Raw genomic sequence first — 114,877 nt, forward strand, 5'->3', positions numbered from 1 at the left:
CAGTCCGGCATCGTGGCGTAGACCTCGGTGCTCACCAGCCCGGACAGGATCATCGACGACGGGAAGCCGTCCTTGCCGCCGCCGATGGTGAACGGTGCGTAGCCCTTGTCCTTGAGGCGGGCGGCGTCGGCGAGCAGCTCGTCCCACGTCTTCGGCGGCGCCGCGATGCCCGCGTCGGCAAACATCCTCTTGTTGTAGTAGACCGGTGGGATCGTCTGGGTGTTGGCCGGCAGCTGGTAGAACCTGCCGTTCACCGGGTTGGCCTGCGGGAACTGGAAGTCCTTCAGTTCCTCGGGCGTCCACGCGTAGAGGTTGCCCGCTTCGGCGAAGCCGGCGGAGTCGACGGCGATCATCACATCCGGGAACTGGCCGGACTGCAGCAGCTGCTTCGCGTACGACGTCCGCCCGTCGGCGGTCGGCGCGACGAGCTTCTTCACCCTGACGCCCGGGTTCTTGTCCGTGACGCGCTTGATGGCGGCGTCCCAGTAGGCCGGCGTGAGGTTCGGGGTTTCGAACGTCAGGAAGGTGATCTCCGCGTCGGCGCCGCCGGTGTTCGAGCCGACCGAGCACGCGCTCACCGCCAGGAGCGCCGCCGCGCCCAGCGCCAGTGACCTTCTCATCGAGCCTCCCACCATATGTGATGTATGACGCATTTGATCTGACCTCTGGTGGGCTGTCAAGCGCCTTGGGGGAGCGAAACCGTCGATGAGCGGCCGATAGATCCGATCTCTACGGCGAAACTCGGTTCAGCCGGACGACGGTGCTCGCGAAGTCGCCGGTCGGGAGGCCGGTGGGCAGCCCGCGGGAGAGCAGGACGGCGCCGCTGTGGGTGGCGCCGGAATCCGGATCGAGGTACCGGTCAGCGGGACTGAGCCCCTGCAGCCGCAGCGGCCGCTCCGGCGCGTGGAAGTGCGCGGCCTGCCGGTAGGCGAACACGACCGCACGATCGCCGTGGACGTACTGGAAAGCCACGAGACCGTCGTCGACCGGCGGCCGGAGCCGGTACAGCGCGCCGTGCTGGACGACGGGCCGGATGTCCTTGTACAGCGCCACAAGCTCGCCGGCGAGCGCGAGATCGTCGTCGGGCCAGTGCACGATGTCGCCGCCGAGGCCGAGGACGCCGGCCATGGCGACGTGGAACCGGAACCGCAGCGGCACCGACCGCGCCGTCACGAAGTTCGGGGTGTCGGTGACCCACGCCGACATCGCGCGGGCCGGGTAGAGCTGGCCGTAGCCGTGCTGGATGCGCAGCCGGTCGAGCGCGTCGGTGTTGTCGGAGGTCCAGACCTGGTCGGTGCGGGCGAGGACGCCGAGGTCGATCCGGCCGCCGCCCCCGGCGCACGACTCGATCCGCAGGCCGGGATGATCCGCGCGCAGCCGGTCGAGCAGTGCGTACACCGCGCGCGTGTGCTCGACCCACAGCCGGTCCTGGTCGGCTTCGCCGGGCCAGCCCGCTTCGCTGAACGGCCGGTTCATGTCCCACTTGAGGAAGTCGATGCCGTGCGAGCCGACGAGCCGGTCCAGCCACTCGTGCGCCCACGCGGCGACGTCCGGGCGCGCGAAGTTGAGCACCAGCTGCCGCCGCAGTTCCGACCGCCGCCGGTGCGGGTGGTGCAGCACCCAGTCCGGGTGGGCGCGGTAGAGGTCGCTGTCGGGGTTGACCATCTCGGGCTCGACCCAGAGGCCGAACCGCATGCCGAGCCCGTGCACGGCGTCGACCAGCGGCTTGAGCCCGTCGGGGAAGCGGGTGCGGTTGGCCTCCCAGTCGCCGAGCCCGGCGTGGTCTCCGGTGCGGGCGCCGAACCAGCCGTCGTCCATCACGAACAGCTCGACGCCGAGTGCCACCGCCCGCTCGGCGAGGGCGCGCTGGCCGGCCTCCGTGACGTCGAAACCCGTGGCCTCCCACGAGTTGTAGAGCACGGGCCGCAGTTCGCCCGGGTGCGGCAGGACGTGCGCGAGGACGTAGGCGTGCCACGCGCGGCTCGCCGCGCCGAACCCGCCGCACGCGTACAGCCCCGCGGACACCGGCGTGACCAGCGGACGCCCCGGTCCGACGCGGTGGACGACGCCGTCCTGGCCGAAGCCGCCGCTCACCGTCAGCCGTCCGGTCGACGAACGGGTGGTGGTCAGCCGCCACGAGCCGCTCCACGCCAGCGCGACGCCGTAGACCTCGCCGTGGCGCTCGGTCGCCGTGCCGTCGTCGACCATCACCCACGGGTTGGCGTGGTGGCCGGTGATCCCGCGGCGGCTGCCGAACACGGTTTCGCCGTGTGGCGCAAGAGAACGCACCAGCTGCGTCTCCGCCGCCCACCGGCCGGTGACGTGGCTGAGCCGGTAGTCCTCGAAGACCGGCAGCGCCCAGGTGGCCGAGTCGGCCCGGACGACTTCGACGTCGGTGTCGGCGGAAAGCGACGTCCAGCGTTCGACGACATCGCCGCGCAGCCGGTAGTGCAGGGTGATCCGCAGCGGGTAGTGCCGGTCCGCGAAGTTCAGCCGCAGGTGGCCTTCGGTGATCGAGTGGTCGGAGTACCGCCATTCGAGGGCTCGCGTCCCGTCGGCGAACCGGACCTGCAGCGCGGGGGTCCAGTACCGGGTGCCGCCGTCGGCGGCGAGTTCGTCGAGGCCCTCGTTCGGGTCGTTGAACCCGTCCCACCGGGGAAGCGGTTCCCCGAGCAGCTCGACGACGTCGGCGTCGGCCAATGCCGGTCCCCAGTGGACGTGGGTCGGGACGTCGTCTTCGCCGAGCCGCAGCGCGTACGTGCTCGATTCCCCGGTGAGCACCCAGGTGCGGTGGTCCTCGAGGAAACTGATCCCGGCCATGCGGGACATCCTGCTCACCGGCGCGGCCGCCGCCAAGGGATGTCCCGCTCACCGGTCACGGCCGGTCGGTCAGGTACCCGCCCATCGTCTTGAAGTACTCGTGCGCGGGCAGATCGGTGCCGTCGGCGGTGCGGACGCGCTCGACGAGCAGGCCGGGGGACTGCCCGCGACGGGCGTCCGGCCCGGCGACGATCACCACGCCGTCGCCTTCCCGGATGAAGATCCGGCCCGGCGTGCCGCCGTAGTGCCCCTCCGACACCGACGCCTTGAGGATCCGCAGCTCCTGGCCGCGGTGGTAGGCGAACGCGTTCGGGTACGGGTCGGACAGCGCGCGCACGAACCGCTCGATGTCCGCCGGCGGCAGGGTCCAGTCGATGAGGCTGTCCCGCTTGGCCCGCTTGTGGAAGAAGCTCGCCTTCGACCGGTCCTGCGGCACCGGGGTGTAGCCCGTCTCGATCAGTGAGATGGCTTCGGCGGTGATCGGCGCGATGAGGTCGACCGTGCGGTGGAAGAGGTCGGTCGTGGTGTCGGCCGGCCCGACCGGGATCGCGCGCTGCAGCACGATGTCACCGGCGTCGAGCTCGCCGTCCATCATGTGGGCGGTGACGCCGACTTCCGGCTCGCCGTTGATCATGGCCCAGATGAGCGGCGAGAAGCCCGCGTACGCCGGCAGCAGCGAGTCGTGGATGTTCAGGGTGCCGTGCCGCGGCAGCTCGAAGATCTCCGGCGGCAGCCAGGTGCGCCAGTTGTTCGCGACGATCAGGTCGAGGTCGGCGGCCTTGAGCTCGGCCAGCAGCTCGGCGTCGTCCGGGCGGTTGCGCAGCAGCACCCGGATGCCGTGCTCCTCGGCGAGGTCGGCGACCGAGTCGGCCCAGATCCGCTCGTAGGCGTGGTCGCTCTTCGGGTGGGTGACCACGAGGGCGACCTCGTGGCCGGCGTCGATGAGCGCCTGGAGGGTCCGGTGCCCCCAGGTCTGGTAGCCGAACATCGCCACGCGCATTCGAGAGTGCCTTCCTTGGTCGGGGGACGAACATCACCACGAACGTACTAGGCGAGGCTCGCCTAAGTTAGGTTAGGGTTCCCTGAACCGTACCGGAGCGCGCGAGGGAGCAACATGACTGCAGAGGTCCCGATCTACGACATCGTCGGCGTGGGCTTCGGACCGTCGAACCTGGCCCTCGCGATCGCCCTCGCCGAGCACAACGCCGGTAGCGCCGCTCAAGGGAAGCCAGTGACCGCGCACTTCCTCGAGCGGCAGCCGCGCTTCGGCTGGCACCGCGGGATGCTGATCGACACCGCCACGATGCAGGTGTCGTTCCTCAAGGACCTGGTCACCATGCGGAACCCGACCAGCGAGTTCAGCTTCCTCAACTACCTGCACGCCGCCGGGCGGCTGGTCGACTTCATCAACCACAAGAACCTCTTCCCGCTGCGCGTGGAGTTCCACGACTACTTCGAGTGGGCGGCCGCGAAGGTCGACGACGTCGTCTCCTACGGCACCGAGGTCGTCGCGATCAAGCCGGTGTACGACGGTGGCGAGATCGCCTATTTCGACGTCGAGGCCTCGGACGGTTCGTCGCTGCGGGCCCGGAACCTGGTGATGGGCACCGGTCTGCGCGCCCAGCTGCCCGACGGCGTCACCAGCGGCGAGCGGGTCTGGCACAACAGCGAGCTGCTGTTCCGCGTCGAGGGCCTGAAGAACGCCGACCCGAAGCGGTTCGTCGTGGTCGGCGCCGGCCAGAGCGCGGCCGAGGTCGCCGCGTTGCTGCACGACGAGTTCCCGCGCGCCGAGGTGTGCGCGGTGTTCGCCCGCTACGGCTACAGCCCGGCCGACGACAGCTCGTTCGCCAACCGGATCTTCGCACCGGAGGCCGTCGACCAGTTCTACCGCGCGGGCGAGCCGGTCAAGGACCGCCTGATGCGCTACCACGGCGCCACGAACTACTCGGCCGTCGACATCGACCTGATCGACGAGCTCTACCGGCGGGTCTACCGCGAGAAGGTGCTGGGCGTGGAACGGCTGCGGCTGTTCAACGTCTCGCGCCCGGTCGAGGTCACCGACGCCGGGACGGTGACGGTCGAGTCGTTGACGACCGGCGCGCAGACGGTCCTGGACGCCGACGCGGTCGTCTACGCCACGGGCTACCGGCCCGCGGACCCGACGCCGCTGCTCGGCGAACTGGGCCCGCGGTGCCTGCGTGACGACGAAGGCCGCCTCCGCGTCGAGCGCGACTACCGGCTGGTGACGGAAGCGCCCCTGCGCGGCGGGATCTACCTGCAGGGCGGCACCGAGCACACGCACGGCATCACGTCGTCGCTGCTGTCGAACACCGCGGTGCGGGTGGGGGAGATCCTGCAGTCCGTCGTGGACCGCCGGGTGGTCGCGGCGCCGGCCGGGGAGCTCGCCGTCAGCGCGCGGTGATCTGCTCCCGCAGGATGTCGCCGTGGCCGGTGTGGCGGGCGTACTCCTCGATCAGGAACAGGTAGACGAAGCGGAGGGTGACCTCGCCGACGACCGGGTGCGTCCACCGGTCGTCGAGCGAAAAGCCCGCCGCGATCTCGCGCGAACGCCGGGTGGTCCGCTCGTGCTCGGCGATCACGTCGTCGATGGTTTCGCTGTCGGAGACGACGAAACTCGGGTCGCCGGGCGTCGACGGACCGTCGATCCCGGCTTCGTCCAGCCCGGCGATCAGCCACTGGAACCAGCGGCGCTCGGCGACGGCGGTGTGCTTGACCAGCGCGATCGGCGTGGTCAGGGACGGGACCAGCCGGATCCGGGCGTCGGCTTCCGAGAGGCCGCGCACGTTCTCGACGAGCGCGAGGCGGCCGCGGTCGAGCATGGCCTCCAGCAGTTCGCGCTCGGGGCCGGTGGTCTTTTCGGGCAGCACGTACATGCGTGCCAGCTTGCCGGAGATTCAGGCCTGGTGCACCGGCGCCGGGTGGTGGCGGCTGATCGGGATGACCATCGGCGTCCCGCTCACCGGGTCCGGGGTCACCTGGCAGCGCACGTCGAAGACCTCGTCGACCAGCTCTTCGGTGATCACGGCCGCCGGCTCGCCCGAGGCCACCACCCGGCCCGCCTTCATCGCGATCACGTGGTCGGCGTACCGGCACGCCTGCGGCAGGTCGTGCAGCACCATCACCACCGTGCGGCCGTCGGCGCGGTTGAGGTCGACGACCAGGTCCAGCACGTCGATCTGGTGGGCCAGGTCCAGGTACGTCGTCGGCTCGTCGAGCAGCAGGACCGGCGTGTCCTGGGCGACCGCCATCGCGATCCACGCGCGCTGGCGCTGGCCACCCGACAGCTCGTCCACCGGGCGGTCGGCCAGGTCCGTCAGCTCCGTGGCCGCCAACGCGGACGCGACCGCGCCTTCGTCCGATGTGGACCACTGCCGCCACCAGCTCTGGTGCGGGGCGCGGCCGCGGGCGACGAGGTCGGCCACCGTCATGCCTTCGGGCGCCACCGGGGACTGCGGGAGGATGCCGAGGCGCTGGGCGACCTGGCGGGTCGGCAGGTCGTGGATCGACCGGCCGTCGAGGTAGACCCCGCCCGACTTCGGCGTCAGCAGCCGGGCCAGCGTGCGCAGCAGCGTCGACTTGCCGCACGCGTTCGCCCCGACGATCGCGGTGATCTTCCCCGCGGGGATGTCGAGGTCGAGGCCGTCGATGACGACCCGGTCGTCGTAGGCGACGCGCAGGTCCTGCACGCGCAGGGACGGTGTCATCTTCTCAGCCTCCGGAGCCGGATCGGTTGGCCCTGGCCAGCAGCCAGAGCAGCAGCGGGGCGCCCAGCGCGCCGGTCACGATGCCGACCGGCAGCGGCGACGCGGTGATGGTGCGGGCCAGGATGTCGCCGCCCAGCACCACGACCGCGCCGGTGAGCGCGGACGCCGTCAGCGGCGGGGACGCCTGGCGCGCCAGGCGTTGCGCGATCTGCGGCGCGGTCAGCGCGACGAACGAGACCGGGCCCGCGGACGCCGTCGCGAAGGACACCAACCCCGCGCCGGACAGCAACAGGCCCAGGCGCACCGGCTGGACCGGCGTGCCGAGCCCGGCCGCCACGTCGTCGCCGAGCTGCAGCGTGCGCATCCACCGCGACAGGGCGAGCACGAGCGGCAGCAGCACCGCCAAAGCGCAGGCGAGCGGGACGACGTGCTCCCAGCCGCGGTTGTTCAGGTTGCCGACGAGCCAGCCGATCGACGCCTGGGCTTCGGTGATCTGCGCGCGGCTGAGCAGGTAGTCGGTCAGGCTGGTGCACATCGCGAAGATCCCGATGCCCACCAGGATGATCCGGTAGCCGGTGGTGCCGCGCCGCCACGCCAGCGCGTACACGAGCAGCCCGGTCAGCAGCCCGCCGAGCAGGCCGAGCGTGGTGGTGCCGAGGCCACCGCCGAAGCCGAACGAGATCCCGGCGACGACGGCGGTGGCCGCGCCCGCGTTGATGCCGATCATGTCCGGGCTGGCCAGCGGGTTGCGCGTGATGGTCTGGAACACCGCGCCGGACGCGCCGAACGCGAGCCCGGCCAGCAGCCCGGTCAGCGCCCGCGGCAGCCGCAGCTCCTGCACGATGTAGCCGGTGCCGCTGTCGCCGCCGCCGAACACCGCGGACAGGACGTCGGACACGCTCAGTGGGACGTCGCCGATCGTCATGCCCAGGCAGAACAACGCGAACGCCAGCACGGCGAGCGCCAGCGAGACGGCCACCAGCCGGAGCCGGACCCGGCCGGACACGGCGGGTTTCGCGAGGCGGAAGGTGACGCGGTCGCGCCGCACCTGCAGCAGGCTCATCAGGACTCCACCAGCTTGCGGCGGCGGACCAGCCAGATGAAGAACGGCGCGCCGAGGAACGCGACGATCACGCCGGCGCGGACTTCGCCGGGCCGCGCCATGATGCGGCCGAGGATGTCGGCGGCCAGCAGCAGGCACGGCGCGAGGACCGCGGTGTAGGGCAGCAGCCAGCGGTGGTCCGGGCCGATGACGAACCGGACGGCGTGCGGGACGATCAGGCCGAGGAACACGATCGGGCCGGCGACCGCGACGGAAGCGCCGGTCAGCAGCGTGATGGCCAGGGCGCCGCGCAGCCGCAGCGGGCCCAGCCGCCGGCCGAGCGCGACCGCGACGTCGTCGCCGAGCGCGAGGCTGTTCAGCGCCGGCCCGCTGGCGATCGCCAGCACCACGCCGACGAGGAGGAACGGCAGGACCCGCAGCAGCGAACCGCCGTCGACGCCGGCGAGTGACCCGGCCGACCAGAAGCGGTAGCGGTTGAGCGCCACCGGGTCCGACAGCACCATCGCGCTGGTGAACGAGCCGAGCAACGCCGTGACGGCGGCCCCGGCGAGGGCGAGCTTGACCGGGCTCGAGCCGCTGCGGCCGCGGGTGCCGAGGAAGTAGACGACCGCGGTCGCGGCGAGCGCGCCGGCGAAGGCGAACCAGATGTAGCCGTAGAGGGAGCCGACGCCGAGCACGGTGATGGACAGGACGATGGCGAACGCGGCCCCGGCGCTGACGCCGAGCAGGCCCGGATCGGCCAGCGGGTTGCGGGTCAGCGCCTGCATGAGCGTGCCGGCCAGGCCGAGCGCGGCGCCGACCAGCACGGCCAGGAGGGTGCGCGGCATCCGGACACTGTGGATGATCACGGCGTCGGCCGAGCCGTCGTCGTGCCACAGCACCTGCCACACCTCGCCGAACGAAATCTCCTTCGACCCCAGCCAGACGCTCAGCAGGCACAGGAAAACCAGGACACCGAGGGCGGCCAGCAGACCGAGCGCGCGGCCCGTGTGTGGCGGGCGTCGCTTGAGAGCGATCCCTCCGGGGTCTGTTCGCACCGCACCTCCGACTGGTACTGATTTTAGGTAAGGCTAACCGATGGTACAGGAGTGCATCCTCACCATCCGTTTGTTAGGGTCACCTAAGTTTGCGCCCCGATCGGGGCGCCGTGAGCAGCGGGAGGCTGGTCTACCGGTGAGCAACGGTGACGCTGTGCAGCAGGTGTCGAGGCTCGGCTTCTGGCGTGACCGCCTCGCCTCGGCGCCCAAGGAGCTGCCGCTGCCGGTCGACCGGCCCCACCCCGCGGAGCCCGGCGCCCCGGTGCTGCTCGGCCGGCCGGTGCCCGAGGCCGACGAGCTGACCCTGCTGGCGGCGTTCGCGGTGCTGGTGTCCCGCTATGCGGGAACCGTCGACGTCCTGCTGGGGATCGGCTCGCTGGTGCCGCTGCGGGTGGACCTGGGCGGCTCGCCCGGGTTCGCCGACGTCGTGGCCCGGGTGCGCGAGGCGCGCGAGGAGGCGCTGGCGCACGAGGTGCCCTTCGCCGACCTGGTCGCCGAGCTGGACCCCGAGCCCGGTCGCGGGGGAGCGCTGCTCGTCAACGTCGGCTTCGGCGCCGAAACGGACCTTCCGCTGGACCTGAACCTGACCGCCGGCGGCCTGTACTACCGCGCCGACGTGCTCGACGAGTCCACTGTGGACCGCGTGCTCGGCCACCTGGGGAACCTCCTCGCCGCGGCGGCCGAACGTCCACAGTGGCCGGTCGACCGGCTCCCCCTGATGACCGCGCCGGAACTGCACCGCCTTCTCGAGGACTGGAACGACACGGACTTCGCGGCGCCCCTGGCGACGCTGCCGGAGCTCTTCGCCGCCCGCGTCCACGAGGCACCCGACGCCGTGGCTCTCGTCTTCGAGGACACGGAACTCACCTACGCCGAACTCGACGCCCGCGCGAACCGGCTGGCCCACGTCCTCATCGGCCGGGGCGCCGGTCCCGAGCAGGTCGTCGCGCTCGCCGTGCCGCGCTCGGCCGACATGATCGTCGCCGAGCTGGCCGTGCTCAAGGCCGGGGCCGCCTACCTGCCGCTGGACCCGGACTACCCGGCCGAGCGCATCGCGTTCATGGTCGCCGACGCGCGCCCGGTCTGCGTGGTGACCACCGGCGAACTGGCCGGGCTCTTCGACGGCGACGTCCTGCTCCTCGACGAGATCCGCCTCGACGACGTCCCGGCGACCGACCCGGCCGCGGCGATCGTCCCGGCCAACGCCGCCTACGTCATCTACACCTCCGGCTCCACCGGACGCCCCAAGGGCGTGGTGGTGTCCCACGCGGGGGTCGCGAAGCTCGTCGCGACGCAGTCCGAACGCTTCGGCGTCGGCCCGCACAGCCGGGTGCTGCAGTTCGCGTCGCCGAGCTTCGACGTCGCCTTCTGGGACCTCTGCCTGGGGTTGCTCTCCGGCGGCCGGCTGGTGGTCGTCCCGGCCGAACGCCGGGTGCCCGGCCCCGAGCTGGCCGAATACGCGCACGCCCACGGCGTCGACTTCATGATCCTGCCGCCCGCCCTGCTCGCCGAGTTCCCCGAGGACTGCGACCTGCCGCGGGACAGCGTGCTGCTCGCGGGCACCGAACGCGTGTCGCCGGAGCTGGTGCGGCGGTGGGCGCCGGGGCGGCGGATGTTCAACGCCTACGGCCCGACCGAGGCCACGACCAACTCGACGCTCGGCCTCTGCGACCCGGAGATCGCGCCCGGCTCGGCCGTGCCGATCGGCGTGCCCGACCCCGGCACCCGGGCGTACGTCCTCGACGCGCACCTCGCGCCGGTCCCGGTCGGCGTGGTGGGGGAGCTGTACCTCGCCGGAAGCGGCCTGGCGCGCGGGTATCTCGGGCGGCCGGGGCTGACGGCGGAGCGGTTCGTCGCCGACCCGTTCGGCTCCGGCGGACGGCTGTACCGGACGGGTGACCTGGTCAAGTGGCTGCCGGACGGGCGGCTGGTGTTCCTCGGCCGGGCCGACGACCAGGTCAAGATCCGCGGCTACCGGATCGAGCTGGGCGAGATCGAGTCGGTGCTCGCCGAACACCCGCGGGTCGGCCAGTCGGTCGTCGTCGCGCAAGACGGGCAGCTGATCGCCTACGCCGTGCCGGTTCCCGACCGCGACGAGGCGGCCGAGCAGGGCCACGTCGACGAATGGCACGACGTCCACGAGGAGATGCTCGCCGGCTCCCAGGGCATCGAAGAGAACTTCGCGGGCTGGAACTCCAGCTACGACGGCACCGAGATCCCCCTCGACGAGATGCGAGAGTGGCACGCGGCGACCATCGACCGCATCCGTTCCTTGGCCACCAACGGGGCACTTTCACGTAAAAGTGCCCCGTTGGGGCGGGTGCTGGAGATTGGCGTCGGCAGCGGGCTCATCCTGTCGCGGATCGCCCCGGACGCCGAAACCTACTGGGGCGTCGACCTTTCCGAGAGCGCCGTCGAGAACGTCCGGCGCGAGGTCGCGGCCACGTCCTATGCGGCCAAGGTCCACCTCGCCGCCCGCCCGGCGCACGACCTGGGCGAGCTGCCGGACGAGCCGTTCGACACGGTGATCGTCAACTCCGTCGCCCAGTACTTCCCGAGCGCCGACTACCTCGCCGAAGTCGTGAAGACCGCCGCTTCGCTGCTGGCCCCCGGCGGGACGATCTTCCTCGGCGACATCCGCAACCTGCGTTCGCTGCGGGCCTTCCGCACCGCCGTCGAGCTGCACCGCGGCCGGACCGACGTCGCCGCGGTCGACCAGGCCATCGCCCGCGAAGGCGAGCTGGTCCTCGACCCGGACTTCTTCCCGGCACTGGCCCGCGGCCTCGACGGCTTCGACGACGTCGACCTGTGGGTCAAGCGCGGCCACACGCACAACGAGCTGACCCGGCACCGCTACGACGTCGTGCTGCGGAAGGCACCGCGGCCCGAGCCCGCCGAAGAGCAGGTCGTCGCGTTCGGCGATCTCGGGGCGGTGGAACGGTTCCTGACCGCCGAGACCCCGGACCGGCTGCGGGTCACGGCGATCCCGGACGCGCGGCTGGCCGGCGAGCTGGCCGCGGTCCGCGCCCTCGACACCGGCGACGCCGACGCGGCACTGGCCGCCCTCGGCCACCGCGACGGCGTCGACCCGGAAGAGCTGCACGCCCTCGGCGAGCGGGCCGGCTACCGCGTCGCGGTCACCCTGGCAGCCGACGGCGGCGAGCTGGAGGCGGTCTTCACGCGCCCCAATGTGGCGTTGGGTGCGTTGGACGCACCCAACGCCACATTGGGGCGTTCGGGCGGCCCCGCCTACCGGCCTGTGCGGCAGACCGGCGCGCCCGGCTCGTACGCCAACAACCCCGCCGCCCGGCGGGAAACCGGTGCGCTTGTCGCGTCGCTGCGGGCGCACGTGCGGGACCGGTTGCCGCTGTACATGGTGCCCTCGGCGTTCGTCGTGCTCGACAAGCTGCCCGTGCTCGCCTCCGGCAAGCTGGACCGCAAGGCCCTGCCCAGCCCGGAACGGTTCACCGCCGGGCCCGGCCGTGCGCCGCGCAACCCCGTCGAGCAGCTGCTGTGCGAGATGTTCGCCGACGTCCTGGGTGTCCCGCAGGCCGGACCGGACGACGACTTCTTCGCCCTCGGCGGGCATTCGCTGCTCGCCACCCGGCTGATCCAGCGGATCCGCGCGGCCGTCGGCGCCGAGGTGGGAGTGCGGGCGGTGTTCGACGCCCCGACGCCGGCCGGGCTCGCGGAGCTGCTCGCCGGGGCCGTCACCGGGACCGAACGCCGTCCGCTCACCCGCGTCACCGAGCGGCCGGAGCGGCTGCCGCTGTCGTTCGCGCAGCAGCGGCTGTGGTTCCTGCACGGCCTCGAAGGCGGCTCGGCGACCTACAACGTCCCGCTCGTCATGCGCCTGGCCGGGGAACTCGACGTCGACGCCCTCCGCGAAGCGCTCAACGACGTCGTCGACCGGCACGAGGCACTGCGGACGGTCTTCCCCGTCGTCGACGGCGTCCCGTACCAGCAGATCCTGCCCGAAGGAACCGTCGAACTCGCCGTCCGCGCGGTGTCCGATGTGGACGGCGAGGTGGCCCGGCTGGTCCGTGGCGTGTTCGACCTCGGTGCCGGCGTGCCGGTGCGCGCGGAGCTGCTCTCGGACGGCCCGCGGCGCCACGTGCTGGTCCTCGTCGTGCACCACATCGCCGCCGACGGCTGGTCGCTGTCCCCGCTGTGGCGCGACATCGCCACCGCCTACGGTGCCCGCCTGCGCGGCGAAGCGCCCTCGTGGACGCCGTTGCCGGTGCAGTACGCGGACTACACGCTCTGGCAACGCGACCTCCTGGCCACCGAAGAAGCCGCGCAGCTCGACTACTGGCGCGAAACGCTCGACGGCCTGCCCGACCGCATCGCGCTCCCGCTCGACCGGCCGCACCCGGCGATGTCCGCCTACCGCGGCGGGTTCTTCACCTTCGCCTGGGACGCCGGGCTCCAGGCCGGGCTCGCCGACCTCGCCCGCGCCTGCGGGGCCAGCCCGTTCATGGTCGTGCACGCGGGCCTGACCGCCCTGCTGTCCCGACTCGGCGCCGGCACCGACATCCCGATCGGCACCCCGATCGCCGGCCGCGCCGACGCCGCGCTCGACGACCTCGTCGGATTCTTCGTGAACACGCTGGTCCTGCGCGTGGACACCGGCGGTGACCCGTCTTTCCGCGACCTCGTGGCCCGGGTCCGCGAGCGCAGCCTCGACGCCTACGCCCACCAGGACGTCCCGTTCGAGCGGCTGGTCGAAGCGGTGAACCCGGCCCGGTCGCTGGCGCACCACCCGCTGTTCCAGACCATGCTCGCCTGGCAGAACACCCCCGGCAGCGGCGTCGAGCTGCCCGGCCTGACCGTGACCGAGCAGCCCGTCGGCACCGGCACGGCCAAGTTCGACCTCTGGTTCTCCTTCACCGAGGCGGCCGACGGCCTGCACGGCCAGGCCGAGTTCAACGCCGAGGTGTTCGACAAGGCCACCGTGACCGGTCTCCTCGGCCGCCTGGAAACCCTGCTCCGCCAGGTCGTCGCCGCCCCGGACCGCCGCCTCGGCTCCCTCGACGTGCTGACGGCGGCCGAGCGTGACGGCCTCGAAAAGACCTGGTCAGGCGCGACCCAGGACGTTCCCGCGGTCACCGTGCCCGAGCTGTTCGCCGCCCAGGTCGCCCGCACCCCGGACCACCCCGCGCTGGTCTTCGAGGACGAGGAGCTCACCTACGCCGAACTCGACGCGGTCTCGAACCGCCTCGCCCGGGTGCTGGCCGCGCGCGGCGCCGGGCCGGAACGCGTGGTCGCCTTGGCGCTGCCCCGCTCGACGCACCTGGTCACGGCGATCCTCGCCGTCCTCAAGACGGGCGCGGCCTACCTGCCGCTCGACCCCGGCTACCCGGCCGACCGCATCGCCTTCATGCTCGACGACGCCGACCCGGCGCTGGTGCTGGCCGTCGCGGAGACCGCCGTCCCGGGTGCGCTGCTGCTGGACGACCCCGGCACCCTGGCCGGGATCTCCGCCGAACCCCTGGAGGCCGTGCTCCGGCCGGAAAACCCGGCGTACGTCATCTACACCTCCGGGTCGACCGGACGGCCCAAGGGCGTCGTCGTCCCGCACGCCGGGATCGTCAACCGGCTGCTCTGGATGCAGGACGAATACGGCCTCACGGCCGAAGACCGCGTGCTGCAGAAGACGCCGTCCAGCTTCGACGTCTCGGTGTGGGAGTTCCTCTGGCCGCTGTTCACCGGCGCCACCGAGGTGCTCGCCCGGCCGGACGGGCACAAGGACCCCGCCTACCTCGCCCGGCTGATCCGCGACCGCGGCGTCACGACCGTCCACTTCGTCCCGTCGATGCTCCAGGTCTTCCTCCAGGAACCGGCGGCGGCCGGCTGCACGAGCCTGCGCCGCGTGCTGTGCAGCGGCGAGGCCCTGCCCCTCGACGCCGTCACGCAGTTCGGCCAGGTTCTCGACGCCGAACTGCACAACCTCTACGGCCCGACCGAAGCCTCGGTCGACGTCACGGCCCACCGGACGTCCACGGAGGACACTTCCGTCCCGATCGGACGTCCGGTGTGGAACACCCGCACCTACGTCCTCGACGCCGCCCTGCGCCCGGTCCCGCCGGGCACCCCCGGCGAGCTGTACCTGGCCGGCGTCCAGCTCGCCCGCGGCTACCTCGGCCGGGCCGGGCTCACCGCCGAGCGGTTCGTCGCCGACCCGTTCGGCGCGCCCGGCACCCGGATGTACCGCACCGGCGACCTCGCCCGCTTCCGCCCCGACGGCGTCCTCGAGTTCCTCGGCCGCGGCGACGAGCAGATCAAGATCCGCGGCTTCCGCGTCGAGCCCGGCGAGATCGCCGCGACCCTGGCCGCGCACGACGACGTCGCCCACGCCGTCGTCGTCGCCCGCGAAGACCGCCCCGGCGACGTCCGGCTGGTCGGGTACGTCGTCCCCGCCGACGCCCCCGGCTCGGCCGCGGAGGAGACCGCGCAGGTCGGCGAGTGGCGCGAGCTGTACGACTCGATCTATGCGGGTGACGGCGGCGAGTTCGCCGGCTGGAACTCCAGCTACACCGGCGAGCCGTTCCCGCGCGAAGAGATGCTCGAGTGGCGTGACGCCATCGTCGCCCGGATCCGCGAGCTGCAGCCGCGGCGAGTCCTGGAGATCGGCGTCGGCAGCGGCGTGCTGCTGACCGAGCTGGCCCCGGACTGCGAGGCCTACTGGGGCACGGACTTCTCGGCCGAGGTCGTCGCTTCCCTGGGTGCGCGCGTCGCGGCCGATCCGGCGCTCGCCGGCCGCGTCGAACTGCGCACCGGTGAAGCTGCCGACCTCCACGGCCTGCCGGCGGGGTTCTTCGACACGATCGTGCTCAACTCCGTCGTCCAGTACTTCCCGAGCGGGACGTACCTGCTCGACGTCGTGCGGAAGGCTTTGGCGCTCCTGGCGCCCGGTGGCGCGCTGTTCGTCGGGGACGTCCGCGACCTGCGGCAGGCCCGGGCGTTCCACACCGCCGTGGCCCAGGCCCGCGGCGGCGACGTCGACCAGCTGCTGTTGCGGGAGAAGGAACTCCTCGTCGCGCCGGAGTTCTTCGCCGGTCTCGACGGGGTCGCCGCGGACATCCGGGTCAAGCGCGGCCGCGCCGTCAACGAGCTCAGCCAGTTCCGCTACGACGTCGTCCTGCGCCCCGGTGCCGCCGAGCCGCAGCCGGTGGAAACGCTGACGTGGGGCACCGATGTCTCCACTGTGGAAGAGGTGGTGGCCCGCCGAGGCGGCGGCCCGCGCGTCGAAGGCGTCCCGAACGGGCGGCTCACCGAAGGCGTGAACCCCGAAGACTGGTACGAACTGGGTGCGGTGGTCACCTGGTCCGCGGCCGGCGACGGTTCGGTCGACGTCCTGTTCACCAGTGACGCGGCCGGCGCGTTCCGGCCCGGGCCGGAGGAGATCCTGGCCTACACCGGCAACCCGCGGCGGTCGCGCCGAAGCACCGCGCTTCCGGCGGACCTGCGCACCTTCGCCGCCGAACGGCTGCCGGAGCACATGGTGCCCTCGGCGATCGTCGTCCTCGACGCGCTGCCCGTGACGGCGAACGGCAAGCTCGACCGCCGCGCCCTGCCTGCCCCGGACATGAGCGCGCCGGTCTCGGACCGCGATCCGCGCACGCCGGTGGAACGGCAGCTGTGCGAGCTGTTCGCCGACGTTCTCGGCCTGCCGAAGGTCGGGCCCGACGACAGTTTCTTCGCCCTCGGCGGCCATTCGCTGCTGGCCACCCGGCTGATCGCCCGTGTCCGCACGGCCTTGGGAGCCGAACTGGAGGTGCGGGCGGTCTTCGAGACGCCGACCCCGGCGGGCCTGGCCGGAGTGCTCGCCACCGCCCGCGGCACCGCGCGGCCGCCGCTGGTCGCCACGCGCCGTCCGGACTTCGTCCCGCTGTCCGGCGCCCAGCAGCGGCTGTGGTTCCTGCACCACCTCGAAGGGCCGTCGGCGACCTACAACGTCCCGCTGATCATGCGTCTCGAAGGCGACCTCGACGCCGAAGCGCTGCGCCTGGCGCTGTCGGACGTGGTCGCCCGCCACGAGGCCCTGCGCACCCGGTTCCCGCAGCGGGACGGGGTGCCCTACCAGGACATCCTTCCGGTCGGCGAGATCGACCTGCCCGTGCGTGAGGTCGCCGATCCCGACGCGGCCCTCACCGGGTTGGTCCGCGGGTCGTTCGACTTGGAAGAGCATGCGCCGATGCGTGCGGAACTGCTGCGGGTGGGGGCCCGCGAGCACGTCTTCGCGCTGGTGTTCCACCACATCGCCTCCGACGGCTGGTCGATGGCCCCGCTGTGGCGCGACATCGCCACGGCCTACGCCGCCCGCCGATCCGGCGAGACTCCACAGTGGACGCCGCTGCCGGTGCAGTACGCGGACTACACGCTGTGGCAACAGGACCTGCTGGGCCGCGAAGACGACCCGGACAGCGTGCTGAGCGAGCAACTGGACTACTGGCGGACGGTCCTCGACGGCCTGCCGGACCGGATCGAGCTGCCCCTGGACCGGCCGCACCCGGCGACCGCGACGTTCCGCGGCGAGCTGCACACGTTCACCTGGGACGCCGGGCTCCACGCGCGGCTCGCCGAGCTGGCCCGCGAGAGCGGCGCCAGCGTGTTCATGGTCGTCCACGCGGCCCTCGCCGCCCTGCTCACCCGCCTCGGCGCGGGCACCGACGTGCCCATCGGCTCGCCCATCGCCGGCCGCACCGACGCCGCGCTCGACGACCTCGTCGGCTTCTTCGTCAACACCCTGGTCCTGCGCGTGGACACCGGCGGCGAGCCGACGTTCCGCGAGCTGCTCGCCCGGGTCCGCGAGCGCAACCTCGACGCCTACGCCCACCAGGACGTGCCGTTCGAGCGGCTGGTCGAGGTGCTCAACCCGGCGCGGTCGCTGTCCTACCACCCGCTGTTCCAGGTGATGATCGCCGGGCAGAACAACGCCCGCGCCGAGGTGACCCTGCCCGGCCTCGCCGTCAGCGAGATCCCGGTGACCACCGGGACGTCGAAGTTCGACCTGTCGATCTCGCTGACCGAGCGCGACACCGGGATCGCCGGCGTCCTGGAGTTCAACGGCGACGTCTTCGACCACGCGAGCGCGAACGCGATCCTGCACCGCCTCGAAGTGCTGCTGCGGGCGGCCCTGGCCGAGCCCGACCGCCCGGTCGGCGCCCTGGATCTCCTCGAAGGGGACGAGCGGGACCGGGTGCTCACCGCGTGGGCCGGATCCGGAGACCCGGCGGGCACCGAGACGTTCCCCGGGATGTTCGCCCGCCGCGTCGCCGAGGCCCCCGACGCGGTGGCGCTCGTGTTCGAGGACGTCGAGCTGACCTACGCCGAGGTGAACGCCCGCGCCAACCGGCTCGCGCACCTGCTGCTTTCCCGCGGCGCCGGGCCGGAGCGGGTCGTCGCGCTCGCCGTGCCGAGGTCGCTCGACATGATCGTCGCCGAGCTGGCGGTGCTCAAGGCCGGTGCCGCGTACCTGCCGATCGACGTCGACTACCCGGGCGACCGGATCGCCTACATGGTCGAGGACGCCGGCCCGGTCTGCGTCGTGACGACCCGGGACGTCGAGGCGAAGCTGCCCGCGGCCCTGCCCCGGGTCCTCCTCGACGATGCCGCGCTCGCCAAGATGTCCACAGTGGACCCCGAAGTGGACATCGCGCCGGAGAACGCGGCGTACGTGATCTACACGTCCGGCTCGTCCGGACGGCCCAAGGGCGTCGTCCTCCAGCACTCCGGCGTCGCCAAGCTGGTCGCCACCCAGGTCGAACGCTTCGGCGTCGGCCCGCACAGCCGGGTGCTGCAGTTCGCGTCGCCGAGCTTCGACGTCGCCTTCTGGGACCTCTGCCTCGGCCTGCTCTCCGGCGGCCGCCTGGTCGTGGTCCCGGCCGAGCGGCGGGTCGCGGGCCCGGCGCTCACCGAGTACGCGCACGCCCACGGCGTCGACTTCATGATCCTGCCGCCCGCCCTGCTCGACGCCATGCCGGCGGACCTCGACCTGCCGCGCGACAGCGTGCTGCTCGCGGGCACCGAACGCGTGTCGCCGGAACTCGTGCGCCGCTGGGCGCCGGGCCGGCGGATGTTCAACGCCTACGGCCCGACCGAGGCGACCACCAACTCCACGCTCGGCGAGAGCGACCCGGCCGAGCTGGCGGACGCGACGGTCGTCCCCATCGGCATCCCCGACCCCGGCACCCGGGCCTACGTCCTCGACGCCGGCCTGCGGCCGGTCCCGCCCGGCGTGGTGGGGGAGCTGTACCTCGCGGGCTCCGGCCTGGCGCGGGGATACCTCGGCCGTCCGGGCTTGACCGCGGAGCGGTTCGTGGCGGACCCGTTCGCCTCGGGCGGGCGCCTCTACCGCACGGGTGACCTGGTCAAGTGGCTGCCGGACGGCCGGCTGGTGTTCCTCGGCCGGGCCGACGACCAGGTCAAGATCCGCGGCTACCGGATCGAGCTGGGCGAGATCGAATCCGTGCTCGCCGAGCACCCGGCCGTCGGGCAGTCCGTCGTCGTCGCCCAGGACGGGCGGCTCATCGCCTACGCCGTGCCCGCGGCCGGGCGCGACGAAGAAGCGGAACTGGACCACGTCGGCGAGTGGCGCGAACTGCACGAGAACGTGTTCACCGAAGCCGCGTCCGGCGGCCTGGAAGAGAACTTCACCGGCTGGAACTCCAGCTACGACGGCACCGAGATCCCCCTCGACGAGATGCGAGAGTGGCACGCGGCGACCATCGACCGCATCCGTTCCTTGGCCACCAACGGGGCACTTTCACGTAAAAGTGCCCCGTTGGGGCGGGTGCTGGAGATCGGCGTCGGCAGCGGGCTCGTCCTGTCGCGGATCGCTCCGGACGCCGAGGAGTACTGGGGCGTCGACCTGTCCGAGAAGGCCATCGCCAACCTGCGGCGCGAACTCGCGGCGACGCCGCTGGCGAGCAAGGTCCACCTGGCCGCGCGGCCCGCCCACGACCTGGGCGAGCTGCCGGAGTTCGACACGGTGATCGTCAACTCGGTCGCCCAGTACTTCCCGAGCGTCGGCTACCTCGCCGAGGTCATCCGCACGGCCGCGGCGCACGTCCGGCCCGGCGGGGTGATCTTCCTCGGCGACATCCGCAACCTCCGCTCGCTGCGGGCGTTCCGGACCGCGACCGAGCTGCGCCACGGCCGCGCCGACGTCGCCGCGGTCGACCAGGCCATCGCCCGCGAAGGCGAGCTCGTCCTGGACCCGGACTTCTTCCGGGCCCTGGATCTCGACGGCTTCGACGACGTCGACCTGTGGGTCAAGCGCGGTCACGCCCACAACGAGCTGACCCGGCACCGCTACGACGTCGTCCTGCGCAAGGCGCCGCGCCCCGACACCCCCGAAGAACTGGTCGTCGCCCTCGACGACCTGGACGGGGCCTTGGCGGCCCGCCCGGCCCGGCTGCGCGTCACCGGCGTGCCCAACGCCCGGCTGTCCGGGGAACTCGCCGCCGTCACGGCACTGGCCGCGGGCGACGCCGAGACGGCACTGTCCTCGTTGGAGGATCGGTCCGGGGTGGACCCCGAGACGCTGCACGACCTCGGCGAGCGGCACGGCTACCGCGTCTACGCGACACTCACCGCGGACGAGGGCGCGTTGGAATTCGTGTTCACGACTGGAGAGCCGCAGCGGATCCACCGCGGCCGTCCGGTCCGGGCCGCCCTCGAAGCGCTGGGCAACCACCCGGCCGGGCAGCGGGACACGAGCGCGCTGGTGGCGGCGCTGCGGGCACACGTCCGCGACCGGCTGCCGCAGTACATGGTGCCCTCGGCGTTCGTGATCCTCGACCGGCTCCCGCTGCTGGCGTCGGGCAAGCTGGACCGGCGCGCCCTGCCGAGCCCGGACAAGCAGGCGGTCACCGCCGGCCGGGCCCCGCGCACCCCGGTCGAAGAGGTCCTCTGCGGGCTCTTCGCCGAGGTCCTCGACACGTCGTCGATCGGTGTCGACGACGACTTCTTCGCCCTCGGCGGGCACTCGCTGATGGCGACCCGCCTGGTCGCCCGGCTGCGCGCGGTCTTCGGCGTCGAACTGCAGGTGCGGTCGGTGTTCGAGACGCCGACGGTCGCCGGGCTGGCCGCCCTGCTCGCCACGTCCGGCTCGGCGCCGGCCCGGCCGGCGCTGGTGCGCGCCGACCCGCCGCCGGAGGTGCTGCCGCTGTCGTTCGCCCAGCAACGGCTGTGGTTCCTGCACCGGCTGGAAGGCCCGTCGGCGACGTACAACATGCCGTCGGCGGTCCGGTTGACCGGCACTCTCGACGTCGACGCGCTGCGCACGGCGCTCGCCGACGTCGTCGAGCGCCACGAAGCCCTGCGCACGGTCTTCCCGGAGATCGACGGGGAGGCCCGGCAGCTCGTCCTCGCCGACGTCACCATCCCGCTGCCCGTGCGGACGGTCACCGAGGCCACGCTCGCCGACGCCGTGTCGGCAGCGGCGGGCACGGTGTTCGAGCTGGAGTCGGAGCTCCCGCTGCGCGCGGAACTGCTCCGCCTCGGCGCCCGCGAGCACGTGCTGGTGCTGGTGTTCCACCACATCGCCTCGGACGGCTGGTCGACCGCGCCGCTGTGGCGGGACCTCGCGACGGCCTACACCGCCCGGCAGGCCGGCGAAGCTCCCCAGTGGACGCCGTTGCCGGTGCAGTACGCGGACTACACGCTGTGGCAGCGGGACGTCCTCGGCGAGCCGGTGATCGAACCGCAGCTGGCCTACTGGCGCGAAGCCCTCGCCGGCCTGCCCGAGCGGATCGAGCTGCCCACCGACCGGCCGCACCCGGCGGAAGCGTCCTACCGCGGCGAGCAGTTCGCCTTCGGCTGGGACGCCGAGCTCCACAGTGGACTCGTCGAGCTGGCGCGCGCCTGCGGGGCCAGCGTGTTCATGGTCGTGCACGCCGGCCTCACCGCGGTGCTCAGCCGGCTCGGCGCGGGCACCGACATCCCGCTCGGCACCTCCATCGCCGGTCGCACCGACGCCGCGCTCGACGACCTCGTCGGGTTCTTCGTCAACACCCTGGTGCTGCGCGTGGACACCGGCGGTGACCCGTCGTTCCGCGACCTCGTGGCCCGGGTGCGGGACCGCAGCCTCGACGCCTACGCCCATCAGGACGTCCCGTTCGAGCGCCTGGTCGAAGCACTCAACCCGGTGCGGTCGCTGGCGTACCACCCGCTGTTCCAGACGATGCTGGCCTGGCAGAACAACGCCGTCGCCGACCTCGCCCTGCCGGGTCTCGCCGTGGCGGAGGAGCCGGTCCGCACCGGCACCGCCCGCGCCGACCTGACGTTCTTCGTCGGCGAGCGGCCCGGCCACCGGACCGGGATCCGCGGCACGGCCGAGTACAACAGCGACGTCTTCGACCGCACGACCGTCGAGGCGATCCTGGAGCGGCTCCGGACGCTCCTGGCCGCCGTCGTCGCCGACCCCGACACGAGGATCGGCGCCGTCGACCTGCTCACCGCGGCCGAACGCGACCTGCTCGCCGCCGACCCCGCGACGCCGCTGCCCGCGGAGACGACGGCCGAGCTGTTCGCGGCCCAGGTCGCGCGGACACCGGACGCGCTCGCCCTGGCCTTCGGCGCCGAGCGGCTGACCTACGCCGAGCTGGACGCGCGGGCCGCGGCCCTGGCCCGGGCACTGCTCGCGCGGGGTGCCGGGCCGGAACGCGTGGTCGCGGTCGCGCTGCCGCGGTCGGTGGATCTGGTCGTCGCCCTCTTGGCGGTGCTCAAGACCGGTGCCGCGTACCTGCCCCTCGACCGCAACCACCCGGCCGACCGCATCGAGCTGATGCTCACCGACGCGGCCCCGCACCTGGTCATCGCCGAAGACGGCCTCCGCTCGGGGGTCGTGAGTGGTAAGGCGGGTTCTAAACCGCCTTACCACTCACGACCAGCCTCAGCAGACGACCTGGCGTACGTGATCTTCACGTCCGGCTCCACCGGCCGCCCGAAGGCGGTCGCCGGTACTCAGCGCGCGCTGGCCAACCGGCTGCACTGGGGCCGGGACATCGCGCAAGGCGTGCGTGTCGCGAAGAGTGCGCTGACGTTCATCGACGGCTCGACCGAACTGCTCGGCGGTCTCGTCGCCGGCGACCCGGTGGTCCTCGCCGACGACACGACGGCCACCGACCCCCTGGCACTGGCCGCCTTCGTCCGCGAGACCGGTGCCCAGGTGCTCACGGTGGTCCCGAGCCTCCTCGACACCTTCGCCGAGGACGCCCCGGCCGGCGCGTTCGACTCGGTCACCACGTGGATCACCAGCGGCGAACCGCTGTCCGAGGCCCTGGCGGAGAAGGTCGCCGCCCGATGGCCGTCGGCGAAGCTGGTCAACCTCTACGGCTGCTCGGAGGTCGCGGGGGACAGCCTCGCCCAGGTCTGCGGCCCGGTGGCGATCGGGCGGCCGGTCGCGAACACCCGCGCGTACGTCCTCGACGCCGGGTTGCGGCCGGTGCCGCCGGGAGTCCGTGGCGAGCTGTACCTCGCCGGTGCCGGGCTGGCGCGGGGCTACCTCGGCCGGCCTGCGCTCACCGCCGAACGGTTCGTCGCTTCGCCGTTCGAGCCGGGGGAGCGGATGTACCGCACCGGCGACCTCGTCCGCCGCCGCGCCGACGGAACCCTGGAGTTCCTCGGCCGCGCCGACCAGCAGATCAAGATCCGCGGGTTCCGCGTCGAACCCGGCGAGGTCGAAGCCGCGCTGACGGCCGACGCCTCGGTGACGCGGGCGGCCGTGATCGCCCGCGAGAACCGGCTGATCGCCTACGTGGCACCGGCCGGTGACCCGGTCGCGCTGCGGGCGTCGCTCGCCGCGCGGCTGCCGGAGTACCTGGTGCCGTCGGCGATCGTGGTGCTCGACGCGCTGCCGGTGAACGCCAACGGCAAGCTCGACCGCGCCGCCCTGCCCGACCCGGAGGTGCGCGCGTCCGGACGGCTCGCGCGGACCCCGGCCGAGCAGGCGCTGTGCGAGCTGTTCGCCGACGTCCTCGGCGTCCCGGCGGTGGGGCCGGACGACGGGTTCTTCACCCTCGGCGGGCACTCGCTGCTGGCCACGCGGCTGGTCAGCCGGATCCGCGCGCTGCTCGGCGTCGAGGTGCCGATCCGGGCCGTGTTCGACGCCCCGACCCCGGCGCGGCTCGCCGAAGCCCTCGATCCCGGGCGGGGCCGCCGTCCGGCGCTGGTCCCGGCGCAGCGGCCGGACGTCCTGCCGCTGTCGTTCGCGCAGCAGCGGCTGTGGTTCCTCGACCGCCTCGACGGCCTGAACGCGACCTACAACATCCCGTGGGCGTGGGAACTGACCGGCCCGGTCGACGTCGACGCGTTGCAGGCCGCGGTGGGTGACGTCGTGGCGCGCCACGAGGTCCTCCGCACCCTGCTGGTCGAAGAGCAGGGCACGCCGCGGCAGGTCGTGCTCGACGACGCTCGCCCGGTGCTCGTCACCGAAACCGTGGCCGAAGCCGACCTCGACGAGCGCGTCACGGCGGCGGCGTCGTACTGCTTCACCCTCGACGCCGAGATCCCGATCCGGGCCACCCTCGTCTCGGCCGGGCCGGAGCGGCACGTCCTGGTCCTGCTGGTGCACCACATCGCGGGCGACGGCTGGTCGCTGCCGCCGCTGAAGCGCGACCTCGACACCGCCTACGCCGCCCGGCTGCGCGGTGAGCGTCCACAGTGGACGCCGTTGCCGGTGCAGTACGCGGACTACACGCTGTGGCAGCGGGAGATGTTCGGCCGCGCCGACGACCCGGACAGCGTGCTGGGCCGCCAGGCGGCGTTCTGGCGGGACACCCTCGCCGGGATCCCCGACGAGCTGGCCCTCCCGGCCGACCGGCCGCGGCCCGCACGGTCGACGAACCGCGGCGCCGCCGTCCCGTTCACCGTGCCCGTGTCCGTCCACACCGGACTGCGGAACCTGGCCCAGCGCAGCAACACCAGCACGTTCATGGTCCTGCAGGCGGCCCTGGCCGCGTTGCTGACCCGGCTCGGCGCGGGCACCGACATCCCCCTCGGGACACCGGTGGCCGGCCGCTCCGACCACGCTCTGGAAGACCTCGCCGGGTTCTTCGTCAACACCCTCGTCCTGCGGACCGACACCGGCGGCGACCCGACGTTCCGCGAGCTGCTGGCGCGCGTCCGGGAGGCCGACCTGGCCGCGTACGCCCACCAGGACCTGCCGTTCGAGCACCTCGTCGAGCTGCTCAACCCACCGCGGTCGCTGTCCCGGCACCCGCTGTTCCAGGTCATGCTCGCGGTCTACCACTCGGGATCCGAGCCGGAACGGCTGCTCGGGCTCGACGCGGCCTACCGCGACACGGGGCTGCGGCAGGCGAAGTTCGACCTGTCGTTCGACCTGGTCGAAACGACCGAGGGCATCGACGGCGACCTCGAATACAGTCTCGACCTCTTCGACGAGCCGACCGCCCGGACGCTCACCGAGCGCCTGGTCCGGGTGCTGGCGGCGGTCGTCGCGGACCCGGACCGGCCGCTGAGCCGGCTCGACGTCCTCGACGCCGTCGAGCGGGACCGGATCCTGCGCGAGTGGGGTGCCGGGGCGCCGCTGACGCTCGCCGCCCCGACGGTCGTCGACCGGCTGGCCGCCCAGGTGGCGGCGACCCCGGACGCGACCGCGCTGAGCGACGCTTCGTCGAGTGTCACGTTCGCGGAGTTCGCCGCGCGGACCGACCGCCTCGCCCGGTGGCTGGCCTCGCAGGGCGCGGGGCCGGAGAAGGTCGTGGCGCTCGTGCTGCCGCGGTCGGCGGCCGTCGTCGAAGCGATCTTCGGTGTGTTCAAGGCGGGAGCGGCGTACCTGCCGGTGGACCCGGACCAGCCGGCGGACCGGATCGCGGCGATCCTCGCCGACTCGGGGGCGTCTCTGGTGCTCACCAGCCGCTCGCTGGCTTCGGTCGTGCCCGGCGCGTTGTGCGTCGAGGACATTATGGACAGTGACGCCGCACTTGTCTCTCCGTCACCGGCGAACCCGGCGTACGTGCTGTACACGTCGGGCTCGACGGGCAAGCCGAAGGGTGTCGTCATCCCGCACTCCGGGCTGGTGAACCTGTTCCACAGCCACCGCGAGACGCTGTACCGCCCGGCCGTCGCCGCGGCGGGCGGGCGGCGGCTGCGGGTCGGGCACGCGTGGGCGTTCTTCTTCGACGCCTCCTGGCAGCCGCAGCTGTGGCTGCTCGACGGGCACGAGGTGCACGTCGTCGACGACGACACCCGCCGCGACCCGGCGCGGCTGGCGGCGGTGGTGCGCGAGCGCGAACTCGACTTCCTCGAGCTCACGCCGTCGCACTTCGCGCAGCTGGCCGCGGCCGGGGTGATCGCGGACGGCCGGTGCGCCCTCGGCGTGGTCGGCGTCGGCGGGGAAGCCGTGTCGCAGCCGCTGTGGGAGACGCTGTCCTCGATGCCGGGCACGGAGGCGTACAACCTCTACGGGCCCACCGAGGCCACAGTGGACGCGCTGGTCGGCCGCTTCGGCGACGCCGACCGGCCGGTGGTCGGGCGGCCGGTGCACAACACGCGGGCGTACGTCCTCGACGGCGGCCTGTCACCGGTCCCGGCCGGGGTGCCGGGCGAGCTGTACCTGGCCGGTGCCGGGCTGGCCCGCGGCTACCACGGGCGGCCGGCGCTCACCGCCGAGCGGTTCGTCGCCTCGCCGTTCGAACCGGGGGAGCGGATGTACCGCACCGGCGACCTCGTGCGGTGGCGGCCGGACGGGCAGCTGGAGTACCTCGGCCGCACCGACGACCAGGTCAAGATCCGCGGCTTCCGGATCGAGCCGGGCGAGATCGAGACGGCGCTGGCCCGGCACGACGACGTCGACGAGGCGCTCGTCGTCGTCCGGGACGAGCGGCTGGTCGCCTATCCGACTCCGGCGACCGCCGACCCGGCAGCCCTGCGGGAGTTCCTCGCCCGGTCGCTGCCGGCGTACATGGTACCCGCGGCGATCGTGCCCCTGGACGCGTTCCCGGTGACACCCAACGGGAAGCTGGACCGGGCCGCGTTGCCGGCGCCCGAGTTCGCCACCCGCGGCCGGGCCCCGGAAACGGCCACGGAGAAGGCTCTCTGCGAGATCTTCGCGGAGGTGCTGGACGTCGCCGCCGTGGGCGCCGACGACGACCTGTTCACCCTCGGCGGCCATTCGATGCTGCTGGTGGTCCTGCGCAACCGGATCACCGAGCGGCTCGGGACCGAGCTGGCGATCGCCGAGTTCTTCCGTACCCCCACCGCGGCCGGGCTGGCCGCGCTGTTGACCCGAGACACGGAGTAGACGTGCAGCGCACCTTGATGAACGCCAAGATCCACCGCGCCACCGTGACGCAGGCCGACCTGCACTACGTCGGCTCGCTGACCATCGACGCGGACCTGATGGCCGCCGCGGACATCGTCGAGGGGGAGAAGGTCCAGGTCGTCGACATCACCAACGGCGCCCGGCTGGAGACCTACGCCATCACCGGCGAGCCGGGGTCGGGCGTGATCGGCGTCAACGGCGCGGCCGCGCACCTCGTGCACCCCGGCGACCTCGTCATCATCATCACCTACGCCCAGGTGGAGGAGGCCGAGCGCGCCGGGCACCGGCCGCGGGTGGTGCACGTGGACGCGGACAACCGGCAGGTCCACCTGGGACACGACCCGGCCGAGCCGGTGCCCGGAGCCGTGGCGCAGCTGTCCGGCCGGGGTGGGCGCTGACACAGTTGCTTTTGACAGGCTTACCTAAATAAGGTGTGCCTAAGTTGATGGTCTGTCGAGAGGGTCTCATGTCCGTGTTCGAAGCTGCCGGGCTCAGCCGGCGTGGATTCCTGATCGGGGCGGGTGGCCTCGCCGCCGCCGCGGCGCTCACCGCGTGCAGCAGCGGCGACAAGCCGGCGGCGAGTTCTTCGGGCCCGTGGGAGTTCACCGACGACCGCGGTCAGAAGGCCTCGCGCGACCAGCGTCCGGCGCGGGTGGTGGCCTACGCCAGCTCGGCCGCCGCGCTCTGGGACTACGGCGTCCGCCCGGTCGGCGTGTTCGGCCCGCAGAAGACCGCCGACGGCGGCAAGGAGATCCAGGCCGGCAACATCGACCTGAACGCCGTCACCTCGATCGGCAACGCCTGGGACGACTTCAGCATGGAGAAGTTCGCCGCGCTGAAGCCGGACCTGGTCGTCACCGGCCTGACCGGCACCAAGCCGACGGACCTGTGGGTGCTCACCGACGACCTCGGCCCTAAGGTCCAGCAGGTCGCGCCGATCGTCGCGCTCTCGGAGTACAAGGTCACGCTGCCCAAGGTGATCGAGCGCTACTCGCAGCTGGCCGTCGCACTGGGCGGCGACGCGAACTCCGACACCATGAAGCAGGCCAAGGCGGACTTCGACAAGGCGTCCGAGGACCTGCGCGCGGCGGCGAAGGAGAAGGCCGGCCTCAAGGTCCTGGTGCTCTACGGCGACAAGGACGGCCTGTACATCGCGAAGCCGGACTACTTCGCCGACCTCGCGTACTACCGCGAGCTCGGCCTGGACATCGTCTCCGGCGGCGGCAGCGAGGACTACTGGGAGCAGCTGTCCTGGGAGCAGGCGGGCAAGTACCCGGCCGACCTGATCCTGACGGACTCGCGTTCGTACGCCTTGCCGCGGGCCCAGATGACGCAGTTCCCGACGTGGAACCAGCTGCCCGCGGTCAAGGCCAACCAGCTCGGCGACTGGTCGGCCGAGCCGCGCTTCAACCACCTGCTCGCCACGCCGGTCATCCAGAAGCTGACCGCGCTGGTGAAGGGTGCCCGCACGGACATCACCGCCTGAGGAGGCCTGTCGTGACCAACCCGTTCGAAGACCCCGCCGGGACGTACCTGGTGCTGGTCAACGCCGAGAACCAGCACAGCCTGTGGCCGGAGTCCGCGGAGGTCCCGGCCGGCTGGACGGTCGCCTTCGGCCCGTCGTCCCGCCAGGACTGCCTGGACCACGTGGAAGCGAACTGGACGGACATGCGCCCGAAGTCCCTGGCCGACGCCATGGACGCCTGACCCACCTCCCGCACGACACGCCGGAAGCCTTCGGGCTTCCGGCGTGTCGTCTTTCCAGACACGCGTGTCGTCCTTCCAGTCACGTGAGATCGCCCCTCAATCACACGAGTTCCGCCTTCAAGCACGCGAGTTCCGTGCCGGATCACGCGACTTTCGCTTACCTGGCCGGACGACTCGCGTGCTTGGAGAGTCGACACGCGTGATTGGGGAGTCGACACGCGTGATTGGGGAGTCGACACGGGTCAGGCGCGCTGGCCCGACCACGCCGCCCAGAGCTTCGCGTACTGGCCACCGGCGGCGACCAGGTCGTCGTGGGTGCCGGACTCCACGACCGTCCCCGCGTCCAGGACCACGATCCGGTCGGACGCCGCCGCCTGGGTGAGGCGGTGCGCCACCACCAGGGCCGTGCGTCCCTCCAGGGCCGCCGCGGCCGCCGCTTCCAGGACCTTCGAGCCCGCGCTGCCCGCTTCCGCCGTGGCTTCGTCGAGGATCGCGATCGGCGGGTCGGCCAGCACCAGCCGGACCAGGGCCAGCTGCTGCGCCTGCGTCACCGTGAGCTGGTGACCGCCTTCGCCGACCACGGTGGCCAATCCGGAAGGCAGCGACGACGCCCAGGTCAGCGCGCCCACCTTGGCCAGCGCCTTCCGCAGTTCGGCGTCCGTCGCCGACGGGCGGGCGAGCCGCAGGTCGTCGGCCAGCGTCCCCGCGAACACGTGGACCTCCTGGCTGATCAGCCCCACCGTCCGGCGCGTGCCCTCGGGACCCAGCTCGTCGAGCGCCACGCCGCCGAGGGTCACCGAACCCGTGTCCGGACGGTGGATGCCGGCGATCAGCTTGGCCAGCGTCGTCTTCCCGGCCCCGCTCGCGCCGACCAGCGCCACCCGCTCGCCGGGGGCGACCCCGAGGTCGACGTCGCGCAGCACCGGGTGACCGTCCACATAGGAGTAGGTGATCCCCGCGGTCTTCACCGACGCGTCCCCCGGCCGGGCCGGCCGCGCGGGCGACGCCTCGGCCGGCAGGTCGGCGACGCCGATCAGCCGCGCGAGGCTGGCCGCGGCCGCCTGGGCGTCGTCGACCAGCGCCAGCGCCGTCGTGATCGGCCCGAACAGGCTGTGGAAGTACAGTGCTGCCGCCGTCGCGACGCCGACCGAGACCGCGTCCGCGCCCACCAGCACGAACCCCAGCGCCAGCACCGCCGACAGCCCCACGAACTCCGCGAGGTTCAGCCGCGCGTAGAACCGCGTCACAAGCCGGATTCCCTGCAGGGCCAGCGAAACGGCGGCCTCGGACCGCTCGCGCACCCGCGCCAGGTGGGTATCCGCAAGCCGGAACGCGCGGACCGTCTTCGCGCCGCCGATGGTGTCCAGCAGCTGCTGCTGTTGCGTCCCGACCGCCTCGCGCTGGGCGGCGTACAACGGCTTCGCGCGCGGCACGTACCAGCGCACGGTCCACAGCTGGATCGGCACGGCCAGCAGCGCGGCCAGCAGGAACCGCCAGTCGAGCACGGCCAGCGCGCCGAGCGTCAGCACGACCGTCAGCACCGACCGGCCCAGCTCGGGCAGCGCCTGCCGGACACCCTCGGCGACGACCGAGACGTCGTTCGTCACGCGGGCGGTGAGGTCGCCGGACCCGGCGCGCTCCAGCTGTTCGAGCGGCAGGCCGAGGGCGCGCTCGACGAAACGCTCGCGCAGCTCGGCCAGGATCGTCTCGCCCAGCCGCGCGACCAGCGACACGCCGATCGCCGTCGCCACCGCCTGCGCCACCGCGACCAGCACGAGCCCCACCACCGGCGGCACGAGCTCGGTGGCCGGACGGCGCGTGGCGACCAGGTCGACGACCCGGCCGAGCAGGGGAGCGGTCAGCAGGCCGATCGCGGTGGCCGCGACGAGCATCGTGGCCGCGGCCGCCGCCCGGCCCTTCGCCCGGCCGACGAGCTCGCCGACGACGGCGCGGATCCGCCGCCCGTCGGCCAGGGGGAGGAGTTCGCGGGTCATGACAGCACCGCCGCTCGGTAGTCGGGACGGCCGGCCAGCTCGGCGTGGCTGCCTTCGCCCGTGATCCGCCCGTCGTCGAGCAGGACGACGCGGTCGGTGGCGGCCAGCAGCGCCGGGCTGGTGGTGACGAGGATCGTGGTGCGGCCGCGCCGCAGCTCGGCGAGGCCCGCGGCGATCCGGGCCTCGGTGACCGTGTCGACGGCGGTCGTCGGGTCGTGCAGCACCAGCACCGGCGCGTCGGCGGCCAGTGCCCTGGCGAGCGCGACCCGCTGCCGCTGCCCGCCCGAAAGCGACCGCCCGCGTTCGGTGACGGCGGTCGCGACGCCGTCGGGCAGCGCGGTGGCCACCTCGTCGACGGCGGCCGCGGAAATCGCCTCGGCCGTCTTCGGCCCGGTCTCGATGTTCTCGGCGACCGTCCCGGCGAACAGGTCGGCGTCGTGCGCGGCGACCAGCACCACCTCGCGCACCCGGCTCGGGTCCACAGTGGACAGGTCGACCGAGTCGACCGACACCGAGCCGCTCGCGGGGTCGGCGGCGCGCCCGAGGCAGTCGAGCAGGTCCGTCGCGGCGGCCGGGTCGGTGGCGACGACGCCGAGCAGCTCGCCCGGGCGCGCTTCGAAAGCGACGTCACGCAGGGCGCCGCGGTTCAGCGCGGACAGCTTGACGTGCCCGGCCGCCGGCACCGGCAGCGTCGCGTCGCCGCCGTCGACGGCCGGGGGAGCGTTGAGCACGTCGGCGATGCGCGCGGCCGAGGCCCGGCCCTGCGCGAGCTCGCCGTTGACCCACGAGAAGATCGTGAACGGCGTGATCAGGTACTGCGCGAGCCCGACCGCGGCGACCAGGTCGCCGACGCTGATGTCGCCCGCGGCGGCGAGGTTGCCGCCGACCAACGCGACCACGGCGATGAAGATGCCGGTGAGCGCCAGCAGTGCGCCGTTGTGCCAGGCCTGGGCGCGGGCCGCGCGCAGGGTCGCGCGCAGCGAGTCCTGGCTGGTCCGGCGGTAGCGGTCGACGGCGGCGCGTTCGGCGCCGACGCCCTTGAGGACGCGCAGCCCGGCGACGAGGTCGGTGGCGACCCCGGAGGCGAACGCGGAGCGCTCCTGCTCGGCCTCGCTGCGGCGCTCGAGGGGCTTGCCGATCAGGTGCGCCAGGTACAGCATCGGCGGCGTGCCGAGCAGCACCAGCAGACCGAGCGGCAGCGACATGGTGAGCAGCGCGACCGCGCTGACCAGCAGCCCGGCCAGGCCGGCGAACCCGAAGGGCAGCACGCCGTTGACGGTGCCGACGCGCTTGGCGTCCGACGTCCCGATGCTGACCAGCTCGCCGGCGAGGGTGCCGGAGCCGCCCACCCCGCCGGGGTGCAGCACGCGGCGTCCGACGTCGAGGCGGAGGTCGTGGGCCGCGCGCTCGGCGGCGCGTTCGCCGAAGCGGGCGCCGAGGCGGTAGCTGGTCGACAGCGCGGCGAAGAGCACGGCCAGCACCACCAGCCAGACCAGCAGCGTGCCGACCGAGCCGCCCGCGACGGCCTGGTCGATGACCACGCCGATGACGACCGGAACCAGGGCCTCGCCGCCTTGGTGGCTCGAGGTCAGCAGCGCGGCGAGCGCCACCGATCGTCGTTGCCCGGCGATCGACCGGCGGAGGACTTCCCGTCCCGTCGTGCTCACCCGCGCCTCCCTCTCCAGAGCTGGGATAGGTAAGGCTAGTCTAAGTAAAGAAATTACGGGAAGACGGTCGGCTTCGTCTCAGTTCGCGGCTCGGTCGCCGGCTCGCCGAACCGGGCCAGCGCGAGTGCGGCGGCCACGGCGAGCGCGAACCCGGCGACGGCGACGACCGCGAAGCCGGGCCGGGTGCGGTCGCCGAGCGCCAGCACGCCGACCAGCGAGGGGAAGATTGTCTCGCCGAGCACCATCATCGCGGTCGAGGTCGTGACGCTCCCGCGCTGCAGCGCCGTCGCGTAGAACAGCATGGCCATCGCGCCGGCGATCGCGACGGTGTAGGTCGCGAGGTCGGTGAGCAGGTCGAGCGGCGCGAGGCTGGGGATGATCCGGCCGGCGATGGCGACGACGCCGAAGCACAGGCCGGCGACGAGCCCGAGCGCCGGCGTCCGGATCCGGCGGCTCGCCCTGCCGGCGGCGATCCCGGCCACGGCGAGGACGGCGACCACGCCGACGAGCGCCAGCCGGAACCCGAGCCCGACGGGGTCCGACCCTTCGCTTTCGGCGGCGGCGCCGAGCAGGGCGAGCCCGGCACAGACGACGCCGACGGCCACCCACTCCCTCTTCCCGAGCCGCACACCGAGGAACCGCGCGGCGACGGCCGTGACGGCGAGACTGGCGGCGAGCGCGGCCTGCACGACGAAGAGCGGCAGCACGTGCAGGGCGGCGATCTGCGCGACGAACCCGAGGACGTCGAGCGAAAGGCCGAGCACGAACTTCCACTGCCCGAGCACGCGGACCAGCAGTTTCGGATCGACACCGTCGCGGCCGGTGTCGGTGGCTCGCGCGGCGACCGACTGCATCACCGAAGCCACGCCGTACGCGCATGCCGCGCCCAGGGCGCAGAGCAGTCCCCACCACATGCTGATCACTGTATTCGCCGTCCCGGTTTTGTCGGACCCGTGCGGTACGGTGCGGCCATGTCGAACACGAGTTCGAAGACGCACCGCCAGTGGCCCGCCCCGCTGGCGGCCGACGAGCTGCGTCTGCTGCTGGATTTCCTGCAGTTCCTCCGCGCAACGGCGGTGAACAAGCTGGCGGGGTTGTCGTTGTCGCAGGCGTCGGCGACGCCGTTGCCGGCGTCGCCACGGATGAGCGCACTGGGCGTGGTGAAGCACCTGACGGCGGTGGAGCGCTGGTGGCTGTCGATCGAGGCGGGCGGGGCGGACCTGCCATCGCTGTGGGCGGGCAGCCCGGACCCGAGCTGGAACGTGGGCCCGGAGGACACCCCGGCGTCGGTGGTGGCGGCGTACAAGGCGGAGTGGGGGCGGGTGGAGAAGGCGCTGCGTGGGTTGGGCCCCGACGACCGGACACGGCGGCGCGCGGAGTTCACCGTTCGGTGGGTCGTCGCGCATGTCGTGCAGGAGACGGCGCGGCACGTGGGGCACCTGGACGTGCTGCGGGAACTGGCCGACGGGGAGGTGGGTGAGTGACGGCACGGTGAGGCGGTGGCGGTGGGTGGGCGAAGGGAGGGGAGTGAGCTTCCCCCCGTTCGCCGGACACGGCGGGTGTGGGGTCAGGCCGGCGCGTCTGGTGGCCGGTTGAGGGCCTCAAACGTGGCGGGGCTGTGCATCCCGATCTTGGAGTGTCTCCGTTTCGGGTTGTGCCAACACACTATCCATTCGAATATCGCGTTGGCAAGTTCGTCGCGGGTTTTCCAGGTTTTCGAGTCGAGAAGTTCGAGCTGGAGGGTTCCCCAAAACGATTCCATCATGGCGTTGTCGTAGCAGTCACCGACGGTGCCCATGGAGGCGAGCAGGCCTGCGGCGCGGAGGCGTTGCCCGAATGCCCACGAGGTGTATTGCGATCCGTGGTCGGAATGCAGGATGGTTTTTCTGCCGTCGGGTTGGCGGCGGAGAATGGCCATGCCGAGGGCGTCGGTAACCAGTTCGGTGCGCATATGGTCGGCGATGGACCAGCCGATGATGAGCCGGGAATAGGCGTCCATCACGGCGGCGCAGTAGACGCGGCCTTCCTCGGTGGGGTGTTCGGTGATGTCGGTGATCCACAACCGGTCTGGGGCGTCGGCGGTGAACCGGCGGTTGACCAGGTCGGCACGGGGTTGCCCGGCCGGGTCGCGGACCGTGGTGACATGCCGCCGGCGACGGTAGAGGCCCTGGATGCCGGCTTCGCGCATGAGCCGCTCGACCCGTTTGAGGTTGACCGGCATCCCCAGACCGAGCCGCAATTCGGCGTGCACCCGCGGCGAACCATAGGTGCCGCGGGAATCGGCGTGGATCTGTTCGATGTGTTTCAGTAACAGCGCGTTCTCCTCCTCTCGAGCCGAGGCCGGCCGGTCGCGCCATTCGTAATAGCCGGAGCGGGACACGTTCAATACCCGGCAGGCCACCGCGACGTCGATACCGTCGGCGGCGAGCTCATGGACCAGCGGGAAGGTTACTTTGGGAGGATGTTCTCCCGCGCGAAGTACGCCGCCGCGCGTTTGAGGATCTCGTTCTCCATCTCCAGCTGCCGGTTCTTGCGGCGCAGCTCGGCGAGTTCCTTCTTTTCCGCGCTGGTCAACCGGGTGGCTGAGCCGTTGGTGTCGGCGTCGGCCTGGGCCATCCAGTTGCGCAGGCAGGACTCGCTGATGCCCAGTTCCTTGGCCAGCGCGGCGACCGGTTTGTCGCCCAGGCGGGCCAGCTCGACGGCACGCTGACGGAACTCAGGCGGGTGTGGTGCAGGCATCGGAACATCCTCCCTGGTGACCGGCGGTCACCTCAGGTCAGGTGTCCGGACAACCGGGGGAAGCTCAGAGAGGGAGAGGCTGCGGCCTGGGTCGGGCGTCGGTTGGTGGGTTCGGCTGGGGTTCTGTGGTGGCCTGGGGTGCGCGTCGGCTGGTGGCTTGGGCCTGGGTTCTGTGGTGGCGTGGGGCTGGTGGTCTCGGCCGGGTTCTGCGGCAGCCCGGCTCGGGCATCCGTTTGGTGGCTTCGGCTGGGTCCCGTGGCGGCTCGGTCGCGCATCGGCTGGTGGCCTTGGCCGGGATGCCGCGGCGGTTCGGATCGCGCAGCTCCGGCCGAGGTCCCGCGGCCGCGTGGGTGGGCCAGGCGAGCACGGCCAGAGCCCGCGGCCGTGCGGGTTTGCCGTGGCCCGGGTAACCCCGCCCTGCATCCCGCAGCAGCGGTGCAGTCCCGCAGCAACCCCGGCGCGCGCTCCGCAGCGAACCCGTCGAGCCGAAAAGCGCGTGACAGGCGCAGCTACCCTGGACTCATGGCCGTCGTTGCGGAATACCGCCGATTTACCGGCCCCCTGGCCCGTTCCGGGCGCCAGCGGGGTTCCGGTGCCATGCGCGCAGCCTGAACCGACGCCGTCGCCGGGTCGCCCGGGCCAGGGGGGTGCCGCCCTCGAAAGCCCGTTCAGCCCGGAGGTTCCGTCATGCCCGCAACACTTTCCCCTGCCCAGCTGGCCCGCGATCTCGCCGTCCGGGATCTCGCCGATCCCGCCGCCGGGCCGCATGCCGTTCAGGTTGTCGTCGAACAAGCCGTTGCTGCCCTCGCCGGTTTGTGGTCCTGTGCGGTTCGCAGATGCCCCGGTGAGCGCATCGTCACCGTCGCCGACAACTACGACAACCTCGGCTACCACCCCGCCGACGTCACGCGCGACGCCCGCTACACCCGGTACGTCGACCAAGACCACGTCCTGCGCAGCCACGCCACCGCCCTCATCCCCGGCGCGCTGCGGAACCTGGCCGCGGACCCGGTCGAGGACGTGCTGCTCGTCTGCGCGGGCGTCGTCTACCGCCGCGACAGCATCGACCGGCTGCACAGTGGCACGCCGCACCAGCTCGACCTGTGGCGGATCCGCCGCGGCACGACCACCAGGGCCGACCTCGAAGCGATGGTCGCCGCCCTCCTGCCGGATCTGCGGTGGCGGCTCGAGGCGCGGCGTCATCCGTACACAGTGGACGGTGCGCAACTGGACGTCGAACACGAAGGCGGCTGGGTCGAGGTCGCCGAGTGCGGGCTCGCCCACCCGGGCGTCCTCGCGCGGGCCGGGCTGGACGAACGCTGGTCCGGGCTGGCGCTCGGCCTGGGCCTCGACCGGATGGTCATGCTGCGCAAGGGCATCCCGGACATCCGGCTGCTGCGCTCCACCGAACCGGCCGTCGCCGCGCAGCTGACGGACCTCGCGCCCTACCGGCCGGTCTCCGCGCTGCCGCCGGTGCGCCGCGACCTCTCGATCGCCGTCGACGCCGACGACCGGGCCGAAGACCTCGGCGACCGCGTCCGGGAGGCACTGGGCGAAGACGTCGTCGAGTCGGTCGAGATCCGGCAGGAGACGCCCTACGCCCTGCTGCCGGCGCAGGCCCGAGCCCGGCTCGGTGCGACGCCGGACCAGAAGAACCTGCTCGTCCGCCTGGTGCTCCGGCCCCTGGACCGGACGCTGTCCGACCACGAGGCGAACGTCCTCCGGGACCGGGCCTACGCCGCCCTGCACCGGGGGAGCGTGCACCAGTGGGCCGACCTCACCGGAGGACGCGATGGCGCAGGTGCGTGACCGAGGTCGTCGCCCGCGCGTCGATCTGCTCGAGGTTCAGCGGCGGGACGCCGTCGAACAACCGGACGCCGCCGCCGAGCGTGTACGGCGCGACGTGCAGCCGCAGCTCGTCGACCAGGCCCGCGGCGAGGTAGGAGTTGACGGTGGTCGGGCCGCAGCGGGCCGGCCGCGGCATCCGCCTGACGCCGGAGGGTCGCCTGCCGGCCGACCGCGCCGCCGAAATCGCCGGACGCGTGGACGCGGCGGCCGAAGAGCCGGCCGCCCAGGTCGGCCTGCGGGCCGGGCGCGTCCGGCTGGCCGCCAACGCGGCCGCGCTGAGCACCCTCGTGCCGAACGCGGCCGCGTCGCCGGCGGCGGCGCACCCGGCGCTCGAGCTCAGCCTGGTCGACCGGCATCCCGTCGAAGCACTGGACATGCTGCGCCGCGGCGAACTCGACGGATTCCGGTTCCGCCACCTCGCCGACGACCCGATCCACCTGATCAGCCGACGGCCGGGCGAAAGCCTGGCCGACCACCGCGACTCGGCCTGGATCGGCGGGTTCAGCCCGCGCCTCGGTTCGTCCAGCGATGACATGGTCGTCGTGCAGTCACTGGTCGCGGCCGGCCTCGGCGTCGCCACCCTGCCCGGACTGGCCCTGGCCGCACACCGCAACCCCGGCATCCACGCGGCCACCTTCGCCGACCCCCCGGACCCGCCCGCGGTGGCCGCCGTGCTGGCCGCGCTCACCCAGGCCGCCGCGGCGGGCCCGTAGGGTGTCCGGCATGACTGATCGGCTCTACTTCCGGCAGCTGCTCGCCGGCCGTGACTTCGCCGTCGGCGACCCCGTCGCGACGCAGATGGTGAACTTCGCCTACCTGATCGGCGACCGCGAAACCGGGGACGCCGTCATCGTCGACCCGGCCTACGCGGTGCGTGACCTCCTCGACGTCCTCGCGCAGGACGGCATGCGGCTCACCGGCGTGCTGGCCACGCACCACCACCCCGACCACGTCGGCGGCGAAATGCTCGGCTTCTCGCTGCCCGGGATCGCCGAACTCCTCGCGGTCGAACAGGTGCCGATCCACGTCAACGGTGCCGAAACCGAGTGGGTCAAGCGGGTCACCGGCGTCTCCGGCACCGACCTGCGCGCCCACGACCACGACGACGTCCTCGAGGTCGGCGCCATCCCGATCCGGCTGCTGCACACGCCCGGGCACACGCCGGGCAGCCAGTGCTTCCTCGTCGAGGACAAGCTCGTCTCCGGCGACACGCTCTTCCTGGAAGGCTGTGGCCGCACCGACTTCCCGGGCGGCGACGCCGAAGAGATCTACCGCAGCCTGCAGGCGCTCGCCGGCCTGCCCGGCGACCCGGTCGTCTACCCGGGCCACCAGTACTCGGCCGAGCCGTCCGCCGCGCTGTCCGAAGTCAAGCGCAGCAACTTCGTCTACCGGCCGCGGTCGCTCGACGAATGGAAGATCATGTTCGGCGGCTGAGCAAGTGCGTTCCACGGGGTGAAACACGGGGCGTTCACGGAGTGGGCACGCATTGACTTCGCCTCCCACTCCCCGGATGGTCGGGACCACGCAATCCGAGAACGTCCCCGTCCCCGGGAGAAATCCGTGTCGATTTCCACCACGGGCGTGCTCGCGCACGCCCGGAAACGCGCCGCCGGGCCGCCGCGCAAAGCCGTGCGGCGGCCCGATCTGCGGCGCTGGATCAGCCCGGTGGTGCTCGTCGCCGCCTGGCAGGTCGCCAGCGCCACCGGCGTGCTGCCGCCGGACAAGCTCAGTTCACCGTGGACGGTCGTGCAGGCCGGCATCGAAACCGCGCGCAGCGGCGAACTCGGCACCGCGTTCGCCGTTTCGCTCGGGCGGGTCGGTGCCGGCTTCGCGCTCGGCGCGCTCGCCGGCGTTCTGCTCGGCATCGTCTCGGGGCTGTCGCGCTGGGGCGAAGCCCTGGTCGACCCGCCGGTGCAGATGCTGCGCACGCTGCCGTTCCTCGGCCTGATCCCGCTGTTCATCCTGTGGTTCGGCATCGGCGAGGAGACCAAGATCGTGCTGGTCGCGCTCGGCGTGGCCTTCCCGCTCTACCTCAACGTCCACTCGGGAATCCGCGGCGCCGACCCGGCGCTGGTGGAAGCCTCGCGGGCGCTCGGGTTCAGCCGCGCGGAACGGCTCTGGCACGTCGTCCTGCCCGGTGCCCTGCCGCAGGCGCTCGTCGGGTTGCGGCAGTCGCTCGGGCTCGCGTGGCTCGCGCTGATCGTCGGCGAGACCGTCAACGCCGACGCCGGCGTCGGCTACCTCATCAACAACGCCCGCGAATTCCTGCGCACCGACGTCGTGGTCGTCGGTCTCGTCCTCTACGCCCTGCTCGGCCTGGTCACCGACGCGCTGGTCCGGCTGCTCGAACGGAAGGTCCTGCGGTGGCGAACCCGGTAGCCGACGTCCGCGGCCTCACCAAGCGGTTCGGCGACCGGACCGTCCTCAGTGGACTCGATCTGGCCGTCGAGCGTGGCGAGTTCGTCGCGCTGCTCGGCCGCAGCGGGTCCGGCAAGTCGACGCTGCTGCGGGTGCTCGCGGGCCTCGACGACGACGTCGAAGGCCGCGCCGACGTCACCGGCACCGTCTCGGTCGCGTTCCAGCAGCCGAGACTGCTGCCGTGGCGGAAGGTCTGGCGCAACGTCGTCCTCGGCCTGCACCAGGACGGCGTGACGAAGTCCCGCAACCGCGCGCTGGCCGAGAAGGCCCTCGCCGAGGTCCACCTGAGCGAGCACGCCGACGACTGGCCGCTGACGCTGTCCGGCGGCGAAGCCCAGCGCGTGTCGCTGGCCCGCGCGCTCGTGCGCGAACCCGACCTGCTGCTGCTCGACGAGCCGTTCGGCGCCCTGGACGCGCTCACCCGGATCTCCATGCACGGCCTCGTGCAGGACCTCTGGCGGCGGCACCGGCCGGGCGTGCTGCTGGTGACCCACGACGTCGACGAGGCCCTGCGGCTCGCCGACCGCGTCCTCGTGCTGGACGGCGGCCGGATCGTGGCCACGCACCGGCCGCGCGAAGCCGACGACCTCCGCCGCCGCGTGCTGGCCGACCTGGGAGTGACCGAAGATGTTGTGGCGTAAGGGAACACTGGCAGTAGTGGTGGCTCTCGTGGTCTCCGCGTGCGGCACGGCGACCGGTAACGAAGCTGCCGTCCCGGCCGCGGTGAGCGCGGCCGACCTGGCGAAGGTGACGCTCAGGGTGGGCGATCAGAAGGGCGGGGTGAAGTCCCTGCTCACCGCGGCGAACCTGCTGCAGGGGACGCCGTACCGGATCGAATGGTCCACGTTCACCTCGGGCCCGCCGCTGCTCGAAGCCGCCTCGGCGGGCGCGATCGACACCGGGCGCGTCGGCAACACGCCGCCGATCTTCGCGGCCGCCGCGAAGGCGAAGATCAAGGTGATCAGCGTGTCGCGCAGCAACGTCGAGCGGGAAGCGGTCCTCGTGCCGCCGGACTCGCCGCTGCAGAACGTCGCCGCGCTGAAGGGCAAGACGATCGGCGTCGCCAAGGGCAGCTCCGCGCACGGGCAGCTGCTGAACACGCTGCACAACAACGGCTTGTCCACCAAGGACGTGAAGCTGAGCTTCCTGCAGCCGTCCGAGGCCTACGCCGCGTTCACCCAGCACGCGATCGACGCCTGGGCGATCTGGGACCCCTACACCGCGCAGGCGCAGCTCGAAGCCCACGCGCGGGTGCTGGCCGACGGCCGGGGTGCGTCGAACGGCCTCGGCTTCCTGACCGCGAGCACGGCCGCGCTCGGCGACCCCGGCCGGAACTCGGCGCTGCGCGACTTCGCCGTGCGCGTGGTCAAGGCGCAGAAGTGGGCCGACACGCACCGCGAAGCGTGGGCGGAGGCGTGGGCCAAGGAAACCGGGCTCAAGCTCGCCGTCGCGCAGAAGGCCGTCGAAGCGGGCCGTGACCTGCCGATCGCGCTCGACGACGCCGTCGTGGCGTCCGAACAGCAGCTCGCGGACGCCTTCACCGACGAGAAGACTTTGCCGGGCAAGGTGGACTTCGCCGCCTTCGTCGACCGGCGGTTCGGTCCCGACCTGGACCAGGCGAGGAGCAACGGATGAGCATCAGGCTGCACTGGTTCCTGCCCACCAGCGGTGACGGCCGCACGATCGTGGAACGCTTCCACGCCAACCGGTCCGCGGGCCCGGCCGCCCAGCGCGACCCGGACCTGGACTACCTGGCCCAGGTGGCCCGCGCGGCCGAGCGGCAGGGCTTCGAAGGCGTCCTGACGCCGACGGGCACGTGGTGCGAGGACGCGTGGCTCACCACGGCCGCGCTGATCCGCGAGACGACCCGGCTGAAGTTCCTGGTCGCCTTCCGCCCGGGCGTCATCTCACCGACCCTGGCCGCGCAGATGGCCGGGACGTTCCAGCGCCTGTCGGGCGGTCGCGTGCTGCTCAACATCGTCACCGGCGGCGACGCGGTCGAACAGCGCCGCTTCGGCGACTGGCACGACCACGACGCCCGGTACGCCCGCACCGACGAGTTCCTGACGATCGTCCGCGGCGTCTGGTCCGGCGAGCCCTTCAGCTTCGAAGGCGAGCACCTGCGCGTCGAAGGCGCGACGACGCTGGCCGCGCCCGATCCGGTGCCGCCGATCTACTTCGGCGGCTCGTCCCCGGCCGCGCTGCCGGTCGCGGCGCGGCACGCCGACGTCTACCTGACCTGGGGCGAGCCGCCCGCGCAGGTCGCCGAGAAGGTCGGCAAGGTGCGCGAGCTGGCCGGGGACCGGCCGATCCGGTTCGGCGTCCGGCTGCACACGATCTCGCGCGACACCTCGGCCGAAGCCTGGGCCGAGGCGCAGAAGCTGCTCGACGCGCTGAGCCCGGAGCAGGTCGCGAAGGCGCAGGCCCAGCTGGCGGCGAGCGAGTCGGTGGGGCAGCAGCGGATGGTCGCGCTGCACGGCGGCCGGACCGACGGCGGCGTCCGCGGGCTGGAGATCCACCCGAACCTGTGGGCGGGGGTCGGCCTGGTCCGCGGCGGGGCCGGCACCGCGCTGGTGGGCAGCCACGAGGAGGTCGCGGACCTGATCGAGGAGTACCACAGCGTGGGCGTGAGCGAGTTCGTGCTGTCGGGCTACCCGCACCTGGAGGAGGCGTACTGGTTCGGCGACGGCGTGCGGCCGGAACTGGCCCGGCGCGGCCTGCTGGCGGACGTTCCGGCCCTGCCCCGGCCGTCGCACCCGGAGCGCAACGTCGCGGCGCTGTAGCTACTGCTGCGACTCGGCGAGCAGGCGCAACGCGAGTTCCTTCAGCTGCGGGCTCGCCGTCGCCGCGTCGCCCGCGTCGAACGGCGGCCGCGGGTCGTACTCCACGGCCAGCTGGACGGCGCGGGCGACCTCCTCGCCGGCGAGCTTGCCCGCGAGGAACAACGCCATGTCGATGCCGGCGGAGACGCCTGCCGCGGTGATCACCTTGCCCACCTGCACGTACCGTTCCGGCACGTACTCGACGCCGAACGTGGCCTCCAGGTAGGGCGCCGACGCCCAGTACGTCGTCGCCCGCTCGCGCAGCAGGCCCGCCGCGCCGAGGATCAGCGCGCCGGTGCACACCGACGTCGTCCAGGTCGTGTGGCGGTGGATGCGGCGGATCCAGTCCAGCAGCACCGGGTTGTGCATCGCCCCGATCGTGCCGCGGTCGCCGGCTCCGGGCACCAGCAGGACGTCGAGACGGTCCACTTCGGACACGGCCCGGTCGGCGAAGACGGCCGTGCGGTGGGTGTCCGTGCGCACCGGGCCGCGGCGCTCGCCGATCATGGTGACCGTCGCGCCCGGGAGCCGGGAGAGCAGCTCCGCCGGACCGGTCGGGTCGAGCAGGCTGAACCCGTCGTAGAGCAGGATGCCGATCTTCGGGCCGGGACGGCCGTCCCGGACCGGCGCCGCGGCCGCGGTGCCGGTGGCGGCCGGCAGTCCCAGTGCCGCGACCGCGGCCAGCCCGCCGAGCACGGTCCGGCGGGTCGTCTGTGAGGTGGTCATGCCTCCGGAGTCTGGACGGCCGCCGCGCCCGGGAGCGAAGGAATGTCCGGCATCCTGCGAAGCGTGTCCCCGGTGACGCCGTAGTGGTCGAGGAACGCCTGCCGCAGCGTCTCGGCCGAGCCGAACCCGCACCGGCGGGCGATGGCGGCCAGCGGCAGTTCGCTGCCCCGCACCAGGTGAGCGGCGGCTTCGGTGCGCGCGGCGCGGACCGCGCGGGCCGGCGTGGTGCCGACGTGGGTGGCGAACAGGCGGGCCAGGTGCCGGGCCGTCACCCCCGCGCGGGCCGCCAGTGCCGGCGGGCTCAGATCTTCGGCCAGGTGACCGGCGACGTACCCGAGCAGGTCCCGCACCACCCGGTTCCCCGGCGACGGCGCGGCGAGGAACATGCTGATCTGGGCCTGGTCGGCCGGGCGGTGCAGGTAGGTCACGAGCTCGCGGGCGACTGCCCGGGCCAGCGTCGGGCCGTGGTCGGCTTCGACCAGCGCGAGCGTGAGGTCGAGCGCGCTGGTGACCCCGGCGGAGGTGTAGACGTTGCCGTCGCGCAGGTACAGCGGCGCCGGATCGACGGTGACGGCGGGGAACGCGGCGGCCAGGAGCTCGCCGTAGCCCCAGTGCGTGGTGACCCGCCGCCCGTCGAGCAGGCCGGCCGCGGCGAGCACGAACGTGCCCGTGCACACGGAAGCGATCCGGCGGCTCCGCCCGGCCAGCCGGCGGACCTGGGCCAGCAGCGGCTCGTCGAGGACCGCCGCGCGGGTCCCGGCGCCGCCGACGACCATCAGCGTGTCCAGCGGCCCGGTGATGGCGCCGAGCCGCCGGGCCCCGGCGAGCACGATCCCGGCCGAGCTGCGCGCACCCCGCCCGGACACCGTGGCCAGCTCGACGCGGTACGGCGGCGCGGCGCCGTGGGAGTTCGCCAGCTCCAGTGCGCCGCTCGGGCAGGCCACGTCGAGGATCTGGACCTGGTCATAGGCGGCGATGACGACCCGCCTTTCCTGCCCCATGCCGGGAATCTACCGGGTCAGGGGGAGGAGAACGGGACCAGCAGCCCGGGCGGCGCGAACAGCGGGTAGGTGACGAGCACGCCGCCGGCGGCACGGGTGACCGCGGCCGGGCGGAAGAGGTCGTGCTGGCCGGTGTAGAAGGCGGTGGTGCCGTCGTCGTCGCCGGTCAGCAGGACCCGGCGGCGTGGCTGCCCGGCGGCGTCCTCGCCGGGGACCTCCGGGAAGGCCGCGATCCGCACCGGCCGGTCGGCCGCGAGCGCGGCGAGGGTGGTGATGAGCCGCGGGTCCGCGCGCCCTTCGCGCAGCACGGCGGCGGCCTCGGGGGTCAGCGTGACCCACGCCGACGCGGCCAGTGCCGCACCGGCGTGGGCCCGGGCCGGAACTTCCGGCGGCGCGGTGGGAGCGGCGGGCGGCAACCCGAGGCGCCAGACGGTGACCCGGGCGTCGCCGTCCCCGAAGACGGCGGTCGGGCCGGCACCGACGAGCGCGCCGTCGAGGGCCGGGTAGTGCCTGCGGAGCGCGGGTTCACCGGCCCCGAAGACGGCCCATTCGGCGTCCGGGCAGGTGACGTCGCACGCGGCGGGCGGAGCCAGCATGCCGGTCGGCCAGCCGGCGTACGCGAGTTCGGCCCACGCGGCATCGTCGACGAGCAGCAGGGAGCCGGAAGCGTTGGCGCGCACCCAGTCGCGGGCGGCGGCGAGCGGACCGCCGCGGTTGATGGTGGGTTGTAGGGCGGAGTAGCCGGCGACCCAGCTGACGGCGAGCGCGGCGGCGAGGACGGCGGCGGCCAGGACGGGAACGCTCCGGCGGCGCCGGGGCTTGCGGCCGTGGTAAGTGGGCTGTGGAGGGGCGTCGGCCGGGCCTTGCCCGCGGGTGCCCTCGTGGCGTGCGGGCGGGACCTGAGGGACGTCGGCCGGGCTGCGGGCGCCCGGGTGCTGGGCGGGGGAAGGCCGTGGGGCGGTGCCGGTCAGGGTGGGCCGGGCGGGGCAGGGTCTCCTGAGCGCGGCAACCGCCCGGCCGCCGGTGCCCCGGGGTTGCGGCGCGCCGGCGCCGGGCCGGGTGGGCTGCGCACCCGTGTTGCCCCGGCCTTCCGGGCCCGTCCGCCGGGCGAAAGGCGGCGTGTGCCGGCGCGTCCGCCTGCGCCGCCGGGTCAGGGCCTGGGCTGCCCCCGCCAGCAGCAGCGGTGTCACCGGCAGCAGCAACGCCAGCACCGCCGTCGGTGGCACGCCCGGCACCGCGAGCACCGCCGCGAGCAGCAGCCCCGTCAGCGCGACCGGCCGCACCGCGCGCACCCCCAGGCCCGCCACCAAGGCGACCGCCGACGCCGCCACCCATGCCGGGTCCAGGGCCGCCCAGTCGGCCACCGCCGGACCGGTCGCGGCCGCGAGGTGGGGCCTGAGTGCCGATGCCGCCGGGCCGAACGCGATGCCCAGGCCGAGGTTCAGGACCACCGCCACCAGCGCCGCCCGGACCGGGGCCCGGCGGACCAGCAGCCAGCCCGCCGCGGGCAGGAAGAACAGCGCCAGCGGGGACGTCAACACCGCCGCCAGCAGGCACACCGCCGCCGCCGTGTCGTGGCGGATGCGGGCTCTGCGGCGGGTGATCAGGACAAGCGCGCCCAGGACCCACACCGCCGCCAGGTGCTCCACGACCACCAGGCGCTGCACGCCCAGTGCCAGCGGGGAGGCCGCCAGGAGCAGCACCGCCACCGCCGCGGCCCAGCGCGTCAAGCCCAGGCGGCGGGCCAGGATCCACAGCAGTGCCGCGCCGGCCAAGGCCGCCACCAGTACCGTCTCGCGGACCGCCGCCAAAGCCGTCGTCGAGCGGCCGAACGCGTCCGACACCATCGTCGCCGCCGCGAGCTGGAGCCAGCCGAACGGGCTGACGCCGGCGCCGCCCGCGTCGGCGAACGATGTGAGGTGGCCGAGCGCGTACGCGTGGGCGACCGTGGCGGCCTCCGCGGGCAGCGCCGGTGCGGGCGCGGCCAGGTAGAGCACCCGCAGCCCGCCGGCCAGGGCCAGCAGGGCGAGCACGATGTCGAGCGACAGCAACCGGTGCGCGGCGGAAACCGGGCTGTGAGCCATTGCACGGACTGTAGCGGAGCCGTCGGAACCCGTTGCCGGGCAACGTCGCTACGCCTGCCCGGAGAGCGTCCGGGTCAACGCGAGCGCCACCGTCCGGACGGCCGGGGCGACCCGTTCGGTCCGCATCCGGTTGGCCCAGCCGGAGATCGACACCGCCGCCACCGCGACGCCGCCGGCGTCGAGCAGCGGGCTGGCCGCGCACACCACGCCGACGCCGGATTCCTCGCGCTCCAAGGCGATCCCGTCCTCCCGGACCCGGGTCAGCTGACGGCGGAGCAGCCCGGGGGCGGTGATCGTCCGCGCGCTCATCCGCGGCAGCCCGGCGTCGATCACCTGGCTCACCACGGATTCCGGGGAGAACGCCAGGATCGCCTTGCCGACGCCGGTGGCGTGCGCGGGGAACCGGCCGCCGATGCGCGAGGGCAGCGTCGGCGCGTCCGGGCCGCGCAGCACGTCGAGGTACACGACTTCGGTGCCTTCGAGGATCGCGAGGTGGACGGTGTTGCGGGTGGCTTCGCGCAGGTCGGCCAAGTAGGGCCGGGCGGCCTCGACCAGGCCGCGCCGCGGCGAGGCCAGCTGGCCGATCTCGAACAGCCGCAGCCCGAGCCGCACCGCGCCGGCGTCACGTTCGAGCAGGCCCGTCTCGGTCAGGTGGCCGACGAGCCGGTGGACGGTCGTCTTCGCCAGCCCGGTCCGGCGGGCGAGCTCGGAGACGCCGAGGGTCTCGTCACCCGGCCGGAAGGCCTCCAGGAGCGCGGCGAGCCGGGCCGCGACGAGGCCGTCGCCGCTCGCGCCGTCGTTCCGCCCAGCGGTACGCATGGGTTGAGTGTGCCCGATCGGGCGGGCGAGTGTCAGCAGGGAAGGAGGTGGGGTCAGTGGCCGTCGGCGCCGAGGACGAGCTTGACGCAGTGCGCGACGAGCCGCTCGCGCGAAACCGGCAGCGACCCGTCGAGGTAGGCGATGAAGACGTTGCTCAGCGCGCCGACCAGCCCGACGGCGACCAGCCGGCGTTCGAGCTCGTCGCCGTGGGACAGCTGCTCGCCGACGAGCGCGGCGAACACCGGCAGCAGGTGCAGGCCCCGGCGGGTCAGCGCCGGGTCGGTCAGCGGCGCGAGCAGCAGGACCCGGCCCTTGCGGGGGTCGTCGACGATCAGCTCGACGAACGCGCGCACGGCGTGCTCGGCCCGCAGCACGGGGGTGGGCGCGTCCCGCACGGCGTCGACGAGCGCCTGCCGCGCCTGCTCCCCGACGTGCTCGTACACCGCCGCGACGAGCTCTTCGCGGTCGGCGAAGCTCTCGTAGAAGTAGCGCTCGGTCAGCTTCGCGTGCCGGCACACCGCGCGGACGCTCGTCCCGCCCGAGCCTTCGGTCCCCAGCAGCTCCAGGCCCGCGGCCACCAGTTGCTCCCGCCGGAGCGCCTTCCGGTCGTCCAGCGTCGTGCCCGCCCAGGTCCGGCCCGGCATCACAGCTCCTCGGTTGACTACAACTGTTGTCAGATCCTAGCCTGACAACGGCCGTGGTCAGTTCGAGACGCGACGAGGAGCCGCCGATGCCACCCGAACCGCTGGGCCCGGACTCGCTGACGTGGAAGTACTTCGGCGACTGGCGCGGCCTGCTCATCGGCCTGTGGGCCGGGTCGATGCAGAACATGCACCCGGGCCTCGGCGCGGGCGTCGAGCAGCACTCGCGGTTCTTCGAAGAGCGCTGGCAACGGCTGTTCCGCTCGCTCTACCCGATCGGCGGGGTGGTCTTCGACGGCCCGCGCGCCCACGCGACCGCCCTCGAAGTCCGCGGCTACCACAACCGCATCAAGGGCGTCGACGCGAAAGGCCGCCGCTACCACGCCCTGGACCCCGACACCTACTACTGGGCGCACGCCACGTTCTTCGTCAGCACGATCCTCATCGCCGACCACTTCATGGGCGGCATCGGCGAAGCCGAAAAGCGGCAGCTGTTCGACGAACACGTCCAGTGGTGGCGGCTGTACGACATGCCGATGCGGCCGGTGCCGGCGAGCTGGGAGGACTTCCAGCGCTACTGGAAGCACATGTGCACCGAGGTCCTCGAGGACAACAAGGCCACCCGGGACGTCCTCGACATCCGCGGGCTCGGCAAGCCGCCGTTCCTGCCGTGGCTGCCGGACGCGCTGTGGCGGCCGGTCCAGCGGGTGGTCGCCCGCAACTTCGTCTGGCTCACGATCGGGCTGTACGACCGAGAGGTCCGCGACCTGCTCGGCTTCCGCTGGACCGAGCGCGACGCCCGGCGGCACCGGCGGGCCGGGAAGCTGATCAACGCCGTGTTCAAGCTCGTCCCGCACGACCGCCGCTACCACCCGCGAGCCCGCGCCGGCCGGCGCCGAGAGCGCGGAGAGGTGGCTCCGGACGCGCCCTTGGTCGAGACTCCACCCAGGAACCTGCCGCCGCTGTCCGAGCGGGGCAAGCCCGAGCACTACGCGCCGAACGTCCGTCGAAACACCTAGGAGGCATTCGTGAAGCTGGGATTCCACGTCGGGTACTGGCAGAGCGGCCCGACCCCGGGTGCGCTGGAAGCCGTCCTCAAGGCCGAGGAGCTCGGCTTCGACTCGGTGTGGACGGCGGAGGCGTACGGCTCGGACGCCTTCACGCCGCTGGCCTGGTACGGCGCTTCCACCAGCCGCATCCGGCTCGGCACGAACATCGTCCAGATGGCCGCCCGGACGCCGACGGCGACGGCGATGAGCGCGCTGACCCTCGACCACCTCTCCGGCGGCCGGATGGTGCTCGGGCTCGGCGCGTCCGGTCCGCAGGTCGTCGAGGGCTGGTACGGGCAGCCGTACCCGAAGCCCCTCGCCCGGACCCGCGAGTACATCGACATCGTCCGGCAGGTGATCGCCCGCGAGGCGCCGGTGACCCTCGACGGCGACCACTTCCAGCTGCCGTACCGGGGCGGCGCCGGGCTCGGCAAGCCGCTCAAGTCCACGGTGCACCCGCTGCGCAAGGACATCCCGATCCACCTGGCGGCCGAGGGCCCCAAGAACGTGGCCCTCGCGGCGGAGATCGCCGACGGCTGGCTGCCGCTGTTCTTCTCGCCCAAGAGCAACGACTTCTACAAGGCCGCGCTCGAAGAAGGCTTCTCGCGGCCGGGCGCGCGGCACACCTTCGACACCTTCGAGGTGCCGTGCTCGCTGCCGGTGATCGTGCACGACGACGTCGAGGAGGCGGCGAGCTGGATCAAGCCGTCGCTGGCGTTGTACATCGGCGGGATGGGCGCCAAGAGCGTCAATTTCCACCACGACGTCTACGCGCGGCTCGGCTACGGCGACGTCGCCGACGAAGTCCAGGAGCTCTTCCTCGCCGGCCGCAAGGCGGAGGCGGCCGCGGCGATCCCGACGTCGCTGGTGGAGGACACCTCGCTGATCGGGCCGGCGGAGAAGATCCGCGAGGAGCTGAAGGCCTGGGAGGACACCGTGGTCACGCAGCTGCTCCTGCGCGGTGACGCCGCGACGCTGGAGAAGATCGCCCGCGCTCTCGGCTGACCGGCGCGTCGCTGTCGTGCGCCAGGTCACGACGATGGCACGATTCCCCTCGACCACTACCGGGTGTCCGCCGAGATCCAATACTCATGCGGGCACCCGGTAAGCCTTCGAGGAGGACCATGACGACGCTGTCCGGCCGGACGAGGTTCCGCTATTCGCTCGGCTCGTTCGTCACCGGGTCCTTCGGCACGGTTCCCGGTCTGGTGCTGGTGAAGTACCTGACCGACACGATGGCCGTGCCCGCGGGCTGGGCCGCGGCGATCGTGTTCGTGCCCAAGGCCTGGGACGTGCTGTTCAACCCGGTCGCCGGCCGGCTGTCCGACGCCGACCTGCTCAAGACCGGCAGCCGGCGGCGGTTCCTGCTGATCGGCGGCATCGGCGTGGCGATCCTGTTCGCGGCGATGTTCGCCCACCCCGGGCTCGGCGGCCCGCTGCCGGACGCGCTGTACGTGGCGATCACGTTCGCCCTCTGCGCCACGGCGTACGCGCTGTTCCAGGTGCCGTTCAACGCGTTGCCCGCCGAGCTGACCGAGTCGGCCACCGAGCGCACGAAGCTCACCAGCGTCCGGATCGGCGTGCTCGCCGTGACGATCCTGGTCTGCGGGGGCGGCGCCCCGGCGATCACCTCCGCGATCGAGGGCGTGGCCGGCTACCGCATCATGGCCGTCGTGATCGGGCTGATCGTGCTGGCCGCGACGCTGCTGGTGTACTTCGGGCTGAAGGACGCGCCGGTCGGCTCGCTGCGGCCGAACACGGTGAGCCTGAAGGAGCTCGTCGGCACGCTCGCCGGCTGGCGGCCGTTCCGCTGGCTGCTCGGCACGTACTTCATCCAGGCGCTGGGCATCGGCACCGTGCTCGCCGCGATCCCGTTCTTCGCCCAGCGCATCCTCGGCGACGACAAGTACGGCACGATCCTGTTCGTCATCTTCGTCGGCCCGGCGCTGGTCACCATGCCGCTGTGGCCGCGGCTGGGCGACCGGGTCGGCAAGCTCAACGGCTTCCGCCTGGCCACCGCGGCGTTCGCGGTCGGCCTGCTGGGTCTCGTGTTCGCCCAGTCGATCCCGCTGGTCGTCTCGTTCGTCTTCGTGGCGCTCTGCGGCGTCGGGTACGCCGGGATCTCGGTGTTCCCGCTGGCCATCCTGCCGGACCTGATCACGGCCGAAGAGGAACGCACCGGCGAGACCCGCGCCGGGATCGCGGCGGGCGTGTGGACCGCGGGGGAGACCCTCGGGCTGGCGTTCGGCGGCGGGCTCTGGGCGCTGATCCTGGCGTTCGGCGGGTACGTGTCGAGCACCGACGCCACGGCGTTCCAGCCGCACAGCGCGATCGTGGCGATCCTGATCGGGTCGTCGATCATCCCCGGCGTGCTCATCGCGCTGGCCCTGCCGCTGCTGCGGCGCAAGGTGCTGGAGCCGCGCCCGTGAACCCGCCCGAGGACGTCCTCACGGCGCTGCGGGAGCTGCGCGCGGGCGACCTGCCGACGCACGGCGGCCGGACCCTGGCCTACGTCTACGACAGCGGGCTGTCCGAAGTGGACTCCCTGGGCGCGGCGGCGCACGCGCTGGCGTCGTCGGCCAACGGCCTGGACCCGACGGCGTTCCCGAGCCTGCTGCGGATGGAGAACGACCTCGTCGCGGCGGCTTCCGCGCTGCTCGGCGACGTGCCGGGCGTGGTCGGCTCGGTGACGTCGGGTGGCACGGAGTCGTGCCTGCTGGCGGTGCTCGCGGCCCGGGACGCGCGGCCGGACGTGGCGTCGCCGTCGCTGGTCCTGCCGACGACCGCGCACGCGGCGTTCCACAAGGCCGCGCACCTGTTCGGCCTGCGGCGGATCGACGTCCCGGTCGACCCGGTGACGTTCCGCGCCGACCCGGCGGCGATGGCCGCGGCGATCGACGACTCGACGGTGCTGGTCGTGGCGAGCGCGCCGTCCTACGCCCACGGCGTCCTCGACCCGATCGCTCCGATCGCGGCGGCCGCGCACGAGCGCGGGGTCCGGATGCACGTCGACGCCTGCATCGGCGGCTGGGTGCTGCCGTACTTCGCGAAGCTCGGCGCGGACGTCCCGCCGTTCGACTTCCGGGTTCCCGGCGTCACGAGCGTTTCGGTGGACCTGCACAAGTACGCGTACTGCCCGAAGGGGACGTCGGTGCTGCTGCACGCTTCGGCGGAGCTGCGGCGCACGCACTACTTCGCGAGCGCGGCCTGGCCGGGCTACACGATGCTGAACACGACCATCCAGAGCACGCGGTCGGGCGGTCCGCCGGCGGCGGCGTGGGCGGTGACTCGCCACCTCGGCGAGGACGGTTACCTTTCGCTGGCCGCTTCCACCCGCGAAGCGGTGTCGCGCATCCGTTCGGGCATCGCCGATCTGCCCGGCCTCCGGATTCTCGGGGAGCCGATCTCGACGTTGATCGCGTTCACCGCTTCCGACGACGGCTTCGACCTGTTCACGGTGGCCGACGAGATGAAGGCGCGCGGCTGGTACGTCCAGCCGCAGTTCGCGCATCTGGCGTCCCCGGTGAACCTGCACCTGACGGTGACGGCCGCCAACCACGGCAGCGAGAAGGAGTTCCTGACCGACCTCGCGGCTTCGGTGGACGCGGCCCGGACGGCGGGCCCGGTCGTGATCGACCCGGCCGTCGCCGAATTCGTGGCCGCGCTCGACCCGGAGACGTTGACGTCGGAGCAGTTCGCGGGGCTCCTCGCCGCCGCGGGACTCGGCGGCGCGTCGGGACTGCCGGAGCGGATGGCGCCGATCAACGCGCTCCTCGCAACGGCACCGGCGCCGTTGCGGGAGCGGCTGTTGCTCGAGTTCCTGGGCGCGCTGTACACGCCCTAGAACTCACTGGTTCCGCGAAGCCAGCCCGGCGGGAGCGGACTTGACGGCCGCGTGGATGGCGTCCGCCAGGGCCAGGGCGTCCTCTTCGGTCAGTTCGAGGGCGACGCGCGCCGAAGCGCCCAGGGCCGGGTTGCGGAAGTCGATGTTCACCGTGTGCGCGTACGGCGCGTGGACCGGGTGGTCGACGTACACGGTGCCTTCGGTCAGCCGGAACCAGCCGCGGGCGCCCTTGCCGCTGCCCTCGAGCGCGAACTTCTCCGTCAGGTAGGTGCACATGCGTTGGTCCTCTCAGGCGGTGAGCGTGCGGGCGTAGAAGTCGAGGATGCGTTCCCAGCCGTCCTTGGCGGCTTCGGGGCGGTAGCTCGGGCGGTCGACGGCGAAGAACGCGTGGCCGGCGTCGGCGTAGGTGTGGAACTCGTGTTCCTTGCCGTGCTTCTCCAGCTCCGCCGCCAGGACCGCGACCTCGTCCGGGCTGGGGAACTGGTCGTCGGCGCCGAAGATGCCCAGCAGCGGGCACGACAACTGCGGTGCCAGGCCGAGCAGCGGCTTCATCTGCTTCATCGTCTCCGGCGGGTCGTTGACGACGAAGGCGCCGTAGCAGTCCACCGCCGCGTCGAGGTCCAGGGAGCACGCGGACAGGAACGCGTGGCGGCCGCCGGAGCAGTGCCCGATGACCCCGACGCGGCCGTTCGCGTTCTCCAGCGCGCGCAGGTAGTCGGCCGCGCCGGAGACGTCGCCGACCAGGCGGTCGTCCGGGACGCCGCCCGCCGCGCGGACCGTCGCGGCCGCGTCGTCCGGGTCCGCGCCCGGCGCTTCGCGCGTGTACAGGTTCGGGCAGAGCGCGTTGTAGCCCTCGACGGCGAAGCGGCGCACCATCTCCTTCGTCGCGGCGTCGTAGCCGGGCAGGTGGTGGATCACCACGACGCCGCCGCGTGGCGTCGCGTCGGTCGGCTTGGCCAGGTAGGCCTCGAGCTCGTCCCCGCCGTGGCCGGAGATGGTGACCGTCCCGGCGACGATCTCGTCCTTCATCGGTTCTCCTTCGCTTCTTCGGGGGAGTGGACGTACTTCGCGCCGCGCGAAGTGGACGCGATCGCGGCGACGACGGCCATCGCGGCCGCCGCGGTGAACACGACCACCAGGCCGTGGTGGAACGGGCCGGACACCAGCCGCGGGAAGAAGCCGCCGCCGGTGAGGGCCGCCCGGTCGGCGGGGGCCAGCCCGGCCAGGACGTCCGGGCCGAGCAGGTGGCCGACCGGGTTGCTGCCGAGGAACGCCGCGAACAGCGTGCTGACCGGCGGCAGCTGCGCGACGCCGTCGGCGACGGTCGCCGGGACGCCGTGGGCCTGCAGGCCGCTGGTGAGCGTCTGCGGCAGCGACGTGGCCAGCCCGGCGACCATCAGTGAGAAGAACACGCCGATCGACAGCGACGTCCCGGAGTTCTGGAACGTCGCGCGCATGCCGGAGGCGACGCCGCGCTGCTCGGTCGGGACGCTGCTCATGATCGCCGAGGTGTTGGGCGCGGCGAACATGCCCTGGCCGATGCCGCTGAGCACGAGCAGGGCCGCGAACGCCGGGTACGGGAAGTCCACCGGCAGCGCCAGCAGGCCGAGGAACGCCGCGGCGACCAGGAGCAGGCCGCCGGTGGCCAGCGGACGGGCGCCGAAGCGGTCGGACAGGTACCCGGACACCGGCCCGGCGACGAGGAACCCGACGGTCAGCGGCAGCAGGTGGATGCCCGCCCACAGCGGTGTCTGCTCGAAGTCGTAGCCGTGCAGGGGCAGCCAGATGCCCTGCAGCCAGATGATGAGCATGAACTGCATGCCACCACGCGCCACCGAAGTCAGCAAGGCGGCGACGTTCCCCGCGGCGAACGCGCGGATCTTGAACAGCGAAAGCTGGAACATCGGCGCGGCGACGCGGCTCTCGATGACGCCGAACAGCAGGAGCAACAGCACCCCGGCGCCGATCCCGCCGAGCACCCACGGGTTGCCCCACCCGGTGGCGGCACCGCCGTGGGGCTGGATGCCGTAGGTGATCGCGGCCAGCAGCGACGCGGTCCCGGCCGCGAAGGTGACGTTGCCGCCCCAGTCGACCTTCGCGCGCTGCGGCGTCCCGACCTCGCGGAGACTGCGGATCGACCAGATCGTGCCGAGCAGGCCGAACGGGACGCTCACCCAGAACACCGCGCGCCAGTCGAGCTCGGCGAGCAGCCCGCCGACGACCAGGCCGAGGAACTGCCCGGCCAGCGCGGTGATCTGGTTGACGCCCAGCGCCATCCCGCGCTGCTCGGCGGGGAAGGCGTCGGTGAGGATGGCCGCGGAGTTCGCCGTCAGCATCGACCCGCCGACGGCCTGCACGACCCGCCAGCCGATCAGCCACAGCGCGCCGCCGGCGGCGTGGAACGGGTCGAACGACAGCGCCACCGACGCGGCACTGAACACGACGAAGCCGAGGTTGTACATCTTGACGCGGCCGAACATGTCGCCGAGCCGCCCCAGCGTCACCACCAGCACGGCCTGCACCAGCAGGTAGCCGAGGATCATCCAGAGCAGGTAGCCGATGTTGCCCGGGGCGAGCGGGTCGAGGCCGATGCCGCGGAAGATCGCCGGCAGCGAGATGATGACGATCGAGCCGTCGAGGGCGGACATCAGCACGCCGAGGGTGGTGTTCGACAGCGCGACCCACTTGTAGCTCACAGCTCGTCCGCCAGCCGCTCGATCAGCGGGATGGCCGCGATCAGGTCGCGCCGCTCGGCCTCGGTGAACTTGTCGGCGAGGACGGCCGCCATCTGCCTGCCCGTCTCCGAGCGCCGGTCGGTGAGCAGCTTGACGCCGGCTTCGGTGACCGACATCAGCACCTTGCGGCCGTCGGAGTCGTCCTTGCGGCGCTCGACGAGCCCGCGTTCGACCAGCCCGGCCAGGGTGACGCCCATGGCCTGCGGCTTGACGCGTTCGAGGTCGGCGAGGCAGCCCGGGGTGGCCGGGCCGTCGCGGTCGAGCCGGGACAGGACCGAGCGTTCGGGCAGGGTCGGTTCGCCGTCGGTGTAGCCCTGGCGCAGCCGCCGGACCAGCCTGCCGAGGGCGACGCGCAGGTCCGTGGTCGCCTGGAGCAGCTGATCGTCCCGCACGATCGTCAACCTAGACTGATAAACCTGGGTTGATCAACTCGGACGTCGGCGCCGCTATCGGGTGAGCCGGGAGGTTTCACGCGGACCGTCGGCGGGTTGCGGTGTTACCGTCCGAAATGGACACACCTGGAAGGGAACGCCGATGACCATCCCGCACGTCGAGCACGCCGGCCACGACCACGTCCACCGGGAGGGCTGCGGCCACGCGGCGATCCCGCACGGCGACCACGTGGACTACGTGCACGAGGGCCACCTGCACCGGGCTCACGACGGCCACTTCGACGAGTGCGAAATCGCGGGCCACGTCCCCCACACGGGTCACGACCACGCCCACGGCGACGGCTGCGGCCACATGGCGGTCCCGCACGGCGACCACGTCGACTACCTGCACGACGGCCACCGCCACGCGGTCCACGAGGACCACTACGACGACCACTAGCCAGCCGGAACTCGCGTGATTGAAGCCGGAACTCGCGTGACTGAAGCCGGAACTCGCGTGACTGAAGCCGGAACTCGCGAGTTCCGGCTCTGATCACGCGAGTTCCGTTTCCGATCACGCGAGTTCCGGGTCAGTGCACGTGGACCGGCTCCCACTCGGGGAACGGGTCCGGCCCGCTCGCCTCCCCGAGGCAGTCGTGCAGGGCCGCCAGCAGCGCGTCCCCGGCCAGGTCGACGCCGATGAACACCAGCTCCTGCCGCGGCTCGGCCGCCACGCCCTGGGGCTCGAACCGGGCCACCGTGCCCGCCTGGGACCACAGCCCCGTGACCCCGGGCCGGGACGCCAGCGCGAAGAACCCCTTCGACCGCAGCACCGTCCCGAACTCGCCCGAGTCCAGCCGCCGCGCGACGAAGTCCCACAGGGCTGCCGGGTCGAACGCCCGCGACGCCCGGAACACCACGCTGGAGATGCCGTACTCCTCGGTCTCCGGGACGTGGTCGCCGTTCAGCTCGGCCACCCAGCCCGGCGCCTCCTGCGCCCGGACGGCGTCGTACCGGCCGGTCCCGAAGACCCGGTCGAGGGGCACCTTGCCGAAGCTGCCGGTGACGACGTCGGCGGCCGGGTTGAGCCGCCGCAGCGTCGCCACGAGCCGGTCGACGTCGGTCGCCAGGTCCGTCTTGTTGAGCAGCAGGACGTCGGCGAACTCGACCTGGTCCATCAGCAGGTCGCTGACCGTCCGCTCGTCGTCTTCGTACTGGTCGAGCCGGCGCTCCACCAGGGAGTCGCCGGCCGCCAGCTCCCGGCTGAAGTTCGCCGCGTCCACCACGGTCACCATCGTGTCGAGGTGGGCGACCTCCTCGAGGAAGGTGAACGTCGCCGCCACCGGCATCGGCTCGGAGATCCCGCTCGACTCGATGAGGACGTGGTCGAAGCGGTCGTCCGCGCACAGCGCCGCGACCTCTTGGAGGAGGTCCTCCCGCAGGGTGCAGCAGATGCACCCGTTGGTCAGCTCGACGAGGCGCTCCTGCGAGCGCACCAGCGCCGCGTCGATGTTGACCTCGCTCATGTCGTTGACGATCACCGCGACCCGCAGGCCGTCGCGGTTGGCGAGGATGTGGTTGAGCAGTGTCGTCTTGCCCGCGCCGAGGAAGCCGGACAACACCGTGACGGGAACGGTCACTGCTGGTGGAAGTGTTTCATCAGCCGGCGCGGGACCAGCTGCACCTTGCCGTCCACCTTGATCGGCACCAGGTCGGGCACGGCGGCCTTCCACTGCGATCGCCGGGAGCGGGTGTTGCTGCGCGACATCTTGCGCTTGGGGACGGCCATCAGCGGGTGCCTCGCTTCCCGTAGCGGCGGTGGAACTTCTCGACCTGGCCGGCGCTGTCCATGATCCGCTGGGTGCCGGTCCAGAACGGGTGCGACCACGAGCTGATGTCGACCATGACCAGCGGGTAGGTGTGGCCGTCGGACCACTCGATCGTCCGGTCGGAGGTGATGGTGGAGCGGGTGAGGAACGCGTCGCCGGTCGACGAGTCCTTGAACACCACCGGGTGGTAGTCGGGGTGGATCCCGGGTTTCACTGGTCTTCCTTTCGGTTCGCCGCGGTCGCGTCGTGCCGCGCCGGGTCGGTTTCGGTGTCCTCGCACGGTTCCTCGTGCCAGTCCCCGAACGGGTCGGGGTAGCGCGCCCACGCCTCGGGGCCCTCGGCGAGCTCGGCGTCGGTGAGCAGCGCGCCGCGCAGGGCGGCCTCGACCTCGTCGGGCGTGGCCTGGTCGGTGACGACCACCAGTTCCTGTGCGCGGTCGCCGTGCACCGGGTCCCAGCGCAGGGACGCCAGCGTGCGGCGCTCGGGGGAGACGTCCGTCCACTCCGGACCGTCCGGCGACGCGAGCCACGGCCCGGCGTGGCCCAGGCCCAGCCCGCCGCCCGCCGACTCGATCCAGAACGCGACGTCGGGCTGGCTGGCCACCCATGCGCGCCCGCGGGTGCGGACGACACCGTCGAGGAGGACGTCGAGCGCGTCGTGCAGCCGCGAGGGGTGGAACGGACGGCGCGCGGTGAAGGTGAGCAGGGCGATGCCGCAGTCGTCGTGCAACGGCGGTTCGCCGCGCAGCAGGGCGCCGTGCATGTCGGTGACCTCGCCGCGGCGCGCGTTCGCCGGGACCGCGTCGAGCACGCCGAAGCCGTCGATCCGGCCGAGCTCGACCCGCGGGATCGACGGCGCCACCCGGTCGAGCACCGCGGACGCCTTCGCGGCGCTCCACGCGTCGGTGGCCGCGCCGGCCAGCACCAGGACGTCGGCGAACTCCACCTGGGACAGCGCGACCTGGGCGACGGTCCGCTCGTCCTCGGGGCTGCCCTGCAGGCCGCGGTCGGCCAGCTCGTCGTCGCCGGTCGCGTCGGTGAGCCAGGTCGCGCAGTCCACGACGGTGAGGACGGCCCGCAGGTCGACGTCGTCGCTGACCGGGTGCTCGCCGACCAGGACGTTCCGGACCGCCCAGCTCACCGGCTCCGGCTCCATGGCCTCGTCGAGCCGCACGACGATCCGGGTCACCTCCGGGCGCCGGGCCAGCCGCCGCAGCAGCGGCAGGAGGTCCTCCCGCAGCGTGCAGGACACGCAGCCGTGGGCCAGCTCGAGCACGGTCAGCTCGTCGCGTTCGCCGAGCTTCAGCCGGCGGCGGACGACGCCGGAGTGGATCTCGCGCAGGTCGTGGTGGACGACGGCGGTGCCGGGCTCGGCCACGCGCAGCAGCTCCGCGAGCGCGGCGTTCGGGCCCGCGGCGAGGCCGCTCACGAGGACGAGCGGGACGCGGGGGTGGTGGGTCACAGGGGGGCTCCAGGAATGCGGGCGGGGTACTGTGCGTAGAGTAGATGAAAACGAAAACCACTACCAACTCGGGAGGGTCCGTGTCCGCCGTGTGCCAGGTCACCGGCCGCAAGCCGGGCTACGGCAAGCAGGTCTCGCACTCCCACCGCCGCACGTCCCGGCGGTGGGAGCCGAACCTGCAGAACCGTCGCTACTTCGTGCCCAGTGAGGGCCGCTGGGTGCGGCTGCGCGTCTCCGCCAAGGGCATGAAGACGATCGACAAGCGCGGCATCGAGGCCGTCGTCGCCGAGCTGAAGGCGAAGGGGGTGAAGCTGTAATGGCGAAGAGCACCGACGTCCGGCCGATCATCAAGCTGCGGTCCACCGCGGGCACCGGCTACACGTACGTGACCAAGAAGAACCGCCGCAACGACCCGGACCGGATGGTCCTGCGCAAGTACGACCCCGTGGCGCGCAAGCACGTCGAGTTCAAGGAAGAGCGCTGATGGCGAAGAAGTCGAAGATCGCGAAGAACGAGCAGCGGAAGGTGATCGCCGCCCGCTTCGTCGAACGCCGTCGTGCGCTCAAGGCCGTCATCGCCTCGCCCGGCTCGTCACCGGAGGAGAAGGCGAACGCCGTTGTCGCGCTGCAGAAGCTGCCGCGTGACGCGAGCCCGACGCGGATCCGCAACCGGGACGTCTCCGACGGCCGTCCGCGCGGCTACCTCCGCAAGTTCGGGTTGTCGCGGGTGAAGATGCGCCAAGCCGCGCACAACGGCGAGCTGCCCGGCGTCTCGAAGTCGAGCTGGTGAGCCGGATGCCGAAGCCGCACCGCGACCGTCCGGGCAAGCGCAAGGTGAACCTGCTGCGGGCCAACAAGATCACGCACGTCGACTGGAAGGACGTCGACCTGCTGCGGAAGTTCATCTCCGACCGCGGCAAGATCCGGGCCCGCCGGGTGACGGGATTGACGCCGCAGCAACAGAAACAGGTCGCCACGGCGATCAAGAACGCGCGCGAGATGGCCCTGCTGCCGTACCCGTCCGCGGGCCGCGCCGGCTGAAATTCAGGTGCGCGAAGCCGGGTGGCGCGCGACCATGGGCGTCCGAAAGGGGGCGTCGCACGGGATGTCCTGACACAGGAGGTCCACGCTTGCACGCCCAGCTCACGGTCACGCCCGCCCGGCTGCCCGAAGTCCTGCTCACCACCGCCGTCGTGCGGCCGGTGTTCCTCTGGGGCGCGCCCGGGATCGGGAAGTCCTCGCTGGTGCGCGACTTCGCGGCGTCGCTGGGTCTCGAGTGCGTGTCGCTGCTGGGCACCCAGCTCGCGCCCGAAGACCTCATCGGCGTCCCGCAGATCGTGGATGGCCGCAGCCGGTTCTGCCCGCCGGAGCAGATCGCCCGCGACGAGCCTTACTGCCTGTTCCTCGACGAGCTGAACGCCGCCGCGCCCGACGTCCAGAAGGCGTTCTACTCGCTGATCCTCGACCGCCGCATCGGCTCCTACGAGCTGCCGCCGGGCTCGGTGGTGATCGGCGCCGGCAACCGCGCCACCGACCAGGCCCTCGCCCGGCCGATGGCCTCGGCCCTGGTCAACCGCCTGGTGCACGTCCACCTGCGCGCCGCACCGGGCGACTGGCTCACCTGGGCCGCCGGCAACGGCATCCACCCGTGGGTGCTCGAGTACCTCACCCAGCGCCCGGACCACCTGTGGAGCCCGCCGCCGAAGACCGAGGAGCCGTTCTCGACGCCGCGGTCCTGGCACATGCTCTCCGACCTGCTCCACTCCGCCGGCGACCCGGCCGACGACGAGACGATCGCGCTGCTGGCGTACGCGACCCTCACCCCGGCCCACGCCGGTTCCTTCCGCGCGTACCTCAAGGTGGCCCGGCACGCCTTCGACCTGGAGGCGATCCTCAAGGGCGACGCGCGCTGGCCCGCCGAGCCTTCCGACCGCGACCTGCTCTACTTCCTCGCCGAGACGTTCCGCGCGCGGCTGGTCAAGGACCTGCCCGCGGACAAGCGGCACGCGTCGGCGGCCGTGCGCCAGTTCGCCTTCCGCGCGAAGAGCCTCCTCGTGGAATTGGCCGAGATCTCCCTGGAGATGGCGCAGCTGGTCATCGCCGACGACGAAGCCGGCCACCCGCGGCTGCCGTCGTGGTTCCTCGTCGAAGCCGCGCGCGACCTGCCGCGGCTGGTGGCGGCGCGGGCGTGAACGCCAAGGCCGAGGCCAAGCGCCGCGACCGCCGGCACAAGGCGATCGAGGACGGCTGGGACCAGGTCCGCGCGCACACCGTCCTCGACCACCTCGCCCGCGGCGCGAGCCTGAGCAAGGAAAGCCTGACCGGCGTGGGCAGCTGGGCGGTCGTCAACGGGCGCGGGTTCATCACCGCCAACCGCGCCCGCGACGCCGATGCGGACGAGTGGGCGTGGGTGTTCGCCCACCTCCTGCTGCACCTCGGCCTGGGTCACCTCGACGAAGATCCGCTGCTGGACGAGGCCTACGGTGCCGCGTGCTGCGTGGCCGTCCACCGGTTCGCCGACGCGGTCCGCGTCGGGACGCCCGTCGTGGCCCTGCCGGAGCTGCCCGGCACGGACGAAACCGCGCTCGCCCTCACCTGGCGCGAGACGGGCGTGCCGGAACACTTCAAGGCGCTCGGCACCGGCGGCGCGCGGTCGTGCCTGCGGGCCGCGCCGCCCCTTTCGCGCTGGGAGCTGCAGTACAACGGCAAGCCGACGCCGTGGACCGAGCGGTTCGCCCGCGGGCTGATCGCGTCGGCCACCGAGGCAATGGACCAGGCGGCCGACGCCCGCGGCCGGACCCGGCACCGGCGGGCGCTGGGGGAGTGGGACCGCGCCCTGTCCTGGTTCACCTCGTCGTTCCCGCTGCTCGGCGCGGTCGCGGCCGGGTTCACCCTGGTCGTCGACGCCGAGGTCGTCCGCGCCTGGAACATCGCCCTCGCGGCGGTCGACGCCGAGCACGGCGAGATCTACGTCAACCCGGCCGCCGACCTGACCGCCGAGGAATGGCGGTTCGTGCTGGCCCACGAAATGCTGCACGCCGCACTGCGGCACGACCGCCGCGCCCTGGGCCGCGAGCCCTACCTGTGGAACGTGGCCTGCGACTACGTGATCAACGGCTGGCTGGTCGCCATGGGCGTCGGCGAGCTGCCCCACGGCGTCCTGCACGACCAGCAGCTGACCGGGATGTCCGCGGAGTCGGTCTACGACACGCTGACCACCGACCTCCGCCGCGCCCGCAAGCTGGTGACCCTCGGCTCGCGCGAAGCCGGCGACGTCCTCGGTGACTGGCTGTCCGAACCGGACGCCGTGCGGCGGCGTTCGTCCAGGCGGGACGCGCGGCCGGCGCCGTGGGACGACCGCGCCCGGGGCGTCGACCTCGACGAGTTCTACCGCCGGGCGCTCACCCAGGGGTTCGAGTACCACCACGCCCAGGGCCGCGGGCTGCTGCCGGCCGGGCTGGAGCAGGAGATCCGGGCCCTGGACCACCCGCCGCTGCCGTGGGACGCGCAGCTGGCGCGCTGGTTCGACGAGCACGTCCGGATGGAGCTGCCGGTGCGCAGCTACGCGCGGGCGTCGCGCCGCCAGTCGGCGACCCCGGACATCCCGCGCCCGGGCCGCGTCCGCCCGGAACGCCTGGACCGGCGCGTCACCTTCGGGGTCGTGCTGGACACCTCGGGGTCGATGAACGCCGAGCTGCTCGGCAAGGCGCTGGGCGCGATCGCCTCGTACGCGCTGGCCAGGGACGTCCCGGCGGCGCGCGTGGTGTTCTGCGACGCCGTCGCCTACGACGCCGGCTACCTCGCGGTGGAGGACATCGCGGGCCGGGTCAGGGTCCGCGGGCGCGGCGGGACGATCCTGCAGCCCGGCGTCGACCTGCTGCAGCGCGCCGACGACTTCCCGGCCGACGGGCCGATCCTGATCATCACCGACGCGCAGTGCGACCACGTCCGGCCGCGACGCGAGCACGCGTACCTGGTGCCGCGGGGTGCGCGGCTGCCCTTCGTGGCGCGCGGGCCGGTCTTCCGGGTGGCGTGACCCACGCTGGGCTGGCGCGAGGGTGAACCGCCAATAAACTCCCGCGCATGGACGACCCGCACTACCTCTCCGGCCTCCAGCTCACCGGCCGCCGCGTCGTGATGATCGGCGGCGGCACGGTGGCCCAACGACGGCTGCCCCGGCTCATCGGCGCGGGGGCCCGCGTCGAACTGGTGTCACCGCACACGACGCCGTCGGTGCAGGGGATGGTGGACGCGGGCGAGCTGGTCTGGCACGAACGCCGTTACCAGGAAGGCGACCTCCGCGACGCCTGGTACGCGCTGGCCTGCACGAACGACCCCGCGGTCAACGCCGCCGTCTGCGCCGAAGCCGAGCGGGAGCGGGTGTTCTGCGTCCGCGCCGACGAAGGCGAGTCCGGTTCCGCGGTGACCCCGGCGTCGGGACGGCACGGCGGCCTGCTGTTCGGCGTGCTGTCGGGCGGTGAGCCGCTGCGCTCGGCGGCGGTGCGCGATTCGATGCTCGACGGCCTGCACAACGGCACCATCGAGGACGGCCGCCGTCCGCACCCCGAGGGCAGCCTGCCCGGGGTGGCGCTGGTCGGCGGCGGCCCAGGCGACCCGGAGCTGATCACCGTCCGCGGCCGTCGCCTGCTCTCGCGCGCGGACGTCGTCGTGGTGGACCGGCTGGCGCCCCGCGAGCTGCTCGACGAGCTCGCGCCCGAGGTGGAGATCGTCGACGCGGCGAAGATCCCGTACGGCCGCGCGGCCAGCCAGGACGTCATCAACAGCACGCTGATCGAGCGCGCCAAGGAGGGCAAGTTCGTCGTCCGCCTCAAGGGCGGCGACCCGTACCTGTTCGGCCGCGGCTTCGAGGAGGTGCTGGCCTGCGCCGAGGCGGGCGTCCCGGTGACGATGGTCCCGGGCATCACCAGCGCGTTCGCGGTCCCGGCGGTGGCGGACGTCCCGGTCACCCACCGCGGCGTCGCCCACGAGGTGGTGGTGGTCTCCGGCCACGTGGCACCGGGCGACGACCGGTCCCTGGTGGACTGGGAGCTGCTGGCCCGCATGCGCGGCACGATCGTGCTGATGATGGGCGTGGAGCGGCTCCCGCAGTTCGCCAAGGCCCTCCTCGACGGCGGCCGCCCGGCCGACACCCCGGTCGCCATCATCGAGGACGGCACGATGCGCACCCAGCGCACCCTCCGGTCCACTTTGGACACCGTGGTCACGGACGCGGCCGCGTCCGGCGTCCGCCCGCCCGCGGTGATCGTGATCGGCCCGGTGGCCGGTCTGGCGCCGGTGTCCTAACGGGCCCGGCCGGCGGCGGCGAGGATGGCGTCGGCGACTTCGGGCAACGGGCGGGTGGCGTCGACGATCGTGGCGCCGGGGTGGTGGTAGGCGTTGTCGGCGAGGGCCGCGGCCAGCTCTTCCGGGTGCTTGCCGAAGCTGTTCGTCGTGCGGGTCAGGAGCCGGTGGCGGAGCGTGGCCTCGTCGATCACCAGGCAGACCACGAGGTCGAACAGATCCCGCACGTCCTCGTGGTTCTCGGGGCAGCCGCAGAAGAACGCGATCCCGCCGGCCGCCCGAGCCGCCAGCGCCTCGACCTTCGGCCGGCTGATCCGCCAGCCGTAGCGGTCGAGCCAGCCCGCCGGCACCGGGTCGGGCGGATCGGTGACGACCTCACCGCTCGCCCGGTCGGCCCAGTGGTGGTAGCCCTCGTTGTCCGCGTCGACGGCGAGCTCGCCGCGCTCCTTCAGCAGCGCGCAGACCGTCGACTTGCCGGCCCCCGCGTTGCCGGTCACCCACACCAGGGACACGTCAATCCTCGTAGCAGCTCGCGGCGAAATCGCGGATCGCGTCCGACAGCCGGGTCGGGTCCAGCCGCAGCTCGACCGGGCTGCGGGCCTGGACGAACTCCGCGTCCGGCATGTCGATTGCCAGGGTGTCCGCGTCGCCGAAGGGGTGGATCGGGTCGTTCTGGTGGCCGATCACCAGCGCCCGGGTGGTGATCTTGCGGCGGACCGACTTCGGCGGCGCGATGCGGCCGAACAGCACCCCGTGCAGCAGCGCGGCCATCGGGGCCGGGCGCTGGGAGAGCGTGTCCGTGACGACGTCGACCCACTGGTTGCCGTGCGGGACCACCGACGCCGCCAGCGCCACCGCCTGCACCGTGAACGGCAGGAACCGGGCCGCCATCAGCAGCGGGGCGAAAGTCACGAGCCCGGCGACGATCGCGTTGTCCAGCACCGGCATCTCGACGATCAGCCCGCGCACCCGTGCCGGCGCCTGCACCGCCACTTCGAGTGAGACGTTCGCCCCCAGCGACGTCCCGCCGATGACGGCGGACTCCACGTCGAGGTGGTCGAGCAGGGCCAGGGTCTGCTCGGCGAACGACGGCATCGAGTACAGCCACGACTCGGTCGGCCGGTCGGAGTCGCCGTGGCCGAGCAGGTCGAGGGTGATCACGCGGAAGCCGGCGCCGGCCAGCCGGCGCGCGAGCGGCGCGTGCATCCGGCGGGTGAGCATGATCCCGTGGGTGAGCACGACGACCTGGTCGCCGCTGCCGAACTCGGTGTACCAGAGCCGGTGTCCCTCGTGGTCGAACGAGCCGGTCAGCTCGATCGGGCGGGAGGCCCGCCGGACCGGTGCGGACGGAGGTTCGGACTCGATTGCGGTCGCGCTGGCCGGGCTCATGTCCCACCGTCCTCCCCGTGTCGGCGTTCGGTTCTTTCAGGAAAGCATCCCCTGGCCAGGTTGGCACAGTGACATAGGGGGCAATTGGCGAGACGCCAATGGCGGGTCGTCGCGGGCATGGGTCAAGATGACCCCATGACCGCTACTGCTGACAGTCTGCCCGACCTCGTCTCCCTGAAGGTCGACGTCGACGGCCATGTGGCCGAAGTGACGCTCCTCGGCCCGTCGAAGGGCAACGCGATGGGGCCGGACTTCTGGCGCGAGCTGCCGCTGGTCTTCCGCGCGCTGGACGCCAACCCGCAGGTCAGGGCCGTCGTGCTGACCGGCAGTGGCCGGCACTTCTCCTACGGCCTCGACCTGCCCGCGATGATGGGCGACTGGGCGCCGATGCTGGGCGGGGACAGCCTGGCCGGCCCGCGGACGGCGTTCCTCGACCAGGTCCGGTCGCTGCAGGCGGCGGTCAGCTCGATCGCGGAATGCCGCAAACCGGTCGTCGCGGCGGTGTCCGGCTGGTGCATCGGTGGCGGGGTCGACGTCATCGCCGCCGCGGACGTCCGGCTGGCCAGCGCCGACGCCAAGTTCAGCGTCCGCGAGGTGCGCGTGGCCATCGTCGCCGACCTCGGCAGCCTGCAGCGGCTCGCTTCGATCATCGGCGAGGGGCACCTGCGGGAGCTCGCCCTCACCGGCAAGGACGTCGACGCCGCCCGCGCCGAGAAGATCGGCCTGGTCAACGACGTCTACGAGAGCCAGGACGCGCTGCTGAAGGCCGCGCGCGAACTCGCCGGCGAGATCGCTGCGAACCCGCCGCTGGTGGTGCAGGGTACGAAGCAGGTACTGGCGGCGAACACCGAGCGCCAGGTCGCCGACGGCCTCCGGTACGTCGCCGCCTGGAACTCGGCGTTCCTGCCCAGCAAGGACCTCGGCGAGGCGGTCCAGGCCTTCATGGAGCGCCGCCCGCCGGAGTTCAAGGGCGAATAGGAGGCAGCGTGAGCGTCCACCACGCGTTCCGCGTCGCGCGGGACTACCTGCAGACCCACCGCGAGGACTACGACACGGCGTACCGCGACTTCGCCTGGCCGCAGTTCGACGAGTTCAACTGGGCGATCGACTGGTTCGACGTCGTGGCGCACGACCCGGACAACGCCGAGCGCTACGCGCTGTGGATCGTCGAGGAGGATGGCCGCGAGAACCGCTGGACCTACCCGGAGATGTCCGGCCGGTCCAACCAGGTGGCGAACTGGCTGCGCACCCTCGGCGTCCGCCGCGGCGACCGGCTGATCCTCATGCTCGGCAACCAGGGCGAGCTGTGGGAGACGATCCTCGCCGCGATCAAGCTCGGCGCGGTGATCATCCCGGCGTCGACGCTGCTCGGCCCGGCCGACCTGACCGACCGGGTGGAGCGCGGCGCCGCGAAGCACGTCGTCGTCCGCTCGGTGGACGCGCCGAAGTTCGACGGCGTCTCCGGCGGCTACACGCGGATCGCGGTGGGGGAGCCGGTCGAGGGCTGGCACTCCTACTCGGCCGCGTTCGCCGAGTCGCCGGAGTTCGCCCCGGACGGCCCGACCAAGGCCGGCGACCCGCTGCTGCTGTACTTCACCTCCGGCACGACCGCGAAGCCGAAGCTGGTGCAGCACACGCACGTCTCGTACCCGGTGGGCCACCTGTCCACGATGTACTGGATCGGGCTGGAGCCCGGGGACGTCCACCTGAACATCTCCTCGCCCGGCTGGGCGAAGCACGCGTGGAGCAACTTCTTCGCCCCGTGGAACGCCGAGGCGACGGTGTTCCTCTACAACTACAGCCGGTTCGACGCGGGCGCGCTGATGGCCCAGATGGACCGCTGCGGCGTGACGAGCTTCTGCGCGCCGCCGACGGTGTGGCGGATGCTCATCCAGGCCGACCTGACGGCGTTGAAGACGCCGCCGCGCAAGGTGGTGGGGGCAGGCGAGCCGCTCAACCCCGAGGTGATCGACCAGGTCGAGAAGGCCTGGGGCGTCACCATCCGCGACGGCTTCGGGCAGACCGAAAGCAGCGTCCAGATCGCGAACACGCCCGGCCAGGACGTCGTGCCCGGCTCGATGGGCCGCCCGCTGCCCGGCTTCGTGGTGGCGCTGGTCGACCCGGTCAGCGGCGAGCGCGCCTCGGAGGGCGAGATCTGCCTGGACCTCGCGCACCGGCCGGTGGGCCTGATGACCGGCTACGCCGACGACGACGAGCGCACGTCGGCGGCCTTCGCGGGCGGCTTCTACCACACGGGTGACGTCGGTTCGATCGACGAACGCGGCTACATCACCTACGTCGGGCGCACCGACGACGTCTTCAAGGCGTCGGACTACCGGATCTCGCCGTTCGAGCTGGAGAGCGTCCTCATCGAGCACGAGGCGGTGGCCGAGGCGGCGGTGGTCCCCGCGCCCGACCCGATCCGGCTCGCGGTGCCCAAGGCGTACGTCGTGCTGGCGGCGGGCTTCTCGCCGGACGCGGAGACCGCGCGGTCGATCCTGGCGTACTGCCGCGAGCACCTGGCGCCGTACAAGCGGATCCGGCGGCTGGAGTTCGCGGAGCTGCCGAAGACGATCTCGGGCAAGATCCGCCGCGTCGAGCTGCGCGGCCGCGAGAGCGACCCGGCGCGGGGCGCGGGGACCGAGTACCGCGAGGAGGACTTCCCGGACCTCAAGTCCTGACCGCCCGGCTCATGCGCCCCAATGTGGCGTTCGGTGCGTCAGACGCACCGAACGCCACATTGGGTGCGTCAGACGCAACCAACGCCACATTGGGGCGCTGGGGCCCGGCTCAGCCGCGGGTGCCTTCGACCTGGCGGCCGTCCTCGGTCGAGCATGCCGTCACCGGGTCGTTCGGGCCGCTGCCGCACGTCCACTCGTCGAGGACGATCGGGCCCGGGCCGTCGGCGTCGTTCGCCTCGGCCGGGGTCAGCTTCGCGAAGTAGTCCGTGAGCAGCTTCGTCGCCGCGGGGCAGTCGACCTTGCCGTGCGCGACGACGGCCGTCTTCGCGCCACCCGTGCCGGTGACGTCGCCGCAGGGCACGCCGGGCGCCGTCGACCCCGCGGCGGCGGCCGCGGCGGGCACGGGTGCCTCGGTGGCGGGCGCGGCGGGCGCCGGGTCGCTGCCGCAACCGGCCAGCGCGGCGGCCGCGGCGACGAGCAGCAGAGGGTACGCGAGTGTCTTCATGGGCCCTTCAGGATCGGAGTCATTCGGACGGCACGACGGCGGCGAAGACCGTCTGCTCGCCCTTGGTGCAGGTGGTGCCGCCCTGGGCGGCGGGCGGCCCGGAGGTGCACAGCCAGCCGTCGACGGTCTCGTTCACCGCGTCGTTCGAGCCGGCGCCCTGCCGCCCGGCGATCTTGCGGTGGAAGTCGCCGACCAGCTTCGTCGCCGCGACGCAGCTGACCCCGGCGGAGCCGCTGTCGAAGACGTAGAGCGTCAGCCCGCTGGCGGCGGTGACGGGCCCGCACGCCCCGGGCACCGACGGCGGCGCACCGGACGGCCGGCTCGCCGGAGCGGGCGCGGGCGCGCTGCCGGTGTCGCCGGGCGGAGGCGGCGGAGTGCCGGCCGACGTGGAAGCGGACGGCGCGGCAGTGGTGGCCGGCGGGGCCGGGGGAGCCTGCGCGGCCGGGTCGCCGGAGCAGGCCGCGAGCAGGGGCAGGGCGAGGCAGGCCAGGAGCCACGTCCTCGTGGTGGTCGGGTGGGGCACCGCGATCCTTCCTCCCCGGTCGGTCCCCGTGGGGCCACGGGTGTGCCGGAGATTACAACAGCGCCCCGGCGGCCCGGTCCGGTGGCCGCCGAAAGAATGTCCACAATGGACGATTAACATTCCGTTCACGCTCCGAAACCTCACGCTGTCATCAAGAATCGATCGGTCTAATTCCGGCCGTGACCGTTAACAATCCGGCCTCGGGCGCCGAAGATCTTGGTGGAGGCTGACGAGCTTCCCGTCCCCGACACCCGTCCCGAATCCGTGAGAGCGATGAACGCCGACGCAGTGAGCACCGAAGACCCGTCCAGCCCGCCGACCGTCCCCAGCACCGTGGTCTGGTGCTGCGGCCGCCCGTACGTCCTCGAGGGCCGAGCCGGCCGCGCACGCTGGATGGGCACCGACTACCGAGGCCGCCCCGAGGCGTTGAGCAGCGCGGAGCTGCAGCGCCGCGGGTGGAGCCACCGCCGCGCGAGCTGAGCGTGACGCCGGGGTGCCGGGCCGCGCCGAGGGGGTGGCCCGGCCTTCGCGGCCGGCCTGCGGGGGAGCGCCTCGCGGGTTCCGGGGTGGATCCGGCCGCTGAGCTGGACCTGGACTGGGTTCATGGGCACCCGGGCGGCAGCGCGGTCACCCGCCGATGTCACCGCCCAAGGCCGTGAGCACGCCAGGAGCGACCGCATGCCCGAGCCGCCCGAACGCCCCGCCGCCACCGCACCAGGCGACGCCATCCCGGACCGCTGTTTAATGGCCCCGTGAGCACAGCCGCCCCCGAACCCGCCGCTCAGGCTGCCGAACCGTCGCTGCTGCGGCAGGCCCTGAACGTCCCCAACATCCTCTCCCTGCTGCGGCTGGCCGGGGTGCCCGTCTTCCTCTGGCTGCTGCTCGGCCCCGAAGAAGACGGCTGGGCCCTCGCCCTGCTCGTCTTCAGCGCGCTGACCGACTGGCTCGACGGCAAGCTCGCCCGCTGGCTCAACCAGATGTCGCGGCTCGGGCAGCTGCTCGACCCCGCCGCCGACCGGCTCTACATCCTCGCCACCCTCATCGCCTTCCTCGTCCGCGACATCATCCCGTGGTGGGTCGTCGTCCCGCTGGTCCTGCGGGAAGCCGTGCTCGGCGTCTGCGTCGTCACCCTGCGCCGCCGGGGGTTCGCGCCGCCCGAGGTCACCTACCTCGGGAAGGGGGCCACCTTCGTCCTGATGTACGCCTTCCCGTTGCTGCTGCTCGCGCAGGGTGGCTCCGACGTCGCCGCGGTCGCGCGGCCGATCGGGTACGCCTTCACCATCTGGGGCGCCGTCCTCTACGTCTGGTCCGGTGTCCTCTACGTCGTCCAGGCCCGCAACGCGCTGCGCGGCGATACCACTCAGTGAGCTTTCGCCGGGTCGTGGCGGGCGGCTGCGCCGTGTGGGTGTAAGACTTCGCCCAACACGTTTCGCCAGTGAGGGCATGAAAGGGGACCGGCGGTGTCCGCTCCTGAAGAGCTTCGCTACACCGAGGAACACGAGTGGGTCGCCACCCGCGGCGAGGACACCCTCGTGCGCGTCGGCATCACCGAGTACGCGCAGGACCAGCTCGGCGACGTCGTCTTCGTCGACCTGCCCGACGTCGGCAGGCAGGTGAGCGCGGGCGACGTCTTCGGCGAGGTCGAGTCGACCAAGAGCGTCTCCGAACTGTTCGCGCCGGTCGACGGCGAGGTCGTCGCGGTCAACGACGCCGTCGCCGACTCGCCGGAGCTGATCAACAGCGACCCGTACGGCGAGGGCTGGCTGATCGAGATCCGGCTCGACGACCCGGCGGGCCTGGAAGCCCTGCTCGAAGCCGAGGCGTACGACGCGCTGACCAAGGGCTGAAGCCCGCTCCGCCGGTTCGGGGAGCCGGGGCTCGGAGAATCGATCAGGCACGGTACGTTGGCAGCTACACGTTCTTGAGTACTGGCAACACTGCATGTGTGGAGGAGAGCTCAGGTGAGCACGAACGACGGGCCCGGCGGTGTTCCCCCGGAGCAGTCTCCGGAGCGGACCTCTGTCTTCCGGGCCGACTTCCTGGCCGAAGCCGAAGGTCGCGAGCCCGCCCCGGAAGCCCCGGTCCAGGGTGTCGACGCCCTGCCCCCGGGTTCGGCGCTGCTGGTCGTGAAGCGCGGGCCGAACGCGGGTTCGCGGTTCCTGCTCGACCGCGACACCACCAGCGCCGGCCGGCACCCGGACAGCGACATCTTCCTCGACGACGTCACGGTCTCCCGCCGGCACGCCGAGTTCCGGCGTGAGGGCGGCGAGTTCGTCGTCATCGACGTCGGCAGCCTCAACGGCACCTACGTCAACCGCGAGCCGGTCGACCAGGCCGTGCTCGCCGGCGGCGACGAGGTGCAGATCGGGAAGTTCCGCCTGGTCTTCCTGACCGGCCCGGGGCACGGGGGCCAGGGGGCGCAGTGACGGCGGCCGGGCGGCCACAGAACCACGGACTGAGCATCGGGGCGGTCCTCGCGCAGCTGCGCGGGGACTTCCCCGATGTCACCATCTCCAAGATCCGGTTCCTCGAAGCGGAAGGCCTGGTCACCCCGGGCCGCACGCCGTCGGGGTACCGGCAGTTCGCCGCGGCGGACGTGGAGCGACTGAGGTTCGTCCTGGCCGCCCAGCGGGATCACTACCTCCCGTTGAAGGTCATCAAGGAGCAGCTGGACGCGGCGGACTCGGGGGCCGGGCCCACCGCGGCCCTGCCCCGCCCGCCGCGCCGGCTGGTGCCCATCGACGTGACGGCGGAGAACGTCGGCCTGCCCGTGGCGGACGACTTCGCCGCCGGCAACTCCACCGGGGGCAGGGAGCTGCGCCTGACCCGGGAGGAACTCCTGGCGCAGGCCGGCATCGACGAGCCCGCGCTGGCCGAGCTGCAGCAGTACGGCCTGGTCCGGCCCGGTCCCGCCGGGTTCTTCGACCCGGACGCGGTGCTGGTCGCGCGGACGGTGAAGGCGATGACCGAATTCGGGATCGAACCGAGACACCTGCGTGCCTTCCGCGCCGCGGCCGACCGCGAGGTCGGGTTGCTGGAGCAGATCGTGACGCCGGTGTACCGGCACCGTGACCCGGAGGCGAAGGCGCGCGCCGACGAGGTGGTGCGGGAGCTCGCGGCACTGTCCGTGACCCTGCACACGCTCCTCGTGAAGGCGGGAATCCGCGGCGTCGCCGGGTGTTGATCGATAACGGGGCAGTGAGATCCTCTTTGCGGTCCCATGTCAATGACTGAATGTTCGGCACCGCATGCCGTACCGTGAAGGCACGGGTTTGCGGCAGGCGAACCGAGAGAGTCCGGACAGCGAGCACAGCGCGCGGATGACGGGTAGCGTCGAGGAGTGAGGGCGTGAAGCCGGTTCAGCGCTGCAGCCCGTGTGCACGGGAGGGAGGCGAAGCCCGATGAGCGAAATGCGCGTCGTCGGTGTGCGGGTCGAGCTGCCCGCGAATCAGCCGATCTTGTTGCTGCGGGAGACCGAAGGTGAACGGTACCTGCCGATCTGGATCGGCTCGGTCGAAGCCACCGCCATCGCCTTGGAGCAACAGGGGGTCCGCCCCGCTCGCCCGCTCACGCATGACCTGCTGAAAGAGGTCATCGGAGCGCTCGGCCGGGAGCTCGAGCAGGTCGTCATCACCGACCTGAAGGAAGGCACGTTCTTCGCGGAGCTCGTGTTCGACGGCGACATCCGGGTGTCCGCCCGGCCGAGCGACTCGGTCGCGCTGGCCCTGCGGATCGGGGTCCCCATCCACGCCGTGGACTCGGTGCTGGAGGAGGCGGGCCTGATCATCCCGGACGAGCAGGAGGACGAGGTCGAGAAGTTCCGCGAGTTCCTCGACTCGGTCTCCCCGGAAGACTTCCGCGGAGCGGACACCTGAGAACTTGCCTTGACGCGGACGTCAACGTCTAGCGTCGAGGGCATGCGGATCGGAGAACTGGCGCAGCGCACGGGTGTCACCACCCGTGCGCTGCGTTTTTACGAGGACCAGGGCCTGCTGCAGGCCCGCCGGTCGGCCAACGGCTATCGCGAGTACGACGAGGACGACCTCCACCTGGTCAGGGAGATCCAGACCCTCCAGACGGTCGGCCTGACGCTCGAAGAGACCCGCCCGTTCGTCGAATGCCTGCGCAGCGGCCACGAGACCGGCGACTCCTGCGCGAACTCCATCGAGGTCTACCGGCGCAAGCTCGAAGAAGCCGACGCGCTTCTCGCGCGGCTCGGCGGCATCCGTGGCGAACTGGCCGCGAAACTCGCCGCCGCCCTCGACCGGCAGGCGCCCGATCCGTGTGTTGTGCCCGATTCCCCGCGCCCCTGAAGGAGCCTGCCTTGTCCGAAGTTGCGGTTGTCACCGATGCGACCTTCGCCGAAGTGCTCGGCAGCGACGTTCCCGTGCTCGTCGAGTTCTGGGCCACCTGGTGCGGCCCGTGCCGGATGGTCGGCCCGGTGCTCGCGCACCTGGCCGCCGAGCGGGACGGCGAGCTTGCCGTCCGGAAGATCAACGCCGACGAGAACCCGGAGACCACCCGGGCCTACCAGGTCATGTCGCTGCCGACGATGATCCTCTTCCGCGGCGGCGAGCCGGTCGAGACGATCGTCGGCGCGTTCCCGAAGGCCCGCATCGAAGAGCGGCTCGACCGGGTGCTCACGGCGCCGTCGCTTTGACGAACGTGTCCGCCAGCTCGCGGCCGTACTGCTCCAGGTCCAGCCCGGGGTCGGCCGCGTAGGCGGCGGCCACCCCGTCGATGGCCTGCGCGATGGACATCGCCATCACCTCCGGCGTGAACTCGCCGAACGCGCCCTCGGCCTGGCCCTGCTTCAGCTGGCGGGCCAGCCCGTGCACGCGCATGTCGTCGACCAGCACCTTCGTCATCACCCAGCCGTCGGCGTCGTCGGCGTTGGCGGCCAGCTCCGTCAGCGCCCGGACGCACTCGGGGTAGGCCCGCAGGAACGCCACGGACGTCTCGATGTGCGCCCGCAGGTAGCCGGGCCGGTCGGCCGGGTCGAGGCCGCCGTCGGTGCGCTCGGCGAGGAACCCGTTCTTCGTCTCGACGACCGTGCTGAGCACCGCCTGCAGCAGGCCGGCCTTGTTCGTGAAGTGGTAGGAGATCAGCCGGGTGCTGCTGAGGCCGGCGCGCTCCTTGATCTTGGCGAAGGTGGTGCGGCGGTAGCCGAGGTCGGCCAGGACGCCGATGGTCGCGCCGATGATCTGCGCCCGGCGGGCGGCCTCGGTGGCGCTGAGGCCCATCTCCGCCATGATGTCGGGATTTACTTGCATGAGTAAAAGTTACTCAGCTGAGTAAAAAGAGTCAAGGCGTTTGGGATCACGCCGTAGGGGGTACGGCGAACGGCTCAAAGGGTCAGCCGACCGCCTGGGCTTGCCGCGCGTCGCGTTGACCGGCACTGTCCGGGCGCTTACCGTCGAAGGAGGAAAATCGCCACGGTGTGATTCACGGTCTGGGGCCGGACCGTGGCGGTTGATCTCCGGCGGGTCCCGCTCCTGGGACTCCTCCGGCTGTCATTCGCCGGCCGCCTGGTCGGGCGAGGGGAGGCTTGCGTGGTCGAGGCTGGTTCCGAGAAGCAGCCTGTCGAGGTCGCGACTGGTGAGCAGGGCGAACTGTTCCCCGACAACTCGCTGCCCGACGAGCTGGTGGGCTACCGGGGTCCGGCGGCGTGCCAGATCGCCGGCATCACCTACCGCCAGCTCGACTACTGGGCCCGGACCAAGCTGGTCGCGCCCAGCATCCGCACCGCGCACGGCTCCGGCTCGCAGCGGCTGTACTCGTTCAAGGACATCCTGGTCCTCAAGGTCGTCAAGCGCCTGCTGGACACCGGGGTCTCGCTCCAGAACATCCGCGTCGCCGTCGACCACCTGCGCGTCCGCGGCGTCCGCGACCTGGCCCGGGTCACGCTGTTCTCCGACGGCACCACGGTCTACGAATGCACCTCGCCCGAGGAGATCGTCGACCTGCTCCAAGGCGGCCAAGGCGTCTTCGGCATCGCCGTCAGCGGCGCGATGCAGGAAATCAGCGGCACCATCCACGAGTTCCCGGCCGAACGCGCCGACGGCGGCATCGTCGAGACGCACGAACCGGACGAACTCACCCAGCGCCGCAACGCCCGCAAGACCGGTTGATCATCGCTCCGCGTGAGCGGGTAAGGTACTGCGTGCGGTCGACGAATCCGCGCGGGAGAGTCCGAGCCACACCTTGAGCTCGGCGCCGAAGGAGCAAGTCCTCCCCGGAACCTCTCAGGCACCCTGGACCGCGCGGACGAGACGCCTCTGGAAAGCGGGTCGTCAGGACACAGCCTGATGGCCCCGCCGACGGTGCAAGCCCGGCTCAACCTGCGGGCGAAACTCTCAGGCGCCTCCCAGGAGGTACGGACAGAGTGGGGAGGGCCAGGACACCGCTGTCCCGGTCCAGCCCCGCTGTCCCCAGGAGGCCATCGTGGATCCGTCACTCGCCTCCCTCGAACAGGGCATTCCCTTCGCCGACCGGCACATCGGGCCCGGACCGGACGAACTCCGGCACATCCTCGACGTCATCGGCGTCGCCTCCCTCGACGAACTCGCCGAACGGGCCGTCCCCGGCTCCCTGCGGGAGTCCGCGCAGCCGCTCGAACTGCCGCCGGCCGCGTCGGAAGCGCAGGCCCTCGCCGAACTGCGGGAACTCGCCGCCCGGAACCGGCCGGCCGCCGCCATGATCGGGCTCGGCTACCACGACACCGTCACCCCGCCCGTCATCCGGCGGAACGTCCTCGAAAACCCGGCCTGGTACACCGCCTACACGCCCTACCAGCCGGAAATTTCCCAAGGGCGGCTCGAAGCGCTGCTCAACTTCCAGACCATGGTCGCCGACCTGACCGGGCTCCCCGTCGCCAACGCCTCCCTGCTCGACGAGGCCACCGCGGCCGCCGAGGCGATGACGCTGGTGCGCCGGGCCGGGCGGGCGAAGTCGTCCCGGTTCGTCGTCGACCGGGACACCCTGCCGCAGACCCTCGCCGTGCTGCGGACCCGGGCCGAGCCGCTCGGCATCGAACTCGTCGTCGAAGACCTCTCCCAGGGACTGACCGGGCTCGGCCTCGGCGGCGACTTCTTCGGCGTGCTCCTGTCCTACCCGGGCGCGTCCGGCGCGGTCCGGGAACCGGATCTGACCATCGCCGAGGCCAAGAAGCACGGCGCGGCGGTGATCGTCGCCGCCGACCCGCTCGCCCTCACCCTGCTGCGCCCGCCCGGCGAGCTCGGCGCCGACGTCGCCGTCGGCTCGACGCAGCGGTTCGGCGTCCCGCTCGGCTTCGGCGGCCCGCACGCCGCCTACCTCGCCGTGCGAAAAGGCCTGGAGCGGCAGCTGCCCGGCCGGCTGGTGGGTGTCGCGAAGGACGCCGACGGCGCACCCGCGTACCGGCTCGCCCTGCAGACGCGCGAGCAGCACATCCGCCGCGAGAAGGCGACGTCGAACATCTGCACCGCGCAGGTCCTGCTGGCCGTGATGGCGTCGATGTACGCCGTGTACCACGGGCCCGACGGCCTGCGCTCGATCGCGCTGCGGGTCCACCGGATGGCGACGGTGCTGGCGGCCGGACTCTGCGAAGGCGGCGTCGAGGTCGTGCACGGCGAGTTCTTCGACACCGTCGTCGCGGCCGTGCCGGGCCGGGCGGACGCGGTCGTCGCCGCGGCCCGCGACCTCGGCATCTCCCTGCGGCGGATCGACGGCGACCACGTCGGCGTCGCCTGCGACGAAACCACCACCCGCGAGCGGCTTTCCTGCGTGTGGAAGGCGTTCGGCGTCTCGGTGTCCGATGTGGACGGCCTGGACGCGGACACCGCCGACGCGCTCCCGGCCCCGTTGCGGCGCACGAGCGAGTACCTCACCCACCCCGTCTTCCACGCGCACCGCTCGGAAACCGCGATGCTGCGTTACCTGCGTGCGCTGGCGGACTCCGACGTCGCGCTGGACCGCAGCATGATCCCGCTCGGCTCGTGCACCATGAAGCTCAACGCCACCGCCGAGATGGAGCCGGTGACCTGGCCGGAGTTCGCCGGCCTGCACCCGTTCGCGCCGGCCGAGGACGCCGCCGGCCTGCTGGATGTCATCGCCGACCTGAGCGCCTGGCTCGCGCGGATCACCGGCTACGACGCCGTTTCCCTGCAGCCCAACGCCGGCAGCCAGGGCGAGTTCGCGGGCCTGCTCGCCATCCGCGCCTACCACCGCGCCCGCGGCGAGCACGCCCGGGACGTCTGCCTGATCCCGGCGAGCGCCCACGGCACCAACGCGGCCAGCGCGGTGATGGCGGGCATGCGGGTGGTCGTCGTCCGCTGCGACGAGCAGGGCAACATCGACCTCGCCCACCTGCGGTCCACAGTGGACTCCCATGGAGATGACCTGGCCGCGATCATGCTGACGTACCCGTCGACGCACGGCGTCTACGAGGACACCGTCGGCGAGGTCTGCGCGGCGGTGCACGACGCGGGCGGGCAGGTGTACGTCGACGGCGCCAACCTCAACGCGCTGATCGGCGTCGCCCAGTACGGCCGCTTCGGCGCCGACGTCTCGCACCTCAACCTGCACAAGACGTTCTGCATCCCGCACGGCGGCGGCGGGCCGGGCGTCGGCCCGATCGGGGTCCGTGCGCACCTGGCGCCGTTCCTGCCGAACCACCCGCTGCAGCCGGCGGCCGGCCCCGCCACCGGCGTCGGCCCGGTCAGCGCGGCGCCGTGGGGCAGCGCGTCGATCCTGCCGATCTCCTGGGCCTACGTCCGGATGATGGGCGCCGACGGCCTCCGCCGGGCGACGCTCGTCGCGGTGGCCAACGCGAACTACATCGCCCGCCGCCTCGGCGGCCACTACCCGGTGCTCTACGCCGGCCATGAAGGCCTGGTGGCGCACGAATGCATCCTCGACCTGCGGCCGCTGACGAAGGCCACCGGCGTCACGGTCGACGACGTCGCGAAGCGGCTGGCGGACTACGGGCTGCACGCGCCCACGATGTCGTTCCCGGTCGCGGGCACGCTGATGGTGGAGCCGACGGAGAGCGAAGACCTGGCCGAACTCGACCGCTTCTGCGCGGCGATGATCGCGATCCGCGGCGAGATCGACCGCGTCGCGGCGGGGGAGTGGCCCCTCGAGGACTCGCCGCTGCGGCAGGCACCGCACACCGCGCGGTGCGTCGCGGGCGAGTGGGACCGGCCGTACAGCCGCGAAACCGCGGTGTTCCCGGCGGGGGTCACGGCGGCGAAGATCTGGCCGCCGGTCCGGCGCATCGACGGCGCGGCGGGCGACCGGAACCTGGTCTGCTCGTGCCCGCCCCCGGAGGCGTTCACGGAGTCCCGCGGCTGAGGCGGACCAGCAGCTCGGCGCGGCTCGTGAGGTCGAGCTTGCGGTAGATCTGTCGGAGGTGCTTCTGCACCGTCCGTGGGCTGATCCCCAGGTCCCGGGCGACCTCCCGGTCGGTCGCCGCCCGCGCCACCGCCTCGGCCACCCGGCGTTCCCGCGCGGTCAGCACGTCCACGGGCACCCCGGTGAGCGGCCGGACCGGCGGGTGCTCCTCGCGGGCGAACGCCTGGCCCACGTGCGGGGCGAGCAGGTCCAGCTCGCGGTCCCGGGCGGAAAAGCCGGGCCGGGCGCGGTTGAGCGTCAGCACGCGCCCGTGGCGGTCGTCGACCTGGACGACGCACAGCAGCTGGCGACGACGTCCCTCGGCCGGTAGAAGTCGGGTGTACAGCGGCAAGGCCTCGGTCCCGACCGGGCACGACCGGTTCGCCGGGATGACCCCGACGTCGGTCGTGGCCGGCGAGCGACGCGAGCAGCAGCGCCGGAACGGTGAAGAGTCGCTTCATCTGTGGGTTCCCTCCCCATTGCTGTGTGACCGGTCAAGGACACCAAGCCGGCGGGGCGGGCGGCCATACGCAGTTCTGCGTACGCGCACTGCGGACGCACAGGAACGGGAGGTAGGTTGACGCCCATGGTGAGTGGGCACGGTCCTGATCGGACGTCCGTGGTCGTGACCGGCGGCAGCGGCTTCATCGGCCGGGCCGTCGTGCGCGCCCTCCGCGACCGGGGCGTCCCGGTCACCGTCGTCGACCGGGTCCCGTTTCCCGAAGACGGCGTGCGCGTGGTCACCGGTGACCTCCGCGAGGCCACCGTCCGCGAGCAGGCCGTGACCCGCGAGACCGCGAGCATCGTGCACCTCGCCGGGCTGACGTCGGTGCTGAAGTCGGTCGAGCTGCCCGAGGACACCTTCGCCGACAACGTCCTCGTCACCCAGGAACTGCTCGAACTCGCGCGCCGCCACGAGGTGCCGACGTTCCTGCTCGCCTCGACCAACGCGGTGATCGGCAACGTCGGCGGCGCGACCATCACCCCGGACCTCCCGCTGCGCCCGCTGACGCCGTACGGCGCCACCAAGGCGGCGTGCGAAATGCTGCTGTCGGGCTACGCCGGGGCGTACGGCATGACGACGTGTGCGTTGCGGTTCACCAACGTCTACGGCCCGGGAATGTCCCACAAGGACAGTTTCGTGCCGCGGATGATGCGGGCCGCGCTGACCGGCGACCGCGTCAAGATCTACGGCGACGGCCGCCAGCGCCGCGACCTCGTCCACGTCGACGACGTCGTGCGGGCGGTCCTGCTGACCCTCGACAACGGCTACTCCGGCCGCGCGATCGTCGGCGCCGGGCGCTCGGTGTCCGTGCTGGAGATGGTCGAGGCCGTGCGCGAGGTGACCGGCGCCGAGCTGCCGGTCGAGCACGTCGAGGCCCCGGCCGGCGAGATGCCCGCGGTCGTCGTCGACGTCTCGGCGAGCGCGGAGACCATCGGCTACCGGCCGGAGGTCTCGCTCACCGACGGCCTGGCCACGGCGTGGAAGTACTTCTCCGGCCTCGCTGCCCGGTGAAAGCCTTTCTCCGGCGCCACTGGCTGCTGCTCCTGTTGCTCGTCCCGGCGATCACGCTCCGGGTGCTGACCTGGCTGGCCTACCGCCCGGCCCTGCTGTTCATCGACTCCTTCCGCTACATCGACAACCTGCACGCCCTGCGCGCCGACCAGCTCGACCCGATCGGCTACGACCTCGTCCTGCGGCCGCTGCTGGCCGTCGGCGGGCTCGCCTGGGTCGCGGCCGTCCAGCACGTCGGCGGCATCCTCATCGCGATCGGCGTCTACGCGCTCGTCCTGCGCCTGGGTGGCCGGCCGTGGGTCGGGGCGCTCGCGGCGGCCCCGGTCCTGCTCGACGCCTACCAGCTGCAGATCGAGCAGAACATCATGTCGGAGGTGACGTTCGAGGCCGTGCTTCTCGGGCTCCTCTGGCTGCTGCTCGGCTGGGGCACGCCGGGCTGGAAGCGGGCCGGCGCGGCGGGCCTGTTGCTCGGCTTCGGCGTGCTCACGCGGCTGATCGGCATCTCCCTGGCCTTGCCGCTGCTGGTGTTCCTGGTCGTCGCCGGGGGAGCGTGGCGGCAGTGGGCGGGCTGGCGCCGGGCCGGTGTCGGTCTCCTGGGCCTGCTCGCGGTACTGGTTCCCTACGCGGCGCGAGTGCATGCGGAGACCGGGAAGTGGGGGCTGACCGGGCCGTCCGGGAACATGCTCTACGGCCGGACCGCCGCCGTCGCCGACTGCGCGAACCTCCACCTCGACCCGACGCTGATGGTGTTCTGCCCGGCCGAGCCGCGCGAGACGCGGCTGGTGGACAACTACACCCACGCCGACCTCGACCCCAACTGGCCCGGACCGCTGCCCCCGGGCGCGGACAAGGCCGCCCTGGCCCACGACTTCGCGATCGACGTCCTGAAGGAACAGCCAGGCGACGTCGCCGAAGCGATCCTGGACGACTTCGCCAAGAGCTTCGCCTGGACCCGCGAGCAGGACCCGACCGACGTCCCCCTGGACCGGTGGCAGTTCCAGCTGACCTACCCGCAGTGGGCCGACCAGTCCCTGATCGACCTGGTCACGCTGCAGAACGACGGCGTCGTCGCGAGCGTCGACCAGCCACTGGCGAAGATCCTGCGCGACTACCAGCTCGGCGGCGGGTACGTCCCGGGCGCGGTCCTCGGCATCGGCGCGCTGCTGGGCCTGCTGACCGTGTTCCGGCGCAGGAAACCCCTGGACCCGGCGCAGGCCGGGGCGCTGCTCGCGGCGTCGAGCGGGCTGTTGCTGCTGTTCGCCTCGGCGGTGTTCCAGTTCTCGTGGCGCTACCAGATCCCGGCGCTCGTGCTGCTTCCGGTCGCCGGCGCGCTCGGCTTCACCACGCTGACCTCGGCCAGCCGGAAGCGGCTCGCCGCCTTCCCCGACGACGTCGACTCGGACGCCGTCGACGACTTCCGCGGCCGCCACCCGGAGCTGAAGCTCGCACCGCTGACCGTCGTCATCGCCGCCTACAACGAAGCCGGCGGCATCGGTGAGGTCCTGGAGAAGATGCCGGACGAGTGCCTCGGCATGCCGGTGGACGTCCTCGTCGTCGTCGACGGCGGCACCGACGACACGGCCGCGATCGCGCGGGCGCACGGCGCGTACATGTGCGTCGCGCCCCGCAACCGAGGCCAGGGCGCCGCGCTGCGCCTGGGCTACCACCTCGCCGCCGAAGCCGGCGCCGAGTACGTCGTCACGACCGACGCCGACGGCCAGTACGACAACAGGGAGCTGGAAGCCCTCGTGCGCCCGGTCGTCGACGGCACCGCGGACTTCGTCACCGGGTCCCGCCGGCTCGGGCACGAGGAGGCCGACAGCCGTGTCCGGTGGCTCGGCGTGCGGGTGTTCGCGGCGCTGGCGTCGGTGCTGACCGCGCGGCGGATCACGGACACGTCGTTCGGCTTCCGCGCGATGCGGGCGGAGCTGGCCTGCGCGGTCCCGCTGCGGGAGCCGCAGTACCAGTCGTCGGAGCTGCTGCTCGGCGTCACCGCCCGTGGCGCCCGGGTCGTCGAGCTGCCGATGAGCATGCGGCTGCGCAAGGCGGGCAAGAGCAAGAAGGGCGGCAGCCTGGTCTACGGCGCGAACTACGCCCGGGTCATGACCGGGACGTGGTGGCGGGGGTACGTGCTGCGCCGCGGCCGAACACGAACCGGTCGAGCAGCGTGAACTTGACGACGAACACCAGCGCGTAGCTGGCGACGTACGCGCCGTCGACGAGCACGACCCACCAGAAGTGCGGCAGCTCCAGGGGCGTCAGCAGCGAGCCCGCGAGAGTGGTCAGGCCGATCGAGGCGAGCCCGCCGAGCCCGATCACCGCGAGGTAGGGCAGCAGTTCGCGCCGGACCCGCGGCCGCCCGGTGCGGCCCCACACCCAGCGCCGTGTGACCAGGAAGTTCAGCACCGCGCCTGCCGCCCAGGCCAGCGTGCTCGCCCACGCCGCGGCGCCGCCGGTGGCGAGGACGGCGAGCAGCACGACCTGGCTGAGGACCGTGGCCGCGACCGACGTCGTCGCGGCGCGCGCGAGCCGGGCCCAGCCACGGCGGCGCGTCCGCTCCGCCGTGCGGGGCCGCACGCCGTTGGTTACGGTCGTCATGCCCCCATCCTCCCCGTGGGCCGGCCGCGCCGCCGTCCGACCCCCGCACGCATAGGAGATTCACAGGTCATTGCCAGGTCTTCATCAGCACGTGATCTATAGCGTTCGTGTGGCGTAAACGAGCAGGAAAGGCGGCACAATGCGTGTGCTGGTTCTCGGCGGTGACGGATATCTGGGCTGGCCGACCGCGCTGCACTTATCGGACAAAGGTCACGAGGTGGCCGTTCTCGACAATTTCGCGCGGCGCGGGTACGACGCCGAGCTCGGTGTCGAGAGCCTGGTCCCGATCGAATCCCTGACCGACCGCGTCGCCGCCTGGCGCGAGGTCTCCGGCAAAACGATCACCCGCTACGAAGGCGACCTCCTCGACGCGGAGTTCCTGTTCGCAGCGGTGCGTGACTTCGCGCCGGACGCCGTCGTCCACTACGCCGAGCAACGATCGGCGCCCTATTCCATGATCGACCGCGAGCACGCGGTGTACACGCAGCACAACAACGTGATCGGGAACCTCAACCTGCTGTACGCGATCGCGGAGATCAATCCGGCGATCCACCTGGTCAAACTGGGCACGATGGGCGAATACGGCACGCCGAACATCGACATCGAAGAAGGCTGGCTGGAGCTCGAACACAACGGCCGCCGCGATCGCGTGCTGTTCCCGAAACGGCCCTGTTCCTTCTACCACCTGACCAAGGTCCACGATTCCCACAACATCGAATTCACCTGCCGCGCGTGGGGGCTGCGCGCGACGGACCTCAACCAGGGCGTGGTGTACGGCCAGCAGACGCCGCAGACGGCGCTCGACCCGCGCCTGGCGACCCGCTTCGACTACGACGCCGTGTTCGGCACGGTGCTCAACCGGTTCGTCATCCAGGCGGTGCTGGGCCAGCCGCTGACGGTCTACGGCAAGGGCACGCAGACCCGCGGCCTGATCGACATCCGCGACACCGTGGAGTGCATCCGCCTGGCCGTGGAGAACCCGGCTTCGGCGGGGGAGTTCCGGGTGTTCAACCAGATGACGGAGAGCATGTCGGTGGCGGCCATCGCCGAGCTCGTCGCCGACCGGTTCCCCGGCCCGGTGCAGATCGAGCAGCTGGAGAACCCGCGCACGGAAGCGCCGGAGCACTACTACAACGTGCAGCACACCGGGCTGGTCGGGCTGGGGCTGAAGCCGCACCTGCTGTCGGACACGCTGATCGAGTCGATGTTCGACATCGTGGGCGCGAACAAGCACCGGGTGAACCCGGAGAAGCTGCGCCCGACGGTCCGCTGGCGGGGTGCGCTGAAGGACTAGCCGCGATGGGGGCTCCCGGCCGGGAGCCCCCACGTGTTCAGCCGGGCAGCTTGTCGAGAAAGCCGTGCACCTCGGCGATCTTCCCGTCTTCCAGCTCGACGACGTCGAACCCGATGGCGACCGGCTCGGCACCCGGCGTGCCGAGGTACCACTGGAAGCGGGCGAGGTGGTGGTGGGCGTCCGGGTCGGCGGGCAGGCTGAAGGTGAGCCCGCCGAACTGCTGTTGGGCGCCGGCGACGAACTGGTCGATCCCGTCGTGCCCGCGGACGGCGCCGAGCGGATCGGTGTAGCCGGCGTCGGCGGTGAAGACGTCGGCGACGAGGGCCCGGCGCTTGCCGGCGTCGCTCTCGTTCCAGACGGCGATGTACTGCTCGACGAGGGCGCGGACGTCGGTCATGGGAGTTCCTTTCGTTGGGGGACAACGGGTTCGCCGTCATCCGGTGCTGAGAACGACTGTGGCGGACGACCGGCGGCGCGTCGATTACGCGGGAGGTAATGCCCGGCCATTACCCCGGAAGTAATGGCAGCCACCCCGTGATCGCCGTAGCGTCGCTCCCGTGACGACTACGGTGCAGGCGCGGCAGCGGCCCGTCGGCGAGCTCCTCCGCGAATGGCGCGACCGCCGCCGGATCAGCCAGCTCGACCTCGCGATCTCGGCGGACATCTCCACCCGCCACCTCAGCTTCGTGGAAACCGGGCGGTCCAGGCCGAGCCGGGAGATGGTGCTGCGGCTCGGCGAACACCTCGACGTCCCGCTGCGGGAACGCAACCGGCTGCTGCTCGCCGCCGGGTTCGCGCCCGCCTACACCGAGACCGCGCTCGCCGAACCCGAGATGGACGCCGTCCGGCGGGCCGTGCGGCAGCTGCTCACCGGCCACGAGCCGTACCCGGCCGCCGTCGTCGACCGGAACTGGGACCTCGTCGACGCCAACGCCGCCGTCGGTCTCTTCGTCGCCGGGATCCCGCCCGAGCTGACCACCAACGTCCTGCGCGCCACCCTGCACCCCGACGGCATGGCCCCGCACATCCGCAACCTGGGGGAGTGGCGGGCCCACCTGCTCGGCAGGCTGCGACGCCAGGTCGCCCAGACCGCCGACCCCGGGCTGGCCGAGCTCCTCGACGAGCTGCGCGGGTACCCCTGCGACCAGCCGGTGCCCGAGGTGGAGGTCCCCGGGCCGGGTGACATCTTCGTGCCGCTGAAGTTCCGCCACGACGGCACCGACCTCACGTTCTTCAGCACGGTGGCCACCTTCGGCACCCCGCTGGACGTCACCGTCGCGGAACTGGTGATCGAGTCGTTCTTCCCGGCCGACAGCGCGACGGCGGCGCACCTGCGCGAGTGGGCCGCCCGGGTGGGATGATGGGGGTCCGCGCAGCATCCGAAGTGAGGATCACCGGTTGATGGCCGTCCCGCCTTCGCTCGCCCTGTCCGTCGGAGTCCGCATCCCCCAGCTGCTGTTCGGCGTCGCCGGCCTGTCGCCGTCCGAAACCGGCCGGGCCGTCCGCATCGCCCTCGACACCGGTTACCGCGGCATCGACGCCCCGCCGGGCACCGAGACGGCGGTCGGCGCGGTCCTCGCCGCCGCCGACGTGCCCCGCGAAGACCTCTTCGTCAGCGTGCACGTGCCCGCCCAGGGCTACGACACCGCCCGCCGCGCGGCCGACCAGGCGCTGGCGGCGCTCCGGCTCGACCGCGTCGACCTGTGCCTGCTGGACGGCACGCGGGGCGCGTTCACCGACACCTGGCGCGCACTGAGCCGGTTGCGCGCCGACGGCCGGGCCCGCGCGGTCGGCGTCGCCGGCTTCGGCGTCCCGGAGCTGCGCCGGCTCATCGACGCGACCGGCTCGGTGCCCGCGGTCAACCAGGTGGAGCTGCACCCGTGGCTGCAGCAGCTGCCGCTGCGGGAGTTCCACGGCGAGCGCGGCATCGTCACGGCCGCCGCGAGCCCGGCCGCGAACGCCGCGCTGCTGTCCGACGAGACGGTCACCGCCCTTGCCGCCAAGTACGGCAAGACCCCGGCCCAGATCGTGCTGCGGTGGCACCTGCAGACCGGCACGGTCGCGGTGGCCGCGGCGGCGACCACGACCCGGATCCGGGAGCACTTCGGGATCTTCGACTTCGAGCTGGCCGACGACGACCTCGCCGTGGTGGCCGAGCTCGACAACGGCACGCGCGTTTAGCCGATCAGGTGGACTTGATGCCGGCCGCGGTGAAGTCGGCCTGCTGAGCGGGCTGTTCCAGGTACTCGCGGAACGTCTGGGCGGCGCGCAGCGCGGTGTCGTCGATGCCCGGGCCGGCGAGCCCGATGAACGGGTAGTCCGCCGAGCGCGCATTCGCCACCGACTGGGCGGGCGAGCCGATCATCTCGGGCTTCTTGGTGGTGAGCTCGCTGACCCAGTACGACGATTCCGGCAGCCACGCGGCGGGCAGCCCGCCGATGGAGTCCAGCTTGGCCCGGCCGACCAGCGCGTCGAGCACCTGCGCGGAGGGCTTGGCCTCGATCATGACGTGCACGCACTGCCCGTGGACGACGGTGGCGGCCTGGTTCCACCGCTCGGCCGCGGCGGCGACCGGCTTCTGCACACTCGGGGTGACGAGGATCCGCATGTGCGCGGTACCACCGTCACAGCTGGCGGCCTGCGCCTCGGCGCGGCTGTTGAGCTCGTTGTCGGCCCAGTTCCACCCGACGACCCCGAGCCCGATGAGGACGGCGAGCACGAGGCAGGCGATCGGCCAGGTCGCGATCCGCCGGCGCGGCGCCTTCTTGCCGACGATCCGGTGCGAGCCGGTGGCGTCGCTCTGGCCGACGACCCGGTGCGAACCGGTGCCTTCGCTGCGGGCCGGCCCGGTGCTGTCCTCCCGCCCCGCACGATCGGGCCCGGTGGAATCGCCGCGTCCGGCAGTGCGCGCCCGGCGCCCGGTGCCGCGGGTGTCGTCAGCACGGTCGAGAGTCCGCGACGTCTCGGGCTCTTCGTCCGGCCGGGTGATGACCTCGGTCCGCTCGGCGGCGGATTCGGCGGGGGCCTTGCCGGCCTTCCGGCGCGAGCGCGGGGCCGTGGGATCGGCGACGGGGTGGGCACCGGTGGCTTCGCCGGCCTTGCGGCGCGAGCGCGGGGCGCCGGGGTCGGCGGCGGGGTGGTCACCGGTGGCGTCGGCTCGGCGGGCGGCGCGGGTGGGTCTGCCGGAGGCAGGGGCCTCGATGCGGTCGGCAGGCGGAGCGCCGGCGCCCTTGCGGCGCGAGCGGGTGGAGGTGTCGGCGGGGGCGGCCGGGTAGGCGCCGGAGGCCTCGCCGCGGTGCGGGGTAAGGATCGTCGTGGCCTCGGTGCTCGCCACCGGGGGTGCGACAGGAGCTTCCCCGCGGCGCGGGGCGCGGGTCACGGTGGCTTCGCCCCGGCCCGCGACCGGGTACGCGCCGGAAGCTTCGCCTCGGCGAGCGGCCGGGTACGCCCCCGAAGCCTCACCCCGGCGGGTGCCTGCGGGTCCCTCTGCGACCGGGTAGGCCCCGGACGCCTGGCCGCCAGACCGTTCCACGACCGGATAGGCCCCGGACGCCTGGCCCGCGGAGCCGCCCGCGACCGGGTACGAACCCGAAGTCTCGCCCCGCCGAGCGACCGGATACGACCCCGAAGCCTCGCCCCGCCGTGCGGCAGGCTGCGCGCCGCTCTCGGGTGGGAAGCCGGGGGCCTCCGCACCCTCCGTGAAGAACGCCGAACCGGACGATCCGCCCGGGACCCGGGCGATGCCGAAGGCGTCCGAGATGGAGCTGCGTCCCGGGGTGCGGAAAGCGCCGGAAACCTCGCTGCGGCCCTCGGCCGGAACGCGCGATTGGCGGTCCTGAGGGTGCGGCACCGGCTCCTCGTCCCGGTAGTGTCGCCCCATCCGTCATCCTTTCGGGGTGAGCGCATGTCAAGCACGCGCTGCTATGCAACCAAACCGTTATCACCCTAACAGGTGAGTATCGGAGAGAGAATAATCTGACTCACAGTGGGCCGTGCTCAGGGTGCTGCGCTGACCAGGCGATGGCAATGCGCAATCAGGCGATGACGCAGCGGCGCCGCCCGGCGGGCGAACTCCCCTTGGGCGCGGGCGTACTCGGCCCGCCCGGCCGCCATCTCGATCCGGACCGGCGGGTAGCCGAGCGCCGCCAGGTCGTACGGGCTCGCCCGCATGTCGAGCGTCCGGATCTCGACCGCCAGCTCGAAACAGTCCGCCACGAGCTCCGCGGGCACGAACGGATCGAGCTTGTACGCCCATTTGAACAGGTCCATGTTCGCGTGCAGGCACCCCGGCTGCTCCAGTGCGACCTGCGTCTCCCTCGACGGCGTCAGCTCGTTCAACGGCCGAGCGGGGGCGGTGAAGAAGCGGAACGCGTCGAAGTGGCCGCAGCGGATGTCGAGGGACTCCACGACCGCGTCGGTGCCCGCCGATCCCAGCCGCAGCGGGACCTGGTTGTGCCGCACCGAATCCGCCGGCTCGCGGTACACCATCGCCCACTCGTGCAGCCCGAAGCAGCTCAGCCGGGGCGCGCGCGACGCCGTCGCCGAAAGCAGGCCGAGGACGAACTCGGCCGTCCGCACCTTGCCCGCCCCGAAGCCCGCCCCGAAGCCCGCCGGGTCGAGCACGACGCCGTCGGGCGTGGCCACGTACCCCTTGCGGTCGAGGAACCGGTGCGCCGCGGGCCCGGCGAGCGCGACGCCGGGCCCGGGCTGCCACCGCTCGAGGTGCGAGGGCCGGTACGAGTAGTACGTGAACAGGAAGTCGAGCACCGGGTGCTTCTCGCCGCGGGACCGCCGCTCCTGGTGCGGGCCCGTCCACCGGCGCATCCGCGCGACGTGCGCCGCCTCCCGGGCCAGCCAGTCCGGCTCGGCGAGCACCTCGACGTCGGTCATGCGCCCACGTGGGTGCCGTCGCGCACCGTGCCCACGTACTCCTCGACCAGGTCCTCCAGCGCGACGACGCCGACGGCGTTGCCGTTCGCGTCCAGCGCCCGCGCGAGGTGGCTGCGCTCCTTGCGCATGGCCGACAGCGCCACGTCGAGCCGGGCGTCGGCCCGCAGCTCGGTCAGCGAGCGCGTCTTCGACGCCGGCACGGTCGTGGCCGGGTCCTGGCCGGCCAGGTCGAGGATGTCCTTGACGTGGATGTAGCCGGTCAGCCGCCCGTCGTCGGTGCACACCGGGAACCGCGAGAACCCGGTGGACGACACGGCCTTCTCGACCTCGCCGACCGTCGGCCCGCAGGGGAGCGTGGTCAGCTCGGCGGTCGGCACCAGCACGTCGGCGACCGTCTTCTGCACCGACGAGAGCGTCTGGGCGAGCCGCTGGTGCTCGGACTGGTCCAGCAGGCCCTCCCGGCGCGACTCGCTGAGCAGCTCGGCCAGCTCGTCGGACGTGTACGCCGTCTCCAGCTCGTCCTTCGGCTCGACGTGGAAGGCGCGCAGCAGCGAGTTGGCGATGAAGTTCAGCAGCCAGATGAACGGGTTGGCCAGCTTCACCCAGGCGACGTGCACCGGGACCAGCCACAGCGCGAGCCGCTCGGGCTCGGCGATGGCGAGGTTCTTCGGCACCATCTCGCCGATCAGCACGTGCGCCACGGTGATGAACGCCAGCGCGATCGCGAACGAGATCGGGTGCAGCAGGGCCTCGGGCAGGCCCAGCGCGTCGAAGCCGGCCGCGAGACGATGCGCGATCGCCGGCTCGCCGAGGCGGCCGAGCAGCAGCGAGCAGATGGTGATGCCCAGCTGCGCGCCGGCGAGCATCAGCGACACGTGCCTGCTCGCGTTGATGACGATCTGCGCGCGCGTCTTGCCCTGCTCCAGCAGCGCTTCGAGCCTGTCGCGCCGCGAGGAGATCAGCGTGAACTCCGCGCCGACGAAGAAGGCGTTGGTCAGCAGCAGGACCACGACCAGGGCGATGTTCAGCCAGTCGGTCACGAGGCCACCTTCGTCTCCGGGGCGGTGCGGACCGGGGCGACCTCGACCTCGGCGATCCGGCGCTTGTCCATGGTGGTGACGGTGAGCAGCCAGCCGTCGACCTCGGTGGCGTCCCCCTCGGCGGGGATCTTGCCCAGCCGCTCGAGGATGAGCCCGGCGATGGTTTCGTAGTCGCCGTCCGGCATCCGGAAGCCGGTGACGCCGGTGACCTCGTCGGCGCGCAGCTGCCCGGACACCAGCCAGCTGTCCGCGCCGACCTGCTGGGACGCCGGTGCTTCGCGCTCGTCGTGCTCGTCGCGGACGTCGCCGATGATCTCCTCGACGACGTCCTCCAGGGTCACCAGACCGGCCGTGCCGCCGTACTCGTCGACGACGATGGCGAGCTGGAAGCGGGAGTCGCGCAGGCGCAGCAGCAGGTCGTCGCCCGGCAGGGATTCCGGCACGGTCGGCACCGGTCGCATGACCGAGCCGATCGGGACGGCGGCCCGGTCGGCGGCGGGCACCGCGAAGGCCTGCTTGACGTGCACGGCGCCGCGGACGTCGTCGAGGTCCTCGGCGTGCACCGGGAACCGCGAGAACCCGGTGCGGCGGGAGATCTCGATGAGGTCCTGCACGGTGTCGTCGATGGCCAGCGATTCGAGCTGCACGCGCGGGGTCATCAGCTCTTCCGCGGTGCGCTCGCCGAACCGCAGCGAGCGGTCGAGCAGCTCGGCCGTGGACGTGTCGAGCGTGCCGCTTTCGGCGCTGGACCGCACGATCGAGCCCAGTTCCTGCGGGGAGCGCGCGGACCGCAGCTCTTCCTGCGGCTCGACGCCGAACTTGCGCACCAGGAAGTTGGCGCTGTTGTTCATCAGCGTGATGAGCCAGCGGAACAGCGAGGAGAACCGCGAGTGGTAGCCGGCGACCGCGCGCGCGGTCGGCAGCGGCCGGGCGATGGCGAGGTTCTTGGGCAGCATCTCGCCGAGGATCATCGACAGCGACGTCGCCAGGACCAGGGCGATCACGATCGACGCGCCGCCGGCGAACCCCGCCGGGAGCCCGATGCCGGTGAGCAGCGGCCGGACGAGCTCGCCGATGAGCGGCTCGGCCAGGTATCCGGTGACCAGCGTCGTGAGGGTGATCGCGACCTGGGCGCCGGAGAGCTGGAAGGACAGCGTCCGGTGCGCCTTCTGGACGGTCAGCGCGCGGCGGTCGCCGACCTGGCGGACATTGGCCTCGACGGTGCTGCGCTCGAGCGCGGTCAGCGAGAACTCGGCCGCGACGGCGAGCCCGGTGCCGATCGTCAGCAGCACGAAGAGGAGGACGCCCGCGACGGCGAGCAGGATCTGGATCATTCCGCACCCGCCTCGGTGGCGGGGGATGAATCTATCGGACAGCCGGGTCGGTCACCCGGCCCGGTACTGTCACCAGGTGACTGCGCTGCGCGCACGAAACGGTCACTCCCAGCGGTGAATCGGCGTGTACTGCGGTTATTGCGACAATCTTAACGTGTCTTTCGCGCTCGCCGCGCGCGTACCGGGTGTGTCGCCGCGCTCATCCCCGGCTCGGGCGGTGCCGGCGCACGGTTTCCTCGACGAGGTCGAGCACCGGCCCGAGCCCGGCGGCGGGCAGCCCCATGGCCAGGTGCGAGACGAGTCCTTCGAGGACGAGTTCGAGGAAGGCGGTGAGGACGTCGACGTCGACGTCGTCCCGCAGGTTCCCGGCCTCCCGCTGCCGCAGCAGCCGCAGCCGGGTGGCGGTGGTGAGCTGCTGCGACCGTGCGGCCCACCGGGCGCGGAACTCGGGGTCGGTGCGCAGCCGCCTGCTCACCTCCAGCCGGGTCCCGAGCCAGTCGGCCGGGTGGTCGCCCCCGGCGAGCAGGTCGCGCATGACCTGGACGAGCCCCTGTTCGGCGACGACGTCGGCCATCCGCAGGGCGTCGTCCTCGGCGAGGGCGAGGAAGAGCGATTCCTTGTCCCGGAAGTGGTGGAAGATGGCCCCGCGCGACAGACCGGTGGCTTCCTCCAGGCGCCGGACTGTGGCACCTTCGTAGCCGTAGCGCGCGAAGCAGACGCGCGAGCCGTCGAGGATCTGGCGCCGGCGTGCGTCGAGGTGATCCTGGCTTACGCGTGGCATCCTGAAATCCTGGCACCGCGGACCGGGATCTCGCAATCCGTACGTACGTACTGTGACCCGGAGTGCAGGGAACCGACTGGATACCCCCACCGTCTGAAGGTTGCGGCGATTCGCTGACACGAAGTGAGACGGTTGGCTAAGGTTTGCCCCATCACGGTGGGTGAACTGAGGGGAAGGTGCGGTCGTGATCATCGGTGAGGCCGGAGCGGCGGCGCGGGCACTGTGGGGAGACGTCTTCGACACGCCGGGCCGCGTCTACGGCGGCGGCGGCAAGGGCGGCCAGTTCAAGATGGACCCCGAGGAACTCGCCGCGGTGATCGGGCAGTGGGAAGACCTGCTGGACAAGATCTTCGACGACGGGGACAAGATCCGGAACCTCATGAGCGCCAGCAGCCAGGCGGCGCCCGGCAAGGATTCGGCGAGCGACGGCTACTCCTCGACCAGCTTCGACTCGATCTCCGCCCTCTATCGACAGAACCAGTCCATGCGCAAGTACGCGCAGGAGTACATCAAGAAGCTCAAGGAAGCCCAGTCGAAAACCGTGGTGACCGACCAGGACCTGTCCGACACCTTCAAGGCATAGGCGAACCGATCTTGTTCCGAACCAAACTGGGTGTTCTCGCCGTGCTCGTTGCCTTCTCGGTGGGTGCGGTGACCGCCTGCACCACGACCAAGGACGGCACCGCGTCGCCTTCGTCGACCGGCTCGACGTCGGCCAGCTCTTCGCCGGGGGATCCCGAGGTGCCGAAGGTGTCCGTTCCGCTCGACGCGAGCAAGTACGCCGCCGATCCTTGTGGGCTGGTTCCCGCGGACGTGCTCACGCCTCTACGTCTCCCCGTCCCGGGTGAGATCCGTTCTGCGGGCAACGATCCCCGGACCAAAGGCGGGCCGTCCTGCGTGTGGAAGATCCGCGGAGAAGGAACCGGCGTGTCGATGACCGTTCTGACCAATAATCGCGACCGTGGTGCGGGTGGACTGGCCGGCCTGTACGCCGGGTACAAACAGCAGACGTTGATCAGGTTCCTCGAACCCGCTCCGGACGTCGACGGCTATCCGGCGATCTACTTCGACCTGACGGACATGCGGTCGGTGGGTAGCTGCGGCCTCGGTGTGGGCATCGCCGACGATCTCGCGGTCGACGTGTACGCGCAGGGCTACCAAGGCCAGGACGATTCCTGCGGGACGGCCGCCAAGATTGCCGCGGCGATGATCAAGACACTCAAGGGGGCTTGACGAGTGGACGGCAAGCAGATCTACGACAACTTCAGACAAGGCGACACCACGGCTCTGCAGCAAATGGCGCAGACCGTGCAGGAGCTGTCCGACGCCTACATGGAACGGGGCGCGAGCATCAAGGCGCTCCAGGCGCGCATGGTGAACTCGTGGAGCGGCGACGCCGCGGAGGCCGCGAACGCGGGCGCCGGGCCGATGGAAAAAGCCTTCTTCGACAGCTCCGCGCCGCTGGACATGACCAGAGCTTCGGTCAACACCCAGGCTGCCGTCTTCGAGGATTCGAGCAACACCGTCGTCGAGGTGCCGCCGAAGCCGGACAAGCCGAATCCCTGGACCACCGGCCTGAAGGCCGCCATCCCGATTGCCGGGCCCTTCATGGCCAAGGACGACATCGACAACTACCAAGAAGGCATGGCGCGGTACAACGCGGCCAACGAAACCAACGTCCGCGTGATGGACCAGTACAGCACCGCCACCAACAGCACCAGGGCGGCGCTGCCCACCGACTACGGCGTCCTCGAGTCCGACGGCGCCGCCATCGCCGTGAACACCCCGGACGGGCCCGGGCGGGTCGACCGCACCGACAAGACCGGCTGGGGCGAACAGCCGCCGCCGGGGAGTGGGGACCACGATCGCACCTCCACCTCCGGCTTCGATCCCGGTCGGACCGGCGGCTCGGACAAGCCCGGGGGGCCCGGCACCAGCGACACGGGAGGCACCGGTGGCACCGGCGGCACCGGCGGGACAGGCGGCACCGGGGGAACGGGTGGCACCGGGGGAACAGGCGGCACCGACGGCGACGGCACCCACACCACCGGCTCCGGCCGGCCCCGGGTGCCCACCGTGCCGACCAGGCCGGGCCCCTCGACCGACCAGCCCGGCGGGACCCCGCCGAACACCGGGGGGATCGACTTCTACCCCACGAACACCGGCGGCAACCCGAACCACCTCAACCCCGGCGATCCCAACTCCAGCACCGGTGGCCGCGGGCCCACCAGCGGCAATGCCGGCAGCCGCCTGCTCGACTCCAGTGGCCGAGGCGGGGGAGGCGGGGCCGGCACGGGCAGCAACCCCGGCGAACGTGCGCTCGGTGGTGGCCGTGGCTCCGGCATGGGCAGCTTCGGCAACGCCGCCGCCGCGGAGGCTGCCGCCGCGCGGGCGGCCGGTCAGCGGGGTGGGCAGCTGGGGCCGATGGGTCCCGGCGGCCGGCGGGCCGACGGCGAGGACGACGATGAGCACCAGCGGCCGGACTACCTGATCGAGGCGGACCCGGACGCGATCTTCGGCACCGACCAGCGGACCAGTCCGCCGGTCATCGGCGAATAGAGCGAAGAGAGCGAATAGGTGGTGGACGTGGCAACAGGCCGCGTGGACGTTGCCGTCGAGGCGCTGGCCGCGCTGGCCGAACGCGAACAGGTCGGCCAGCTCCACCTCACCCTGCGCCCGGAGCCGCTGTGGCTCTCGGACGCCGAACGCGAGGAGGCCGGCAAGCGGGTCGACGCCGCGCTCGCCGAGGCCGGGCTGGTCGACGCGCGCGGGCGGGCCACCGTCGACTTCCTCGACTGGCTGCCGCTGCTGGTCAGCCCCGCGCGGGAGTGCTACGGCTGGGTCGGCACCGGCGGGCAGACCTACGGCGTGCTGGCCGCCGCGAAAGGCCTGCAGGCGGTGCTGGCCGTCTCGGACGGGACGCACGTCGGCGTGCAGGAGATCGACCGGAACAGGCTGGCCGAATCGCTGGTCGAGCAGCTGCCGCCGGTCGGGCCCGGCGGGGGCCGGCTGCGGACCGTCCGGGTCGCGGACCTGGCCGAGGCCGCCCGGCGCGGGCAGGCCGCCTACCCGCTCGACCCGGCCGTCGCCGACGTCGTCAGCCTGGTGCAGCGGCCGGTCTCGGGCAGCGGGGAACTCTACGTCGGCCGTCGTGACGACGTCGGCCGCCACACCTGCCTGCAGCAGCCGCTGCACTACGCCGACACCGACTGGGGCCGCTACCTCAGCTACACGACCGGCTCCGGCGACGACGCCGTCATCCACATCGGCCCGGCCGGCCCGCAGGAGCTGGCCGGCACCCTCGACGAGCTGGCCGGCACCCTGAACTGAACGAAAAGCGGGTGCGCGGGCCGCCCGCGGGAGATAATGTGACAGCGCTGTTGGATCTCCCGGTGGAAGGACGCGCTGATGCTGTACCCCGAGATCGAGCCCTACGAGCACGGCCTGCTCGACGTCGGCGACGGGCACGAAATCTACTGGGAGACCTGCGGAAACCCGGCCGGCAAGCCCGCGCTCGTCGTGCACGGCGGCCCCGGCACCGGCTGCTCGGCGAACCTGCGCCGCTACTTCGACCCGGCGCGCTACCGGGTCGTGCTCGTCGACCAGCGCGGCTGCGGCCGCAGCACCCCGCACGCCGGCGCCCCGGTCGCCGACCTCTCCGCCAACACCACCGACCACCTCGTCGCCGACTTCGAACTGCTCCGGACGCGGCTCGGCATCGAGAAGTGGCTGCTGTTCGGCGGTTCCTGGGGCTCGGTGCTCAGCCTGACCTACGCGCTGCGGCACACCGAGCGGGTCAGCGAACTGGTCCTGATGGGCCTCGCGACCGACCGGTTCATCGAAATCGAGATGCTCATCCGCGGGCTCGGGGCGTACTTCCCGGAAGCCTTCGAGAAGTTCCGCCAGGGCGTGCCCGAGAGCGAGCGCGACGGCGACCTGTCCGCCGCCTACCACCGGCTGCTGATGGACCCCGACCCGGCGGTCCACCACAAGGCGGCCGACGACTGGTGCGCCTGGGAAGACGCCATGCTCCCGGGCGTGCCCCCGTACAAGTCCTTCGAGGACCCCGCCTTCCAGCTCTGCTTCGCCCGCCTGGTCACGCACTACTTCAGCAACCGGGTCTTCCTGCCCGACGGCGAAATCCTGCGCAACCTCGGCAAGCTCGCCGGGATCCCCGCCGTGCTGGCCCAGGGCGTGCTCGACACGAGCAACATCGTCGGCACGCCCTGGCTGCTGCACCACGGCTGGCCGGGCAGTGAACTGGTCATGCTCGACAACATCGGGCACTCGACGCAGGACGCCCCGATGCAGGACGTCCTGGTCGGCGCGACCGACCGGTTCGCGCTCAGGGGATGAGCAGCGCCGGCTCGCCGTCCGGGGCGAGTGCGGCTTCAGCGCGCCGGGCCCGGTTGGCTTCGGCCAGCCGCAGCCCGGTGACGCGCAGCGGGAGCCGGTCCATGTTCCACTCCGCCAGCAGCAGCGCGATCTTCGCCTGCATTTCCGTGCGCAGCCGCAGGAACGAGTCCGCCGGGTCCGCGCCGACCTCGCCCAGCAACAGCCACCACGCCCAGGCCGCGGCGCCCGCGTTGGCGACGAAGTCGGGCACGACCGCGATCCCGCGGGCCGACAGCGCCGCCTCCGCGTCCGGTGTCGTCGCCGCGTTGGCCGCTTCGACGACCACCTTGGCCTTGACCGCGCTCTCGTTGTCCGGCCGCAGCGCGTAGGAAATCGCGGCCGGCACGAAGATGTCCGCGTCGATCCCGACGATCGTTTCGCGCGGCAGCGACCGGACTCCGGCGGGCAGCCGGGACCGGTCCACCTCGCCGAAGCGGTCGCGCAGGTCGAGCAGGGCCGGGACGTCGAGGCCGGCCGGGTCGTGCAGGGTGCCCGCCGCGTCGGCCACCGCGACCACCTTCACCCCGGCTTCGTGCAGGTACCAGGCCGCGCCGCCGCCCATGGTGCCGATGCCCTGGATCGCCACCGTCGTCTCGCGCACGTCCCAGTCCCACGCCGCCGCGACGCCCAGGCACGCCTGCGCCACGCCGTAGCCGCCGACGACGTCGCCGAGCAGCAGCCCGCCGGGCACCGGCGCGTTGAGGCCGGCCTGCACCCGGCGCAGGGTGCGCGCCGGGTCGGCCGAACGGCGGATCGCCGCGTGGTACGACTGCTCCAGGCCGAGCTCGGCGAACACGGAGTCGATCAGGTGCTGCGGGACGCCCAGGTCCTCGGCCGTCACCCAGTGCGCGTCCAGCCACGGCCGCAGGAACGCGCAGAAGCGCTTCAGCACGTCGAACGCGCGCGGGTCCTTCGGGTCGAAGTCGATCCCGCCCTTGGCCCCGCCGACCGGCAGGTTGAACGTCGCCGTCTTGTTGGCCATGCCCCGGGCCAAGTCCTCGACCTCGGTCAACGTGCAGCCGGCCCGCATCCGGGTGCCGCCGGTGGCGACACCGGAGACCAGGCTGTGCACGACCAGGTAGCCGTTCGCGCCGGTGACGGGATCGGTCCACGTGAGCCGCATCAGCGGCTGGGCGGGGGTCATCGGGCCACTCACCTCCAGGGAAGTCCGGGGCGGCCTCGTGACCGCCACCACGAGCGTGCGCCCCCGGTGGCCCGCCCGTCCATTTAACGCTGCTGCACGATCTCGTTTAAGTTTTGTGTATGGAGCTTTCGTTGCACCGCTTGCGGATGCTGCGCGAGCTGCACCGCCGGGGCACCGTGACGGCGGCGGCCGCGGCACTGCACTACACCGCTTCGGCGGTGTCGCAGCAGCTCGCGCAGCTCGAGCGGGACGTGGGGTCGAAGCTGTTCGAACGGCTCGGCCGCCGGGTCCAGCTGACCGAGCTGGGCACCCTGCTCACCGAGCACGCCGAAGAGATCCTCGGCTCGGTCGAACGCGCCACGCACGCCCTGGAGGAGGCCCAGGAGGCCCGCACCGTCCGGCTGACCGCCGGGGTGTGGGCGTCGGTGGCCTCCGGCCTGCTGCCGACGGCGCTGACCGCGCTGGCCGGCGAGCACCCCGGCATCGAGGTGCGCACCCGCGAGCTGGCGCCCGAGGACACCGCCGAAGCGGTCCGGGACGGCAGCCTCGACCTGTCGTTCGTGATCGACTACTCCGACGCGCCGACGCCGTGGGACGCCGGGCTCGAACGGGCCGTCGTCGCCGTCGAGCGGCTGCACGCGGCGGTGCCGCGGGGTGCGGTGCCCTCGGGATCGGCGTCGCTGGACGACCTCGCCGAGCACCCGTGGATCCTGGCCGGTGCCAAGTCGCACTTCGGCCGCGCGATGCGCACGGCCTGCCGCCGCCACGGCTTCACGCCGAAGATCAACCACGAGGTCGAGGAGCAGTCGACGGCGATGGCGATGGTCGGCGCCGGCCTGGGCATCACCCTCGTGTCCGACCTCGGCCTGCGCCTGCTGCGGCCGCCCGGGATCGACGTCGTCACCCTCACCACGCCGCTGCTGCGGACGGTCTCGATCGCCTACCGGCGCACCGCGTTCCGCCGGCCCGCGCTGCACCTCGTGATCGACGCCGTGCGGGCTTCCGCGGCCGAGCTCGGACTCGGTACGGAACCGGCTTTGCCCTGATCAGGGGCTTCTTACGGAGTGGTGAACTCCTCCCGGTGCGCAAGATCCGCCCTGATTTTGTCGTACCCCGCGTGTAGCGTCCGAAGGCGAGAAGTTCCCCACACAGTCCTATCCCACAAGGAACAGGAACGGACATGCAAGCGGTGCACGATTTCCCCGAGAAGTCGGGTAGTGCGTCGAACCGCACCGCGCGGGTCCTGGCGGACCGCGCGGCCGGCGAGGCGTACGTCGCATCGGTGTGTTTCAAGCACGGCCCGCCCCGCCTGACCGGCGTGGAGCTGGAATTCACCGTGCACCATGCCGACGACCCGGCCAGACCCCTCGATCCCGACGTCCTCGCCTCGGCCCTGGGTCCGCACACCCCGCGGACGCTCCGCCCCGGCAGCCCCGCCTCGCCACTCCCGGCCGGCTCACCCGTGAGCCTCGAACCCGGGTGCCAGGTCGAGATCTCCGCTCCGCCCCAGGCCTCCCTGCGCGAACTCGACGCAGTCGTCACGGCCGACCTCCACCACCTGCGCGAACGCCTCACCGCCCACGACCTCGTCCTGGGCGAAACGGGCATCGACGCCCACCGCGCGCCGCGCCGGCTCCTCCACACCCCGCGGTACGCGGCCATGGAGCGCCGGTTCGCGCCGATCGGTCCCGGCGGCCTCACGATGATGTGCAGCACCGCCGGCCTGCAGGTCTGCGTCGACGCGGGGGAGCCCGAGCACTACGCGGCGCGGTGGGCCGCCGCGCACGCGATGGGCCCGCCGCTGCTCGCCCTCTTCGCCAACTCCCGCGTCCATGCCGGGGTGGACACCGGGCACGCCTCCGCGCGCTGGCTCGCGGTGCACGAAACGGAGGCGGTGCGCACCCGCACGGCGGCCGTGGCGGGCGACGACCCGGCCGGCGAGTGGGCCGGGCGGCTGATGGACGTCCCGCTGATGGTGCTGCCCCGCGGCGACCGGCCGTGGGACGCGCCCGACGGGCTGACGTTCGCCGACTGGATCGACGGCCGGGGCGCGGCCGCGCTGCTGCCGCGGCCGACCGTCGACGATCTCGACTACCACCTGACGACGATGTTCACCCCGGTCCGGCCGCAGGGGTACCTGGAGATCCGGTACCTCGACGCCCAGCCGCCGGACGGGTGGCTGGCCCCGGTGGCGCTGGTGTCGGCGCTGCTGGCCCGGCCGGCCACCGTCGAGAAGGTGCGCGAGATCTGCGCTCCGGTTGCGGACCGGTGGGCCACGGCGGCGCGGCGCGGCCTGGCCGACCCGGAACTGGCGGCCGCCGCGGCGGCGCTGGCCGAGCTCGGTTGCGCCGAGCTGGGCGCGACGGGGCTGGCGGCGGAGTCGATCACCGAGATCAGCGAGAGCGTGCTGGGGCGCGCGGATCGATCGAGGAGCGAAGCATGAGCACGGAAGCGCTGGGCGACCTGAACGCGCAGGACCTGCGCGCCCGGGCGGCCGAAGCACTGACCCGGGCGCGGGCGCGCAGCGTCGCGCTCACCGACGCGGTCGACGACGAGGACCTGGTCCGCCAGCACTCGAAGCTGATGTCGCCGCTGGTCTGGGACCTGGCGCACATCGGCGTCCAGGAAGAACTCTGGCTGGTCCGCGACGTCGGCGGCCGGGAGCCCCTGCGGCCGGACATCGACGACATCTACGACGCCTTCCAGCACGCCCGCGCCGACCGGCCGGAACTGCCGCTGCTCGGCCCGGCCGAGGCCCGCGCGTACGTCAAGCAGGTCCGCGAGAAAGCCTTCGACGTGCTGGAACACGCGCCGATGGAAGGCAGGCGGCTGACCGAGCAGGCGTTCGCCTTCGGCATGATCACCCAGCACGAGCAGCAGCACGACGAGACCATGCTGGCCACCCACCAGCTCCGCAAGGGCGACCCGGTGCTGCACGCGCCCGAGCCGCCACCCGCGCGGTCGGGCACGCTGCCGCGCGAGGTGCTGGTGCCCGGCGGTGCCTTCACCATGGGCACGTCGGCCGAGCCGTGGGCACTGGACAACGAGCGCCCGGCGCACGAGATCGCCGTCGAGGCGTTCTGGATGGACACCGTGCCGGTGACGTGCGGCGCGTACGTCGAATTCCTCGACGGCGGCGGCTACGACGACGAGCAGTGGTGGAGCCCGGCCGGCTGGGCCTACCGGCAGGACAACGGCATCACCGCGCCGCGGTTCTGGAAGCGGGAGCAGGACGGCTGGTGGCGGACCCGCTTCGGCGTCCACGAGCGGATTCCGGCCGACGAACCGGTCGTGCACGTCTCCTACCACGAGGCCGAGGCGTACGCGGCCTGGGCCGGGCGGCGGCTGCCCACCGAGGCGGAGTGGGAGAAGGCGGCGCGGTTCGACCCGGCCACCGGCCGGTCGCGCCGGTTCCCCTGGGGCGACGAGGAACCGGCGGCCGAGCACGCCAACCTCGGCCAGCGGCACCTGCGCCCGGCGCCCGCGGGCGCGTACCCGGCCGGTGCGTCGCCGACCGGCGTGCACCAGCTGATCGGCGACGTCTGGGAGTGGACGAGCACCGACTTCCACGGCTACCCGGGCTTCGCGCCCTTCCCGTACCGGGAGTACTCGGAGGTGTTCTTCGGCCCGGAGTACAAGGTGCTGCGCGGCGGGTCGTTCGGCACCGACTCGGCGGCGATCCGGGGCACGTTCCGCAACTGGGACTACCCGATCCGGCGGCAGATCTTCGCCGGCTTCCGCACCGCCCGCGACGCCGCACCCGGCGAGGTGGGGTAGGCGCATGTGCCGCCACATCGGCTACCTCGGCGAGCCGCTCGCGCCTGCCGAGGCGCTCTTCCGCGCCCCGCATTCGCTGCTGGTGCAGTCGTACGCGCCGGCGGACATGCGCGGCGGCGGTTCGGTCAACGCCGATGGGTTCGGGCTGGGCTGGTACCCCGGCCCGGGCTCGCCGCCGCTGCGCCACCGGCGTTCGACTCCACTGTGGACGGACGAGACGCTGCCGCCGCTGGCCGCGGCGGTGACGTCGGGCGCGTTCGTCGCCGCGGTCCGCAACGGCACCACCGGCCTGCCGGTGACCGAGGCGGCCGCGGCGCCGTTCACCGCCGGGCCGTGGCTGTTCAGCCACAACGGCGTCGTCCGCGGTTACCCGGACTCGCTGGCCGAACTGGCCAAGACCCTGCCGGTCACCGAGCTGCTGACCCTGGAGGCGCCGACGGACTCGGTGGTGCTCTGGGCGCTGCTGCGGGCCCGGCTGGCCGCGGGGGAGGACCCGCTGACGGCGGTGGCGGCGCTGACCACCGCCGTCGAGGCGGCCGCGCCCGGCTCCCGGCTCAACTTCCTGCTCACCGACGGTGCCACCCTCATCGGCACCACCTGGACGCACGCCCTGTCCGTGCTGGAGACCCCGGCCGGTGTGTGGCTGGCGTCCGAACCCTTCGACGGCGACCCGCGCTGGCGGCCCGTCCCCGACCACCACGCCGTGCGCGCCACCGCGGCCGGCGTCGACCTGCTTCCCCTGACCCAGGAGCTCTCATGACCGAAGTCGATCTCGACCACCACCGCTCCGGCGACGCCGTCACCGCGGAACTGCGCGCCGACGTCGTCGCCGGGCTCACTGCGGAGCAGAAGTGGCTGCCGCCCAAGTGGTTCTACGACGCCGACGGCAGCGAGCTGTTCGAGAAGATCACCCAGCTGCCGGAGTACTACCCGACCCGCAGCGAGCGCGAGGTGCTGGCCGCGCACGCCGGCGACGTCGCGAGGCTGACCGATGCGCACACGCTCGTCGAGCTCGGCTCGGGCTCGAGCGAGAAGACCCGGCTGCTGCTCGACGCGCTCACCGGGCACGGCACCCTGGAGGCGTTCGTCCCCCTGGACGTGTCCGAATCCGCGCTGGCCGAGGCGGCCGAAGCGATTTCGAAGGACTACCCGGGACTCGCCGTCCGCGGGGTCGTCGGCGACTTCACCCAGCACCTCGACCTGCTGCCGGACGGCCAGCCGCGGGTCGTGGCCTTCCTCGGCGGCACGATCGGCAACTTCCTGCCCGCCGAGCGCGCGACCTTCCTGCGGTCGGTCCGCGAGGTCCTGGACGAGGGGGAGTGGCTGCTGCTGGGCACCGACCTGGTCAAGGACGCCACCATCCTCGAACGCGCCTACGACGACGCCGCCGGTGTCACGGCGGAGTTCAACAAGAACGTGCTGCGGGTGATCAACGCCCGCCTCGGCGCGAACTTCGACGTCGACGAGTTCGAGCACGTCTCGCACTGGGACGCCGGCAACGAGTGGATCGAGATGCGCCTGCGGGCCCGCCGTGACCTCACCGTCGAGATCCCCGGCGCCGACCTCACGGTCGCCTTCGCCGCGGGCGAGCACGTCCGGACGGAGATCTCGGCCAAGTTCCGCCCGAGCGGGGTCGAGGCCGAGCTGGCCACGGCCGGGTTCGCCCTCGAGCACTGGTGGACCGACTCCCAACAGCGGTTCGGGGTGAGCCTGGCAAAATCCGTGCGTGGCTAATCCTCTCCGGGCACTGGCCCGGGCCGCCGGCACGCGACCGTGGCTGATGCGCACCGCCCGGTTCGTCGTCTGGGCGGACACGAAACTGCACAAGGCGTTCGGCGGCCGGGTGAGCCTCGTGGCGCTCGCCGGGCTGCCGTCCCTGCGGCTCACCACGACCGGCCGCAAGAGCGGGCTGCCCCGCAGCACCAACCTGCTCTACTACCCGCGCGGCGGCGACTTCGTGCTGACGGCGTCCAACTGGGGCCGCCCGCACGACCCCGCGTGGGCGCTCAACCTGCGGGCGCACCCGAAGTGCGAGGTGGCGCTGGCCGGCAAGCCGGTCGACGTCGTCGCGCGGGAGCTGCACGGCGAGGAGTACGAGCGGATGTGGGCCGAGCTGCTCGCCTTCTGGCCGGGGTACGCGATGGAGCAGCGGGAGGCCGCCCGGCCGTTGCCGGTTTTCGTGCTCGCGCGGATGGCCCGATAGCTGCTGACCATCCGTTCGGCCGGTGCCGGGATTCACCGCTTTGTGCCAGTCTCACCCGGGTAACGCGCCGTGACGTCGTGACATCGCGGCGGAGTGCGTGACCTAGGGAGGAGACGTCTTGCCGAGATCCACACAGGGCCGGGTGCGGTCGTTCGCACTGGTGGGGGCGCTCGTGGCCGGCGTTGGCCTGGCCGGGACGGCCGGCACCGCGGTGGCGGCCGAAGACTCGGCGGTCAAGCCCGCCGTCGTCGGCGCGACCGCCGCACCGAACTGGGGTAGCTGCCCGGCCGCCACGCTCGCCGGCGTACCGGCCGACCAGGTGCAGTTCTACAGCTGCGCCCGCTACCGGGTGCCCATCGACCACGACAACGCATCGCTGGGCACCATCGACATCGCCCTGCTGAAGCGCGCCGCCCGCACGCCCGACAAGCGCGTCGGCTCGCTGTTCCTCAACCCGGGCGGCCCCGGCGGCTCGGGCCTGCGGATGCCGATCAGCGGCCCGGCCATCTTCCGGCCGCAGGTGCTCGACCGCTTCGACCTCATCGGGTTCGACCCGCGCGGCGTCGGGCAGAGCAACCCGCTGCGCTGCTTCACCACCCAGGAAGACGCCGACGAGGTCTTCGGCGCCCAGATCGCGGTGCCGCTCTCGCGCGCCGAAATCTCGGGCACGCTGGCCAGCTACCGCGACTACGGCCGGTTCTGCAAGAACAACGCGGGCTCGCTGCTCAACCACATGTCCACCAAGGACGTCGTGCGCGACCTCGACAAGCTGCGCGCGGCGGTCGGCGACCAGAAGCTGACCTTCGTCGGCTTCTCCTACGGGACGCTGATCGGGTCGACGTACACGTCGATGTTCCCGAAGCAGTCGCGCGCGATCGTCATCGACGGCAACGTCGACCCGGCGCTGCGCACCAGCGACGGCGTGCAGTACGACCGGGAACGCGCGCAGGGCTTCGAGATCGCGCTCGACGCGTTCCTCAAGCGCTGCGACCAGGTGGGCGCGAAGTGCGCGTTCAGCGACGGCAACCCCCGGGCGAAGTTCGACGAGCTGCGGGAGTACCTGCGCAAGCAGCCGATCACCCTCCCGGGCGCCGCCCCGCTCGACATCAACGGGTTCACCGGCGGCGTTTCGAGCGTCCTGTACTCGCCGGCGGCGTTCACCGGCCTGGCCGAGGACCTGCAGGCGCTGTACAACGCCATCCACCCGGCGGCGCAGGCCCAGACCCTGGTGGCCAAGCCGCTGAAGGCGCTCACGCCCGGCAAGCAGGGGCTGGCCGACCTGAACCCGGACAGCCCGTACACCAGCGACGATTCGTACTTCGCCGTCAACTGCTCGGACAAGCCGTTCCGGATCAAGCAGGAGCAGGTGCCGGACATCGCCGCGAAGTGGGAACGCGAGTCGCGGACCTTCGGCCGCTACCAGGCGTTCGCCGACACGGCGGGCTGCCCGGTGTGGCCGGCGAAGAAGCCGGACGCCTACCGCGGCCCGTGGCGGGCCAAGACGGACGTCCCGGTGGTCGTGGTCGGCAACTACTACGACCCGGCGACGCAGTACAAGTTCTCGCAGCGGATGGCGGCCGAGCTCGGCAACACGCGGCTGCTGTCGGTCGACGCGTTCGGCCACTGCATCCTGGGTGACGCCCTGGGCGTCGACCAGGCCGTGGCCGACTACCTGATCGACCTCAAGGTGCCGGCGAACGGGCAGGTGTTCCAGCCGAACGTCCAGCCGTTCTGAGTGTGAACCCGGTCCCGCGGCCCTTCCCCGGGCCGCGGGACCGGCTACCCTGACGAGGTTGATCATCGACGAACACGGGAAGCGAGGTGAGCGGCACATGCCAGCGGACAGTCAACGGACGGCCAGGCGTGCGCTCACCGGAGGTTTCCGGGTGGGCTAGCGTCCGGCCGCCCCCTGTCCGGCAGTGCGCGCACGCCGGAAAAGAGCCGGAAATGACCCTCTTCGAAATGCTGCTGCGCGTCGGCGCCGGCGTCGGCCTGGGTGCCGTCATCGGGATCGAGCGCCAGTTCCGCGCCCGCATGGCCGGGCTGCGCACCAACGCCCTCGTCGCGGTCGGCGCGACACTGTTCGTGCTGCTGTCCGCGCACGGCTTCGGCGGGCTGGCCTCGAGCGGCGACGCCGACCCGACCCGGGTGGCGGCCCAGATCGTCTCGGGCATCGGGTTCCTCGGTGCCGGGGTGATCCTGCGCGACGGCCTCAACGTCCGCGGCCTCAACACGGCGGCGACGCTGTGGTGTTCGGCCGCGGTCGGCGCCCTGGCCGGCGCGGGCCTGTACCCGGTCGCGGCGGCCGGGACCGCCGTCGTGGTCGGGGTGAACGTGGTGCTGCGCCCGCTCGGCCGCGTGGTCGACCGCCGCCCGGACGCGGGTGACGAGACGCCGACCAGGTACGCCTTCCAGGCCGTGACCCGCGACGCGACCGAGGCGCACGTGCGGGCGCTGCTCGTGCAGTCGTTGACCCGCACGGACTTCCGGTTGCTGTCGGTGCTGAGCACCGACCGGGCGGACCACACGGTCGAAGTGCGCGCGGAACTGGTCGGCGACCAGCGCGACGACGCCCAGATGGAAGCCGCGGTGTCGCGGCTTTCGCTGGAGCCTTCGGTGTCGAGTGTGCGCTGGGAGGCCGTGCCGGCTTAGCGCTCGTCTCCTGTGGTGCGGTCCGCCCGGCCCTGTTCAGCGGAGCAGCGCCGTCGTCCGGACGTGGACGAGAGCTCCGGAGGAGAGCCCTTCGGCCCCGGCCACGAGAACGTCGGGCGTGTCCAGGTGGCTGCCGTTGTGGTAGGCGGCTTTGCACAGGTTGTAGGTGGCCGCGAAGGCACCCAGGCCGATGGTGGCGATGTGGAAGAAGGCGTTGCAGAGCGGGGGGTGCTGGGCCTCCTGCCACTCGGCCGGTGCTTCGCGGTTCATGGCCTTTTCGACGACGTTCATGGCGACCTGCTTTCGTACTGGGTGAACGACGGCGTTCACGGGCACGTTACCGGGACGTCATCGCCGGAAACATCAGCCAACGTGATGAGTCGCACTTTCGATCGGCGGCCTACTATCGCTGGCGACGTGGACGCTTCACCCGGGCCAAGCCAGGAGGAAAAATGAACAAAATCGAATCCGCCGCCACGCTCGCGTCCGGTGAGCTGCAGCCGCTCCGGCTCGAAGCCGAGGTCGCGATGCCGACGCTCTCCACCTGCTGGCTCGTCGCCGCCGCGGGCGTCATCGGCGGGGCCGCGGGCTACTACTACGGGCACGTGAACTGCAAGAACCACGGCTGCGTCCAGGAAACGCCCGAGGTGCTCGCCGGGCTGGGAGACCTGCGTGACATGTCTTCCGGCGGCATGGTCGCCCTGCGGACCGCGGCGGCCCGCGCCGCGCGCTGACCACGCGCTCGCATTCGAGCCCGCCGCGGAATGCCGGTGTCCGCAGGTGGCGAACCAACGTTCCGCACATTTCGGAATCACGCGCGGAATCGATTTCTCGTCGTACCGGAGTGCTATAAGCGAAGGCCTCCCCGCTCGGTCGAGCGGGGAGGCCTTCGGGGCGCGGAAATGCTTTACGCCTGCGTCATCTTCCGCAGCACGTACTGCAGGATGCCGCCATTGCGGTAGTAGTCCGCCTCGCCCGGGGTGTCGATGCGGACATCGGCGTCGAACTCCACCTTGGTGCCGTCCGCCTTGGTGGCCGTGACGTGCACCGTGCGCGGGGTCGAGCCTTCGTTCAGCGCGGTGATGCCCGAGATGTCGAACGTCTCCGTGCCGTCGAGGCCGAGCGACGAAGCCGACTCGCCCTGCGGGAACTGCAGCGGGATCACGCCCATGCCGATGAGGTTCGAGCGGTGGATGCGCTCGAACGACTCGGTGATGACCGCGCGGACGCCCAGCAGCGACGTGCCCTTGGCCGCCCAGTCACGCGACGAGCCCGAGCCGTACTCCTTGCCGCCCAGCACGACCAGCGGGGTGCCCTGCTTCGCGTAGTTCTGGGCCGCGTCGTAGATGAACGCCTGCGGCGCGCCCTCCTGCGTGAAGTCGCGGGTGTAGCCGCCCTGGACGTCGTCCAGGAGCTGGTTGCGCAGCCGGATGTTCGCGAACGTGCCGCGGATCATCACCTCGTGGTTGCCGCGCCGCGAGCCGTAGGAGTTGAAGTCCTTCTTCTCCACGCCGTGCTCGGTCAGGTACTGCGCGGCCGGGGTGCCCGGCTTGATCGCGCCGGCCGGGGAGATGTGGTCGGTGGTGACCGAGTCGCCCAGCTTCGCCAGCACGCGCGCGCCGGTGATGTCGGTGACCGGGGCCGGCTCCGGCGTCATGCCCTCGAAGTACGGGGGCTTCCGCACGTAGGTGGACTCGAGGTCCCACTCGAAGGTCTTGCCCTCCGGCGTCGGCAGCGACTTCCAGCGCTCGCCGCCGTCGAAGACGTCCGCGTAGTCCTTGGTGAACATCTCCTGCGTGATCGCGTGGTCGATGGTCTCCTGGATCTCCTTGGACGTCGGCCAGATGTCCTTGAGGAAGACGTCGTTGCCGTCGCCGTCCTGGCCCAGCGGCTGGTTCGCGAAGTCGAAGTCCATCGTGCCGGCCAGCGCGTAGGCGATGACCAGCGGCGGCGACGCGAGGTAGTTCATCTTCACGTCGGGGTTGATCCGGCCTTCGAAGTTCCGGTTGCCCGAGAGCACCGAAACCGCGGTGAGGTCGTTCTCCTGGATCGCGGCGGAGATCTCGTCCGAGAGCGGGCCGGAGTTGCCGATGCAGGTGGTGCAGCCGTAGCCGACCAGGTGGTAGCCCAGCTTCTCCAGGTACGGCCAGAGGTTGGCCTTGGTGTAGTAGTCGGTGACGACCTGCGAGCCCGGCGCCATCGACGTCTTCACCCACGGCTTGACCGCGAGGCCCTTTTCGACGGCGTTGCGGGCGAGCAGCGCGGCGCCGAGCATGACCGACGGGTTGGACGTGTTGGTGCAGGAGGTGATCGAGGCGATCACCACGGCACCGTGGTCGAGGACGAACTCGCCGCGGTCGGCGCTGGACACCTTGACCGGCTTCGACGGGCGGCCGCTGCCGCCGTTGGCCGCCGACTGCAGCTCGACCGCGTCCTCGTCCTTGAACGACAGCGCGGCCGGGTCGGACGCCGGGAAGGACTCCTCGACGGCCTCGTCGACCTTGGTGTGCGGGGTCTCCTGCTCACCGTTGACGTAGTCGTGGATCGACTTGCGGAACGACGACTTCGCGTCGGACAGCTCGATGCGGTCCTGCGGGCGCTTCGGGCCGGCGATCGACGGGACGACCGTCGAGAGGTCCAGCTCGAGGTACTCGGAGTAGGCGGCCTCGCGCGACGGGTCGTGCCAGAGGCCCTGCTCCTTGGCGTAGGCCTCGACCAGGGCGACCTGCTCGGCCGAGCGGCCGGTCAGCTTGAGGTAGCGGACGGTCTCGTCGTCGATCGGGAAGATCGCCGCGGTCGAGCCGAACTCGGGGCTCATGTTGCCGATGGTGGCGCGGTTGGCCAGCGGCACCTCGGCGACGCTCTCGCCGTAGAACTCGACGAACTTGCCGACGACGCCGTGGCGGCGCAGCATCTCGGTGATGGTGAGCACGACGTCGGTGGCGGTGACGCCGGCCGGGATCTCGCCGGTGAGCTTGAAGCCGACGACGCGCGGGATGAGCATCGACACCGGCTGGCCCAGCATGGCCGCCTCGGCCTCGATGCCGCCGACGCCCCAGCCCAGCACGCCCAGGCCGTTGACCATGGTGGTGTGCGAGTCGGTGCCGACGCAGGAGTCGGGGTAGGCCTGCCCGTTGCGGCTCATGACCGTGCGCGCGAGGTGCTCGATGTTGACCTGGTGCACGATGCCGGTGCCCGGCGGGACGACCTTGAACTCGTCGAAGGCGCCCTGGCCCCAGCGCAGGAACTGGTAGCGCTCGCGGTTGCGCTCGTACTCGATCTCGACGTTGCGCTCGAAGGCGTCGGCGCGGCCGAAGACGTCGATGATCACCGAGTGGTCGATGACCAGCTCGGCCGGGGCCAGCGGGTTGACCTTGTCGGGGTCGCCGCCCAGGTCGGTGACGGCTTCGCGCATGGTGGCGAGGTCGACGACGCACGGGACGCCGGTGAAGTCCTGCATGATCACGCGGGCCGGCGTGAACTGGATCTCGATCGACGGGTCGGCGTTCGGGTCCCACGAGCCGAGGGCGCGGATGTGGTCGGCGGTGATGTTCGCGCCGTCCTCGGTGCGCAGCAGGTTCTCGAGCAGGATCTTCAGGCTGTACGGCAGGCGCTCGGCGCCCTCGACCTTGTTCAGGCGGAACACCTCGTACGAGGCGTCGCCGACCTTCAGCGTGTCTTTGGCGCCGAAGCTGTCCTTGCTGGCGGGTGAGGTCACGTCTAACTCCAGTGGCGGGGACGCCGCGCCGTCGCGGCAGGGGAGTCCCGGGTCAGTTCGGTCGGTTCGGTGGGGCGAGTCTTGCGCACCCCCACCGTAGGACCGGATGCGGGATGGCACACCTCGCGGTGCCTCAAACAGTACGCGTGTCCTGTTTACCGGACAAGCCGACACGCGGTGTGGGCTGCGCCATCCGGTCCGAGGGTCCCTCAATGAGGGGAATTGGTGCCTACGTTGTGTAAGTTTCCGCTGATGCTTGTGATAGTGGTGTGACTGCAGTGACACGGGGTGTGCGCTGGTGAGCGGAGGTGGCGGTCTTGTTTGGACGGTGCCGGGAGCCGGGGGCGCCGTGCGTCCGCCGGGGACTCAGCGTGAGCACGCTCACGCTGGCGATCTTGCTCGGCGCGGGGGGCACGGGTCTCGCGGTGCCCCCGCCGCCGCCCAACCCCAGCGACTCGGAGATCCAGGCGGGCAAGGCCGACGCGAACGCGAAGGCCGGTGAGGTCGGCAGGCTGACCAACCAGCTGGCCCAGGCCGAGCAGAAGCTGACGCAGCTGCAGGACGAGGTCGAGCTCAAGCAGGAAGAGGCCAACAAGGCCCTGGTCGACCTGCAGACCGCGCAGGACGCGGCCACGCAGGCGGAGAACGACGCGAAGGCCGCGCGCACCGAGGCGGACGCGGCGTCGGCGGCCATCGAGCAGGCCCGGGCCGACCTCAAGACGTTCGCCGCGGCGAGCTTCCAGCAGGGCAGCACGGTCGGCTCGCTCTCGGCGTACCTCAGCGCGGACAGCCCGAAGGACATGCTCGCCCGCGCCCAGCTGCTCGACGCCGTCGGCGGCGACCGGCTCAACGCCCTCGACCGGCTCGAGCAGGCGCAGACCGAGAAGTCGAACAAGGACGCCGCGGCCCGCAAGGCCGCCGAGATCGCCCGGCAGAAGCAGGACACCGCCCGCCGGGCGAAGGACAGCGCCGACGCGGCGCAGTCCGCCGCCGAGCGGGCCCAGGACGGCCAGGCGAGCCAGAACGCCCAGCTCGAGCAGAACAAATCCGCCGTCGAGCAGCTGCTCTACGCCGCGCAGGCGAAGGTCAGCGGCCTGCAGGGCCAGCGGCAGCGCTACCAGGACTGGCTCGCCCAGAAGCAGCGCGAAGACGAGGAACGCGCCCGGCAGGCCGCGCTCGCCGCGGCCGGGGGCGGGGGTGGCCGTCCGTCGGGCGGCCCGGCGCCGTCGGGCCCGGCCGGCTCGTCGATCGAGGCGGTGATCGCGCGGGCGCTGTCCAAGATCGGGATGCCGTACGCGTGGGGCGGCGGCAACGCGAGCGGCCCGACCCGCGGCATCCGCGACGGCGGCGTCGCCGACCGCTACGGCGACTACAACAAGATCGGCTTCGACTGCTCGGGCCTGATGATCTACGCCTTCGCCGGCGTCCGCTCGCTGCCGCACTACAGCGGCTACCAGTACTCGTCGGGCCGCCGGGTCCCGCTGTCCCAGATGCGCCGCGGCGACATGCTGTTCTGGGGTGGCCCTGGCGGCATCCACCACGTCGCCCTCTACCTCGGCGGCGGCCAGATGATCGAGGCGCCGCAGTCCGGCCTGCGGGTCCGCATCACCTCGGTCCGCTACGGCGGGATCATGCCGTACGCGACCCGGCTCATCGGCTAGCTTTGAGCTTGCGCCAGCCGCCCGCGCGGTTGTTGGCGATGATCTGGCGGAACATCGCGGTCAGCGCGGGGGCGTTGATCCGCTCTCCCTCGCGGAAGGCCACTGTCCGCGCGGTCTTGTTGCCGTGCCCGGCGGTGATGATGCCGTCCGGGTCGGGCACGATGCCGCCGTCGTAGACGAACACGTTGACGTGGTCCTTCGCCGCCAGCAGGGCGCAGATGTTGCCCTGCAGCACGAAGTAGGGCTGCCGGGTGCGCTTGATCGTCTCGACGACCTCGGGGTCGGCGGCGTGCACCAGCTCGCGGACCTCCCGGCAGATCGCCTGCTGCCAGGCGGGCAGGGCATCGATGTAGGCGTCCACGCGCGGCTCGACGACGGAGGTCATGGGGCGAGTATGCGTGAAATCGGCTCGACGCGGCGGCCGTACGGGCCACAGGATCGTCCGGTGGACGACGAACTGAACGCGCTGCGGCGCGACCGGATGCGCTGGAACGCGCCGCTGTCGGAGGCTCACGCGGAGCTGCTGCTCGACCGCATGGCCCTCGAGCCGGGGGAGCTGACCGACCTCGGCTGCGGCTGGGGCGAGCTGCTCCTGCGCGCCGTCGCCCGGGTGCCGGGCCTGCGCGGCACCGGCGTGGACACCGACGCGGACGCGCTGGCCCGCGGCCGGTCGGCCGCCCGTCGCCGTGGCTTGACCGAGCGCGCCGAATTCACCGAAGCCGACGCGGCGAGCTGGGAAATCCCCGCCGGCCGGGTGTTCTGCATCGGTGCTTCGCACGCCTTCGGGACGACCCGGGCGGCCCTCGACCGGCTCGGCCGCGTCGTCCGGCCGGGCGGCAGGCTGCTCTACGGCGACGGGTTCTGGGCCGCGCCGCCCGGCCCGGTCGCGGCGGAGATGTTCGGTGACGACGTCCTGACCCTGCCGGGCCTGCTCGACGCGGCGGCCGAGACGGGCTGGCGGGTGCTCCACCTCAGCGTCGCCGACCAGCTGGAATGGGACGACTTCGAGTCGGCGTCCCGGCTGGCCTGGCAGGAATGGCTGCTCGCGCACCCGGCCGACCCGCGGGCGGAGCGGGTGCGCGAATGGCTCGACCGGCGGTTGCGCGAGTACGTCCGCGAGTACCGGGGCGTGCTGGGCTTCACCTACCTCGTGCTGGGCCGCTAGGGTGCCCCGGTGCGCTACGCGGGGATCGTGGTGGCCGGGGGCTCGGCCCGCAGGCTGTCCGGTGTGGACAAGCCGGCCCTGTCGGTCGGCGGCAAGCCGTTGCTGGCGCGCGCGATCCACGCCCTCGACGGCGCCGAGCGGGTGATCGCGGTCGGCCCCCGGCGGCCCGGCTTCGACGTGCTGTGGACCCGCGAACCGGTGCCCGGCACCGGGCCGGTGGCGGCGCTGGCCGCGGGCCTGGTGTTCGTGCCCGACGACGTCGAGGCGGTCGTGGTGCTGGCCGCCGACCTCCCGGGCGTCCGCAGGTCCACAGTGGACAGGCTGCTGGCGGCGATCGGCGAAGGGGACGGCGCGGTCCTGGTCGACGCCGCGGGGAAGCGGCAGTGGCTGCTGGGCGCCTGGCGCGCCGCGGCGCTGCGGGCCGCGCTGCCGGAGCAGGCGGAGAACGCGGCCCTGCGCCGCGTCCTGGGCGGGCTGTCGGTCGCCGAGGTCCCGGCGGAACGGGGCGAGGCGGAGGACATCGACACGCCCGAGGACCTCGAGCGGCACCGCTGAGCCGGGCCGAAAGCGCCCCAATGTGGCGTTGGGTGCGTTGGACGCACCCAATGTGGCGTTCGGTGCGTTGAGCGCAACCAACGCCACATTGAGGTTTTCTCAGTAGCGGTGTGGTGTGTGGATGAGGGGTGGGGCCCCTGGTAGGACTGGATTTGCGAAGATCAAGTCCGAGGTTCCAGAGGCCCCACATGATCCATTATGGTGCCACCCTCGATGTGGCGCGTGAACTGGTCTGGTTCGTTGCCCGTGTCCTGCACACCGAGCGCCGGCGGCGTGGCACCCGCCGGGGCCGGCGCGCGTTGACCCCGTACTGGCAGGCGGTGCTGGTGCTGCGCTGGTTCCGCGACGCCACCCCCCTGCACCGGCTGGCGGCCGATCACCGCATCAGCATCGCCACCGCCTACCGCTACCTACACGAAGCCATCACCGCCCTCGCCGCCCAGGCCCCGGACCTGCATCAGGTCCTGCGCGAGCGCCACACCGCCGGTGACACACACGTGATCCTGGACGGCACCCTGATCCCGTGTGACCGGGTCGCGGCGACCACGATCAAAACCAAAGGTAAGAACCGTGGCCGGATCGTGCACCTGTGGTACTCGGGCAAGCACCGCGCCTTCGGCGGGAACATCCAGTTCCTGGCCAGCCCGGACGGGTTCCCGCTGTGGGTCTCGGCGGTGCTGCCCGGCTCCCGCAACGACCTCTCCGCCGCCCGCGACCACGGAATCGTCGGTGCACTGACCGCCGCCGCCGGCCAGGGCCTGAGAACTCTGGCCGACAAGGCCTACCACCCCGCCGGGATCGGCATCCTCACCCCGTTCAAGAAAACCGCAGGTCAACCACCCCTCAACGCCCGGCAACGGGTCCACAACCTGCTGCACGCCCGGGCCCGCGCCCTGGGTGAACGCGCCATGGCCATCCTCAAAACCCGCTGGCGAGCGTTGACCCACATCAGCCTCTGCCCCCACCGCATCGGCCACATCGTCCAAGCAGCCCTCGTCCTCACCCACCACGAACACCACGGCCGCTACTGAGAAAACCTCATTGGGGCGCATCAGGCGGGTGAGCGGCGGTGCCTCACCGCTCGTCAGGGCAGTAGCCGGAACAGAGCAGGGTCATCCGGGTGATGCGGCCGTCGGCGCCCGTGTCGGCGAACGCCTGCTGCTCGACCACGAACCAGCCGTCGCCGAGGCGTGCCGCCCGGAGCCGGGCGCGCCACCACAGGTGCAGCCGCGGGCCGATCTCCTTCGCGCCCGACGCGACCAGCTCGAAGCCGAGCGTGTCGCCGAACCAGCGGGTGAACGTCGCCCGGACCTCGGCCGCGCCGCGGGCTTCCCGCAGGCCTGGCGGGACCAGAGCGCGGAGGTGGGCGTCGCCGTCCAGTGCGGACGCCAGCGCGGCGAAGTCCTGGCCGGCCAGTGCGTCGAGGAAGAGCCGGGGAACCGTCTGTGTGGTGGTCATGCCCCTGTTCTACGGGCGACGGCCGCCGGATTCATCGGGCAACCACCCGATGAATCCGTGCCGCATCGCGAACAGCGCCGCCTGCGTCCGCGTCGAGACGCCGAGCTTCGCGTAGATGTGCTCCAGGTGGGTCGACACGGTCTTGCGCGAGACGGTCAGCGCGGCCGCGATCGCGGCGTTCGACAGCCCGCGCGCCAGCTGGACCAGCACTTCCGCCTCTCTGGCCGTCAGCCC

Annotated in this window: 104 protein-coding genes and 1 riboswitch (2 of these 105 running past the window's edge); of the genes, 60 read left to right on the plus strand and 44 right to left on the minus strand. The window is 72.3% G+C overall.

Translation table 11 applies throughout. The features are described from left to right. The 3 genes from BLW76_RS24095 to BLW76_RS24105 form a co-directional block, all read right to left on the minus strand. Positions 1–620, minus strand: the 5' portion of a protein-coding gene (locus tag BLW76_RS24095) for an extracellular solute-binding protein (RefSeq protein ID WP_091311200.1). 649 nt of this gene lie to the left of the window's left edge; the window shows 620 of its 1,269 coding nt (coding positions 1–620); the start codon lies at positions 618–620; its stop codon lies beyond the left edge, outside the window. 109 nt (positions 621–729) lie between these two features. Then, positions 730–2,820, minus strand: coding sequence for an alpha-galactosidase (locus BLW76_RS24100; RefSeq protein WP_091311202.1), 2,091 nt, complete (start codon positions 2,818–2,820; stop codon positions 730–732). Positions 2,821–2,875: 55 nt separating this feature from the next. Beyond that, positions 2,876–3,820: a methionyl-tRNA formyltransferase gene (locus BLW76_RS24105; RefSeq protein ID WP_091311204.1), complete on the minus strand. Its 945-nt coding sequence runs from the start codon at positions 3,818–3,820 to the stop codon at positions 2,876–2,878. A gap of 114 nt (positions 3,821–3,934) precedes the next feature. On the opposite strand from BLW76_RS24105, the gene BLW76_RS24110 reads away from it, so the two are divergent. Continuing rightward, a complete protein-coding gene (locus tag BLW76_RS24110) occupies positions 3,935–5,242 on the plus strand; it encodes a lysine N(6)-hydroxylase/L-ornithine N(5)-oxygenase family protein (protein WP_091311207.1) in 1,308 nt (435 codons plus the stop codon). Here BLW76_RS24110 and BLW76_RS24115 read toward each other — a convergent pair. Genes BLW76_RS24115 through BLW76_RS24130 form a run of 4 tightly spaced genes read right to left on the minus strand, consistent with a single transcriptional unit; the run spans position 5,229 to position 8,645 of the window. Next, positions 5,229–5,714 carry a DinB family protein gene (locus tag BLW76_RS24115; protein WP_091311209.1) on the minus strand — a complete coding sequence of 162 codons (486 nt, stop codon included), beginning with the start codon at positions 5,712–5,714 and terminating at the stop codon, positions 5,229–5,231. The two genes, BLW76_RS24110 and BLW76_RS24115, sit on opposite strands and share 14 nt — an antisense overlap. A gap of 21 nt (positions 5,715–5,735) precedes the next feature. Next, positions 5,736–6,545, minus strand: coding sequence for an ABC transporter ATP-binding protein (locus tag BLW76_RS24120; protein ID WP_091311211.1), 810 nt, complete (start codon positions 6,543–6,545; stop codon positions 5,736–5,738). A gap of 4 nt (positions 6,546–6,549) precedes the next feature. Then, a complete protein-coding gene (locus BLW76_RS24125; RefSeq protein ID WP_091311214.1) occupies positions 6,550–7,608 on the minus strand; it encodes a FecCD family ABC transporter permease in 1,059 nt (352 codons plus the stop codon). Further along, on the minus strand, positions 7,608–8,645 hold the full coding sequence (locus BLW76_RS24130; protein ID WP_091311216.1) for a FecCD family ABC transporter permease: 1,038 nt from the start codon (positions 8,643–8,645) through the stop codon (positions 7,608–7,610). The genes BLW76_RS24125 and BLW76_RS24130 overlap by 1 nt, the downstream gene beginning before the upstream one ends. Before the next feature lie 136 nt (positions 8,646–8,781). On the opposite strand from BLW76_RS24130, the gene BLW76_RS24135 reads away from it, so the two are divergent. The 4 genes from BLW76_RS24135 to BLW76_RS24150 all read left to right on the plus strand — a co-directional run bounded on the left by BLW76_RS24135 (position 8,782) and on the right by BLW76_RS24150 (position 28,644). Continuing rightward, entirely contained in the window at positions 8,782–26,916 is an 18,135-nt protein-coding gene (locus BLW76_RS24135) for a non-ribosomal peptide synthetase (protein WP_091311218.1), read from the plus strand. 2 nt (positions 26,917–26,918) lie between these two features. Then, a complete protein-coding gene (gene panD, locus BLW76_RS24140) occupies positions 26,919–27,335 on the plus strand; it encodes an aspartate 1-decarboxylase (RefSeq protein WP_091311220.1) in 417 nt (138 codons plus the stop codon). Between the two features lie 68 nt (positions 27,336–27,403). Next, positions 27,404–28,423, plus strand: a complete 1,020-nt coding sequence (locus tag BLW76_RS24145) for an ABC transporter substrate-binding protein (RefSeq protein WP_091311222.1) — start codon at positions 27,404–27,406, stop codon at positions 28,421–28,423. Positions 28,424–28,434: 11 nt separating this feature from the next. Continuing rightward, a complete protein-coding gene (locus tag BLW76_RS24150; protein ID WP_091311224.1) occupies positions 28,435–28,644 on the plus strand; it encodes an MbtH family protein in 210 nt (69 codons plus the stop codon). Between the two features lie 242 nt (positions 28,645–28,886). Here BLW76_RS24150 and BLW76_RS24155 read toward each other — a convergent pair whose 3' ends face one another. Genes BLW76_RS24155 through BLW76_RS24165 form a run of 3 tightly spaced genes read right to left on the minus strand, consistent with a single transcriptional unit; the run spans position 28,887 to position 33,219 of the window. Beyond that, positions 28,887–30,638 carry an ABC transporter ATP-binding protein gene (locus tag BLW76_RS24155; RefSeq protein WP_091311226.1) on the minus strand — a complete coding sequence of 584 codons (1,752 nt, stop codon included), beginning with the start codon at positions 30,636–30,638 and terminating at the stop codon, positions 28,887–28,889. Beyond that, complete coding sequence (locus BLW76_RS24160; RefSeq protein WP_091311228.1) at positions 30,635–32,305, minus strand: ABC transporter ATP-binding protein; 1,671 nt, start codon at positions 32,303–32,305, stop codon at positions 30,635–30,637. The genes BLW76_RS24155 and BLW76_RS24160 overlap by 4 nt, the downstream gene beginning before the upstream one ends. Before the next feature lie 53 nt (positions 32,306–32,358). After that, entirely contained in the window at positions 32,359–33,219 is an 861-nt protein-coding gene (locus tag BLW76_RS24165; RefSeq protein ID WP_167384713.1) for a DMT family protein, read from the minus strand. 57 nt (positions 33,220–33,276) lie between these two features. Between BLW76_RS24165 and BLW76_RS24170 the strand changes: the two genes are divergently transcribed. Continuing rightward, entirely contained in the window at positions 33,277–33,789 is a 513-nt protein-coding gene (locus tag BLW76_RS24170) for a DinB family protein (protein WP_167384714.1), read from the plus strand. An 83-nt stretch (positions 33,790–33,872) separates the two neighbouring features. Here the strand turns inward: BLW76_RS24170 and BLW76_RS24175 are convergent. Next, a protein-coding gene (locus BLW76_RS24175; protein ID WP_425266017.1) for an IS3 family transposase occupies positions 33,873–35,044 on the minus strand; the annotation gives its coding sequence in 2 pieces (ribosomal slippage) (positions 33,873–34,756 and positions 34,756–35,044; 1,173 coding nt in all). A gap of 687 nt (positions 35,045–35,731) precedes the next feature. Between BLW76_RS24175 and srmL the strand changes: the two genes are divergently transcribed. Beyond that, positions 35,732–36,853, plus strand: coding sequence for a PheS-related mystery ligase SrmL (gene srmL, locus BLW76_RS24185; protein WP_091311237.1), 1,122 nt, complete (start codon positions 35,732–35,734; stop codon positions 36,851–36,853). On the opposite strand, the gene BLW76_RS24190 is transcribed toward srmL, so the two are convergent. Then, positions 36,822–37,028, minus strand: a complete 207-nt coding sequence (locus tag BLW76_RS24190; protein WP_244170287.1) for a dihydrofolate reductase family protein — start codon at positions 37,026–37,028, stop codon at positions 36,822–36,824. The two genes, srmL and BLW76_RS24190, sit on opposite strands and share 32 nt — an antisense overlap. Between BLW76_RS24190 and BLW76_RS24195 the strand changes: the two genes are divergently transcribed. From BLW76_RS24195 to BLW76_RS24220, 6 genes are all read left to right on the plus strand, one after another. After that, complete coding sequence (locus BLW76_RS24195) at positions 36,997–37,605, plus strand: LysR substrate-binding domain-containing protein (RefSeq protein ID WP_244170288.1); 609 nt, start codon at positions 36,997–36,999, stop codon at positions 37,603–37,605. The two genes, BLW76_RS24190 and BLW76_RS24195, sit on opposite strands and share 32 nt — an antisense overlap. Positions 37,606–37,615: 10 nt before the next feature. Then, a complete protein-coding gene (locus BLW76_RS24200; RefSeq protein ID WP_091311241.1) occupies positions 37,616–38,326 on the plus strand; it encodes an MBL fold metallo-hydrolase in 711 nt (236 codons plus the stop codon). Between the two features lie 126 nt (positions 38,327–38,452). Continuing rightward, positions 38,453–39,271: an ABC transporter permease gene (locus tag BLW76_RS24205; protein ID WP_091311242.1), complete on the plus strand. Its 819-nt coding sequence runs from the start codon at positions 38,453–38,455 to the stop codon at positions 39,269–39,271. Further along, a complete protein-coding gene (locus tag BLW76_RS24210; RefSeq protein ID WP_091311245.1) occupies positions 39,256–39,951 on the plus strand; it encodes an ABC transporter ATP-binding protein in 696 nt (231 codons plus the stop codon). Before BLW76_RS24205 ends, BLW76_RS24210 begins: the two co-directional genes overlap by 16 nt. A 16-nt stretch (positions 39,952–39,967) precedes the next feature. Continuing rightward, positions 39,968–40,945, plus strand: a complete 978-nt coding sequence (locus BLW76_RS24215) for an ABC transporter substrate-binding protein (protein WP_425266018.1) — start codon at positions 39,968–39,970, stop codon at positions 40,943–40,945. Then, positions 40,942–42,093, plus strand: coding sequence for an LLM class flavin-dependent oxidoreductase (locus BLW76_RS24220; RefSeq protein WP_091311248.1), 1,152 nt, complete (start codon positions 40,942–40,944; stop codon positions 42,091–42,093). The genes BLW76_RS24215 and BLW76_RS24220 overlap by 4 nt, the downstream gene beginning before the upstream one ends. Here the strand turns inward: BLW76_RS24220 and BLW76_RS24225 are convergent, their stop codons facing one another. Genes BLW76_RS24225 through BLW76_RS24245 form a run of 5 tightly spaced genes read right to left on the minus strand, consistent with a single transcriptional unit; the run spans position 42,094 to position 47,406 of the window. Beyond that, positions 42,094–42,858: a DJ-1/PfpI family protein gene (locus tag BLW76_RS24225; protein WP_091311252.1), complete on the minus strand. Its 765-nt coding sequence runs from the start codon at positions 42,856–42,858 to the stop codon at positions 42,094–42,096. Then, positions 42,855–43,859 carry a GlxA family transcriptional regulator gene (locus tag BLW76_RS24230; RefSeq protein ID WP_091311255.1) on the minus strand — a complete coding sequence of 335 codons (1,005 nt, stop codon included), beginning with the start codon at positions 43,857–43,859 and terminating at the stop codon, positions 42,855–42,857. The genes BLW76_RS24225 and BLW76_RS24230 overlap by 4 nt, the downstream gene beginning before the upstream one ends. 17 nt (positions 43,860–43,876) lie before the next feature. Beyond that, positions 43,877–45,943 (minus strand): glycosyl transferase, encoded by a 2,067-nt coding sequence (locus BLW76_RS50485; RefSeq protein WP_279627695.1) that lies wholly within the window; start codon positions 45,941–45,943, stop codon positions 43,877–43,879. 48 nt (positions 45,944–45,991) lie between these two features. Further along, complete coding sequence (locus BLW76_RS24240) at positions 45,992–46,762, minus strand: IclR family transcriptional regulator (protein WP_091311257.1); 771 nt, start codon at positions 46,760–46,762, stop codon at positions 45,992–45,994. Between the two features lie 53 nt (positions 46,763–46,815). Next, on the minus strand, positions 46,816–47,406 hold the full coding sequence (locus BLW76_RS24245; protein WP_091311260.1) for a TetR/AcrR family transcriptional regulator: 591 nt from the start codon (positions 47,404–47,406) through the stop codon (positions 46,816–46,818). 86 nt (positions 47,407–47,492) lie between these two features. Here BLW76_RS24245 and BLW76_RS24250 point away from each other — a divergent pair, with 86 nt between their 5' ends. The 4 genes from BLW76_RS24250 (at position 47,493) to BLW76_RS24265 (ending at position 52,296) form a co-directional block, all read left to right on the plus strand. Continuing rightward, on the plus strand, positions 47,493–48,422 hold the full coding sequence (locus tag BLW76_RS24250; protein ID WP_091311262.1) for an oxygenase MpaB family protein: 930 nt from the start codon (positions 47,493–47,495) through the stop codon (positions 48,420–48,422). A gap of 9 nt (positions 48,423–48,431) precedes the next feature. After that, positions 48,432–49,457, plus strand: coding sequence for an LLM class F420-dependent oxidoreductase (locus BLW76_RS24255; RefSeq protein ID WP_091311264.1), 1,026 nt, complete (start codon positions 48,432–48,434; stop codon positions 49,455–49,457). A 119-nt stretch (positions 49,458–49,576) separates the two neighbouring features. After that, positions 49,577–50,881, plus strand: coding sequence for an MFS transporter (locus BLW76_RS24260; protein WP_091311266.1), 1,305 nt, complete (start codon positions 49,577–49,579; stop codon positions 50,879–50,881). Then, positions 50,878–52,296, plus strand: coding sequence for a pyridoxal phosphate-dependent decarboxylase family protein (locus BLW76_RS24265; protein WP_091311268.1), 1,419 nt, complete (start codon positions 50,878–50,880; stop codon positions 52,294–52,296). The genes BLW76_RS24260 and BLW76_RS24265 overlap by 4 nt, the downstream gene beginning before the upstream one ends. Before the next feature lie 3 nt (positions 52,297–52,299). Here the strand turns inward: BLW76_RS24265 and BLW76_RS24270 are convergent, their stop codons facing one another. The 4 genes from BLW76_RS24270 to BLW76_RS24285 are packed head-to-tail and all read right to left on the minus strand — an operon-like array spanning position 52,300 to position 55,423. Further along, positions 52,300–52,572: a DUF6295 family protein gene (locus BLW76_RS24270; RefSeq protein WP_091311270.1), complete on the minus strand. Its 273-nt coding sequence runs from the start codon at positions 52,570–52,572 to the stop codon at positions 52,300–52,302. Positions 52,573–52,584: 12 nt separating this feature from the next. Further along, positions 52,585–53,325 (minus strand): dienelactone hydrolase family protein, encoded by a 741-nt coding sequence (locus tag BLW76_RS24275; protein ID WP_091311273.1) that lies wholly within the window; start codon positions 53,323–53,325, stop codon positions 52,585–52,587. Continuing rightward, the gene (locus BLW76_RS24280) at positions 53,322–54,992 is read right to left on the minus strand and encodes an MFS transporter (RefSeq protein ID WP_091311274.1); all 1,671 of its coding nucleotides are present in this window, start codon (positions 54,990–54,992) and stop codon (positions 53,322–53,324) included. The genes BLW76_RS24275 and BLW76_RS24280 overlap by 4 nt, the downstream gene beginning before the upstream one ends. Next, positions 54,989–55,423, minus strand: coding sequence for a MarR family winged helix-turn-helix transcriptional regulator (locus BLW76_RS24285; protein WP_167384716.1), 435 nt, complete (start codon positions 55,421–55,423; stop codon positions 54,989–54,991). The genes BLW76_RS24280 and BLW76_RS24285 overlap by 4 nt, the downstream gene beginning before the upstream one ends. A gap of 142 nt (positions 55,424–55,565) precedes the next feature. Between BLW76_RS24285 and BLW76_RS24290 the strand changes: the two genes are divergently transcribed. After that, a complete protein-coding gene (locus BLW76_RS24290; RefSeq protein ID WP_091311278.1) occupies positions 55,566–55,862 on the plus strand; it encodes a hypothetical protein in 297 nt (98 codons plus the stop codon). 130 nt (positions 55,863–55,992) lie between these two features. On the opposite strand, the gene BLW76_RS24295 is transcribed toward BLW76_RS24290, so the two are convergent. From BLW76_RS24295 to mrf, 4 genes are read right to left on the minus strand one after another with little or no spacing between them, the layout of a single operon-like run. After that, the gene (locus tag BLW76_RS24295; protein WP_091311281.1) at positions 55,993–57,042 is read right to left on the minus strand and encodes a GTP-binding protein; all 1,050 of its coding nucleotides are present in this window, start codon (positions 57,040–57,042) and stop codon (positions 55,993–55,995) included. Beyond that, a complete protein-coding gene (gene rpmF, locus BLW76_RS24300; protein ID WP_091311283.1) occupies positions 57,039–57,191 on the minus strand; it encodes a 50S ribosomal protein L32 in 153 nt (50 codons plus the stop codon). Before rpmF ends, BLW76_RS24295 begins: the two co-directional genes overlap by 4 nt. Next, entirely contained in the window at positions 57,191–57,445 is a 255-nt protein-coding gene (locus tag BLW76_RS24305; RefSeq protein ID WP_091311285.1) for a type B 50S ribosomal protein L31, read from the minus strand. The genes rpmF and BLW76_RS24305 overlap by 1 nt, the downstream gene beginning before the upstream one ends. Beyond that, positions 57,442–58,692: a ribosome hibernation factor-recruiting GTPase MRF gene (gene mrf / locus BLW76_RS24310; protein WP_091311287.1), complete on the minus strand. Its 1,251-nt coding sequence runs from the start codon at positions 58,690–58,692 to the stop codon at positions 57,442–57,444. The genes BLW76_RS24305 and mrf overlap by 4 nt, the downstream gene beginning before the upstream one ends. Positions 58,693–58,772: 80 nt before the next feature. Here mrf and rpmB point away from each other — a divergent pair, with 80 nt between their 5' ends. The 7 genes from rpmB (at position 58,773) to cobA (ending at position 63,995) form a co-directional block, all read left to right on the plus strand. Next, complete coding sequence (rpmB, locus tag BLW76_RS24315) at positions 58,773–59,009, plus strand: 50S ribosomal protein L28 (RefSeq protein ID WP_003091680.1); 237 nt, start codon at positions 58,773–58,775, stop codon at positions 59,007–59,009. Beyond that, a complete protein-coding gene (gene rpmG, locus BLW76_RS24320; RefSeq protein ID WP_003091682.1) occupies positions 59,009–59,176 on the plus strand; it encodes a 50S ribosomal protein L33 in 168 nt (55 codons plus the stop codon). Before rpmB ends, rpmG begins: the two co-directional genes overlap by 1 nt. Continuing rightward, entirely contained in the window at positions 59,176–59,481 is a 306-nt protein-coding gene (gene rpsN / locus BLW76_RS24325; protein ID WP_091311290.1) for a 30S ribosomal protein S14, read from the plus strand. The genes rpmG and rpsN overlap by 1 nt, the downstream gene beginning before the upstream one ends. After that, positions 59,478–59,732 carry a 30S ribosomal protein S18 gene (gene rpsR, locus BLW76_RS24330; RefSeq protein ID WP_091311291.1) on the plus strand — a complete coding sequence of 85 codons (255 nt, stop codon included), beginning with the start codon at positions 59,478–59,480 and terminating at the stop codon, positions 59,730–59,732. The genes rpsN and rpsR overlap by 4 nt, the downstream gene beginning before the upstream one ends. Positions 59,733–59,821: 89 nt before the next feature. Beyond that, positions 59,822–60,883 carry an ATP-binding protein gene (locus BLW76_RS24335; RefSeq protein WP_091311294.1) on the plus strand — a complete coding sequence of 354 codons (1,062 nt, stop codon included), beginning with the start codon at positions 59,822–59,824 and terminating at the stop codon, positions 60,881–60,883. Further along, positions 60,880–62,727: a vWA domain-containing protein gene (locus BLW76_RS24340; protein ID WP_091311296.1), complete on the plus strand. Its 1,848-nt coding sequence runs from the start codon at positions 60,880–60,882 to the stop codon at positions 62,725–62,727. The genes BLW76_RS24335 and BLW76_RS24340 overlap by 4 nt, the downstream gene beginning before the upstream one ends. A 47-nt stretch (positions 62,728–62,774) precedes the next feature. Then, positions 62,775–63,995, plus strand: a complete 1,221-nt coding sequence (cobA, locus tag BLW76_RS24345; protein WP_091311298.1) for a uroporphyrinogen-III C-methyltransferase — start codon at positions 62,775–62,777, stop codon at positions 63,993–63,995. Here cobA and BLW76_RS24350 read toward each other — a convergent pair. Together BLW76_RS24350 and BLW76_RS24355 are read right to left on the minus strand one after the other, a co-directional pair. Further along, entirely contained in the window at positions 63,992–64,504 is a 513-nt protein-coding gene (locus BLW76_RS24350; RefSeq protein WP_091311301.1) for an AAA family ATPase, read from the minus strand. The two genes, cobA and BLW76_RS24350, sit on opposite strands and share 4 nt — an antisense overlap. Position 64,505: 1 nt before the next feature. Beyond that, positions 64,506–65,381: an alpha/beta fold hydrolase gene (locus tag BLW76_RS24355; protein WP_091311304.1), complete on the minus strand. Its 876-nt coding sequence runs from the start codon at positions 65,379–65,381 to the stop codon at positions 64,506–64,508. 135 nt (positions 65,382–65,516) lie between these two features. Here BLW76_RS24355 and BLW76_RS24360 point away from each other — a divergent pair, with 135 nt between their 5' ends. Together BLW76_RS24360 and BLW76_RS24365 are read left to right on the plus strand one after the other, a co-directional pair. Next, a complete protein-coding gene (locus tag BLW76_RS24360; RefSeq protein WP_091311307.1) occupies positions 65,517–66,359 on the plus strand; it encodes a crotonase/enoyl-CoA hydratase family protein in 843 nt (280 codons plus the stop codon). 8 nt (positions 66,360–66,367) lie between these two features. Then, entirely contained in the window at positions 66,368–68,062 is a 1,695-nt protein-coding gene (locus BLW76_RS24365; protein WP_091311310.1) for an AMP-binding protein, read from the plus strand. 109 nt (positions 68,063–68,171) lie between these two features. Here BLW76_RS24365 and BLW76_RS24370 read toward each other — a convergent pair whose 3' ends face one another. Both BLW76_RS24370 and BLW76_RS24375 read right to left on the minus strand, forming a co-directional pair. Further along, positions 68,172–68,567 carry a hypothetical protein gene (locus tag BLW76_RS24370; protein WP_091311311.1) on the minus strand — a complete coding sequence of 132 codons (396 nt, stop codon included), beginning with the start codon at positions 68,565–68,567 and terminating at the stop codon, positions 68,172–68,174. 19 nt (positions 68,568–68,586) lie between these two features. Then, on the minus strand, positions 68,587–69,090 hold the full coding sequence (locus BLW76_RS24375) for a hypothetical protein (RefSeq protein ID WP_091311314.1): 504 nt from the start codon (positions 69,088–69,090) through the stop codon (positions 68,587–68,589). A gap of 273 nt (positions 69,091–69,363) precedes the next feature. Between BLW76_RS24375 and BLW76_RS24380 the strand changes: the two genes are divergently transcribed. From BLW76_RS24380 to trxA, 8 genes are all read left to right on the plus strand, one after another. Beyond that, the gene (locus tag BLW76_RS24380; protein WP_091311315.1) at positions 69,364–69,570 is read left to right on the plus strand and encodes a hypothetical protein; all 207 of its coding nucleotides are present in this window, start codon (positions 69,364–69,366) and stop codon (positions 69,568–69,570) included. A 272-nt stretch (positions 69,571–69,842) separates the two neighbouring features. Next, positions 69,843–70,457 (plus strand): cardiolipin synthase ClsA, encoded by a 615-nt coding sequence (clsA, locus tag BLW76_RS24385; protein WP_091311318.1) that lies wholly within the window; start codon positions 69,843–69,845, stop codon positions 70,455–70,457. A gap of 93 nt (positions 70,458–70,550) precedes the next feature. After that, positions 70,551–70,937 (plus strand): glycine cleavage system protein GcvH, encoded by a 387-nt coding sequence (gene gcvH, locus BLW76_RS24390; RefSeq protein WP_013226819.1) that lies wholly within the window; start codon positions 70,551–70,553, stop codon positions 70,935–70,937. A gap of 114 nt (positions 70,938–71,051) precedes the next feature. Then, positions 71,052–71,516: a glycogen accumulation regulator GarA gene (gene garA / locus BLW76_RS24395; protein ID WP_004559567.1), complete on the plus strand. Its 465-nt coding sequence runs from the start codon at positions 71,052–71,054 to the stop codon at positions 71,514–71,516. Beyond that, positions 71,513–72,274, plus strand: coding sequence for a transcriptional regulator FtsR (gene ftsR, locus BLW76_RS24400; RefSeq protein ID WP_167384717.1), 762 nt, complete (start codon positions 71,513–71,515; stop codon positions 72,272–72,274). The genes garA and ftsR overlap by 4 nt, the downstream gene beginning before the upstream one ends. A 217-nt stretch (positions 72,275–72,491) precedes the next feature. After that, positions 72,492–72,965 carry a bifunctional nuclease family protein gene (locus BLW76_RS24405; protein WP_004559569.1) on the plus strand — a complete coding sequence of 158 codons (474 nt, stop codon included), beginning with the start codon at positions 72,492–72,494 and terminating at the stop codon, positions 72,963–72,965. Positions 72,966–73,007: 42 nt separating this feature from the next. Then, positions 73,008–73,403 carry a MerR family transcriptional regulator gene (locus BLW76_RS24410; RefSeq protein WP_091311320.1) on the plus strand — a complete coding sequence of 132 codons (396 nt, stop codon included), beginning with the start codon at positions 73,008–73,010 and terminating at the stop codon, positions 73,401–73,403. A gap of 11 nt (positions 73,404–73,414) precedes the next feature. Then, the gene (gene trxA / locus BLW76_RS24415; protein WP_091311322.1) at positions 73,415–73,750 is read left to right on the plus strand and encodes a thioredoxin; all 336 of its coding nucleotides are present in this window, start codon (positions 73,415–73,417) and stop codon (positions 73,748–73,750) included. On the opposite strand, the gene BLW76_RS24420 is transcribed toward trxA, so the two are convergent. Further along, positions 73,731–74,363, minus strand: coding sequence for a TetR/AcrR family transcriptional regulator (locus BLW76_RS24420; protein ID WP_091311324.1), 633 nt, complete (start codon positions 74,361–74,363; stop codon positions 73,731–73,733). The genes trxA and BLW76_RS24420 overlap by 20 nt on opposite strands. A gap of 279 nt (positions 74,364–74,642) precedes the next feature. On the opposite strand from BLW76_RS24420, the gene BLW76_RS24425 reads away from it, so the two are divergent. Both BLW76_RS24425 and gcvP read left to right on the plus strand, forming a co-directional pair. Continuing rightward, positions 74,643–75,221, plus strand: a complete 579-nt coding sequence (locus BLW76_RS24425) for a MerR family transcriptional regulator (RefSeq protein ID WP_033260631.1) — start codon at positions 74,643–74,645, stop codon at positions 75,219–75,221. 42 nt (positions 75,222–75,263) lie between these two features. Further along, positions 75,264–75,362: riboswitch (glycine riboswitch) on the plus strand. 172 nt (positions 75,363–75,534) lie between these two features. Continuing rightward, positions 75,535–78,423 (plus strand): aminomethyl-transferring glycine dehydrogenase, encoded by a 2,889-nt coding sequence (gene gcvP, locus BLW76_RS24430; RefSeq protein WP_091311326.1) that lies wholly within the window; start codon positions 75,535–75,537, stop codon positions 78,421–78,423. On the opposite strand, the gene BLW76_RS24435 is transcribed toward gcvP, so the two are convergent. After that, positions 78,404–78,814 carry a helix-turn-helix domain-containing protein gene (locus tag BLW76_RS24435; RefSeq protein ID WP_167384718.1) on the minus strand — a complete coding sequence of 137 codons (411 nt, stop codon included), beginning with the start codon at positions 78,812–78,814 and terminating at the stop codon, positions 78,404–78,406. The two genes, gcvP and BLW76_RS24435, sit on opposite strands and share 20 nt — an antisense overlap. A gap of 234 nt (positions 78,815–79,048) precedes the next feature. On the opposite strand from BLW76_RS24435, the gene BLW76_RS24440 reads away from it, so the two are divergent. Together BLW76_RS24440 and BLW76_RS24445 are read left to right on the plus strand one after the other, a co-directional pair. Next, positions 79,049–79,978 (plus strand): NAD-dependent epimerase/dehydratase family protein, encoded by a 930-nt coding sequence (locus BLW76_RS24440; protein ID WP_167384719.1) that lies wholly within the window; start codon positions 79,049–79,051, stop codon positions 79,976–79,978. Then, positions 79,975–82,149 carry a glycosyltransferase family 2 protein gene (locus BLW76_RS24445; RefSeq protein ID WP_091311331.1) on the plus strand — a complete coding sequence of 725 codons (2,175 nt, stop codon included), beginning with the start codon at positions 79,975–79,977 and terminating at the stop codon, positions 82,147–82,149. The genes BLW76_RS24440 and BLW76_RS24445 overlap by 4 nt, the downstream gene beginning before the upstream one ends. Here BLW76_RS24445 and BLW76_RS24450 read toward each other — a convergent pair. Further along, on the minus strand, positions 82,079–82,576 hold the full coding sequence (locus tag BLW76_RS24450) for a GtrA family protein (RefSeq protein WP_091311332.1): 498 nt from the start codon (positions 82,574–82,576) through the stop codon (positions 82,079–82,081). The two genes, BLW76_RS24445 and BLW76_RS24450, sit on opposite strands and share 71 nt — an antisense overlap. 139 nt (positions 82,577–82,715) lie before the next feature. Between BLW76_RS24450 and BLW76_RS24455 the strand changes: the two genes are divergently transcribed. Beyond that, positions 82,716–83,870 (plus strand): NAD-dependent epimerase/dehydratase family protein, encoded by a 1,155-nt coding sequence (locus BLW76_RS24455; RefSeq protein WP_091311334.1) that lies wholly within the window; start codon positions 82,716–82,718, stop codon positions 83,868–83,870. A 37-nt stretch (positions 83,871–83,907) separates the two neighbouring features. Here the strand turns inward: BLW76_RS24455 and BLW76_RS24460 are convergent, their stop codons facing one another. Next, on the minus strand, positions 83,908–84,267 hold the full coding sequence (locus BLW76_RS24460; RefSeq protein ID WP_091311335.1) for a nuclear transport factor 2 family protein: 360 nt from the start codon (positions 84,265–84,267) through the stop codon (positions 83,908–83,910). Positions 84,268–84,427: 160 nt separating this feature from the next. Here BLW76_RS24460 and BLW76_RS24465 point away from each other — a divergent pair, with 160 nt between their 5' ends. Next, a complete protein-coding gene (locus tag BLW76_RS24465) occupies positions 84,428–85,231 on the plus strand; it encodes a helix-turn-helix domain-containing protein (RefSeq protein WP_167384720.1) in 804 nt (267 codons plus the stop codon). A 40-nt stretch (positions 85,232–85,271) separates the two neighbouring features. Next, entirely contained in the window at positions 85,272–86,051 is a 780-nt protein-coding gene (locus BLW76_RS24470; RefSeq protein ID WP_091311338.1) for an aldo/keto reductase, read from the plus strand. 4 nt (positions 86,052–86,055) lie between these two features. On the opposite strand, the gene BLW76_RS24475 is transcribed toward BLW76_RS24470, so the two are convergent. From BLW76_RS24475 to BLW76_RS24495, 5 genes are all read right to left on the minus strand, one after another. Then, positions 86,056–87,204, minus strand: coding sequence for a hypothetical protein (locus tag BLW76_RS24475; RefSeq protein WP_244170289.1), 1,149 nt, complete (start codon positions 87,202–87,204; stop codon positions 86,056–86,058). Positions 87,205–87,866: 662 nt separating this feature from the next. Beyond that, positions 87,867–88,760, minus strand: a complete 894-nt coding sequence (locus BLW76_RS24480) for a 3-methyladenine DNA glycosylase (protein WP_091311341.1) — start codon at positions 88,758–88,760, stop codon at positions 87,867–87,869. Continuing rightward, a complete protein-coding gene (locus tag BLW76_RS24485; protein ID WP_091311343.1) occupies positions 88,757–89,800 on the minus strand; it encodes a hemolysin family protein in 1,044 nt (347 codons plus the stop codon). The genes BLW76_RS24480 and BLW76_RS24485 overlap by 4 nt, the downstream gene beginning before the upstream one ends. Beyond that, positions 89,797–91,134, minus strand: coding sequence for a hemolysin family protein (locus BLW76_RS24490; RefSeq protein WP_091311345.1), 1,338 nt, complete (start codon positions 91,132–91,134; stop codon positions 89,797–89,799). The genes BLW76_RS24485 and BLW76_RS24490 overlap by 4 nt, the downstream gene beginning before the upstream one ends. A gap of 199 nt (positions 91,135–91,333) precedes the next feature. Beyond that, the gene (locus BLW76_RS24495) at positions 91,334–91,915 is read right to left on the minus strand and encodes a TetR/AcrR family transcriptional regulator (RefSeq protein WP_091311347.1); all 582 of its coding nucleotides are present in this window, start codon (positions 91,913–91,915) and stop codon (positions 91,334–91,336) included. 184 nt (positions 91,916–92,099) lie between these two features. On the opposite strand from BLW76_RS24495, the gene BLW76_RS24500 reads away from it, so the two are divergent. From BLW76_RS24500 to pip, 5 genes are all read left to right on the plus strand, one after another. Then, on the plus strand, positions 92,100–92,498 hold the full coding sequence (locus BLW76_RS24500; RefSeq protein ID WP_091311349.1) for a hypothetical protein: 399 nt from the start codon (positions 92,100–92,102) through the stop codon (positions 92,496–92,498). 41 nt (positions 92,499–92,539) lie between these two features. Then, the gene (locus BLW76_RS24505; protein ID WP_244170290.1) at positions 92,540–93,148 is read left to right on the plus strand and encodes a DUF3558 domain-containing protein; all 609 of its coding nucleotides are present in this window, start codon (positions 92,540–92,542) and stop codon (positions 93,146–93,148) included. A gap of 3 nt (positions 93,149–93,151) precedes the next feature. Then, entirely contained in the window at positions 93,152–94,474 is a 1,323-nt protein-coding gene (locus BLW76_RS24510; protein WP_091311352.1) for a WXG100 family type VII secretion target, read from the plus strand. 42 nt (positions 94,475–94,516) lie between these two features. Next, on the plus strand, positions 94,517–95,245 hold the full coding sequence (locus BLW76_RS24515; protein ID WP_091311354.1) for an ESX secretion-associated protein EspG: 729 nt from the start codon (positions 94,517–94,519) through the stop codon (positions 95,243–95,245). A gap of 78 nt (positions 95,246–95,323) precedes the next feature. After that, the gene (gene pip, locus BLW76_RS24520) at positions 95,324–96,271 is read left to right on the plus strand and encodes a prolyl aminopeptidase (protein WP_091311356.1); all 948 of its coding nucleotides are present in this window, start codon (positions 95,324–95,326) and stop codon (positions 96,269–96,271) included. On the opposite strand, the gene BLW76_RS24525 is transcribed toward pip, so the two are convergent. Beyond that, complete coding sequence (locus BLW76_RS24525; RefSeq protein WP_091311358.1) at positions 96,261–97,454, minus strand: Glu/Leu/Phe/Val dehydrogenase dimerization domain-containing protein; 1,194 nt, start codon at positions 97,452–97,454, stop codon at positions 96,261–96,263. The genes pip and BLW76_RS24525 overlap by 11 nt on opposite strands. Positions 97,455–97,573: 119 nt before the next feature. Here BLW76_RS24525 and BLW76_RS24530 point away from each other — a divergent pair, with 119 nt between their 5' ends. The 8 genes from BLW76_RS24530 to BLW76_RS24565 all read left to right on the plus strand — a co-directional run bounded on the left by BLW76_RS24530 (position 97,574) and on the right by BLW76_RS24565 (position 106,086). Continuing rightward, on the plus strand, positions 97,574–98,500 hold the full coding sequence (locus BLW76_RS24530) for a LysR family transcriptional regulator (protein WP_091311360.1): 927 nt from the start codon (positions 97,574–97,576) through the stop codon (positions 98,498–98,500). Between the two features lie 134 nt (positions 98,501–98,634). Next, on the plus strand, positions 98,635–99,897 hold the full coding sequence (locus BLW76_RS24535; RefSeq protein WP_091311361.1) for a glutamate-cysteine ligase family protein: 1,263 nt from the start codon (positions 98,635–98,637) through the stop codon (positions 99,895–99,897). After that, positions 99,894–101,231, plus strand: a complete 1,338-nt coding sequence (gene egtB / locus BLW76_RS24540; RefSeq protein WP_091311363.1) for an ergothioneine biosynthesis protein EgtB — start codon at positions 99,894–99,896, stop codon at positions 101,229–101,231. The genes BLW76_RS24535 and egtB overlap by 4 nt, the downstream gene beginning before the upstream one ends. A 4-nt stretch (positions 101,232–101,235) precedes the next feature. Then, positions 101,236–101,991 (plus strand): ergothioneine biosynthesis protein EgtC, encoded by a 756-nt coding sequence (gene egtC / locus BLW76_RS24545; RefSeq protein ID WP_091311365.1) that lies wholly within the window; start codon positions 101,236–101,238, stop codon positions 101,989–101,991. After that, complete coding sequence (egtD, locus tag BLW76_RS24550; RefSeq protein ID WP_091311366.1) at positions 101,988–102,965, plus strand: L-histidine N(alpha)-methyltransferase; 978 nt, start codon at positions 101,988–101,990, stop codon at positions 102,963–102,965. The genes egtC and egtD overlap by 4 nt, the downstream gene beginning before the upstream one ends. Before the next feature lie 46 nt (positions 102,966–103,011). Next, positions 103,012–103,434, plus strand: a complete 423-nt coding sequence (locus BLW76_RS24555) for a nitroreductase family deazaflavin-dependent oxidoreductase (protein ID WP_091311368.1) — start codon at positions 103,012–103,014, stop codon at positions 103,432–103,434. Between the two features lie 142 nt (positions 103,435–103,576). Then, positions 103,577–105,169 carry an alpha/beta hydrolase gene (locus tag BLW76_RS24560; protein ID WP_091311369.1) on the plus strand — a complete coding sequence of 531 codons (1,593 nt, stop codon included), beginning with the start codon at positions 103,577–103,579 and terminating at the stop codon, positions 105,167–105,169. 212 nt (positions 105,170–105,381) lie between these two features. After that, complete coding sequence (locus BLW76_RS24565; protein WP_091311371.1) at positions 105,382–106,086, plus strand: MgtC/SapB family protein; 705 nt, start codon at positions 105,382–105,384, stop codon at positions 106,084–106,086. 36 nt (positions 106,087–106,122) lie between these two features. Here BLW76_RS24565 and BLW76_RS24570 read toward each other — a convergent pair whose 3' ends face one another. Further along, complete coding sequence (locus tag BLW76_RS24570) at positions 106,123–106,377, minus strand: hypothetical protein (protein ID WP_091311372.1); 255 nt, start codon at positions 106,375–106,377, stop codon at positions 106,123–106,125. A gap of 161 nt (positions 106,378–106,538) precedes the next feature. Between BLW76_RS24570 and BLW76_RS24575 the strand changes: the two genes are divergently transcribed. After that, positions 106,539–106,820: a hypothetical protein gene (locus BLW76_RS24575; RefSeq protein ID WP_091311374.1), complete on the plus strand. Its 282-nt coding sequence runs from the start codon at positions 106,539–106,541 to the stop codon at positions 106,818–106,820. Positions 106,821–106,993: 173 nt separating this feature from the next. Here the strand turns inward: BLW76_RS24575 and acnA are convergent, their stop codons facing one another. Then, entirely contained in the window at positions 106,994–109,804 is a 2,811-nt protein-coding gene (acnA, locus tag BLW76_RS24580) for an aconitate hydratase AcnA (protein WP_091311375.1), read from the minus strand. A gap of 371 nt (positions 109,805–110,175) precedes the next feature. Here acnA and BLW76_RS24585 point away from each other — a divergent pair, with 371 nt between their 5' ends. Beyond that, positions 110,176–111,465: an NlpC/P60 family protein gene (locus tag BLW76_RS24585; protein ID WP_244170291.1), complete on the plus strand. Its 1,290-nt coding sequence runs from the start codon at positions 110,176–110,178 to the stop codon at positions 111,463–111,465. Here BLW76_RS24585 and BLW76_RS24590 read toward each other — a convergent pair. Continuing rightward, entirely contained in the window at positions 111,455–111,850 is a 396-nt protein-coding gene (locus BLW76_RS24590; RefSeq protein WP_091311377.1) for a DUF1801 domain-containing protein, read from the minus strand. The genes BLW76_RS24585 and BLW76_RS24590 overlap by 11 nt on opposite strands. A gap of 60 nt (positions 111,851–111,910) precedes the next feature. Between BLW76_RS24590 and BLW76_RS24595 the strand changes: the two genes are divergently transcribed. The 3 genes from BLW76_RS24595 to BLW76_RS24605 all read left to right on the plus strand — a co-directional run bounded on the left by BLW76_RS24595 (position 111,911) and on the right by BLW76_RS24605 (position 114,216). Beyond that, a complete protein-coding gene (locus BLW76_RS24595) occupies positions 111,911–112,630 on the plus strand; it encodes an SAM-dependent methyltransferase (RefSeq protein WP_091311378.1) in 720 nt (239 codons plus the stop codon). 9 nt (positions 112,631–112,639) lie between these two features. Then, on the plus strand, positions 112,640–113,185 hold the full coding sequence (gene mobA / locus BLW76_RS24600; RefSeq protein WP_091311380.1) for a molybdenum cofactor guanylyltransferase: 546 nt from the start codon (positions 112,640–112,642) through the stop codon (positions 113,183–113,185). A 188-nt stretch (positions 113,186–113,373) separates the two neighbouring features. Continuing rightward, positions 113,374–114,216, plus strand: coding sequence for an HARBI1 family protein (locus BLW76_RS24605; protein WP_091306011.1), 843 nt, complete (start codon positions 113,374–113,376; stop codon positions 114,214–114,216). 43 nt (positions 114,217–114,259) lie between these two features. Here BLW76_RS24605 and BLW76_RS24610 read toward each other — a convergent pair whose 3' ends face one another. After that, the gene (locus BLW76_RS24610; protein WP_091311382.1) at positions 114,260–114,643 is read right to left on the minus strand and encodes a nuclear transport factor 2 family protein; all 384 of its coding nucleotides are present in this window, start codon (positions 114,641–114,643) and stop codon (positions 114,260–114,262) included. 9 nt (positions 114,644–114,652) lie between these two features. Next, on the minus strand, positions 114,653–114,877 hold the 3' portion of the coding sequence (locus BLW76_RS49815) for a response regulator transcription factor (RefSeq protein WP_244170292.1). Its footprint extends 51 nt past the window's final position; 225 of the gene's 276 nt are visible here — the last part of the coding sequence; the start codon falls outside the window, past its right edge; it ends in the stop codon at positions 114,653–114,655.

This window comes from Amycolatopsis tolypomycina (assembly GCF_900105945.1).
In the GTDB taxonomy this organism is placed as follows: domain Bacteria; phylum Actinomycetota; class Actinomycetes; order Mycobacteriales; family Pseudonocardiaceae; genus Amycolatopsis; species Amycolatopsis tolypomycina.

Excerpts from the sequence above, each read along its gene's own strand:
- BLW76_RS24100 (WP_091311202.1), bottom strand. The coding sequence starts at position 2,820 with ATGGCCGGGATCAGTTTCCTCGAGGACCACCGCACCTGGGTGCTCACC.
- BLW76_RS24105 (WP_091311204.1), bottom strand. The coding sequence starts at position 3,820 with ATGCGCGTGGCGATGTTCGGCTACCAGACCTGGGGGCACCGGACCCTC.
- BLW76_RS24110 (WP_091311207.1), top strand. The coding sequence starts at position 3,935 with ATGACTGCAGAGGTCCCGATCTACGACATCGTCGGCGTGGGCTTCGGA.
- BLW76_RS24115 (WP_091311209.1), bottom strand. The coding sequence starts at position 5,714 with ATGTACGTGCTGCCCGAAAAGACCACCGGCCCCGAGCGCGAACTGCTG.
- BLW76_RS24120 (WP_091311211.1), bottom strand. The coding sequence starts at position 6,545 with ATGACACCGTCCCTGCGCGTGCAGGACCTGCGCGTCGCCTACGACGAC.
- BLW76_RS24125 (WP_091311214.1), bottom strand. The coding sequence starts at position 7,608 with ATGAGCCTGCTGCAGGTGCGGCGCGACCGCGTCACCTTCCGCCTCGCG.
- BLW76_RS24145 (WP_091311222.1), top strand. The coding sequence starts at position 27,404 with ATGTCCGTGTTCGAAGCTGCCGGGCTCAGCCGGCGTGGATTCCTGATC.
- BLW76_RS24155 (WP_091311226.1), bottom strand. The coding sequence starts at position 30,638 with ATGACCCGCGAACTCCTCCCCCTGGCCGACGGGCGGCGGATCCGCGCC.
- BLW76_RS24165 (WP_167384713.1), bottom strand. The coding sequence starts at position 33,219 with ATGTGGTGGGGACTGCTCTGCGCCCTGGGCGCGGCATGCGCGTACGGC.
- BLW76_RS24170 (WP_167384714.1), top strand. The coding sequence starts at position 33,277 with ATGTCGAACACGAGTTCGAAGACGCACCGCCAGTGGCCCGCCCCGCTG.
- srmL (WP_091311237.1), top strand. The coding sequence starts at position 35,732 with ATGCCCGCAACACTTTCCCCTGCCCAGCTGGCCCGCGATCTCGCCGTC.
- BLW76_RS24190 (WP_244170287.1), bottom strand. The coding sequence starts at position 37,028 with ATGCCGCGGCCGGCCCGCTGCGGCCCGACCACCGTCAACTCCTACCTC.
- BLW76_RS24200 (WP_091311241.1), top strand. The coding sequence starts at position 37,616 with ATGACTGATCGGCTCTACTTCCGGCAGCTGCTCGCCGGCCGTGACTTC.
- BLW76_RS24220 (WP_091311248.1), top strand. The coding sequence starts at position 40,942 with ATGAGCATCAGGCTGCACTGGTTCCTGCCCACCAGCGGTGACGGCCGC.
- BLW76_RS24225 (WP_091311252.1), bottom strand. The coding sequence starts at position 42,858 with ATGACCACCTCACAGACGACCCGCCGGACCGTGCTCGGCGGGCTGGCC.
- BLW76_RS24230 (WP_091311255.1), bottom strand. The coding sequence starts at position 43,859 with ATGGGGCAGGAAAGGCGGGTCGTCATCGCCGCCTATGACCAGGTCCAG.
- BLW76_RS50485 (WP_279627695.1), bottom strand. The coding sequence starts at position 45,943 with ATGGCTCACAGCCCGGTTTCCGCCGCGCACCGGTTGCTGTCGCTCGAC.
- BLW76_RS24240 (WP_091311257.1), bottom strand. The coding sequence starts at position 46,762 with ATGCGTACCGCTGGGCGGAACGACGGCGCGAGCGGCGACGGCCTCGTC.
- BLW76_RS24245 (WP_091311260.1), bottom strand. The coding sequence starts at position 47,406 with ATGCCGGGCCGGACCTGGGCGGGCACGACGCTGGACGACCGGAAGGCG.
- BLW76_RS24250 (WP_091311262.1), top strand. The coding sequence starts at position 47,493 with ATGCCACCCGAACCGCTGGGCCCGGACTCGCTGACGTGGAAGTACTTC.
- BLW76_RS24260 (WP_091311266.1), top strand. The coding sequence starts at position 49,577 with ATGACGACGCTGTCCGGCCGGACGAGGTTCCGCTATTCGCTCGGCTCG.
- BLW76_RS24270 (WP_091311270.1), bottom strand. The coding sequence starts at position 52,572 with ATGTGCACCTACCTGACGGAGAAGTTCGCGCTCGAGGGCAGCGGCAAG.
- BLW76_RS24275 (WP_091311273.1), bottom strand. The coding sequence starts at position 53,325 with ATGAAGGACGAGATCGTCGCCGGGACGGTCACCATCTCCGGCCACGGC.
- BLW76_RS24290 (WP_091311278.1), top strand. The coding sequence starts at position 55,566 with ATGACCATCCCGCACGTCGAGCACGCCGGCCACGACCACGTCCACCGG.
- rpmF (WP_091311283.1), bottom strand. The coding sequence starts at position 57,191 with ATGGCCGTCCCCAAGCGCAAGATGTCGCGCAGCAACACCCGCTCCCGG.
- rpmG (WP_003091682.1), top strand. The coding sequence starts at position 59,009 with ATGGCGAAGAGCACCGACGTCCGGCCGATCATCAAGCTGCGGTCCACC.
- rpsN (WP_091311290.1), top strand. The coding sequence starts at position 59,176 with ATGGCGAAGAAGTCGAAGATCGCGAAGAACGAGCAGCGGAAGGTGATC.
- cobA (WP_091311298.1), top strand. The coding sequence starts at position 62,775 with ATGGACGACCCGCACTACCTCTCCGGCCTCCAGCTCACCGGCCGCCGC.
- BLW76_RS24355 (WP_091311304.1), bottom strand. The coding sequence starts at position 65,381 with ATGAGCCCGGCCAGCGCGACCGCAATCGAGTCCGAACCTCCGTCCGCA.
- BLW76_RS24360 (WP_091311307.1), top strand. The coding sequence starts at position 65,517 with ATGACCGCTACTGCTGACAGTCTGCCCGACCTCGTCTCCCTGAAGGTC.
- BLW76_RS24370 (WP_091311311.1), bottom strand. The coding sequence starts at position 68,567 with ATGAAGACACTCGCGTACCCTCTGCTGCTCGTCGCCGCGGCCGCCGCG.
- BLW76_RS24380 (WP_091311315.1), top strand. The coding sequence starts at position 69,364 with ATGAACGCCGACGCAGTGAGCACCGAAGACCCGTCCAGCCCGCCGACC.
- BLW76_RS24405 (WP_004559569.1), top strand. The coding sequence starts at position 72,492 with ATGAGCGAAATGCGCGTCGTCGGTGTGCGGGTCGAGCTGCCCGCGAAT.
- BLW76_RS24410 (WP_091311320.1), top strand. The coding sequence starts at position 73,008 with ATGCGGATCGGAGAACTGGCGCAGCGCACGGGTGTCACCACCCGTGCG.
- BLW76_RS24420 (WP_091311324.1), bottom strand. The coding sequence starts at position 74,363 with ATGCAAGTAAATCCCGACATCATGGCGGAGATGGGCCTCAGCGCCACC.
- BLW76_RS24440 (WP_167384719.1), top strand. The coding sequence starts at position 79,049 with ATGGTGAGTGGGCACGGTCCTGATCGGACGTCCGTGGTCGTGACCGGC.
- BLW76_RS24450 (WP_091311332.1), bottom strand. The coding sequence starts at position 82,576 with ATGACGACCGTAACCAACGGCGTGCGGCCCCGCACGGCGGAGCGGACG.
- BLW76_RS24455 (WP_091311334.1), top strand. The coding sequence starts at position 82,716 with ATGCGTGTGCTGGTTCTCGGCGGTGACGGATATCTGGGCTGGCCGACC.
- BLW76_RS24460 (WP_091311335.1), bottom strand. The coding sequence starts at position 84,267 with ATGACCGACGTCCGCGCCCTCGTCGAGCAGTACATCGCCGTCTGGAAC.
- BLW76_RS24470 (WP_091311338.1), top strand. The coding sequence starts at position 85,272 with ATGGCCGTCCCGCCTTCGCTCGCCCTGTCCGTCGGAGTCCGCATCCCC.
- BLW76_RS24480 (WP_091311341.1), bottom strand. The coding sequence starts at position 88,760 with ATGACCGACGTCGAGGTGCTCGCCGAGCCGGACTGGCTGGCCCGGGAG.
- BLW76_RS24490 (WP_091311345.1), bottom strand. The coding sequence starts at position 91,134 with ATGATCCAGATCCTGCTCGCCGTCGCGGGCGTCCTCCTCTTCGTGCTG.
- BLW76_RS24495 (WP_091311347.1), bottom strand. The coding sequence starts at position 91,915 with ATGCCACGCGTAAGCCAGGATCACCTCGACGCACGCCGGCGCCAGATC.
- pip (WP_091311356.1), top strand. The coding sequence starts at position 95,324 with ATGCTGTACCCCGAGATCGAGCCCTACGAGCACGGCCTGCTCGACGTC.
- BLW76_RS24525 (WP_091311358.1), bottom strand. The coding sequence starts at position 97,454 with ATGACCCCCGCCCAGCCGCTGATGCGGCTCACGTGGACCGATCCCGTC.
- BLW76_RS24530 (WP_091311360.1), top strand. The coding sequence starts at position 97,574 with ATGGAGCTTTCGTTGCACCGCTTGCGGATGCTGCGCGAGCTGCACCGC.
- BLW76_RS24535 (WP_091311361.1), top strand. The coding sequence starts at position 98,635 with ATGCAAGCGGTGCACGATTTCCCCGAGAAGTCGGGTAGTGCGTCGAAC.
- egtB (WP_091311363.1), top strand. The coding sequence starts at position 99,894 with ATGAGCACGGAAGCGCTGGGCGACCTGAACGCGCAGGACCTGCGCGCC.
- egtC (WP_091311365.1), top strand. The coding sequence starts at position 101,236 with ATGTGCCGCCACATCGGCTACCTCGGCGAGCCGCTCGCGCCTGCCGAG.
- egtD (WP_091311366.1), top strand. The coding sequence starts at position 101,988 with ATGACCGAAGTCGATCTCGACCACCACCGCTCCGGCGACGCCGTCACC.
- BLW76_RS24555 (WP_091311368.1), top strand. The coding sequence starts at position 103,012 with ATGCGCACCGCCCGGTTCGTCGTCTGGGCGGACACGAAACTGCACAAG.
- BLW76_RS24565 (WP_091311371.1), top strand. The coding sequence starts at position 105,382 with ATGACCCTCTTCGAAATGCTGCTGCGCGTCGGCGCCGGCGTCGGCCTG.
- BLW76_RS24570 (WP_091311372.1), bottom strand. The coding sequence starts at position 106,377 with ATGAACGTCGTCGAAAAGGCCATGAACCGCGAAGCACCGGCCGAGTGG.
- BLW76_RS24575 (WP_091311374.1), top strand. The coding sequence starts at position 106,539 with ATGAACAAAATCGAATCCGCCGCCACGCTCGCGTCCGGTGAGCTGCAG.
- BLW76_RS24590 (WP_091311377.1), bottom strand. The coding sequence starts at position 111,850 with ATGACCTCCGTCGTCGAGCCGCGCGTGGACGCCTACATCGATGCCCTG.
- BLW76_RS24605 (WP_091306011.1), top strand. The coding sequence starts at position 113,374 with ATGATCCATTATGGTGCCACCCTCGATGTGGCGCGTGAACTGGTCTGG.
- BLW76_RS24610 (WP_091311382.1), bottom strand. The coding sequence starts at position 114,643 with ATGACCACCACACAGACGGTTCCCCGGCTCTTCCTCGACGCACTGGCC.